Annotated in this window: 101 protein-coding genes, 12 pseudogenes, 1 riboswitch and 1 other annotated feature (2 of these 115 running past the window's edge); of the genes and pseudogenes, 64 read left to right on the top strand and 49 right to left on the bottom strand. The window is 38.8% G+C overall.

From position 1 onward, the window contains the following. Nucleotides 1-813, bottom strand: partial view of an Nramp family divalent metal transporter gene (locus SH603_RS10890; RefSeq protein WP_321533955.1) — the 5' end (the start) only. 828 nt of this gene lie to the left of the window's left edge; the window shows 813 of its 1641 coding nt (coding positions 1-813); its start codon is at nt 811-813; the stop codon falls past the left edge of the window. Between the two features lie 522 nt (nt 814-1335). Between SH603_RS10890 and SH603_RS10885 the strand changes: the two genes are divergently transcribed. From SH603_RS10885 to SH603_RS10860, 6 genes and pseudogenes are all read left to right on the top strand, one after another. Continuing rightward, nucleotides 1336-2346, top strand: coding sequence for a zinc-dependent alcohol dehydrogenase family protein (locus SH603_RS10885; RefSeq protein ID WP_003665087.1), 1011 nt, complete (start codon nt 1336-1338; stop codon nt 2344-2346). A gap of 210 nt (nt 2347-2556) precedes the next feature. Then, complete coding sequence (locus tag SH603_RS10880) at nt 2557-3069, top strand: TetR/AcrR family transcriptional regulator (protein ID WP_169471664.1); 513 nt, start codon at nt 2557-2559, stop codon at nt 3067-3069. Between the two features lie 11 nt (nt 3070-3080). Continuing rightward, complete coding sequence (locus SH603_RS10875; protein ID WP_169473119.1) at nt 3081-4139, top strand: ABC transporter permease; 1059 nt, start codon at nt 3081-3083, stop codon at nt 4137-4139. A gap of 18 nt (nt 4140-4157) precedes the next feature. Further along, on the top strand, nt 4158-4847 hold the full coding sequence (locus tag SH603_RS10870; RefSeq protein WP_321533954.1) for an ABC transporter ATP-binding protein: 690 nt from the start codon (nt 4158-4160) through the stop codon (nt 4845-4847). 72 nt (nt 4848-4919) lie between these two features. Then, nucleotides 4920-6925, top strand: a pseudogene (locus SH603_RS10865) (ATP-binding cassette domain-containing protein). Between the two features lie 108 nt (nt 6926-7033). Beyond that, a complete protein-coding gene (locus SH603_RS10860; RefSeq protein WP_113897125.1) occupies nt 7034-7270 on the top strand; it encodes a hypothetical protein in 237 nt (78 codons plus the stop codon). A 103-nt stretch (nt 7271-7373) separates the two neighbouring features. Here the strand turns inward: SH603_RS10860 and SH603_RS10855 are convergent, their stop codons facing one another. Both SH603_RS10855 and SH603_RS10850 read right to left on the bottom strand, forming a co-directional pair. Further along, a complete protein-coding gene (locus SH603_RS10855) occupies nt 7374-7691 on the bottom strand; it encodes an ArsR/SmtB family transcription factor (RefSeq protein ID WP_169473120.1) in 318 nt (105 codons plus the stop codon). Nucleotides 7692-7855: 164 nt separating this feature from the next. Beyond that, nucleotides 7856-9523: a LysM peptidoglycan-binding domain-containing protein gene (locus SH603_RS10850; RefSeq protein WP_169473249.1), complete on the bottom strand. Its 1668-nt coding sequence runs from the start codon at nt 9521-9523 to the stop codon at nt 7856-7858. A 264-nt stretch (nt 9524-9787) separates the two neighbouring features. On the opposite strand from SH603_RS10850, the gene SH603_RS10845 reads away from it, so the two are divergent. Beyond that, entirely contained in the window at nt 9788-10753 is a 966-nt protein-coding gene (locus SH603_RS10845) for an IS30 family transposase (protein WP_321533953.1), read from the top strand. 273 nt (nt 10754-11026) lie between these two features. After that, on the top strand, nt 11027-11971 hold the full coding sequence (locus tag SH603_RS10840; protein WP_169473247.1) for a LacI family DNA-binding transcriptional regulator: 945 nt from the start codon (nt 11027-11029) through the stop codon (nt 11969-11971). Between the two features lie 132 nt (nt 11972-12103). Here the strand turns inward: SH603_RS10840 and SH603_RS10835 are convergent, their stop codons facing one another. Beyond that, nucleotides 12104-12289: an LBP_cg2779 family protein gene (locus SH603_RS10835; protein ID WP_169473245.1), complete on the bottom strand. Its 186-nt coding sequence runs from the start codon at nt 12287-12289 to the stop codon at nt 12104-12106. Nucleotides 12290-12513: 224 nt separating this feature from the next. Here SH603_RS10835 and SH603_RS10830 point away from each other — a divergent pair, with 224 nt between their 5' ends. The 6 genes and pseudogenes from SH603_RS10830 (at nt 12514) to hisS (ending at nt 19186) form a co-directional block, all read left to right on the top strand. Further along, on the top strand, nt 12514-13134 hold the full coding sequence (locus SH603_RS10830) for an LVIS_2131 family protein (protein ID WP_169473243.1): 621 nt from the start codon (nt 12514-12516) through the stop codon (nt 13132-13134). A gap of 1 nt (nt 13135) precedes the next feature. Then, nucleotides 13136-14335 (top strand): annotated as a pseudogene (locus SH603_RS10825) (MDR family MFS transporter). Between the two features lie 173 nt (nt 14336-14508). Further along, entirely contained in the window at nt 14509-15222 is a 714-nt protein-coding gene (locus tag SH603_RS10820) for a helix-turn-helix domain-containing protein (protein ID WP_169472742.1), read from the top strand. Then, nucleotides 15108-16070, top strand: coding sequence for an IS3 family transposase (locus SH603_RS10815; RefSeq protein WP_318635842.1), 963 nt, complete (start codon nt 15108-15110; stop codon nt 16068-16070). Before SH603_RS10820 ends, SH603_RS10815 begins: the two co-directional genes overlap by 115 nt. A gap of 76 nt (nt 16071-16146) precedes the next feature. Further along, nucleotides 16147-17529, top strand: a complete 1383-nt coding sequence (locus SH603_RS10810) for an ISLre2-like element ISLre2 family transposase (RefSeq protein ID WP_321533619.1) — start codon at nt 16147-16149, stop codon at nt 17527-17529. A gap of 379 nt (nt 17530-17908) precedes the next feature. Beyond that, nucleotides 17909-19186, top strand: coding sequence for a histidine--tRNA ligase (hisS, locus tag SH603_RS10805; RefSeq protein WP_169471459.1), 1278 nt, complete (start codon nt 17909-17911; stop codon nt 19184-19186). A gap of 120 nt (nt 19187-19306) precedes the next feature. Here the strand turns inward: hisS and SH603_RS10800 are convergent, their stop codons facing one another. The 4 genes and pseudogenes from SH603_RS10800 to SH603_RS10785 all read right to left on the bottom strand — a co-directional run bounded on the left by SH603_RS10800 (nt 19307) and on the right by SH603_RS10785 (nt 23492). Next, nucleotides 19307-19801 (bottom strand): hypothetical protein, encoded by a 495-nt coding sequence (locus SH603_RS10800; protein ID WP_003665072.1) that lies wholly within the window; start codon nt 19799-19801, stop codon nt 19307-19309. Between the two features lie 103 nt (nt 19802-19904). Continuing rightward, nucleotides 19905-20543, bottom strand: coding sequence for an NAD(P)H-hydrate epimerase (locus SH603_RS10795; protein ID WP_169471460.1), 639 nt, complete (start codon nt 20541-20543; stop codon nt 19905-19907). A 197-nt stretch (nt 20544-20740) separates the two neighbouring features. Beyond that, nucleotides 20741-22129: pseudogene (locus SH603_RS10790) on the bottom strand (L,D-transpeptidase). A gap of 232 nt (nt 22130-22361) precedes the next feature. Next, nucleotides 22362-23492: an IS30 family transposase gene (locus tag SH603_RS10785; RefSeq protein WP_013923736.1), complete on the bottom strand. Its 1131-nt coding sequence runs from the start codon at nt 23490-23492 to the stop codon at nt 22362-22364. 445 nt (nt 23493-23937) lie between these two features. Here SH603_RS10785 and SH603_RS10780 point away from each other — a divergent pair, with 445 nt between their 5' ends. After that, the gene (locus tag SH603_RS10780; protein ID WP_169477868.1) at nt 23938-24594 is read left to right on the top strand and encodes a L,D-transpeptidase; all 657 of its coding nucleotides are present in this window, start codon (nt 23938-23940) and stop codon (nt 24592-24594) included. 218 nt (nt 24595-24812) lie between these two features. Here SH603_RS10780 and SH603_RS10775 read toward each other — a convergent pair whose 3' ends face one another. After that, complete coding sequence (locus SH603_RS10775) at nt 24813-25406, bottom strand: hypothetical protein (RefSeq protein WP_321533952.1); 594 nt, start codon at nt 25404-25406, stop codon at nt 24813-24815. A gap of 73 nt (nt 25407-25479) precedes the next feature. Between SH603_RS10775 and SH603_RS10770 the strand changes: the two genes are divergently transcribed. The 3 genes and pseudogenes from SH603_RS10770 to SH603_RS10760 all read left to right on the top strand — a co-directional run bounded on the left by SH603_RS10770 (nt 25480) and on the right by SH603_RS10760 (nt 28639). Next, nucleotides 25480-26403, top strand: coding sequence for an IS30 family transposase (locus SH603_RS10770; protein ID WP_321533737.1), 924 nt, complete (start codon nt 25480-25482; stop codon nt 26401-26403). A gap of 102 nt (nt 26404-26505) precedes the next feature. Continuing rightward, nucleotides 26506-27717: pseudogene (locus SH603_RS10765) on the top strand (D-alanyl-D-alanine carboxypeptidase family protein). 67 nt (nt 27718-27784) lie between these two features. Beyond that, entirely contained in the window at nt 27785-28639 is an 855-nt protein-coding gene (locus SH603_RS10760; RefSeq protein WP_169472491.1) for an alpha/beta hydrolase, read from the top strand. A gap of 174 nt (nt 28640-28813) precedes the next feature. Here SH603_RS10760 and SH603_RS10755 read toward each other — a convergent pair whose 3' ends face one another. From SH603_RS10755 to SH603_RS10745, 3 genes are all read right to left on the bottom strand, one after another. Further along, complete coding sequence (locus tag SH603_RS10755; protein WP_321533951.1) at nt 28814-29935, bottom strand: glycerol dehydrogenase; 1122 nt, start codon at nt 29933-29935, stop codon at nt 28814-28816. Between the two features lie 157 nt (nt 29936-30092). After that, nucleotides 30093-32222, bottom strand: a complete 2130-nt coding sequence (locus SH603_RS10750) for an LTA synthase family protein (RefSeq protein WP_169472493.1) — start codon at nt 32220-32222, stop codon at nt 30093-30095. 125 nt (nt 32223-32347) lie between these two features. Continuing rightward, a complete protein-coding gene (locus SH603_RS10745; protein ID WP_019251934.1) occupies nt 32348-32611 on the bottom strand; it encodes a hypothetical protein in 264 nt (87 codons plus the stop codon). A 131-nt stretch (nt 32612-32742) separates the two neighbouring features. Here SH603_RS10745 and SH603_RS10740 point away from each other — a divergent pair, with 131 nt between their 5' ends. Together SH603_RS10740 and SH603_RS10735 are read left to right on the top strand one after the other, a co-directional pair. Beyond that, entirely contained in the window at nt 32743-33396 is a 654-nt protein-coding gene (locus tag SH603_RS10740; RefSeq protein WP_153705798.1) for a histidine phosphatase family protein, read from the top strand. Nucleotides 33397-33706: 310 nt separating this feature from the next. Beyond that, nucleotides 33707-35262, top strand: a pseudogene (locus tag SH603_RS10735) (YfcC family protein). A gap of 49 nt (nt 35263-35311) precedes the next feature. Here SH603_RS10735 and SH603_RS10730 read toward each other — a convergent pair. The 3 genes from SH603_RS10730 to SH603_RS10720 all read right to left on the bottom strand — a co-directional run bounded on the left by SH603_RS10730 (nt 35312) and on the right by SH603_RS10720 (nt 39414). Continuing rightward, entirely contained in the window at nt 35312-36235 is a 924-nt protein-coding gene (locus SH603_RS10730; protein WP_321533676.1) for an IS30 family transposase, read from the bottom strand. Between the two features lie 128 nt (nt 36236-36363). Further along, nucleotides 36364-37773, bottom strand: coding sequence for a Na+/H+ antiporter NhaC (gene nhaC, locus SH603_RS10725; RefSeq protein ID WP_169472494.1), 1410 nt, complete (start codon nt 37771-37773; stop codon nt 36364-36366). 312 nt (nt 37774-38085) lie between these two features. Then, the gene (locus tag SH603_RS10720) at nt 38086-39414 is read right to left on the bottom strand and encodes a nucleobase:cation symporter-2 family protein (protein WP_003669772.1); all 1329 of its coding nucleotides are present in this window, start codon (nt 39412-39414) and stop codon (nt 38086-38088) included. Between the two features lie 103 nt (nt 39415-39517). After that, nucleotides 39518-39616, bottom strand: a riboswitch (purine riboswitch). A 164-nt stretch (nt 39617-39780) separates the two neighbouring features. On the opposite strand from SH603_RS10720, the gene SH603_RS10715 reads away from it, so the two are divergent. Continuing rightward, on the top strand, nt 39781-41214 hold the full coding sequence (locus SH603_RS10715) for a C69 family dipeptidase (protein WP_169470984.1): 1434 nt from the start codon (nt 39781-39783) through the stop codon (nt 41212-41214). 184 nt (nt 41215-41398) lie between these two features. On the opposite strand, the gene SH603_RS10710 is transcribed toward SH603_RS10715, so the two are convergent. Beyond that, nucleotides 41399-42316, bottom strand: coding sequence for a magnesium transporter CorA family protein (locus tag SH603_RS10710; RefSeq protein ID WP_169472495.1), 918 nt, complete (start codon nt 42314-42316; stop codon nt 41399-41401). A gap of 146 nt (nt 42317-42462) precedes the next feature. Between SH603_RS10710 and SH603_RS10705 the strand changes: the two genes are divergently transcribed. From SH603_RS10705 to trxA, 3 genes are read left to right on the top strand one after another with little or no spacing between them, the layout of a single operon-like run. Further along, nucleotides 42463-43383, top strand: coding sequence for an RluA family pseudouridine synthase (locus tag SH603_RS10705; protein WP_321533950.1), 921 nt, complete (start codon nt 42463-42465; stop codon nt 43381-43383). An 18-nt stretch (nt 43384-43401) separates the two neighbouring features. Continuing rightward, entirely contained in the window at nt 43402-44157 is a 756-nt protein-coding gene (locus SH603_RS10700; RefSeq protein ID WP_020843392.1) for a TerC family protein, read from the top strand. 1 nt (nt 44158) lies between these two features. Next, on the top strand, nt 44159-44476 hold the full coding sequence (trxA, locus tag SH603_RS10695) for a thioredoxin (RefSeq protein ID WP_169471740.1): 318 nt from the start codon (nt 44159-44161) through the stop codon (nt 44474-44476). A gap of 68 nt (nt 44477-44544) precedes the next feature. Here the strand turns inward: trxA and SH603_RS10690 are convergent. Further along, nucleotides 44545-45867, bottom strand: a pseudogene (locus tag SH603_RS10690) (MATE family efflux transporter). 209 nt (nt 45868-46076) lie between these two features. On the opposite strand from SH603_RS10690, the pseudogene SH603_RS11420 reads away from it, so the two are divergent. Continuing rightward, nucleotides 46077-46166, top strand: a pseudogene (locus SH603_RS11420) (LPXTG cell wall anchor domain-containing protein); the annotation flags it as partial. A 58-nt stretch (nt 46167-46224) separates the two neighbouring features. Here SH603_RS11420 and SH603_RS10685 read toward each other — a convergent pair. Further along, the gene (locus SH603_RS10685) at nt 46225-46557 is read right to left on the bottom strand and encodes an ArsR/SmtB family transcription factor (protein ID WP_169472499.1); all 333 of its coding nucleotides are present in this window, start codon (nt 46555-46557) and stop codon (nt 46225-46227) included. A 130-nt stretch (nt 46558-46687) separates the two neighbouring features. On the opposite strand from SH603_RS10685, the gene SH603_RS10680 reads away from it, so the two are divergent. Further along, nucleotides 46688-47653 carry an IS30 family transposase gene (locus tag SH603_RS10680; protein WP_086120514.1) on the top strand — a complete coding sequence of 322 codons (966 nt, stop codon included), beginning with the start codon at nt 46688-46690 and terminating at the stop codon, nt 47651-47653. 27 nt (nt 47654-47680) lie between these two features. On the opposite strand, the gene SH603_RS10675 is transcribed toward SH603_RS10680, so the two are convergent. The 5 genes from SH603_RS10675 to SH603_RS10655 all read right to left on the bottom strand — a co-directional run bounded on the left by SH603_RS10675 (nt 47681) and on the right by SH603_RS10655 (nt 52358). Next, nucleotides 47681-48244 carry a cadmium resistance transporter gene (locus SH603_RS10675; protein WP_169472500.1) on the bottom strand — a complete coding sequence of 188 codons (564 nt, stop codon included), beginning with the start codon at nt 48242-48244 and terminating at the stop codon, nt 47681-47683. Between the two features lie 65 nt (nt 48245-48309). After that, entirely contained in the window at nt 48310-49074 is a 765-nt protein-coding gene (locus SH603_RS10670; protein WP_169472501.1) for an ABC transporter ATP-binding protein, read from the bottom strand. Further along, complete coding sequence (locus tag SH603_RS10665) at nt 49067-49966, bottom strand: ABC transporter permease (protein ID WP_321533949.1); 900 nt, start codon at nt 49964-49966, stop codon at nt 49067-49069. Before SH603_RS10665 ends, SH603_RS10670 begins: the two co-directional genes overlap by 8 nt. Next, nucleotides 49963-50958 carry a tryptophan ABC transporter substrate-binding protein gene (gene trpX, locus SH603_RS10660; RefSeq protein ID WP_169472503.1) on the bottom strand — a complete coding sequence of 332 codons (996 nt, stop codon included), beginning with the start codon at nt 50956-50958 and terminating at the stop codon, nt 49963-49965. Before trpX ends, SH603_RS10665 begins: the two co-directional genes overlap by 4 nt. Before the next feature lie 374 nt (nt 50959-51332). After that, nucleotides 51333-52358 (bottom strand): C40 family peptidase, encoded by a 1026-nt coding sequence (locus tag SH603_RS10655; RefSeq protein ID WP_169471734.1) that lies wholly within the window; start codon nt 52356-52358, stop codon nt 51333-51335. A 418-nt stretch (nt 52359-52776) separates the two neighbouring features. Between SH603_RS10655 and SH603_RS10650 the strand changes: the two genes are divergently transcribed. The 3 genes and pseudogenes from SH603_RS10650 to SH603_RS10640 all read left to right on the top strand — a co-directional run bounded on the left by SH603_RS10650 (nt 52777) and on the right by SH603_RS10640 (nt 55808). Beyond that, on the top strand, nt 52777-54318 hold the full coding sequence (locus SH603_RS10650) for an ABC-F family ATP-binding cassette domain-containing protein (RefSeq protein WP_321533948.1): 1542 nt from the start codon (nt 52777-52779) through the stop codon (nt 54316-54318). A 40-nt stretch (nt 54319-54358) separates the two neighbouring features. Further along, nucleotides 54359-55138, top strand: coding sequence for a putative ABC transporter permease (locus SH603_RS10645; RefSeq protein WP_321533947.1), 780 nt, complete (start codon nt 54359-54361; stop codon nt 55136-55138). 76 nt (nt 55139-55214) lie between these two features. Next, nucleotides 55215-55808, top strand: a pseudogene (locus SH603_RS10640) (glycoside hydrolase family 73 protein). 72 nt (nt 55809-55880) lie between these two features. On the opposite strand, the gene brnQ reads toward SH603_RS10640, so the two are convergent. Both brnQ and SH603_RS10630 read right to left on the bottom strand, forming a co-directional pair. After that, entirely contained in the window at nt 55881-57266 is a 1386-nt protein-coding gene (brnQ, locus tag SH603_RS10635; protein WP_321533946.1) for a branched-chain amino acid transport system II carrier protein, read from the bottom strand. A 51-nt stretch (nt 57267-57317) separates the two neighbouring features. Continuing rightward, nucleotides 57318-57557 (bottom strand) — a binding site (T-box leader). Between the two features lie 63 nt (nt 57558-57620). Beyond that, entirely contained in the window at nt 57621-58856 is a 1236-nt protein-coding gene (locus tag SH603_RS10630) for a DUF2325 domain-containing protein (protein ID WP_169471729.1), read from the bottom strand. 135 nt (nt 58857-58991) lie between these two features. Here SH603_RS10630 and SH603_RS10625 point away from each other — a divergent pair, with 135 nt between their 5' ends. Then, nucleotides 58992-60071 (top strand): DHHA1 domain-containing protein, encoded by a 1080-nt coding sequence (locus tag SH603_RS10625; protein WP_321533945.1) that lies wholly within the window; start codon nt 58992-58994, stop codon nt 60069-60071. Between the two features lie 596 nt (nt 60072-60667). Here SH603_RS10625 and SH603_RS10620 read toward each other — a convergent pair. Beyond that, nucleotides 60668-60952, bottom strand: a complete 285-nt coding sequence (locus SH603_RS10620; RefSeq protein WP_011953591.1) for a hypothetical protein — start codon at nt 60950-60952, stop codon at nt 60668-60670. A 226-nt stretch (nt 60953-61178) separates the two neighbouring features. Here SH603_RS10620 and SH603_RS10615 point away from each other — a divergent pair, with 226 nt between their 5' ends. From SH603_RS10615 to SH603_RS10590, 6 genes are all read left to right on the top strand, one after another. Beyond that, nucleotides 61179-61730: a hypothetical protein gene (locus SH603_RS10615; RefSeq protein WP_169471285.1), complete on the top strand. Its 552-nt coding sequence runs from the start codon at nt 61179-61181 to the stop codon at nt 61728-61730. 104 nt (nt 61731-61834) lie between these two features. Then, nucleotides 61835-62797: an Lreu_0056 family protein gene (locus SH603_RS10610; protein WP_169477853.1), complete on the top strand. Its 963-nt coding sequence runs from the start codon at nt 61835-61837 to the stop codon at nt 62795-62797. Between the two features lie 30 nt (nt 62798-62827). Then, the gene (locus tag SH603_RS10605; RefSeq protein WP_019251959.1) at nt 62828-63148 is read left to right on the top strand and encodes a DUF7671 family protein; all 321 of its coding nucleotides are present in this window, start codon (nt 62828-62830) and stop codon (nt 63146-63148) included. A 5-nt stretch (nt 63149-63153) separates the two neighbouring features. After that, nucleotides 63154-63837, top strand: a complete 684-nt coding sequence (locus tag SH603_RS10600; protein ID WP_169471500.1) for an NAD(P)H-dependent oxidoreductase — start codon at nt 63154-63156, stop codon at nt 63835-63837. Between the two features lie 2 nt (nt 63838-63839). After that, a complete protein-coding gene (locus SH603_RS10595; RefSeq protein ID WP_169471501.1) occupies nt 63840-64013 on the top strand; it encodes a hypothetical protein in 174 nt (57 codons plus the stop codon). A gap of 349 nt (nt 64014-64362) precedes the next feature. Further along, nucleotides 64363-65286 carry an IS30 family transposase gene (locus SH603_RS10590; protein ID WP_321533676.1) on the top strand — a complete coding sequence of 308 codons (924 nt, stop codon included), beginning with the start codon at nt 64363-64365 and terminating at the stop codon, nt 65284-65286. Between the two features lie 75 nt (nt 65287-65361). Here the strand turns inward: SH603_RS10590 and SH603_RS10585 are convergent, their stop codons facing one another. Then, entirely contained in the window at nt 65362-65736 is a 375-nt protein-coding gene (locus SH603_RS10585) for a DUF488 domain-containing protein (RefSeq protein WP_035166671.1), read from the bottom strand. Nucleotides 65737-65795: 59 nt separating this feature from the next. Here SH603_RS10585 and SH603_RS10580 point away from each other — a divergent pair, with 59 nt between their 5' ends. From SH603_RS10580 to cls, 9 genes and pseudogenes are all read left to right on the top strand, one after another. Then, a complete protein-coding gene (locus SH603_RS10580; RefSeq protein ID WP_169471502.1) occupies nt 65796-66428 on the top strand; it encodes a DNA-3-methyladenine glycosylase in 633 nt (210 codons plus the stop codon). Between the two features lie 3 nt (nt 66429-66431). Further along, entirely contained in the window at nt 66432-67577 is a 1146-nt protein-coding gene (locus SH603_RS10575) for an AAA family ATPase (protein ID WP_169471503.1), read from the top strand. Then, complete coding sequence (locus tag SH603_RS10570; protein ID WP_169471504.1) at nt 67574-68866, top strand: DUF2201 family putative metallopeptidase; 1293 nt, start codon at nt 67574-67576, stop codon at nt 68864-68866. The genes SH603_RS10575 and SH603_RS10570 overlap by 4 nt, the downstream gene beginning before the upstream one ends. Before the next feature lie 3 nt (nt 68867-68869). After that, complete coding sequence (locus tag SH603_RS10565; protein WP_003669272.1) at nt 68870-69163, top strand: hypothetical protein; 294 nt, start codon at nt 68870-68872, stop codon at nt 69161-69163. Between the two features lie 73 nt (nt 69164-69236). After that, nucleotides 69237-71141 (top strand): M13 family metallopeptidase, encoded by a 1905-nt coding sequence (locus SH603_RS10560; protein ID WP_321533944.1) that lies wholly within the window; start codon nt 69237-69239, stop codon nt 71139-71141. A gap of 143 nt (nt 71142-71284) precedes the next feature. After that, complete coding sequence (locus SH603_RS10555) at nt 71285-71923, top strand: helix-turn-helix transcriptional regulator (RefSeq protein WP_321533943.1); 639 nt, start codon at nt 71285-71287, stop codon at nt 71921-71923. Then, nucleotides 71923-72426 (top strand): O-acetyl-ADP-ribose deacetylase, encoded by a 504-nt coding sequence (locus SH603_RS10550; protein WP_169471506.1) that lies wholly within the window; start codon nt 71923-71925, stop codon nt 72424-72426. Before SH603_RS10555 ends, SH603_RS10550 begins: the two co-directional genes overlap by 1 nt. A 101-nt stretch (nt 72427-72527) precedes the next feature. Next, nucleotides 72528-73688, top strand: a pseudogene (locus tag SH603_RS10545) (MFS transporter). A gap of 75 nt (nt 73689-73763) precedes the next feature. Next, a complete protein-coding gene (cls, locus tag SH603_RS10540; RefSeq protein WP_321533942.1) occupies nt 73764-75215 on the top strand; it encodes a cardiolipin synthase in 1452 nt (483 codons plus the stop codon). 78 nt (nt 75216-75293) lie between these two features. Here the strand turns inward: cls and cysK are convergent, their stop codons facing one another. The 3 genes from cysK to SH603_RS10525 form a co-directional block, all read right to left on the bottom strand. Further along, on the bottom strand, nt 75294-76217 hold the full coding sequence (gene cysK / locus SH603_RS10535; protein WP_169471573.1) for a cysteine synthase A: 924 nt from the start codon (nt 76215-76217) through the stop codon (nt 75294-75296). A 5-nt stretch (nt 76218-76222) separates the two neighbouring features. Next, complete coding sequence (locus tag SH603_RS10530) at nt 76223-77050, bottom strand: homoserine O-acetyltransferase/O-succinyltransferase family protein (protein ID WP_321533941.1); 828 nt, start codon at nt 77048-77050, stop codon at nt 76223-76225. Between the two features lie 240 nt (nt 77051-77290). Further along, nucleotides 77291-78385 carry an FtsX-like permease family protein gene (locus SH603_RS10525; RefSeq protein WP_321533940.1) on the bottom strand — a complete coding sequence of 365 codons (1095 nt, stop codon included), beginning with the start codon at nt 78383-78385 and terminating at the stop codon, nt 77291-77293. A gap of 229 nt (nt 78386-78614) precedes the next feature. Between SH603_RS10525 and SH603_RS10520 the strand changes: the two are divergent. Continuing rightward, nucleotides 78615-79268: pseudogene (locus tag SH603_RS10520) on the top strand (aldo/keto reductase); the annotation flags it as partial. A gap of 51 nt (nt 79269-79319) precedes the next feature. Here the strand turns inward: SH603_RS10520 and pnuC are convergent. Together pnuC and greA are read right to left on the bottom strand one after the other, a co-directional pair. Continuing rightward, nucleotides 79320-80072, bottom strand: a complete 753-nt coding sequence (gene pnuC / locus SH603_RS10515) for a nicotinamide riboside transporter PnuC (RefSeq protein WP_169471575.1) — start codon at nt 80070-80072, stop codon at nt 79320-79322. Between the two features lie 251 nt (nt 80073-80323). Further along, nucleotides 80324-80821, bottom strand: coding sequence for a transcription elongation factor GreA (greA, locus tag SH603_RS10510; protein WP_169477398.1), 498 nt, complete (start codon nt 80819-80821; stop codon nt 80324-80326). 106 nt (nt 80822-80927) lie between these two features. Between greA and SH603_RS10505 the strand changes: the two genes are divergently transcribed. The 3 genes from SH603_RS10505 to ltrA all read left to right on the top strand — a co-directional run bounded on the left by SH603_RS10505 (nt 80928) and on the right by ltrA (nt 84439). After that, the gene (locus SH603_RS10505; RefSeq protein ID WP_169477397.1) at nt 80928-82049 is read left to right on the top strand and encodes a hypothetical protein; all 1122 of its coding nucleotides are present in this window, start codon (nt 80928-80930) and stop codon (nt 82047-82049) included. Nucleotides 82050-82071: 22 nt separating this feature from the next. Further along, nucleotides 82072-82398: a hypothetical protein gene (locus SH603_RS10500; RefSeq protein ID WP_169472516.1), complete on the top strand. Its 327-nt coding sequence runs from the start codon at nt 82072-82074 to the stop codon at nt 82396-82398. A gap of 658 nt (nt 82399-83056) precedes the next feature. Beyond that, a complete protein-coding gene (ltrA, locus tag SH603_RS10495) occupies nt 83057-84439 on the top strand; it encodes a group II intron reverse transcriptase/maturase (protein ID WP_321533904.1) in 1383 nt (460 codons plus the stop codon). An 86-nt stretch (nt 84440-84525) separates the two neighbouring features. On the opposite strand, the gene SH603_RS10490 is transcribed toward ltrA, so the two are convergent. Genes SH603_RS10490 through SH603_RS10475 form a run of 4 tightly spaced genes read right to left on the bottom strand, consistent with a single transcriptional unit; the run spans nt 84526 to nt 87086 of the window. Continuing rightward, nucleotides 84526-84750, bottom strand: coding sequence for a hypothetical protein (locus SH603_RS10490; protein ID WP_113897172.1), 225 nt, complete (start codon nt 84748-84750; stop codon nt 84526-84528). A 13-nt stretch (nt 84751-84763) separates the two neighbouring features. Beyond that, a complete protein-coding gene (locus tag SH603_RS10485) occupies nt 84764-85270 on the bottom strand; it encodes a YbhB/YbcL family Raf kinase inhibitor-like protein (RefSeq protein ID WP_169473083.1) in 507 nt (168 codons plus the stop codon). A 35-nt stretch (nt 85271-85305) separates the two neighbouring features. Beyond that, on the bottom strand, nt 85306-86088 hold the full coding sequence (locus SH603_RS10480; protein ID WP_169477843.1) for a tyrosine-protein phosphatase: 783 nt from the start codon (nt 86086-86088) through the stop codon (nt 85306-85308). A 29-nt stretch (nt 86089-86117) separates the two neighbouring features. Then, on the bottom strand, nt 86118-87086 hold the full coding sequence (locus tag SH603_RS10475; protein ID WP_169470960.1) for an SGNH/GDSL hydrolase family protein: 969 nt from the start codon (nt 87084-87086) through the stop codon (nt 86118-86120). Nucleotides 87087-87280: 194 nt separating this feature from the next. Between SH603_RS10475 and SH603_RS10470 the strand changes: the two genes are divergently transcribed. The 3 genes from SH603_RS10470 to SH603_RS10460 are packed head-to-tail and all read left to right on the top strand — an operon-like array spanning nt 87281 to nt 90967. Further along, nucleotides 87281-88459 carry a galactokinase gene (locus SH603_RS10470; protein ID WP_321533939.1) on the top strand — a complete coding sequence of 393 codons (1179 nt, stop codon included), beginning with the start codon at nt 87281-87283 and terminating at the stop codon, nt 88457-88459. Between the two features lie 26 nt (nt 88460-88485). Next, the gene (locus SH603_RS10465; protein WP_321533938.1) at nt 88486-89937 is read left to right on the top strand and encodes a UDP-glucose--hexose-1-phosphate uridylyltransferase; all 1452 of its coding nucleotides are present in this window, start codon (nt 88486-88488) and stop codon (nt 89935-89937) included. Nucleotides 89938-89974: 37 nt separating this feature from the next. Further along, entirely contained in the window at nt 89975-90967 is a 993-nt protein-coding gene (locus tag SH603_RS10460; protein ID WP_169470957.1) for a LacI family DNA-binding transcriptional regulator, read from the top strand. A 68-nt stretch (nt 90968-91035) separates the two neighbouring features. Here SH603_RS10460 and SH603_RS10455 read toward each other — a convergent pair whose 3' ends face one another. Further along, complete coding sequence (locus SH603_RS10455; protein ID WP_321533937.1) at nt 91036-91647, bottom strand: DedA family protein; 612 nt, start codon at nt 91645-91647, stop codon at nt 91036-91038. A gap of 249 nt (nt 91648-91896) precedes the next feature. On the opposite strand from SH603_RS10455, the gene SH603_RS10450 reads away from it, so the two are divergent. Beyond that, nucleotides 91897-93210: a cation:dicarboxylate symporter family transporter gene (locus SH603_RS10450; RefSeq protein ID WP_321533936.1), complete on the top strand. Its 1314-nt coding sequence runs from the start codon at nt 91897-91899 to the stop codon at nt 93208-93210. Nucleotides 93211-93398: 188 nt separating this feature from the next. On the opposite strand, the gene SH603_RS10445 is transcribed toward SH603_RS10450, so the two are convergent. Both SH603_RS10445 and SH603_RS10440 read right to left on the bottom strand, forming a co-directional pair. Next, the gene (locus SH603_RS10445; RefSeq protein WP_153702792.1) at nt 93399-93869 is read right to left on the bottom strand and encodes an Lrp/AsnC family transcriptional regulator; all 471 of its coding nucleotides are present in this window, start codon (nt 93867-93869) and stop codon (nt 93399-93401) included. A gap of 165 nt (nt 93870-94034) precedes the next feature. Continuing rightward, nucleotides 94035-95003 carry an IS30 family transposase gene (locus SH603_RS10440; protein ID WP_003668074.1) on the bottom strand — a complete coding sequence of 323 codons (969 nt, stop codon included), beginning with the start codon at nt 95001-95003 and terminating at the stop codon, nt 94035-94037. 149 nt (nt 95004-95152) lie between these two features. On the opposite strand from SH603_RS10440, the gene SH603_RS10435 reads away from it, so the two are divergent. Both SH603_RS10435 and SH603_RS10430 read left to right on the top strand, forming a co-directional pair. After that, entirely contained in the window at nt 95153-95617 is a 465-nt protein-coding gene (locus SH603_RS10435; RefSeq protein WP_086132091.1) for a universal stress protein, read from the top strand. A gap of 80 nt (nt 95618-95697) precedes the next feature. Beyond that, nucleotides 95698-96804: a low temperature requirement protein A gene (locus SH603_RS10430; RefSeq protein WP_169473087.1), complete on the top strand. Its 1107-nt coding sequence runs from the start codon at nt 95698-95700 to the stop codon at nt 96802-96804. A gap of 189 nt (nt 96805-96993) precedes the next feature. On the opposite strand, the gene SH603_RS10425 is transcribed toward SH603_RS10430, so the two are convergent. The 6 genes from SH603_RS10425 to SH603_RS10400 all read right to left on the bottom strand — a co-directional run bounded on the left by SH603_RS10425 (nt 96994) and on the right by SH603_RS10400 (nt 105776). Beyond that, nucleotides 96994-98940 carry a glycoside-pentoside-hexuronide (GPH):cation symporter gene (locus SH603_RS10425; protein WP_321533935.1) on the bottom strand — a complete coding sequence of 649 codons (1947 nt, stop codon included), beginning with the start codon at nt 98938-98940 and terminating at the stop codon, nt 96994-96996. 122 nt (nt 98941-99062) lie between these two features. Next, on the bottom strand, nt 99063-99329 hold the full coding sequence (locus tag SH603_RS10420; RefSeq protein WP_169473089.1) for a hypothetical protein: 267 nt from the start codon (nt 99327-99329) through the stop codon (nt 99063-99065). A gap of 53 nt (nt 99330-99382) precedes the next feature. Then, nucleotides 99383-101080 carry an IS1182 family transposase gene (locus SH603_RS10415; protein ID WP_321533934.1) on the bottom strand — a complete coding sequence of 566 codons (1698 nt, stop codon included), beginning with the start codon at nt 101078-101080 and terminating at the stop codon, nt 99383-99385. 164 nt (nt 101081-101244) lie between these two features. Beyond that, nucleotides 101245-102681, bottom strand: coding sequence for an NADP-dependent phosphogluconate dehydrogenase (gene gndA, locus SH603_RS10410; protein ID WP_003664947.1), 1437 nt, complete (start codon nt 102679-102681; stop codon nt 101245-101247). A gap of 143 nt (nt 102682-102824) precedes the next feature. Next, the gene (gene zwf / locus SH603_RS10405) at nt 102825-104306 is read right to left on the bottom strand and encodes a glucose-6-phosphate dehydrogenase (protein WP_169478100.1); all 1482 of its coding nucleotides are present in this window, start codon (nt 104304-104306) and stop codon (nt 102825-102827) included. 291 nt (nt 104307-104597) lie between these two features. After that, a complete protein-coding gene (locus SH603_RS10400; RefSeq protein ID WP_169471892.1) occupies nt 104598-105776 on the bottom strand; it encodes a CynX/NimT family MFS transporter in 1179 nt (392 codons plus the stop codon). A 167-nt stretch (nt 105777-105943) separates the two neighbouring features. On the opposite strand from SH603_RS10400, the gene SH603_RS10395 reads away from it, so the two are divergent. Next, on the top strand, nt 105944-106369 hold the full coding sequence (locus SH603_RS10395) for a VOC family protein (protein WP_169471893.1): 426 nt from the start codon (nt 105944-105946) through the stop codon (nt 106367-106369). A 49-nt stretch (nt 106370-106418) separates the two neighbouring features. On the opposite strand, the gene nrdI is transcribed toward SH603_RS10395, so the two are convergent. Next, entirely contained in the window at nt 106419-106886 is a 468-nt protein-coding gene (nrdI, locus tag SH603_RS10390; RefSeq protein WP_003664939.1) for a class Ib ribonucleoside-diphosphate reductase assembly flavoprotein NrdI, read from the bottom strand. 128 nt (nt 106887-107014) lie between these two features. Between nrdI and SH603_RS10385 the strand changes: the two genes are divergently transcribed. Both SH603_RS10385 and SH603_RS10380 read left to right on the top strand, forming a co-directional pair. Beyond that, the gene (locus tag SH603_RS10385; RefSeq protein WP_321533933.1) at nt 107015-107980 is read left to right on the top strand and encodes an IS30 family transposase; all 966 of its coding nucleotides are present in this window, start codon (nt 107015-107017) and stop codon (nt 107978-107980) included. A gap of 188 nt (nt 107981-108168) precedes the next feature. Continuing rightward, entirely contained in the window at nt 108169-109134 is a 966-nt protein-coding gene (locus SH603_RS10380) for an IS30 family transposase (protein WP_321533932.1), read from the top strand. Here SH603_RS10380 and SH603_RS10375 read toward each other — a convergent pair. Beyond that, nucleotides 109120-110493: a hemolysin family protein gene (locus SH603_RS10375; protein ID WP_321534234.1), complete on the bottom strand. Its 1374-nt coding sequence runs from the start codon at nt 110491-110493 to the stop codon at nt 109120-109122. The two genes, SH603_RS10380 and SH603_RS10375, sit on opposite strands and share 15 nt — an antisense overlap. A gap of 157 nt (nt 110494-110650) precedes the next feature. Between SH603_RS10375 and SH603_RS10370 the strand changes: the two genes are divergently transcribed. The 4 genes and pseudogenes from SH603_RS10370 to SH603_RS10355 form a co-directional block, all read left to right on the top strand. Further along, nucleotides 110651-111514 carry a multidrug ABC transporter ATPase gene (locus SH603_RS10370; RefSeq protein ID WP_169471894.1) on the top strand — a complete coding sequence of 288 codons (864 nt, stop codon included), beginning with the start codon at nt 110651-110653 and terminating at the stop codon, nt 111512-111514. Between the two features lie 17 nt (nt 111515-111531). Then, the gene (locus SH603_RS10365; protein ID WP_169473324.1) at nt 111532-112056 is read left to right on the top strand and encodes an NAD(P)H-binding protein; all 525 of its coding nucleotides are present in this window, start codon (nt 111532-111534) and stop codon (nt 112054-112056) included. Beyond that, nucleotides 112019-112600: a DUF1836 domain-containing protein gene (locus SH603_RS10360; RefSeq protein ID WP_169473322.1), complete on the top strand. Its 582-nt coding sequence runs from the start codon at nt 112019-112021 to the stop codon at nt 112598-112600. The genes SH603_RS10365 and SH603_RS10360 overlap by 38 nt, the downstream gene beginning before the upstream one ends. 67 nt (nt 112601-112667) lie before the next feature. Further along, nucleotides 112668-112811, top strand: a pseudogene (locus SH603_RS10355) (MarR family transcriptional regulator); the annotation flags it as partial. A gap of 33 nt (nt 112812-112844) precedes the next feature. Here SH603_RS10355 and SH603_RS10350 read toward each other — a convergent pair. Next, nucleotides 112845-113975, bottom strand: a complete 1131-nt coding sequence (locus SH603_RS10350; protein WP_013923736.1) for an IS30 family transposase — start codon at nt 113973-113975, stop codon at nt 112845-112847. Nucleotides 113976-114091: 116 nt separating this feature from the next. Between SH603_RS10350 and SH603_RS10345 the strand changes: the two are divergent. Together SH603_RS10345 and SH603_RS10340 are read left to right on the top strand one after the other, a co-directional pair. Next, nucleotides 114092-114412, top strand: a pseudogene (locus SH603_RS10345) (MarR family winged helix-turn-helix transcriptional regulator); the annotation flags it as partial. 24 nt (nt 114413-114436) lie between these two features. Beyond that, the gene (locus SH603_RS10340) at nt 114437-115162 is read left to right on the top strand and encodes a B3/4 domain-containing protein (RefSeq protein ID WP_169473320.1); all 726 of its coding nucleotides are present in this window, start codon (nt 114437-114439) and stop codon (nt 115160-115162) included. 28 nt (nt 115163-115190) lie between these two features. Here the strand turns inward: SH603_RS10340 and SH603_RS10335 are convergent, their stop codons facing one another. Next, nucleotides 115191-115343, bottom strand: the final stretch of a protein-coding gene (locus SH603_RS10335; RefSeq protein WP_169471898.1) for an AI-2E family transporter. 960 nt of this gene lie beyond the right edge of the window; only the last 153 of its 1113 coding nucleotides appear in the window; its start codon lies beyond the right edge, outside the window; the stop codon is at nt 115191-115193.

The following is a 115343-nucleotide window of genomic DNA, read 5'->3' as shown; positions in this document are numbered from 1 at the left end:
CTTCCGAGTTTGAGAAATTGCTGAGTGAAGGTATAAATTGTGAGGCATAACAGTCGCACCGATAATACCTAATGATCCAGTTAATGGAGTAATACCACCAATTTCTGGATGTTGGGCAATTGCCTTAGCTGATGGAAGGAGACCCATAAATACGCCACCCCAGTTAGGGTTAGATAAAGCAACTTGGTAAGCAAAAACAAACAAGATTACCAAGATCAAACATGCAACAATTGCTTCAATCTTCCGGAATCCGATCTTGGTTAATAATAGCAGTACTAAAACATCAAGAACAGTAATAAATACAGCTGGGATCAACGGAATGTGGAACAGTAAGTTTAATGCAATAGCAGCCCCGATAACTTCAGCGATATCAGTAGCCATGATCGCTAACTCAGTCATAATCCATAAAATAATACCTAATGCTTTACCGGTACGTGCCCGTGTTGCCTGAGCAAGGTCCATTTGGCTCACGATTCCGAGTTTAGCCGCCATGTATTGAAGCAACATCGCAATCAAACTTGAAATCAAGATAGTAGTCATTAAGGTATATTGGAAACTCTGTCCACCAGTAATTGAAGTTGACCAGTTACCTGGATCCATGTAACCCACGGCAACTAATGCTCCCGGCCCCGAGTAAGCGAATAATGTTCGCCAGAAGCCTTTTCCACGAGGAACTTCAACTGTTCCGTTGATTTCCTCTAGCGATTTACCGTTAGCATATTCAATAAGTTTATGCTTCCGGTGTTGATTCTTTGTGTCGTCCACGCCAAATCCACCTTTCGTTTGAGTTTTGTTAATTAGATTGGAAATCATAATTAACTAAGTTCGAATACTTTGTTAGGGTAACATAAAAAAATATATCTTGCAATGGAAAATCGCCGTTATAACGGCCGTTTGGGCAATCTTGAGGAACGGTTGGAGATAAGTTTTGGCGTGCCTAATAGTGGTTAAGCGCTTTCTAAAAGCTAGAGAAATTTTCTATATAAATTTAGAATTTATTACTTTATATGTAGAAACATTTTATTTCTTGATATAAAACACTAAATAGGATAAAAAGCCTTGTGAAATTATGTAATTGAAAAAATGAAAGTAAAACCATTTATGTGATAACAAAAAAATAGCATAAACTTAGTGAAGAAAAAAATATTTAAAAATTGCACTTTTTTATAAAATGCTTCTATACCGGGATTTATTTAGGTTCGGATTTGCTGAGTTTAACGTTTTATGATGGCGAAAAGAATGTGAGATAATTGTTGGACGTTTGACAATTAAGGCGTTTTCACACTATACTATCACTTAACAAATGATTAAATTCACAAGAGAGGTATTTTAATTATGAAGGCACTTGTTTTAACAGGTAAAAAACAACTCGAAATTGAAGATATTAAAGAACCTGAAATTAAGCCTGATGAAGTCTTAATTCATACTGCCTACGCTGGTATTTGTGGTACTGATAAAGCGCTATATGCCGGTCTTCCAGGATCTGCATCAGCTGTTCCTCCTATCGTTTTAGGTCATGAAAACTCAGGGGTAGTTACAAAGGTTGGTTCAGAAGTTACTAACGTTAAGCCAGGTGATCGTGTAACTGTTGACCCTAACATCTACTGTGGTCAATGTAAGTACTGCCGGACTCAACGCCCAGAATTATGTGAACATCTTGATGCTGTTGGTGTTACCCGTAACGGTGGCTTTGAAGAATACTTTACTGCTCCTGCAAAAGTTGTTTACCCAATTCCTGATGATGTTTCATTAAAGGCAGCTGCCGTTGTTGAACCAATTTCATGTGCAATGCACGGTGTTGACTTACTTGAAACTCACCCATACCAAAAGGCTTTAGTATTAGGTGACGGTTTTGAAGGTCAATTATTTGCACAAATCTTGAAGGCTCGTGGTATTCACGAAGTTACTTTAGCTGGTCGTTCAGATGAAAAGTTGGAAAACAACCGGAAGCACTTTGGCGTTAAGACTATCAATACGACTAAGGAAGAAATTCCTGCTGATGCATATGACATCGTTGTTGAAGCGGTTGGTTTGCCAGCTACTCAAGAACAAGCACTTGCAGCTGCAGCTCGTGGTGCTCAAGTATTAATGTTTGGTGTTGGTAACCCTGATGACAAGTTCTCAGTAAACACTTACGATGTATTCCAAAAGCAACTTACAATTCAAGGGGCCTTCATTAACCCTTACACTTTTGAAGACTCAATTGCACTTCTTTCTTCTGGTGTTGTTGACCCATTACCACTCTTCTCACACGAATTAGACCTTGATGGTGTTGAAGATTTTGTTAGTGGTAAATTAGGTAAAGTTTCAAAAGCTGTTGTTAAGGTTGGCGGCGAAGAAGCTTAATTCTAGATTAAGATAAAGATTTAAATATATTGAAAACGAGACGAAATAATTTTTCGCCTCGCTTTTTTTATGCCTTATAATCGAAAAAAACTTGTATGAATAGTAACAACCTAATTCTTTTACTTATTGATTGACACTGTGTCACTTTGGTGATAATGTATAAAATGTATTTATGGTGACACCGTGTCACAAGATGGTGGAGGAATTAAGATGCCAAGTACAACATTTGAAAATTTAAATCTACAGAAAAAAGAACTTATTACTAATGCATTACTAACAGAATTTAGTCAACATAGTTTAGCAAGTGCGCAAGTTGCACGGATTGTAAAACAAGCAGGAATCGCCAGAGGAGCATTTTATAAATATTTTACAGATTTAACGGAGGCATATCAGTATCTTTATCATGTGGCGATTTTAGAAATTCATACACCAATTACCCGTGCGAACCATATTTTAGCTGCGAGTGATTATGTTAATCAGATTAAAGCTTTTGTTGATGAGATCAATGGAAGTAAGTACCGTGATTTTATGCGTTTGCACTTTCAAACAAATGAAGGATTGTTACGTGATAATACGCAGCCGCAAATTAAGATTCATAGTGCTCAAGAATGGAGTGTAATGGTTTTGAGTCATGAAACGCTTAAGGATTGCCTTCTTCAACCTGATAAACAAAATGAAGCAATTGAACGGCTATCCAAGGCACTGACTGCATTGTTGCAGTAGGAGGTTATAATATGTTTTTAGCACTAAAAGAAATGAAACATGAAAAGCTACATTATGGATTAATTGTTGCCATGATTGTTTTGATTAGCTACCTAATGTTTTTCCTAATGGGGATGATGTTGGGACTCCAAAATGAAAATGATGCCGTCATTAAAGAGTGGGATACGGAAACTGTTTTTCTAAATAAAAATAGTAATGATAATCTTGGACAATCAATTATTACTCGTGACCAACTATCTGGTAAAGATCAAAAGAATGTTGCACTTGTTGGTCAGGCACCAGTAGTTCTTAAAGAAAAAGGAGCAAGTAAAGAAAGTGTTCAATTTATTGGTTTAGATCCTGACCAATTTATTTCCCGGGAAAAGATTAAGATTACAAGTGGCCGTCAAGCTAAGGGAAATAACGAAATTGTTGTTGACAAGAGTTTAAGCAAAAAGGGGTACCATTTAGGGGATCGAGTAACAATCAATTCTCAAAATGAGAAATATAAGATTGTTGGCTTTGTTAATGATGCTAAATTTAGCGTTACCCCCGTTATATATGGTAGTTTGCCAGTTTGGCGGGAACTGAGAGGATTAAATAGTTCAGCCGTTGCTAGCGGACTCTTTTCTGACAATAAGTTTAGTAAAAATACCTATCCTGATCTCCAACACTACACTGTTAACGAATATATTAATAAGCTACCGGGATATTCAGCGCAAAATAATACATTTACTTTTATGATTGGCTTCTTAATGGTAATTTCGTTAATTGTAATTGCGGTCTTCTTATATATTCTTACCATGCAAAAAATAGGTTATTATGCAGTTATGCGCGCTCAAGGAATTCCTGCTCGTCATCTAATTATTGCGACAGTTACCCAATCAATCTTCCTAATGGTTTGTGGAGTAATTGGCGGGATTCTTTTAACCCTTATTACAAGTGTAGCGATTCCAATGTCGGTACCAGTTATTATGAATTGGCCACTAATTAGTTTAATGGCAGCGGGATTAGTAGTTCTTGGAATGATTGGTTCATTATTACCAGTCCGAATGATTATTAAGATTGATCCAGTACAGGCCTTAAATTAGGGTAAGGAGGCAAATGTTATGTCAAAATTGAAGTTAATAGATGTTAACAAATATTATGGCGAAGGAATTAGCCGTGTCCATGTTCTTAAGGATGTTAGTTTTTCTGCTAAAGCAGGAGAACTAAATTTAATTTTAGGACCTTCTGGATCAGGAAAGAGTACCTTTCTAACGATTGCGGGCGGTTTGCAAACACCTACTTCAGGAAAAGTATTAATTGATGGAATTGATATTGAGAAATTGTCTTCTAAAAAACGTGATGAACTACGCTTACAGAAGATTGGTTTTATTCTTCAGTCGTATAACCTATTACCCTATCTAAATGTGGCGGATCAATTTAAGCTTGTTGATCGCATAAAGAAGAATGGGAACGTCTCATCAGAAGTTTTTGATGAATTATTGGAAAAGCTTGCAATAAAGAAGCTGCTCAAGCAATATCCTTCTGAATTGTCAGGAGGTCAAAACCAGCGGGTAGCAATTGCACGTGCTCTTTATACTAATCCTGAGATAATTCTTGCAGACGAACCAACAGCGGCCTTAGATAGTAATTTAGTAAAGACAGTGGGGCAATTATTTCAAGATCTGGCTAAAAAAGAAGGGAAAGCAGTGATTGCTGTAACCCATGATTTACGTTTACGTGAATATGCAGATAATGTTTACGAGTTAGCTGATGGGAAACTTAAATTAAGTAAAAATTCTTCAGACCAATAAGATAAATAATGTTAAAGAATTATGAGCAAAAAGCCTTTTTCATAACGAATCTTGCTATAATAAACGGACTAAATAAATAGTAAAGGGGAGGATGCAACGGCTTTTTTAGAATTAAAAAACATATATAAATCATATTGTCTTGACAAAGAGGAATTTCCAGTTCTTAAGGGAATTAACTTGCAGTTTGATCGGGGAGAATTTGTATCCATCCTTGGTGAATCAGGTGGTGGAAAGTCCACATTAATGAATATCATTGGGGGCCTTGATCGTAACTTTGAAGGTGAAGTCCTCGTAAATGGTAAAATCCTCGACCATAAAAAAGAAAAGCAACTAGATAGCTATCGGCGCGCGACTGTAGGTTATATCTATCAGTCCTATAACTTAATTTCTCACTTGACGGTGCTGGATAATGTTTTGGTTGCGTTGGATATGACAACTTTGACTAAGGAAGAACGTTGGAAGCGCGCGTTGGAACTCTTAGATAAGGTTGGTTTAAGTGAACAAGTAAAAAAGCATCCGAATCATTTATCAGGTGGGCAAAAGCAACGGGTAGCGATTGCCCGGGCATTGGCCAGTGATCCAAAATTATTATTGCTGATGAACCTACAGGAGCCTTAGATGCACAGAATACAAAAGAAGTATTAGCATTATTAGACGAAATTGCTCGCGATGGGAAACTAGTGATCGCCGTTACTCACTCCCAGGAAGTAGCGGATAATGGGACACGAATTGTTCATTTGGCCGATGGAAAAATTGACGGCGATGAAAGATTGCGCCCTGCTTATCCGATTCCAGAAGACCCAACAGAGATTACTCCACGAGTTCTACCGGCGATGGCGAGCTACCGAACGGCTTTTAAACATTTGACCTATAACTTTTGGCGTAATTCGTTAATTATGCTTGGAACTGCAATCGGTATCTTTGCCGTACTCTTGTTTAGTGGTTTAGGTAATGGGATAAATGGTTATATTCAAAATCAGATTAACTCTCTTGATAATCCACAGGCAATTACCGTATTTAAAAATACAACTGGTAAAAAGATGACCCAGGAACAAATTCAATCATCGTTAGGCCAAACGATGGCGGCTAACCCTCAATCAATGACGATTAGTGACCATAATATTGACCGGTTACGAAAGCTTGATAATGTGTCGTCTGTCCAGCCGGGAATTATAGTGAGCGCCTTTCAGCTTGATTATAATGGAAAAAAGCAAAGTGGGACTTCACTAAGTACCTGGAGTAAGGCAATTACTAGCAATTCAATCAAGCAGGGGCATAAACCCAAGAATGGTGAAATCGTTCTTACAAAGCAACAAGCAATCCAATTATTAAGTGCCAAAAATTATAAGCAAATGGTTGGTAAAACTATCCGTCTCTCCTTTACATGGATAGATGCCAATAATAATCCAGTTCCCGTTTCTGGAAACTTCAAGGTGGCAGGGATTACAGAAGGCACGAGTGCTGGGACTTCAATTACTTACTCCACTATGCGTGCGCTGCTTTAAAAAGCGAATGCCTCTACGGCTGCTAATTTTGCAACCGTTAATGTAACAAATCTTGACAGTGTTCAAGGAGTGGCGAATAAGATCGATAATCTTCGTGGTAGTAATAACAAACGGATATTAGGAGCGATTACAGTCGGGTCGATCCTTAAAACCGTTAATACTTATGTTAGTCTTGCTTCCACGGTTCTTGCTTCAATTGCTGGAATTTCATTACTTGTGTCGGCATTAATGATTATTGTGACAATGTACATGTCAGTTTCGGAACGGACAAAGGAAATCGGTATTTTGCGAGCCCTAGGTGAACGAAAAAAAGATATTCGCCGATTATTTACGTCTGAATCCGTCTTTATTGGATTGTTTTCCGCAATTCTCGCACTGCTAATTGTTGCAGTTGTAACGGTTATTATTAACCACGCTCTGTATGGCTTGATTAAATATAATATTGTGCAAATTACTGTTGGAAATGTAATCTTTGCAATCGTAATTGCAATTGTAATTTCGTTTATGGCCGCAGTGCTTCCTGCACGTCGGGCGGCAACCCTTAATCCAATCGATGCATTAGCTGCAGATTAGTTAAAAAGCAACAACTTTCCTATAGCTGAAGTTGTTGCTTTTCTGTTTTGCTCAAAAAGATTTTAGGTAGCCCAAAATTGAGATATAATAAAAACGGAGGTGAGAAGAATGACAACAATTTATGTTCATAATAATAATCAATCACAAAATATTACTTGTTCCGATGGCGCACAAGGTGTGTTGCGGGTTAGTAAACTGAATAATGCAATGCGGTATAGTTTTAAGTTTTATAGTCACGCACATCTTGGGTTTTGGTTAGATAAGCATCAGTTCTATGATGGTAAGTCATTGATTGTAAAAGGAGTTTTGGAAAATGAACGATTAGAAATTAAGTTTATTAACTAACGAAAAGACGTTTAGAAGTCATCGTCTAAGTTTAACTTAGGATGAGTTCTAAACGCCTTTCTTTTATTTCAATGGGGGATCCCAAAGAATATTCACTAAATTATTAGATGATTTTTTCTGCATGACTTAATACATCAGCGATCAAGGTCATTACCTGCGGATCCTCTAAATGATATATAACGGTTTTCCCTTCTCGCCGTTGTTGAACTAAATTATATTTTCTCAATAGTTGCAGCTGGTGAGAAACCCCCGATTGTTCCCAGTCCAACTTCATACTAATTTCTGAAACGCTCATCGAATGTTGAATCAGCAAATATAATAATTGTAATCTTTTAGGATTTCCTAGTAGCTTAAATAATTGACTGATTTTATTAACATTTGGAATATCTGTTGTCCAACGGTTTACCACAATAAATGTCACTTACTTTCTATAAACTCCCTAATAGTAATTTAGTGAATATTAATAATAAACTGCCTACCTTTATTCTAGAACAGAAAAGAATTTTTTTAAAACAAAAAAAGCAAGAGGTATAGAATTTATTATACTTCTTGCCATATATTGTTTAATTATTTTGAATTGAGCAACTATAGTGATAAACGTTGTCCTACAAAGATTGTATATGGACTTTGAATGTTATTCTTAGCTGCGATTGACCGCCAGTTTAATCCGTGGTAGGCGGCAATCTTTGATAGTGAGTCACCACTTTGAACTACGTAATTTCCATGATTAGTAGTTGAATAGTGTGAAGTGTTTTTTTGTGTACTAGCACTATTGTTAATCTGTAATTGTTGGCCAACCTCGATTAAATTAGGGTTACTAATGTGGTTAGTTGAAGCTAATGCAGATGTTGTAGTGTTAAAACGAGTGGCAATTTGTGAAAGGGTATCACCACTCTTAACGGTGTATGTGCCATTAGCACTAGTAGTAACTTGTTTAATTTGCTGACTTTCTTGATGGTTAGTAGTAGTATTTTGAGCTGTAGTTTGATGAAGCGTTAATACTTGCCCCACATGAATCACATTAGGGTTACTAATATGATTGAGCTGGGCTAATTGAGTATAAGTAGTGTTAAATTTACCAGCAATTTGTGAAAGGGTATCGCCACTTTTAACAGTGTATGTATTACTATTAGTGGTCGTATTAGTTTCAGTTTGCTTAGGGGTTGTTTGTTGCTGTGGTTGTTCAGCAGCAGGTTGGCGAACCAAGAGTCGTTGACCAATATAAATACGGTTAACATTGTGGATATCATTTAAGGTGGCGAGTTTATTTACAGTTGTATTAAACTGTCCGGCAATGCGTGATAACGTGTCTCCACCCTTAACAGTATAGTAACCGGTGTTAGAAACAGTTACATTGGTTTCTGGAGTTTGAGCACTTTCGGTTTGCTTATTTGTAACAACTTTACCAGAAAGGGCAACGGCATCTAACTGGTTTAAGTTATAAGTTTGAACAAAACGAATTAAGGTACTAGCATAGTTTGGATCGGTAGCATAGCCGTCTTGCCGAAGCTTATTTGCAACAGATGCATAGTTAGTGTCGCCAAGTAAGTTACGGTAACGACTATTTACGTTGAGAAAGCGACCATGATCAGTAACTGATTCGGAGTTATTAGCATAGGCCCGGAAATTGGCGTTAACGTAAACGCTCCGGCCACCATAAACTTCTCGCGTACGCATTACAACTGAATTTCCATTATAGGAACCCTTAATTCCAAATAGGTTATGGGCTTGGGTTGATAAGGCTGAACGGCCCCAACCGCTTTCAACGATAGCCTGGGCAACTGTAATTGAAGGGAGAACCTTGTATTCATTCCATCCTTGGATTGCACCAGGAGCAACACTTTGGATGAATGCTTGTTGTGAAGCGTTATTACTGAAATGGAGAGTGCTTAAATCCGTTGTGGAGTTCTCTTGCGGTGCAGCAGCGACACTAGCAGCCTTTGGAGCAGCAGGAGCAGCTTGTTTAGCTTCAGTAGATTGTGCTGAGGCTGAAGTAGCAGCGGCTTGGCTACCGACAGCTTGACTAGCATTAGAAGCAGCGCTATTTTCTGTTGAGGCGCTATTTGTATTATTTTGTGTATTGGCAGTAGTGGCGGCAGGTTCTGCAGAAGAAACTGAAGCATCATCAGCGTGAGCAACAGCGCCGCTAGCAGTTAATAAGGTAACAGCAGTTAATCCAGCGAAGACCCATTTTTTTCCGCTTTTGTACATCTTAAAATGGGTTGATGGATCATTATTAGATTGACGATTCATTGGCAGTGACTCCTTAAGTTATATTTGAAATTCCTAAACCTTAATCCTAAAAGTGGCTTATTAATCATTTCATAAATTAAAATAATATGAAAAAGGTCAAAAAGTTTAAGAAGTTCTAAAGATTCAACTACCTATAAACTAGCATTAATTCTCTTTAGCGTCAATTTAATTTGAAGCGCCGTTTGTAAAATTAAGTTAGAAAAATAGAAAAGCCATTTGTGGTAGACTTTTAAATACCCCTAAACAAAAGAAAGGAAACCACAAATGACTTACACCCATCTTACCACAAACGAGCTGACAATCATCGCCTATTCTTTCGTGCAAAAGCTTAAAGCGTACCGAGTGGCCCAAATGATCAAACGTTGCGCCGAAACCGTTTATCGCGTTTATCGTTACCTGGAAACCGGTGCCTCAATTGCTGATTATCAAGATCACTATATGCGCAATAAGCAACGTTGTGGCCGAAAACGTACTCAGTTGTCACTGGCTGAACTCACTTATATCAACGACAAAATTGCCCAGGGGTGGACGCCTGATACCATTATTGGGCGCGCTGAGCGCCCAATTAGTTGTAACCGGCGAACTCTTTACCGGATGTTTGAACGTGGCCAGTTCGGCTTCGATGTCCGTTCCTTGCCGATGCGAGGTAAGCGGCACCCGAATGGCTATGTCGAGCGCCGTGGGAAGGCTGGCCAATTGGGGCGAAGTATTCACGAGCGTGCCAAGGACTTTCCGCACTATGCCACTGAATTTGGGCACCTTGAAGCTGATACCGTCCAAGGCAAAAAGCACCAAGGGGCGGTAATGACCCTGACCGAACGCCAATCGAAGGTCGAAATTGTACTCAATGTGCACGAAAAGACGGCTGATGCGATTAACCAACACTTAAGTCAGTGGCTTCGGAAATTCCCGCGGCACTTCTTCAAATCGATTACCTTTGACAACGGAAAAGAATTCGCCGGCTGGCGCGAGATTGCCAATCAATTTGACCTTCACACTTACTTTGCCGAGGTTGGTGCTCCCAATCAACGAGGGCTGAACGAAAACAACAACGGTCTTTTACGCCGGGATGGCTTAACGAAACAGCTAGATTTCCACAATCTTCCTGATGAATTGGTAACCCAACTGATGAGTAAGCGAAATAACCTGCCCCGTAAATCACTAGGCTATCGAACTCCATATGAAGTATTCATGTCTTACGTCACTGATGAGCAACTATTTTCTTTCTAACTTAAATTGACATTTCGGGAAGGTAAAAAAGCAAGTGAAATCCTTTAAAACTGGGGAGAAAATATCATAAAATCAATAATTATCATCTTCACAAAATATGCTTTATCAAATGAAAAATATTTTTAGATAGATGATAAAATAAACATATGTAATAAAACTTATTTTTGTAAAAATAGCGATTAAAATTATATTTAAAAGTAACCGTCGATTGTTCAAATATGGTGAGCTATAATAATGGAATAACTTAAACGAAATTAATCAAGGAGTTTTAGAATGGTTGCTAAGTTAAAAGATGTTGCTCAATTAGCGGGGGTCTCAGTAACTACTGTTTCAAGAGTAATCAATAGTTATGGTTCTTTAAGTCAAAAGACGATTGATAAGGTCCATGCGGCGATGCGAGAGTTGAATTACCAACCAAATGCCTTGGCACGGGCGATGCAGGGGAAACCATCTAAGTTTGTTGGCTTGATTTTTCCTAATTTAATTAATCCATTTTTTGCAGAATTAGCAAATGAGCTTGAACATGAATTATTTAAGAAGGGTTATAAAACAATTATTGCATCATCGGCACAAAATCCGGAAATAGAGCATGAATATTTAAATATGTTGATGGCAAATCAAGTGGATGGGATTATTTCGGGTTCTCATAATCTGGGGATAGAGGAATATCATCAACTTACTGCTCCTATTGTTTCTTTTGACAGATACCTTGCTGACAATATTCCGATTGTTGCAGCTGATAGTTACCACGGGGGTGAATTAGCAGCGAAGTATTTGGTAGAACATGATGTAAAACACTTGGCAGTAATTGTGGATGAAGATACATCTGTTTCACCTACCATCAATCGGATTCAAGGGGCACTTGATTTTTTGAATAAACAGAAACGAGATTTTGAACCTTTAGCTCTCCAACATTTGGATCTTGAGGCTACGTTCCCTGGTAATTATGATGGAGTGCTGGCTTCTAATGACGTTCAAGCGTTAACGATTAGCAATCTTTACTACCAGGCAGGAAAGCAAATAAATAAAGACTTTTTCATTACAGGTTATGATGGTTCACGATTAATTCGGAAAGTAGCGCCCTACCTTCCAACAGTAATTCAACCAATTCCATTATTGGCACAAGAATTAATTGAAACTTTAATGAAACGAATAGAAACACCTCATGAAGAAATAGAAACTAAACTTATTCCAGTTGAATTCTATCAACCACAATAAACAGAAAAAGGACCTAGAAGAAAGTGATGTTTTCTTTTAGGTCCCTTTTTAGATTAGAGCAGAGAAATATTATTAGTTCTGCTTTAGAAGGTATTAAATTTTGATTTTGCCACAATGGCATGAATGGTTATGTTACTTACTTTGCATGAACCGTTGAAGCAATTCGACTTCCTCTGAAGTTACTGGGGTATTGGATGATTTAATTTCGTGAATTCGTTCAACAGATAAATGACTGCCGAAAGCAACTTCATTATCATTTAAGTCATTTTCGCACTCAAAATTAATCAATTCTTGAGCAAGCTCACTCAAATTGTCCATGAAAACATTCCTCCTTAGTAGGTATATTATTAAATAATACTAACCTTATCTCTTATTCTAAATCAAGACACAGTTTGTTACCAAAAATTAGTTTAGCACAGTTTGAACTTATCCTTGTAGTTATTTTATTAAATTTATTTGTTTGTTATTAAGATTTAACGACAAGTGAATCAATTTGTGTGATAATCATAGTAAATAATTTAGAGAATGGAGTATTGAAAATTATGAGTTGGAATTGGCTAGGATGGCTATCGTGGATATGTGCAATTACCTTTTTTTGTTATGTAATCCACTATATCCGTGTTAAACAATTAATGCTGATTGCGAAGACAAAAAAAGTATTTAAATTAAATTTAGTGATCTGTTATGTGATCTTATTAGTTGTCTCGTTAGGTTGGCTCGGGGGGATGTCATATCTCACATTTTTCCGCCCAGTTGATATTAATAATCACCACCAAACACAGACTTCAATCACTTATCGCCCACTTCAAATGGGAAATAAGTCAGATGATTTCTATTATGTTTTAGCGACCCGTAGTAAAAGCGGCAAGCACCCAATTGTGTCATATACGTACTGGGCTGGGAATGATAAATATACAACAAATTCACGATATGGATCGGTTGCTGATGGATCGCGGCTAGTTACCTTAGATGCGAGCGCTTTGCCATGGGATAAAAAGCAATTGGAAAAAGAGGATGCCAAGACAGGTCATGCTTTTGCAGCGGTAATGGATGTAAAGTATAAAAATACGGTTATTAATGGTTTAGGGTTAAAAGCAAATCATAGTGCAGTAACCTATACGCTCTTACGTGTACCTTCCTCTGATATGGTATTTGAACGTTAAAATGGAACAGCAAACAGTAAAATTAAAATGGGTTGCCCTTGCAAGTTTGTTAAACAACACTGGGGCAGCTTTTTTATGGCCGCTTACAACTATGTATCTTCATAATTACCTTGGGCAAACTTTGACGACTGCTGGTTTTGTAATGTTGATAATGTCAATTGCCATGATGATGGGAAATTATTTAGGAGGATGGTTGTTTGACCATTGGAAGCAATATCAAACAGCCATTTTAGGAGTTAGTCTATCAACGCTAGCGATATTCTTATTGATCTTTATTCATGATTGGCCATGGTATGCTGTCCTAATTACGATTAACAGCTTTGGTGATGGAATCAATGCCACGATTGTTAATTCTTATGGGACGTTGGTTAGTGATCATTCTTCCCGCTATGTTTTTAATTATATTTATATGGCCTTTAATATTGGGGTTGTGATTGGAACGTTGCTGGTTGGCGTTCTTCTGCCTATTAGTGTAGTGGTAGTTTTTGCTGTAGCAACAATCTTTTATGCCTTGTTAATGCTAGTAGTAGTTTTAACATTTAATGTGGCTGTAGATGCAATTAAAGATAGTTCAGAAATACAAGAACATTATCATGATTCCCGCCAATTACATTCGCGATGGATCATCTTGGTTTGATTTATACTCATAAACTATATTACGGTTCATTTAAGTTATTCTTTATGGGAAAGTGTAATGGCAGTCCATATGACAAATATGGGGATTCCATTCTATGCCTATAGTATGTTATGGACATTAAACGGGGTGTTAATTATTATCGGCCAACCACTTGTTAATAAGTTAAGTCCCTACGTTCGGTTATCGACACAAATTATTGTGGGAATCTTTATTTTTGCTTTATCCTTCCTCTTATTAATTTTTGCTCGGACTCTGACAGCTTTTGTTATTGATTTTGTAATCTTAACAATTGGTGAAATGACCAGTTTTGCTGGCTTGCCTGCTTGGATTGCGCAACTGACTAATGTTGATGAAGCTGGGCATTATTAAGGACTGCTTAATATTATGATGTCGGTTGGACGGGCGATTGGTCCATTGTACGGTGGATTTGTCATTGAAAAAGGAAGTTATCAATTTTTGTTTATTTCAGTCTTTTGTCTAATGACCGGTACTTTGATTATTATCTGTCTTTATTTATGGCATTTACACCGAGTTCAGCGACGGCTTAATTTGGAGTTAGTGTAAGATTTTCATAGGTTGGATGAATAATTCATCTGGTCGTGGAAATCTTTTTTGTAGACCAATTTACTTATTTACAAAAAAAGAAAAGACCAGTAGCCTTTAGTGTGTCGGCTATAATGCCCTCTGAGTATACAGATGAAATAGAAAATTCATCTTATACTCGGAGGGCTTTTTCTATGGGAAGAAAATCTAAATACTCAGCAGAGGAAAAACTCTTAATCCTCAATGAAGTTTTACGAAATGGAATCCATAAGGTAATAACTAAGTACAAGATTAGCCAAAAAACTATCAGGCGGTGGAGTCTTCTATACAAGTATCAGGGAATGCCAGGACTTCAAACAAGTCATCATAATCAAAGCTACTCTAAAGAATTTAAAAACTCATTGGTTGAACAATATCAACAAACAGATGAGGCATTAGATTTATTTGCGATAAAACACGGTTTACGATCTCAAAGGCAACTAGAACAATGGATTATCCGGTATAATGAATCTAACTTAAAGGCCTATACGCCAAGAAAGCGAGATTCAAAAATGAGTGGACGAAAGACTGACTTTGAAGAACGACTTACTATCATTGAAGAGTTGATTAAGCATGATGTGAACTACAATTGGGCAGTTGAAAAGTACCATATTAGTTACCAACAAGTTTATGGCTGGTATCAAAAGTATCGCAAAAGCGGTAATGACCCAGAATCACTTCGTGATCGCCGAGGCAAAGCTAAGCCAGAAGAGAAGTGGACGGAAGTTGACCGACTCAAGGCAGAAAATCACTTATTAAGGGCTCAGCTAGAAAAGCAAGAGATGGAGATTGCGTTCGCAAAAAAATTAACAGAAATACGCAATCGGGAGGTGGAAAAGGACTCCGGTACCAAGCCATCAAAGAACTAAATCAAGAAAATGGATGGTCAATTAGCCAGTTGTGTAAAATAGCTGATTCTTCGCGAGATGGTTATTACAAATGGCTCAATCGAAAGCCAAGTCGATATCATAATGAGCAAGCAGAGTTACTTGAAGCGATTGTAGAGTTAGAAGAAGAACATAATTGGACGCTGGGATATTTAGCGATGACTACACAGTTAAGCTTTGAAAACCGTTTAAGCTTTACCGCTGGATTAAAACGAATAACTAATTGCATGCGTAAGCATGGAATTAGAGCAAATATTAGGAAGAAGAAGCGCAATCGAATTCAACGCCATGAAGAATACATCAATGACAACTTATTGCAGGGACAATTCGACCGTGAAACTAAAAATGAAGTGTGGGTTACCGACACAACGGAAGTTGCCTACGGCGAACACACACTTCATAAAGTACGAGTACACGTTATTTTAGATTTATATGGTCGTTACGCTTTAAGCTACAATATTTCAGACACAGAAACTTCATCAGCAGTAATTGAAACCTTTAATCGTGCTTTTACGGTTGAACCTGATGCGCAACCAATGATCCATACTGACCGCGGATCAGCTTACTGCTCAAGTATGTTCAACGACTACTTAGCCTCTAAAAATTGTATTCATAGTATGTCACACCCCGGTCATCCTTGGGAAAACTCCCCCATAGAGCGTTGGTGGAATGACTTCAAGCTAATCTGGATTAACAAACATAATCGTCCTAAGACGCTAGCAGAGCTAGAACAGCTCGTCAAAGGAGCCATTGAATACTTTAATACCAAACGCGCTTACACAAGCAAAAACGGCTTGACCGCGGAACAATTCCGCAATCAAGCTGCCTAAAATTTTTATCTATTTGATCTGTATACTTGACGGGACATAGTGCCGTCGAATACTAAGCAAAGGCAGGTCTTTCCTCATGGATATTTTAACAGAAATCGAGCAGAATTTGGTGAAATCAGGCAGTTTATTTGAAGCTGAACAGATTATTTTAAAAGGGGTATTGGAGTTAGGACAAGTAATCATGCAAAACTTTTTGGAAAGCTTAGATCGAAGCTTAAAGTCCCAAGCTCCAGCGAACTATCAAGTAATCAATAAACAGCCACGGACGCTTAACTTTATCTTTGGCCCGGTGACTTTTCAACGACGGTATTATCAGGCTGGGACAAAGAAACGTGAATTTTACTTAGACCAACAATTAAAAATTAAACCACGTCGTCGTTTATCGCCGCACTACTTAATGATGATGGCTAAGATTGCCCAAACAACTACAATGCGTAATACTGCCGACATTTTGAACCTTGTATTTGACAGCGGAATTACTGCCGATTCGGTAATGCACGCCGTGCATGAGTTAGGAAATCAGGTAGCTAAACAAACTCAAGCAAAAGAACACCAAACTACTCCTCGCCATATGCCTAAAAATTTAACTATTGAGGGTGATGCCTTTATGATTAAAGGCAAAAAAGAAGCAGGTCAGCTGACTCTTGTGCACCATTATCGGGTTTATGAGCGAGTAGCTAATCAAATCATTAATCGGCATGACTTTCTCAGTGTTGGGCACCAAGGACGGCTTGAAGCACGACTAAGTGATTATTTAGACCGCCATTATAAGCTTGCCGGTCAAACGATCTTTTTGGCCAGTGACGCTGGCCCAGGTTACGAACCAGCTAAGCTATTAAGTCTAGTTCCTCAAGGTGCACATGGTGAATACTTTCTCGACCGCTATCATTGCTTACAGAAAATTGAACATACTTTAGGTCATCACAACGAATTAGCTATGCGAGCAATTAAAGCGGTTCGCCATCATGATCAAGCAGAGCTAACGATAATTTTAGATACTTATGAATCACAAAACTTAACAGAAAAACAAGCAGACGACCTAATGCGTTTAAGAAAATATCTACAGCGAAATTGGCGGTACATCCTCTCGCCACAAATGCGTGGATTTAAGGATATTCATTTAATCGGTTCAGTCGAAAGTTCTCACCGGGCTTTTACTTACCGGATGAAGAAACAGGGCAAGTCGTGGACTGAGCAGGGGGCTAAGGCCATGATTGGTTTAATTGAAGCCCGAATGAATGGTGAACTGCAAGCTAGTTTAAATACGATCCTAGAACAATTAACAGTTCTTCCTCGAGTGGCTCAAACCAGCCTATTACAGGAAATACATATTCGAACTGGAGAGTTTCTAAGAAAAGCACCGACAAAGCCGTCAATTGGAGCAGTACAAGGAATAATTCCGATTAACACGGCCACAAGTAGACCAATGGGACAACTTTTTAAGGCACTAACCCACTAAAACTGTATATTTAAAGGCTACCTATGAAAACTTGACAGATACTAATTTGGATAAATGATACCCAAAATCTATAAGCTATGGTAAAATCACTAATGTATTATAAAAGCATTGACGTAGAAACAAAGTGCCTGTGTAATTGACAGAGACCCAGTTGAGCTGAGAGCTGGGAGCAGACATGATCCACCTCTACTAGCTGAAAGGATGAATTTTAGTAGTCTGTTCCGGTGATTCCGTTATCATCAGGAGTTAACGCAACTCCATGAGGCAGTGACTGTGAGGTTACTGTAAAATAGAGGTGGAACAGTGATGAATATCGCCCTCTAAGGCTGTTAAAGTCTTAGAGGGCTTTTGTTTTTATACGTAATGAAAGGGGAAACATATGGATTATCAAAAGCCAAAGGGAACTGCAGATATCTTACCAGGAACTACAAGCATTTGGGAAAAAGTAGAACAAAATGCGCGCGAAGTTTTTAAACAGTTTGGATACCGTGGAATTCGAACACCGATGTTTGAAGACTACCATGTTTTTTCACGGAATGTGGGCGATACTTCAGATATTGTTGAAAAAGAAATGTACGATTTCCATGATAAGGGTGATCGGCATATTGCATTACGTCCAGAGGGAACAGCTGGAGTAGTACGGGCTTACGTAGAAAATAAGCTCTATGGTCCAGAATATCCTAAACCTTATAAAGTTTATTACATGGGGCCAATGTTCCGGTATGAACGACCACAATCAGGGCGGCAACGTGAATTTCACCAAATTGGGGTTGAAGCATTAAACAATGAGTCACCACAGATTGATGTGGAAGTTATTTCAATGGCAATGGCTCTCTTTAAGAAGTTTGGGGTGCCAAATGTTAAATTGGTTATTAATACTCTTGGGGATAAGAAAGTTCGTGAAGACTACCGTGAAGCATTAATTAACTACTTAAAGCCTCACTATGATGAATTGAGTAAAGACTCTCAAGAACGTTTATATAAGAATCCATTGCGTGTACTTGATAGTAAAGATGAAGGTGATAAGAAGATTGTTGCAGAAGCTCCATCAATTCTTGATTACCTTGATGAAGAGTCACAAGCTTACTTTGACGAAGTGCAGGCCTTATTAAATAAATTAGGAATTGATTTTGAAATTGATACCAATATGGTGCGGGGACTAGATTACTATAACCATACTATTTTTGAAATTATGTCAGACTCACCAGTATTTGGTGGTGGGTACACGACTGTTTGTGCAGGAGGCCGTTATAATGGTTTGATTAGCCAGCTTGGTGGCCCTGAAGAAGGTGGAATTGGCTTCGGAATGGGTGTTGAACGATTAATGCTCTTACTCCAAGAAGAAAATCCTGTATTTGCTCCTCAAGACCAATTAGACGTCTTCTTTGCTAGTGCAGATCAGCAAGGAGATGAAATGGCATTTGAAGTCCTCAGTAAAATTCGTCAGCAAGGAATTGTGGCTGACAAAGATTACAGCGGGGTAAAAGTTGGTAAGCAGATCAAAGAAGCTTTCCGTCGTAACGCGAAGTACTTTGCAGTGTTTGGTGCTCGTGAAGTTGAAGAAGGAACTTTCCAACTAAAGAATGCTGCTACTAAGGATGCAACAACTATTAAAGTTAGCGATTTTGTAGCAAATCCGGCAGAATATTTGAAATAACTAAAATAAACGCAAGCGGGAAAGTGCCTTTCTGATAAGGCTTGATGCCATTAAAAAAGCAGCGGCTAAGAGAACATAGCAAATTCTCTTAGTCGCAGCTTTTTTTGATTGGATATTATTTTAACGGCAAATGTTGCCAAGGGCGTTGTAATTTACGTCGCGGTTCGCATAATCCTCAGTTAGCTTATTTACGAGCCGGTCTAATTCTCGTTGTTCATTTTCACTCAATGTGTGGTAAGCAGCTTCAGCAATCTTGTCACGACGCTTTAGCAAATTATCAGCAACTTCGATACCCTCAGTGTTAAGTCGAATTTTATAGTCTTCCTCGTTAATTGGGGTGGTAGTTGCCAAATTGTTTGTTACTAATGCCTTGGTAGCATCTTCAAGGTCACTTGGCCGGTAATCGAAGTCGTAAATTAGTTGTTTGCTAGTTAAACCGTCATCATGTTTACGTAAAATCCGGAGAAGACGGTGGAAATTGTGACGATCAGGAAAACCTGGTAAGCAATAATCACCATGACGTTCTTCTTCAATGTGTACTTGGCACTTTAACATTGATTGGTATTTTTCAAAATTTTTAACATCTATAAATAATTTGGTTGTTAACTCTGACATATTATTTACCTCCAAATTAGTTCACTGAAACGTTCGTCACTTATTATAATAATCTTAATATTCAGCGATTAATAGTAAAACGGCTCGGTAAATAATATTCCAATCAGTCTATTGCATAGGTTCCCATATCATTTGCAACGACAACATTTCCTGCGTAATCTTTTCCGTCATTTTTGGTTAAGCCGACCTTATTATAGGCAAAAGTTACGGTTGTGGTAGCTTTGACAGCAGTCCCCATTACTTCTCCAGTATCAGTATTAACTCCTGATGGCATATCTACTGCAACGACAACCGCATCAGTGTTATTGATCGCATTAATCGCGTCGGCATAAGCTCCTTTTACTGCGCGATCGATTCCGATTCCAAACATGGCATCGACAATTAATGTTGCCTTATTAAGGACAGCGAGATCAGAAGTTTCAGGAATTTGATAATAGTGCGCGATCTTTTCTTGTGTTTGATGTTCAGCAGATGCATGCTTAGGATTACCTATATTGAGGATTGTTACATGGACACCTGCAATATGAAGCAAGCGTGCAATGGCTATTCCATCCCCGCCATTGTTTCCACTACCAGCTACTACTACCACATCTTTTAGCGCGATCGGAAAAGCATGTAAAATTTCATCGCGAACGGCTAGAGCAGCCCGTTCCATTAACACAAGGGAGGGGATACCAATTGTATTAATGGTGTAAGAATCGTAATGTCGCATTTCTTCTGCAGTAACAATTTTATCAGTCATAATCTAAGCCTCCTAAGGTTAAGATACATTTTTACTGTACCACTATTTTAGAATTATGAGGTGCAAAGGAGAATTTTTTACGTATATATTAATTAAGAGAATAAAAAGTAAGCTAGCTTGCGAGTTTTTCATCACAGTCTGGTTAGGTGTTCTTTTAAAATAATGAAGAGGCTGGGGGTTCCCAACCTCTTAGAGTATTAATAAATAATAACAGGTTCATTTTGCTTTAAATCATGGAAGGCTTGACCAGCCACGCTTGGTTGCATATTAATACAACCGTGCGAACCATCGTTTAGGTAAGCAGTCTTGGACCAATTGTGACGCCAACTTGCATCGTGGAAGCCACATCCTGTTAAAGTAAACGGTGACCAATAATTAACTTTACTTGCATAACTTGATCAATCGTCATTTTGCCCACGGAGAACAGAAGGACTTTGTTGGTACATGATATACCAGACTCCCTTTGGCGTTTTGTTGCCTTCATTATTAGTTCCACTAACGATATCTGTTTCAAGGACACATTTACCATCTTTGTAGAAATAAGCTCGTTGGTCAGCTAATGAAACCTCAGCATAAGTGTCGCCGATACCATTATTGGATGTAACATTGTAGCCGAGTCCAGCAGTGTCATAGCCTTTTCCTTCAATATCGTGCTCCCCATCAACTTCTTGGCGACCATCGATAATTGCTTTAGTTAATGAATTGCCAGCTTTTTTCTCGCTAATTTTTTAACCATAGGAAGAACCATTAGCTGTAGTGGTAATTTCTGCTCCAGAATGAGTTTTAAATTTAAATGGTTTATCAAGAGTTGCATGTTTTTCATTGATTTTCTTTACTTGTTTATTTAAGGCCGTAGTGTCGAAATGATACTTGCCATTTTGATAAGTTGCCCGGGTAATAATTTGATTGGTAGTGAGACTATACTTTTCATTTTGAACAAGGTAAGTAACTTTCTTCCCTTTTAACTTATTTAACTGTTTTTCCTCGTTCTTAACGGTTTTGCTATTTGCCGCAATTGGCTGTTCCTTATGTAAAGTAATATTAATTTTAGTACTTCCTGCTTGATTATTTAGTTGATTAACAGCATTTTGTAAATCATATTTATTACCCTTAACTGCAGGAACTATCGAAACTTTCTCATTTTGGTAGACCGCGTAAGCATCAACGGGAGCTTTACGACCTGTGTTAAGTTGCTGTACTTTGTTAGTTAATTTGTTTTTAGCAATATTAAGCGAATCTTGATCAAAATTATCTGGCTTTATTGATAAGTTTGTTGCTTTATGAGATGGGAAAAATGTAAACTGCTTTTTCAGTGCTTGATTAAATTTTTGTTCATCATTATTACTAAAGTTAGCCTTCATTGATTTAGTTTGGTAAACTAGCTTATTGTCAACGTATACCTTGGTTACTCCTGAGGTCCCCTTTACCTTCTCAAAAGCTTACTTGGCTGTTAATCCCCCAACGGCAACATTATTGATGGTTACGTTTTTATTGAAATGATTTTTCTGGTGAACAGTCATCCCCGCAATCATTATAATTAATAATGCTCCTATTCCTGCTATCCAGTATTTAATATATGAATGCATTGTACCTTCTTCAAATCGAAAATAAATAATTACGTTCCTATCTTAGCACGGAAAATTAATAACTCAATAAAGAATTTATAAAGTTACCGTGTTCTTAAATAGCGATCAATGCCATCTAAAAGAAACTTAAAAAACAAACAAATATTTAACAGCAGAAATACTTTGAAAAAGATCCGCCAACTAATTATTTTTAATGAAAACCTAAATTTCAAGAATAAGTTAGCCACTGGACTCAAATAAATAATACTGACCAATTGATTATTGGTTGATGGAGCTGTGATATCTCTTGGTAGAAGGCCTTACGATAGATATCCATTGACGAATGTCCATTAAACATAGCTCGTGGATAGTGATTCATCCAATCATTAGTCGCTATGATCTGAGCACTACTATAGTTATTTATAGCTTCACCTTTGGTAATCTCCTTGCGGAGAAACCGGTTATTGATCTCATTGGATCCACGTTCCCAAGGGGAATACGGATCAGCATAGAAAACATGATCGTGAACTTGTGTTAACTCACTAAATTCTGAACCGTTGTCAGAGGTTATTGTCTTAAAGATGCGATAGTAAGCATCTGTGCCCATTTTCTGGCGTAAATTTATAAAGAACTGATTTACTGCATGCGCAGTTTTACCAGCAATTTTACTTGTGATATTAACTCGTGAAAGGCGATCAGTCATTACTAGTACAACACTGTCATTACCGTTTTTCTGTCCCTGAACTGTATCTAGTTCCCAATGGCCAATTTCGGACCGTTGGTCCGCAGTTTGAGGTCGTTGAGCAATATTAGGCCCTAAGCACCTTTTAGCTTGCGGATGAGTTCGATGATGCTTACGTTTAGGTTTTTCAAAGAGGTCTAAATTGGACGTACGAAGCACACCCTCATTAATCCATTGATATAAAGTTACAACCGACTTTGGGATCAGGGTGCCATCATTCATTAAATCTCGAGCCTTATAAATAACCGCTTGTGGGGAGTAATGGTGGTCGTCAAACTCACCAAGCATTAGCTGATCAGCTAATCGTAAAAATTGCTTTGAAGAATAATATAAGCGACGACGACCAGAATGGCGGTGATGTTCAAGATATGTGGCCTGACCAGCTTCATAACTATAGATGTAGTAAGAATATTCGTAAATCTTACCATTAGATTTTTGACGACGAAGTTGGCGGACCGTACCACGGTTGAGCTCGTTATTAATTGTTTGATGATTAACTCCTAATTGGCGACCAATTGCGCGATTGGAAAGTCCTTGCGACTTTAAAGTCGCAATCATCACACGTTCTTCTTTAGTAAGATGAGCATTCTTTTTATGAGTAGTCAATAAACTAGTAGACATGGTATCATTTAAGTGCGTCATTTGACGGACATCCTTTCATATAGGTTTGGTTCACTTAATATGATACCTGATGTCACGCCGAATGGCGTTTTTTATTTACCACCAACTGGGTGGCTAACTTCATTCTATAATCCACCTTTTTAATGAAAAGTGAAAAAGATCATAAATAATAACTAAAAGAATAAAAAGGATGTTAGCTCGTAAAATATCCTTTGACCATTTATGACTGATGGTATAAGACCAAATATTTGATATGAATGAAAAAAATGATGTCATAGTAGAATCCTCACGATTATTACGCAAGATTTGCATAAATGATAGCAACAATAAAGAAAAAGATAGCAGTTAAGTATGAAACTTTAAGATTATCTCGCATTTTGTACACCTTTTTTAAAGTATATTGAATAAAAAATTCCCTATAATTATAATAGTGATGTTTTGAATTATCTGTAAAGGAGAAATTAATTTGAACTTACGAGTAAAGCATTGGATTTATGGAATATTTTGCTTATTAGTAGCAATAATTGCAATTGGTCCAGAATTACATGCTGCTTCAAATGCACATCCCCAAAAAGCAGTAGTTGAATCGCAAGTAAAAGAAAAGCCAACACAAGAAAAGGAAATCGATAATAGTGAAAGTCATATGAGAACCCCAATTGATTGGCATAAGTCCTCGGAAACAGTTCCGTATCCAGATTTGAATAAAGTGAAGGACCTTTGGATTAAAGTTGACTTAAAAAATAATCGGACATATTTGTATGATGGTTCAAAGGTCATTTATACAATGTATAGCACAGGTGGAATTTATAAAAAGGATCCAAAAACTGGTAAGCTGAAAAGCGTGACCCCGACAGGAACATTTTATGCTCAACAAGAGCGAGGAGATAGCTTTTTTAATCAATCGTTGAAAGAAGGAGCTAATTACTACGTTTCTTGGAAGAATCATGGAGAATACTTGTTTCATAGTGTTCCGACTAAAGCAGATGGAAAATATAATGAACAAGAAGCTGCTAAACTTGGAAAAACACAGGGCTCTCACGGGTGTATTCGGCTTTCAGTGCCGGACGCACAATGGATGGAAAAGAATTTGCCAGTCGGTACTAAGATTGAGATTGTCGGCTAATTGTGTAGCGCTAAAATCTTAAAGATAGACAAGAGTAGATCAATTATTAGAAAGAAGAAAATTATTTGAGTGATTGAAATTTGGCTTAATGGGATGAAGTATGTAAGAAGATTATAAAAGCTAATTATAATTAGCAAAATAAGATTACTTCCAAGTAAGCGATTAAAAAACCGTCCATATTTTAGGCGTGAAATCATATTAATAGTCCTCCTTAACTATTAAGGGTGTATTTTCAGGCAAAAAGTTTGAAGCCATTTAGCATCGGGGGTTGACACCTGGATAGTGTTTTCAATTTTGGGTGCTTTTCGTAGATTGCGTGGGACCTGATGATTATTCATATCTGTAACGGGGGTTTCAATGTAGTTCCCATCATTAACTCCTAACCAGTTCTTAGCGATGGCTTGCTGGGAACCATTAATGTGATAAATTTGCTGCCCCCGAGCATGAAGTAAGCGAAAAGAATTTTTTTGTGCTGGTAAGTTAATTTGTGCGTGGATGATGTAAATAACTTGTCGCTTATTTGTGTTAATAACTAGAATTCTTTTTGCTTGTTTGATGGCGACCAATTCAATAGGAGCGTTATCGATCTTAGGGTATGCCCAATTTTCAGAGGAACGGTAGATATTAGGGGCACTAAGTCGATTTTGGTTAAGAATTTGACTTGTTTTGCTAGCTTGGGGAATAAATCTAGCAGCATTATATGTATAAAGATTAAAAATTAGAACAAAAATAAGGAATAGGCCAGTTGAGATGAAAAGCAGAGATTTAAGTTCTTTATTCATAAGGTAGATTGTAAAATTTAAGTTGAACATATTAGTGGACATAAAAACCCATAAAGGTCTTTAATGGTGTCACCACAACATTCCATTAGAAAGAAGGACCTTTATGGGCACCACTATTTTATCATTTGAAGACCGTGTTGTCATCGAAACTCTTCGTTATGAAAACCGCTCCCTTAAATACATCGCTGATTACCTTGGCTTCAGTAAAACCACGATCTTTAATGAGGTTCATCGTTTGACTGGTGAATATCACGCAGTTAAAGCTCAAGCTGATCATGAAGCTAAACTTAGTCATCGTGGGCGTAAAACCATCTTAACGACTAACCTCAAGCGATTAATTGAAGAAAAGATTAAGATCCAAAAATGGTCGATTGAACAAGTGGCTCATGTAGTTAGAATCGCCTACAAGACCATCTACAACTGGATTGATCAAGGAGTATTGGATATTGGCGTGGCTGATTTACCTGACCATGGAATTCGCCGCCGACGAGCCATAGAAACCCGTGGGACTTTTAGCCATGGACGTTCCATTGAAGATCGTCCCGCTGAAGTTATTGACCGTCATACCTCAGGTCACTTTGAAGCAGATACAGTTTTATCTGGAAAGCGTAAAGGTCAAGCAATAGCTACGTTTGTCGAGCGTAAGAGTCGTCTTACCATCGTTAAACGGCTTCAGGGACGAGATAGTACCTCAATGACCAAGGCCATTTTAGAATTAGCTAACCAGTTAGAAGATAATCTCAAGACCCTTACTGTTGACCATGGGAAAGAATTCGCTAACTACAAGCTAATTGAAGAGCAGGCCAGGATTCCCCTCTACTTTGCGCATGCTTATTCTCCACATGAACGGGGCAGTAATGAGAATCGCAACCGAGTACTACGACGCTTTATCCCCAAAGGTCAACCGATTGAGGAAATCACTGATGATGAGTTAATTCAAATTAACTGGTATTTGAACTCCAGGCCACTCAAATGTTTAAACTGGCGCACACCAATTGAGATCTTTTTGCGTAATCTGCGTCACTAACTTTGTTCAAGTTATTTCTTGCAATCTGCCATAATGAATTCCTTTATTATTTATTATTAAGTTTATCTTACCGTACTTGGAGAAAATAGGAGAATAGATTTTATGAAAAAATTGACAGTTTTTATTTTATCTCTATTCATGATGCTAATGGTGGGAAGTCAATCCGTATTAGCAAATAATCGAATTGATGCTTCTGCAGCGATCATGGCTGATGCTTCAACAGGGTAAATTATCTATAAGCAAAATGTAGATAAGGCTCTTCCAGTGGCTTCAATTACAAAATTATTAACTATTTTGGTAATTGAAGATGAAATCCAACAGAAGCAACTTTCATGGGATACTCAAGTGAAAATAACTCCTGAAATTGCGGCTATTTCTAATGATGCTGCTTATTCTTCAATCGGACTAAAATCTGGTCAATCTTATTCAGTTCGGACATTAATCAATGCAGCCCTTGTAAAGTCAGCTGATGGAGCAACCGTCGCACTTGCAACTGCTACCGGGGATGGAACCGATGAATTTAATCTTAAAATGATGCAAAAAGCCAAAAAAATTGGAATGACTAAGACAAATATTGTTAATTCAGTCGGATTAGACAATGGAGATATGAAAAGTTTTAAGTTAGCTGATCTTCCTAACAATGCTGCTAATACGATGAGTGCACGGGATGTTGCCATTTTATCGCAATACTTTGTAAAGCATTATCCAGAACTTTTACAAATTACAGCACAAAAAGAAGTGAAATTTCAAATAGCGAAAGATCAAGTTAAGACTGAAAAAAATCTTAATAAGATGTTACCGGGAGAACAGTACGCTGTAAAAGGGGTAACGATTGATGGCTTGAAGACGGGGACTTCTGACAGTGCGGGAGCTTGTTTTGCAAGTACAGGTAAGTATCAGGGACACCGTATCATTACTGTTATCTTACATTCAAAAGGGAGCAATAAAGACAACCGATTTAAGGCTACTCAGAATTTATATAAGATCCTTAAAACAGAGGACCATTTACAAAAAATAAAAGTTCCATCATCAGTAACAACACGTAAAGTAGCTAATGGTGTTGAAAAAACAATGAAACTCACGCCACAACAAGTAACTATTTGGAGTCCGTATGATACAAAAACGGACTATACAATTGGAACACAATATAAAAAGAAAAAATTAGAAGCACCTATTTGGAAAGGTGAACGTGTCGGCAGTTTAAGGATAACGAGTGATCAGTTAGAAACGCTTAATGGGGAACCATTAACTTACTCTCTATATAGTGCTAATGATGTTCGCCGTGGAAACTTTTGGCAACGTCTCCTGCATTAAAATAAGTTTTGAATGCATTATTGTTCTTAGACTTATAATCTAAGTAAACAAAAAAGCGGGTGAAATTATGAAAAAAAGCCATATTGAAATTGGTGTAGTGATAGTAATTGTTATCCTGGCAATAATTGGTGGGGCAGTTTGGCATCAGCAAAAACATAGTAAGTATGTGCAATCAACAACGCCAACGCTATTTTTCCATGGTGGAGGCAGTAGTTATCATGCAGAAGAACACATGGTAAATGCTGCTAAAAAAGCCGGGGTAACGAGCACAGTCCTGCGAGCTGATGTTGCTAATAACGGGAAAGTTACCCTTCATGGTTCAATGCATAAAGGGGCCATCAATCCAATTGTTGAGGTAAATTATGATAACAATAGGCAGTTAGATTTTAATAAGCATGGCGAATATGCGACAAATGTTGTAAAGGCATTACAGAAACGCTATCGCATAACTAAGATTAATATGGTTGGTCATTCCCTGGGAAATATTTCGATTATTTACTATATGTTGCAAAACGGTAAAAATCAGAATATGCCTCAATTACAAAAACAGGTTGATATCGCAGGTCATTTTGCAGGATTGAATTTTAAACAGGTACCTGCTGCTATCCGGCAACCAATTGGAATGAAATTAAATAAAGACGGAAAGCCAAATGAAATGAATGCCACATATCGTCAAATGACAGAAGTCCGGCAAACTTATCCCAAAGGTCAAGTAGCAGTTCTTAATATTATTGGTGATGTTGGTAATCATTCAGACGGTACTGTTGATAATGCATCATCATTGTCACTTAAGTATCTAGTGGCTGCTCGGGCGAAGTCATACCGTGTTCTAAAAATAACAGGAAAAGATGCTCAACATTCGAAACTTCATAATAATACTCAAGTTGATAAGGCATTAATTAATTTCTTATGGGGTAAATAAAAAAGGACTGTGACATAAGTTGCTTTCATAAAAAGCAAATACGCAGTACAACAATGGCCTCTAACGTCCGGCGAAACCGAACGTTAGAGGCCATTGTTGCTTGCGGGGGCTCCCAGAGGCTAGCTTCGCGTCGAAAAACGAAGTCACAAGTGACTTCTGTCTCGCTCCCTTTTATTACATCTGGCTATGATGACAATGGTGACTATTTAAATATTGTTTAGTATATGCATCAACTGCTCGTAATGCTTGAGCCACGTCATCTGGTGTTACCTTAAATGGCAAACGATCCATGGTGTCTTGTTCTGAACAGGCGGCTTTTCCAGCATTGAGTAATTCTTCATCAGTGACATTTTCTAAATGTAGATCAGCAAGAGTAGTTGGTAGACCTAAAGAAAGAATAAATTGGAAGTACTTGTTATAACGTTCCTGGTCAGCGCCTTCCAACATTAATTGTGTTAAGGTACCGTATGCGACCTTTTCACCGTGTGTTAAATCATGAGTCTCTTCTAAAATTGTTAAGCCATCATGAATAGCGTGGGCACCAGATAGACCACCACTTTCAAAACCGAGACCGCTCATTAGCGTATTTGCTTCAACAATATTAGAAAATGCTGGTGTAACGACATGGGCTTCTGCATCAGCTACAGCTAGGTGCGAGTAATTAAATAATGTTTCTTCACATTTTTGAGCAATTGCATTTCCAACAAGGGTTTGTTTTTCACCTAGCATTGTATCGCTATTAGCTTTGGCAACTGCTTGTGCTTCAACATTGGTAGCTAAAGCATCAGCAATTCCAGAAATTAGCATCCGAACAGGACCATTAGCGATAACTTGTGTATCAACTAAGACCAAGTCAGGATTTTGGTTGTAGAAACGATAATGGTCAAATACACCGTCATCAGTATAGATTACCGAAAGGCGTGAACAGGGAGCATCATTAGAAGCCAACGTTGGCATAATTACAACTGGTAGATGGAGATTATCGGCAATCGCTTTGGCAGTATCAACTGTTTTACCACCACCAAGACCATAAACGACGGTTACATTATTTTCTTTACCAATTTCTGTGACCCGGTTTACTTCGTTAGTGGATGATTCACCATTAAATTGAACACGGGTGACATCATAACCGTTTTCTTGAAGATACTGTTCAAAACGCTTACCTACAATTTTATAGACTGTTTCGCCAGCCAATAATAATGGCTTTGTGCCAAAGTTTTTAAGATACTTATCACTTTCAAAAAGAACACCTTTACCTTGAATGTAAGATGATGGTGAGCCAAATTCTTCAACCATAAAAATCCCTCCATTATTCTTTGTGTACAGATTAACAATATCACTTTTATTAATGGAGAGAAAGTTTAGATGACTGAAATTAGCTTAAACTTAAAAAATAGAGCCTAGGTAGAACACAGTGCTCTGCTAGACTCTACTATTCTATTTTGTACCTTTACTACTTATTATTAGCGTCTGGGTTAGTGATCTTAATACGGTTGGAATCAGTGGAAGAATGATTTTGCTCAGGGGCGTCAGTGCTGTAGTCATCTACAGTTGAACGATCTCCATTTTCTGAGTAAATACTTGTTGATTTAATTCCTTTCTTCTTCTCAATTTGCTGTGCTCGTTTTAGACCATTTGAATAATTGTAATCAGCTGGGTCAACATTTTTAAACCCTTTTGGATGGTAGAACCGCAAGAGATTTTTTTCGTTTAGCGAATCAGAAAGGGTTAATTCCTCATTTACAAAATCTTGATCTTTCTTTAACTTCTCTTGCTGCTTTTTGGTAAGTTTAGCTTCTTTACCAGTTTTATTATTGTAAATTGTTCCGCCCACACTAGTATAAGTTGGCGTAACAAAATCCCGATTACGGAAGGCAACCACTTGATTATGCTTGCTAGAAAAGAGATCGGTTCCGAATTGAATGTAGCGTTTACTGCTAATTCCTAATAAGTGAAGGAGGGTTGGAAGAACATCAACTTCCCCACCATAGGTATGATAAACTTTTCCGTGACCCGTACCAGGGATGACAAACATTAGCGGCACACGTTGAAGTTGAGCGTTATCGAAGTCTGTCCAATCATCGGCACTCTTTCCCAGAACACTTGCTAAGGAAGTATTCTCACTATTTGAAATCCCATAATGGTCACCATAGATCATTATGATTGATTTCTTGTCAAGCCCAGTCTTTTGGAGATAATTAAAGAATTCTTGAATTGATTGATCAAGATAATGAGCTGTTACAAAGTAATTATCGACGTTACTATCCCCGGTATTAGTTGTTTGGAAGTTTGGATCTTTATCCTCATCATCAAGCGTGTAAGGGAAGTGGTTAGTAACAGTGATATATTTAGCGTAGAATGGCTGCTGTAAACTTTGGAGATACTTGATCGAGTTTTTGAATAATAACTTATCTTTAAGTCCATATCCGGTAGCCTTGTCGCCAGAAGTATCGTAATAACTAGCATCAAAGAAGTACTGATAACCTAAATTCTTGTATACATTATTGCGGTTCCAGAAACTAGCGACATTTCCGTGGAAAACAGCACTCGTGTAACCGGCACGTTGATTAAGAATAGCTGGAGCGCCTTGGAAGGTATTATCGCTTCCGAGTGTGGCAAATAAAGATCCTTGTGGCAAGCCAAATGTACTAGTCTCTAAAAGGTTTTCCGCATCACTGGTTTTACCTTGACCGACTTGATGGAAGAAATTATCAAACGAGTAGGTATCCTTGCCATTATAAAGCGAGTTAAGGAATGGGGTAACTTCTTGCCCGTTGATCTTCTTGTTAATCAAAAATTGTTGGAAACTTTCAAGGTGGATGATAATCACGTTACGTCCTTTAGCAATTCCATACATTTGTGGATTAGCTGGAGCGTAGTGCTTATCAGTAAATTTCTTAACTTTCAGTAGTTCAGGTTTAGTAGCACTCTGTCGCATGTTATTGATATGTTGCGATTTTACTAAATCATAGCCAGTAAAAGTATCAATTCCAAGATATTTTACAATGTAAGAACGATCAAATGTCCGGCCAAGTAATTGAGGACGACTCATTTCCGCAAAAGATAAATTAACCCCAAATAAGACAAGACCAACGGAGCTAAATGCGAATGCTAACCGTGTTCCAATTGCTCGGGGATCAAATTTGATAACTTTACAGAGCATTAAAATAAGAATTACGACGATATCTAACCAGTAAAAGACATCATGAAAGTTAGTGAGGGCAAGTGAACTACCACTTAAACCTTGATTAACTTTTGAATAACCTGTCATCGTAGCAATTGTCATAAAATCGGTAAATTCACGATAATAGATGACGTTTAAATAAAGTAATAATGTGTTCGCAATGTCTAGACCCATAATAACTGGGTAGAAGAACCGTGAACGCTTAAAGTAGAATGCTAAACTGTAAATAAAAAAGGTGGTTGCTAACGGGTTAAAAATTAAAATAAGGTATTGAAAAATTCCCGTAACACCAAGCTTAAAGTCAGTAAAGTAAGCAAACAGGGTCTTTAACCAAAAAAGGATAACTAGGAGGGTGAAAAAACCAATCCTAGTATCCACAAATTTGCTTAATTTTTTCATTAGGAATGTTCCTCGCAATCAATATGGTTTGTTCTAGATTATCGAAGTCCAATTTCGACAAATCAAGAATTATTTTATCATAGATTACTATAAAACATCCCTTTTATGGAAATCATTGAAGAAACTTAATTCTTTGCTGGGACCAAGGCAGGAACAGAAAGCCAGTCGTAACTAAATAATTTTTTAAGCTTTTTATTTACTGGAATCCATATCCCTGCTTTCAAAATATCAACTAATGATGCGCGTAAAGTTTTATCTTCCCGATATTGTTTAGTTAATGGAATCTTGAGCAGGTGGCCTTCTTCAGTAATTACGGTAACATTTTTCGGAGTAACATTAATAATCTTAGCAGCAACAATATTTGGTTGACTCGTGTCTCTAAGCTTCATAATAATTCCTTCCTCCTGTATTTTTTAGTCTACGTGGAGAATATGAAGAATATGTGTTTAAAGCTCAAAGTTAATTCTTAAATAGTTTTAAGGACTTGTAAGCGGTACAATAAAATTATGGAGGGATTGTTATGACTAAATTGAATATTTATCTTGTTCGCCATGGACAGACTTTCTTTAATATTTACAATAAATTGCAAGGTTGGAGTAATTCTCCACTAACTATGAAGGGGAAAGAAGATGCAAAGGTAGCTGGGGAGAAGTTGCAGAATATTCACTTTGATGGTGCCTTTTGTAGTGACCTTTCCCGAGCCATGGAAACAGCACAAGTGATTTTAAATCTTAATAACGCTAATTCTGTAGCTCACCCAGTCACCGCTCCTTATTTTCGGGAAGAGTTTTATGGATCATATGAAGGAACGAATATGGATCTTGCTTGGTACAATGCGGGTGCCCCTCATGGCTTTAAGAACTTCCGTGAAATTGTAACCGCATATTCCATCGGCCAAGCCAAAGACTGGTTAAAGGATGCTGATCCATTTCATGATGCCGAAAACAATGAAGAGTACTGGCAACGAATGGACAAAGGGATTGAATTAATTCGTAACGCTGATTTACCTGACGATGCCAATGTTTTATGGGTAAGTCATGGAAATACTGTTTTAAGCTTAGTAGAACGTTTTGGTCATGGAAAGTATGATGTAACTGAGCGCCCGGCAAATGGAAGTCTGACGCGCGCAACGTTGACTGATAATGATATGGAAATTGTTGAATATAATAAGTAGCCTAAGTAATAAAGGTGAAGATACTAAAAGGGAGCGAGACAGAAGTCACTTGTGACTTCGTTTTTCGACGCGAAGCTAGCCTCTGGGAGCCCCCGCAAGCAACAATAGGCCTCTAACGTTCGGTTTTGCCGGACGTTAGAGGCCATTGTTGTACTGCGTATTTGCTTTTTATGAAAGTAACTTAACTTATGTCACAGTCCTTTTTAAACAATAAATATGCATTTGTTGAATTAATCTGACTTATTACGAAGTTTGTTGAAAACGCTTGCTAAAATTAATAGAAGGGAGAAAGAAGACTTAAGGAGTGAGGATGATGGGAGAAGCAACAGCAGGGAAAAAGCATCGGTTTAAATTAAAGATGCCAGGTGCATTTACAATTTTATTCTTTCTAACGGTGATTGCAGTAATGTTGACTTGGATTGTTCCAGCGGGAAGCTATTCTAAGCTAGCATATGTCAATGATCATCTCCAAGTAACACAACCAACTGGAGAAAAAATTAGTTATCCGGCAACACAGGCAACATTAGATAAATTGCACATTCAGATTGATGTCGACCAGTTTAAATCTGGTGCAATCAATAAGCCAATTTCAGTACCGGGAACTTATAAGCGGCTTGAACAGCATCCTGCTTCGATCAGCGATATTTTCTCTAGTATAGTCGATGGTACGATAGAATCAGTTGATATTATGATTTTTATCTTAGTCTTAGGTGGTTTGATTGGTGTTGTTAAAGCAAGTGGAGCCTTTGAATCTGGGCTAGCCGCGCTATCTACCAAAACTAAGGGGAAAGAATTTATTTTAGTGTTCCTCGTAACAGTTTTACTAGCACTTGGCGGAACCCTATGTGGGATTGAAGAAGAAGCGGTTGCCTTTTATCCAATCTTAGCCCCAGTTTTTATTGCGATGGGTTATGATTCAATTGTTTGTGTTGGGGCTAGTTTCTTAGCAAGTTCGCTTGGAACAACATTTTCAGTAATCAATCCGTTTTCAGTTGTAATTGCGTCAAATGCTGCTGGGACAACTTTTACGCAAGGAATGGCAGGACGAATTTTTGGTTTGGTTATTGCAGTTACTTGTTTATTATTTTACTTGCATTGGTATGCACGCAAAGTACAACAGAATCCACAGTTTTCCTATTCCTATGATGACCGGGACAAATTTGATCAAATGTGGGGGGAATGACTACTAGCGAAGAAAAAGATCAGCGGTTTACTTTAAAAAAGAAAATTATTTTAATTTTATTTGCTTGTGCTTTCCCAATTATGATTTGGTGAGTAATGGCCAAAGGATGGGCCTTTCCTAATATGGCATCAGCTTTCTTAACAATTGCTATTATTATTATGTTTTTAACTTGTTTCGGGCGCCAAGACGGTTTAGGCGAATATAAGACTACAACAGCTTTTTCTGATGGAGCAGCTAGCTTAGTCGGTGTGTCATTAATTATTGGTTTGGCACGGGGAATTAATAAAGTGCTTAATGATGGCTATATTTCTGATACAATTCTCTATGCTTCTTCAAAAATGGTTGCGCATATGAACGGATCATTTTTCATTATTGTGATGATGTTGGTATTCTTTGTCTTAGGCTCTATCGTTCCATCATCATCTGGTTTAGCAGTGCTAGCAATGCCAATTTTAGCTCCACTAGCTGATACGGTTCATATTCCACGATATACGGTTGTTACTGCATATCAATTTGGGCAATATGCAATGTTATTCTTAGCACCAACTGGATTAGTAATGGCAACTTTGCAAATGCTTGATATGCGATATTCCCATTGGCTGCGTTTCGTGTGGCCGGTAGTTGTCTTTGTTTTAATCTTTGGTGGTGGATTGTTGGTAACAGAAGTATTAATTGCAGGATAATAAAAAAGTCTGGGTAAAAGGCAGATTGCAAGAAATAACTTGAACGAATTTAGTGACGTAGATTAATCAAGAAGATCTCGATTGGTGTGTGCCAGTTAAGACATTTAAGTGGTCGGGAATTCAGATACCAATTGATTTGAACCAGCTGGCGATCGCTCAGCTCTTCAATGGCTTGTCCCTTGGGAATAAACCGTCGCAAAACTCGATTACGGTTCTCATTACTACCGCGTTCGTGCGGTGAATAGGCATGGGCAAAGTAAACCTGAGTACCCGTTAGCTGTTCAATTGCCTGATAGTTAGCGAACTCTTTCCCATGATCCACGGTAAGCGTCTTGAGCTTGTCTTGAAGTTGACTAGCTAGTTCAAGTACGGCTTGAGTCATGGACTGACTGTCGCGACCATGGAGCCGTTTAACAATTGTCAGGCGACTCTTACGCTCCACAAAAGTCGCCACAGCTTGACCTTTACGTTTGCCAGAAAGTACGGTATCAGCTTCAAAGTGGCCGAATTCTTGGCGAGTTTCGACTTTATGAGGACGCTCCTCAATGGAGCGGCCGTGACTGAACGTACCACGCTTTTCTTTAGCACGATGACGACGAATTCCATGATCAGGCAAATCGGGTAACTGTACATCAAGCCATCCTTGATCAATCCAGTTATAGACCGTCTTGTAGGCAATCCCAACTACATGGGCAACTTGTTCAGGGGACCACTTCTGGACTTGAATCTTTTCCTCAATCAAGTGCTTAAGGCTTTTAGTGAGTGAAGACTTCCGCCCCCGTTGACTAACCTTGCGTTCAAAGTCAGTTTGCGCTAGTTCAGCTTGATACCCACTATTTAGCCGGTGAAGTTCGTTAAAGATGGTGGTCTTACTAAAGCCTAAGTAGTTAGCGATGTATCGCAAGGAACGTCCTTCATTATGAAGCGTTTCAATGACAACACGGTTCTGGAATGATAAAATAGTGGTGCTCATCAAGGTCCTTCTTTCTAATGGATTGTGTGGTAACACCATTAAAGACCTTGATGGGTTTTTCTGTCCACTTAAATGTTCAACTTAAATTTTACAATCTGCCAAAAGAAATTCTCAAACCCAGATTTTTTTTAAGCTTCCTTTATTTGATTTTCATTTGTAGTATTGCGTTGCTTTCCTTTTTGCCACTTCAAACCAATCCCCGTAACTCCACTTAAAATTGAGAAGACTGGTGAAAACAGACTAAAGAAAGCGAATGGTAGGAAGTGAAGGACTGGTACACCAAGGGTTGAGGCGGCGAATGATCCGGCAACTCCCCATGGGATTAAGTAATTGATAACGCTTCCGCCATCTTCAAGGACACGACTAAGGGCTAATGGTGAAAGACCCATTTTATCAAATGCACCCTTAAATGCCTTACCTGGAAGAATAACGGAAAGGTATTGCTCCCCAACAAAAAGATTGATTCCAATACCCGAAAGAATTGTAACAGTAATAAGGCTGCCAGGCTTATGAAGGTGGTCAATAAGCGGCTTCATTGCTGACTGAACAATGTTAAACTTCATCAAAATTCCCCCAAGCGAAAGGGTAACAATGATCAGGGAAACTGTTCCCATCATACTGCTAATCCCACCACGGGTAAGTAGCGTATTAACAGTTGCATCGCTAGTGTGAGCAACGAAGCCATCACTAATTAATTTGGCGAGGGATTGAAGAGAGATTCCTGGCTTTTGGAAGAAGATCATGACTACTGTAACGATGATATTGATAAATAAGGTTGGAATAGCTGGAATATGACGCCATGCACAGATAAACATTAAGGCGATTGGTAGTAGGGCCCACCATGAAATCATAAATTGTTGATTAAGGATAGCCATTGTGTGGGCGATCTTACCGGCGCTGATATGAGAACTGGAATTACCAAAGAACCAGAATAGAATTAGCGAAACGATAAAAGAAGGAATCGTTGACCACATCATATTCTTAATATGGGCGAAAAGGTCACTACCTGCAATTGCGGAGGCAAGATTAGTTGAATCAGAGAGCGGCGACATTTTATCACCAAAAACGGCTCCCGAAATGATCGCACCCGCTACCAGCGCAGGATTAGCATTAAGCGCAACTCCCATTCCAAATAAGGCAATTCCGATTGTCGAAATAGTTGTAAAACCACTACCAATGGATAGACCGACTAAAGAGCAGACAATAAATGTTGATGGAACAAAAAATTGACTGCTAATCAGTTTGAAGCCGACAATCATAATTGTAGGGATGACTCCAGCTTGAATCCAAACAGCGATTAATGCGCCAATAAGGATAAAGATAAAGATGGGGATGATTGCGGTACCGATTCCTTCTTGGATACCCTTATGAATCTCGTCCCAACTAGCACCACGAAGCTTAACCCAAAAAATAAGTAAAGCAATGACAAATAGGACGGGGATCTGTGGTGACAAGCCAAACCTAATCACGGCAGTCCCTAAAATTATTAGCATGATAAGTAAGAGGGTTGCGGCCTCTTTGAAACGAATACTCTTCATCGTTGTTCCTCCTTAGAAAAGAAATAAAAAAAGTCCCGTTGATAAAAGTATCAACGGGACGATTATTTTAATCGCGGTACCACCCACCTACGCATCTTGATTTTATGCGCACTCATATCAGGTGGTAACGGCACTGAATATGGCCGGACAATTCAGATCACGTGATAATTCGAAACACTTCGCCTGACCGGTTCGCACCTAACCACCGGCTCTCTTACGCCCAACGAAGGTTCTACTGAAACGATAATTGTTGAAATTATAATATCGTGCTGAGATTTGAATGTCAACAACTAAATTAAAAAAGAATGAGAATTAATTATGATTAGCCCACCGGTGATTAAATAACAGATTAAGAAGAACGGCTGAAAGACTGGTGACGACAATCCCGTTACCCAGGATGATTTGAAATTCAGTTGGCATATGCTGGAACAGTTGCGGATACATGGTAATCCCTAATCCTAGTCCAATTGAAACAGATGCAGTAAGAAGGTTGGCATTGTTAGAGAAATCAACTTTATGGAGAATTTGAACTCCTTGAACACCGACCATCCCAAACATCACAATCATTGCACCACCAAGGACAGGTTCTGGAATAACCGTTGCGAGAGCGCCGACTTTAGGTAAAAGACCAAGCAATAAGAGTAAAAAGGCGGCATAGTAAACGGGTTGACGACTTTTCACTCCAGACATTTTAAGAACACCCACATTTTCAGAGAAAGTAGAATAAGGGAAGGTATTAAAAAGTCCGCCTAAAATTGCAGCAATACCTTCAGCGCGGTATCCACGTTCTAAGTCGTTGGTTGTTAATTGACGGCCAGTAATGTCGCTAAGGGCAAAGAAAACACCGGTTGACTCAATCATTGTCGTGAGCGAAACAAGAATCATTGTGATCATGGCACTCATATCAAAACGTGGAACGCCAAAGAAGAATAATTGCGGAGCGTGGAACCAAGCAGCTTCACTAACCGGTTTAAGAGAGACAAAGCCTAATGCGCCTGCAATGAAAGAAGAAATTAAAATTCCTAGTAAAATGGCGATTGATTTCATAAAGCCACGAGCAAAGGCATTGAATAACAGAATGATGGCAATTGTTAGAAAGCCGATAAGGAGGTTAGCGGGATCACCAAATGAAGCAGCAGTTGGCGTACCTCCTCCTAGGTCTTGGAAACCTACTGGAACAAGGGTAAATCCAATAATAGTTATTAAAGATCCAGTAACGACCGGTGGAAAAAACTTTTTTAAGCGGGCAAAAAAGCCAGCAATTAGGAAAACAAAGATCCCGGCTGCAATAATGGCCCCATACATATAAGTGATTCCTAGCTTTCCACCAATTGTTTCGAGGGGAGTAACAGCTTGAACTGCGCAACCGAGGACAACAGGCAAGCCGATTCCAGTTAATGGTGTTCGCTTTAATTGTAAGAGGGTTGCGACACCACACATGAAAATATCGATCGAGACTAGGTAAGTCATTTGAAGCGTGGAGAAATGTAAGTAATGTCCAATTAATAGCGGAACAAGAACGTCCCCAGAATACATTGCAAGTAAGTGCTGGAAACCAAGGACAAAATTTTGCCATTGACGAGTGAAATCGATTTTAGTGTGACGACTAGGTGCTTGAATAGATGAAACAGGTTCTTTCAAAATATACCTCCCCAAAAATTAACACGCCTAAATAAAAATAAGAGACTGAAAATTCAGCCTCTCTACCGATTTTTAAAAGCTTGAAGTTAAAAACAGACAGTGTCAGTTTTTAAGAAGTGCTTATAGTCTAAAGTTTACGGCTTTAGGTAGAGACTAACCGACCATATTTCGGTATTATATAGGCTATTTATTTGATGTAGTTATCCTAGCACTAATACCGAACATTTTCAATGGCTTGTTCGGTATTAATGATATTTTAGATTGGCTTGTGTGATTAACGTTCAGCTTTTTCTTTATAATCCAGTTAATTCCAGATAGTGGTATTATTAGAAGGTACAGTAACTACTGTGGAAGGAAGCGTATATTATGCAAAAGCTAATGAGTAGTTGTACGGCAATGCTTGTTGGAAAGAATGCGACGATTGATGGTTCAACAATTATTGCACGTGATGAGGATGCAGAAGATGGAGTCAATCCTAAGACATTCAAAGTATTTCCTGCCAAGGATTACACCGGTGAACATTATGTTTCAAAATATAATGGGTTAACTGTTGAGATGAAGGGACAGGGATGCCGTTATACGGCAACTCCCAATGGCGTACCTGATGAAGGACGCTGGGATGAGCAAGGCATTAATGAATATAATGTTGCAATGAGTGCGACAGAAACCGAAATGACAAATGCCAGGGTGCTTGGTCATGATCCGTTAGTAGAAAACGGAATTAATGAAGATTCAATGGTTTATCTCGTCCTACCATTTATTAAGTCCGCCCGCGAAGGAGTTCAACGTCTTGGTTCCCTAATTGAAAAATACGGTACTGGTGAAAGTAACGGAATTGCTTTTAGCGATAAGGATGAAGTCTGGTATTTTGAGACCGGTGGAGGTCATCAATGGGTTGCCCAGCGGATTCCTGATGATGCTTATGCAATTGCACCGAACATTATGTGTATCGAAGAGGTCGACTTTAACGATCACGATAGCTTCATGTATGCGCCGCAAATTAAAGATTTTGTTGAAAAATATCATTTAAATCCTAATCCACAAACGTTTAATTTCCGGAATATTTTTGGCACACAAGATGAGGCAGATGCCTACTACAACACCCCTCGTTCTTGGTATGGTCAAAAGCTCTTTACTCCATCCTTAAAACAGGAGCCTACCAGCCAAAAAATTCCATTTGTTCAACATGCAGAAAAGAAAATTGCCGTTGAGGATGTAGAGTACTTCCTCTCATCGCATTATAACGGTACTCCTTATGATCCAATGGGAACTTATGCTTCTGGAACACCAGAGGAACAGCGAAAATTCCGTTCAATTGCACTTGATCGTAATCAAAGCTCGTGTATTTTGCAAATTCGGAATGACGTACCAGCACAATATGCTGCTATTCAATGGATTAATTTTGGCTTTTATTGCTATAGCCCTTATGTTCCGTTCTTTACAAATATTAGTGATACTCCGGCAAAATATAAGTATGCTACTGACGATGCTCAGCCGGATAAGAGTGCTTATTGGTTAAATAAATTGTTAGAAGTAATTGTAGAACCACGCTATCATGAATTTATCAATGAAGTAAATAATTTCCGAGATCGGTGTCAAAGCTATGGCGTAGGACGAGTAGATACAATTACAAAAACAGCTCAGATCCAAAATTCGGCTAATTTAATTAACTATCTAACTGAACAAAATATGAAAACCGCTAATCATATTCTGAATGAAACGCATGAATTGATTAACCAGCTTTTACATGAAGCGTTGTTAAATTCTAAGTTCCAATTTGAACGTGGCGATAACTTATAAAATAGAGGCTGAGAAAAAACTCCGTTTTTTTCTCAGCCTCTTTCCTACGATTAGTCAAGATATCGTGGAAATTAACCACAAGGCTCGAGGCTAAGTCCGAACGATAATCAGTCTGTACCGTGCTAATCACCGTTCTATCCTTAGCCCACCGCCTTGTCGAGAAGGTTAATTTTCACTCACTATTTTATTTCCACCAATGACGATTAATAAGAAAGATGACACATGCCAACATTAGGACAATAGTAATGAAGATTGTAAAAACCCATGAATAGTCTCCGTTTGCGAGGGGAAGTTTGACGTTTTCACCATAAAAGCCAGATACAATTGTTGGAATTGAGAGAACAATTGAATAAATGGTTAGGTATTTCATCGTTTGGTTTAGGTCACTATCAAGAACCTTGCTATAAGCGTTAGAGACACGGGCAGAAACATCTGAAGTCATCTGTGCCATCTCTAGACCTTGCTGTGCTTCGACAATTACATCATCAAGGTCATTATATTGCTTCGTAGTAATGTGGTTACCAAAGCGGCGTTTAAATTCTTCAAGTAGGGAAACATTCCCTTTGAGCGAGGTAAGAATATAAACTAGTCCAGTTTCAATTTCCGTAAATTGGGTAATGGCTTGGCGGCCCGTTCGTAGTTGAAGGTTTCGTTGAATTTCTTGTCGCTGTTGATCTGCACTACGAAGGGGGCCAAAGTAATCAGTCGAAAGGCGATAAAGAATAGGAAAGACTAAATTTAATTTATCGTCATTTTCACCGTGTTTCTTTAATAATTGCAGCTGATTAGCGATGATTCCATTTACAAAGTTAGTTTTTGCATTTGTAAAAGTAATGATATTATTAGCGGTTAGCATGATGCCAATTGGTGCGGTCTGTGGAGCCGTCACAGCATGAGTTGGCACATAGACATCGAAAATTAATAATGTAACTCCTGCATCTGGATCAATTTCAACCCGGGCTTTTTCGTAGGGGTCAATTGCGTAATCAAGCAATTCTTGAGTAACCTCGTATTTTTCAATTAAATCTAATCGTTCATGGGGAAGAGGTTCGAATATACTTATCCATTTACTATGATCATTAATTTGTTCTATTGTTAACATCAGTACCCATCCCCTTAAATTTACTCATACTCTATTCAACACTATTATCGGATAAAAGTAAACCGACTTAAAAATATTCTAAATATTTCCTGGGAAATACAGTAAAATAATCTTATCAGAATTTAGGCGAAAGAGAGGTGAGTAAAATGAAGTATCGGTGGCAAATTAATGAAAAATTAACTGATGACCAGGTGGCGAAACCATTACGCAAGTTGTTGCATGATCAATGGCTGCTTCCTAGTCGGCTAATTCACTATTTACGAATTAGGCGGACAGTGCTTGTTAATGGTGAATATCGGTCAATGAATGAACTGGTGGGAAGAAACGATAATATTAAGTTGCTATTTTGTGGTGATGAAATTCGGACCCCTACCGCAAATGATTATATTCCGTCTTCACAATCACACTTAGAGGTTCTCTATGAGAATCGCGATTTATTAGTGGTAAATAAACCGCGGGGAAAAAAAACACACCCTAATTATCATGGCGAAACAGGGACATTAATGAATGATGTCGCAGGCTATTTAGCGCATAGTCAAAATAATGCTTATATGGTCCATCGGATAGATTTACAAACGAGTGGTGCAGTAGTTGTTGCTAAGAATCCAATTGTTGTCCCAATCCTTAACCGATTAATTAGTGATGGACAAATCCACCGACAATATTTGGCGGTAGTAGAGGGAGAAATGGCCCAGAGTGGAAAACTAGATTGGGCAATTGGACGTAATCCGGTGAATCCCCATCTTCATCAAGTAAATGGGCAAAACGCGCAGCCGGCTTTGACCTATTATGATACACTGGCAAGTAATCGTGAACATTCTTTGGTGAAACTTCGCTTAGTAACTGGTCGTACACACCAACTCAGGGTTCATTTGGCGCATAGTGGTCATCCGATTGTTGGCGATCCGCTTTATAATACTTCTTCAACAGAGGGGATGCTGCTTCATGGAGTGTCGCAAAAACTCATATTACCCTTCGTAATGAAATCTTTAAATATTAGTGCGCCATTACCGTCGTATTTTGAAAATTATTTGGTAAAATATAACTTAGCTAAAAAGCAAATTTAAATTAAGGGAGGACATTAATTGTCACTTTTAGAGAAGTTGTATGGACCATTTTTTGATCCACATAACTGGGCAACAGTCGTTACATCAGGACAGGATTGGTTAATCATCTTTTCGTTGGTTATGATTGAATGTTTACTGTCAGTTGATAATGCTGTTGTGTTAGCGGCTCAGACACGTGTATTACCAACGTTAAAAGAACAAGAAGAATCACTTTTCTATGGTATTTGGGGTTCTTATGTTTTTCGGTTCTTAATTATTGGAATCGGAGTATATCTCATTAACTTTTGGGAAATCAAAGTTATTGGAGCTGCTTACTTAATTTACCTTGTCTATCGTTACTTTCATAATAAGTTCTTTGGTAAGCGAGCAATGCGAAAGACCCGTGAAGGTAAAACGCGTTTAACTGGACGAAAGCTTTTTTGGACAGTTGTTTTACAGATCGAATTTATGGATATTATTTTCTCCATTGATTCTGTTTTGGCGTCATTAGCTGTCTCTAATAATCCGGTTATTGTTTTAATCGGTGGTCTGATTGGGATTGCATGTATGCGAGGAATTGCTGAAGTTATTATGAAACTGATGCGCAAAGTTCCTGAGTTAGAACCGATGGCATATATCTTAATCTTTGTGATTGCTATTAAACTTTTCTTAACGATTCCTGCAATTGACATCGAGATTCCATCAGGGATTTTCGGTAGTTTTATCTTGCTTGTTTTTGCGGTAACGATTATTATTCACTTTATACGTAGATCACAGAAAAAGAAGGTAGAATAAAATGGCAATTGATGCAACAGCTGAGACCTTTGATAAGGATGTTCAAGGCTCAATGACGGTTGTTGATTTTTGGGCACCATGGTGTGGTCCATGTAAAATGATGGAACCAGCTATGCAGAAGCTTGAAAAACAATACGGCGATAAAATCAAGTTTGTGCGGATGAATGTTGATGGAAATCAAGAAATTGCACAACGGTATAAAGTAATGAGTGTCCCAAGTCTGGTCATTTTTAGGGATGGACAGGCGAAAGAAAAGGTAACTGGATATTATCCAGAGGCTAAACTAGCTCATTATTTTGAACGAAAAATAACTGAATAAATTAAAAAAGCTTCTAACGTTTGAAAAATTTGAACGGTAGAGGCTTTTTTTATCTGTCTAAATCTATTTTATTTAAAATGGGGACGATAACAATAGAAGAAAATGAGCGCCAGAACAAAGGTTAAGCAATCAGAAATAGCTTGAGCAGCAATAATTCCAGTATAACCAAATAATTTTGCGGAAACACTAATCACTACTCCGAAAATCAATCCCTGACGACAGAATGAGAGCCAAAATGCAGGAGTTGCTTTTCACATTGATTGGAACATGGTTGTAAAAACAAGAATGATACCAGCAAGAGTTGTCGAAATTGATAGCCAACGTAGCATCAAGGCCCCTTCTTTTACTATTTGGGAATCATTCATGAAAATACGAATAACCTGGGGAGCAAAAATGAAAAGAATAATAGTGAGAATTAAGGCAAGACTAGCAACGACTTGAATATCAAATTTGACAACTTTGTTAAATCGCTGCTCGTCTTTAGCGCCATATACATATCCGATCAAGGGTTGCGCGCCAAATGCAAAACCAACCATTACCATATTAATGATCATATTTGCTTTCATCGCAATCCCCATGGCAGCTACACTATCCGCGCCATGAACAATCAAGTAACGATTAGTTAACGCAACCGCAAACGTTGCCATAATGTTAGTAACCGAGGCCGGGATTCCGATAGCGTAGATTTCAAATTGGAGTTTCCAGCCGATTTTTGTTTCATGAATTGAAGTCGTCAGCTTTTTACTCTTTGTTTCCAAATAATAAATCATTAAAATATCGCCAATAACAGCACTTGTTACAGTGGCTAGTGCGGAACCAGCAGCGCCGAGCCCACACGTGAAAATAAAGATCGGATTTAAGACAATATTAATTCCAGTCCCTACCATACTAGCGATCATCGACTGAATGGCCAGCCCTTCTGTTCGTAAAATATTAGTTGGTGAAAGGCCAAAAATGATGAAAACCGCACCCCAAGCGATCACCAAGTAATATTCACGTGCATATTTCCAAGTGGCAGGAGAAGCACCCAATAAATGTAAAATTGGTGTTTGAAAGATAATCATTATTGCAGTTACGATGATTCCACAAATAATCGGTGCATAGAAGCAATAGCCACTGACAAAACGTGCTAATTTATCACGGTGCTCACCAAATAAGCGAGAAATAACTGAGCTTCCGCCAAGACCAAAGATATCCCCAAGAGCAATCATTAACGTAAAAATCGGTGCTCCCTGGGAAACGCCGGCAACTAAATTGGGGTTTCCGGTTTTAGCCACGAAAAAAGTATCAACCATGTTATAAATCAAGGTTACAGCCATGCTTAACACAACAGGTAAAGCCAGCGTAAAGTATGCTCGCTTGATTGAAGAATGTTCAAATAGCTCGTCCATTTTAAATCTCCTTTTAACAATCTGCTAATCATTCTACGCTAGTCAAGCTATAAAGTGAAAGATTGATTATTTCATTAATTTTTTGTACAAAAGTTTAAAATGGTTAACTGTAGCTAACAAAAGCAATTAATTCTGGCGGCGAAAACCTTTAGTATGTTGTCAAATATACTAAAGATGAAGAACCAAATAATAAGCGTCCTCAAACTGGTAATCAAAATTCAACAGTAGTTATTGGTTTAGGTCTTGTAACTGCCTTTGCTAGTCTCTTTGGTTTTGGAAAACGGAAGAGTGAAAAATAATTAATAACAAAAAGAGTGAATAGAGAATAATCTTTGTTGATTGTTTCCTGTTCACTCTTTATTTATATAAATTTCGAGGATGTGGTTCGCCCTTTATTTCGTGTTTAACGTGTTTTAGCATGTCATCAATCATTTCAATAACATGAGGATCATCTAAAGCATAGTAAACGCGTGTCCCTTCTTTATGGCGAATGACTAACTGATAACGATATAAAATACCGAGCTGTTTTGAGACGATCGGTTGTGCAAGATGAAGATCATTAACGATTGTTTTAACATCAGCTTCACCGTCATAGTGCCGAAGATAATATAAGATGTTTAAACGCGTACTATTGCTTAGGACTTTATAAATTTTAGCAGCTTCATCAATAAAGGCTTGTGTGGAAGACAATGGTTGCTGCTCCTCCTTTTAATCGGTTTAGTAATTATTATACGCCGTTTGTAAAATTAAGTTAGAAAAATAGAAAAGCCATTTGTGGTAGACTTTTGAATACCCCTAAACAAAAGAAAGGAAACCACAAATGACTTACACCCATCTTACCACAAACGAGCTGACAATCATCGCCCATTCTTTCGTGCAAAAGCTTAAAGCGTACCGAGTGGCCCAAATGATCAACCGTTGCGCCGAAACCGTTTATCGCGTTTATCGTTACCTGGAAACCGGTGCCTCAATTGCTGATTATCAAGATCACTATATGCGCAATAAGCAACGTTGTGGCCGAAAACGTACTCAGTTGTCACTGGCTGAACTCACTTATATCAACGACAAAATTGCCCAGGGGTGGACGCCTGATACCATTATTGGGCGCGCTGAGCGCCCAATTAGTTGTAACCGGCGAACTCTTTACCGGATGTTTGAACGTGGCCAGTTCGGCTTCGATGTCCGTTCCTTGCCGATGCGAGGTAAGCGGCACCCGAATGGCTATGTCGAGCGCCGTGGGAAGGCTGGCCAATTGGGGCGAAGTATTCACGAGCGTGCCAAGGACTTTCCGCACTATGCCACTGAATTTGGGCACCTTGAAGCTGATACCGTCCAAGGCAAAAAGCACCAAGGGGCGGTAATGACCCTGACCGAACGCCAATCGAAGGTCGAAATTGTACTCAATGTGCACGAAAAGACGGCTGATGCGATTAACCAACACTTAAGTCAGTGGCTTCGGAAATTCCCGCGGCACTTCTTCAAATCGATTACCTTTGACAACGGAAAAGAATTCGCCGGCTGGCGCGAGATTGCCAATCAATTTGACCTTCACACTTACTTTGCCGAGGTTGGTGCTCCCAATCAACGAGGGCTGAACGAAAACAACAACGGTCTTTTACGCCGGGATGGCTTAACGAAACAGCTAGATTTCCGCAATCTTCCTGATGAATTGGTAACCCAACTGATGAGTAAGCGAAATAACCTGCCCCGTAAATCACTAGGCTATCGAACTCCATATGAAGTATTCATGTCTTACGTCACTGATGAGCAACTATTTTCTTTCTAACTTAAATTGACATTTCGGGATACCAAACTAAAGAAGGTGGATAAGGTGGGTAATTAATCCACTATCCCCAAAAACATAACAACCAACACCGATATAAATGACTTTCATTAAGCTTTCGCTATAACGTTGCATTGTTTGCTTGATTAGTGGAATATTACCAATTCCTTTAATGAGAATCACAATCGCAATTGAAAGGACTGCAATAAAAAGAAGTGCCTGAGTAAATTGTTGGAAGGTAAGATTCGTTAAAATTGGTAAGAAAATTGAGAGGTTGCAACCAGTGCAGACTGCCAGATAGGTTATTAAGGTGGTAATAATTGGACCATGCTTTTTGGTATGAGTTGGATCTTCATCGTTGTCATGGAGAGCCATGTAAATTGGCAGAATCCCCAGTATTCCCAAAATCCATTCAGGGAGGAAAATGGCGAGTGTTTTTCCTAGTAAAAAGCTGATGGTAACCAGAACAAGAAGGGCGCCAAGATAGCCAATGATTGCATCACGAAGGTTATACCTTTCGAGTAAAAAGATTAAAATAAAAAAGAAATCGAGGTTTACGGCAAGAAATGTGATAAAAATAATCCACCAATTCATAATTAGGTCTCCTATATATCAAATTCGATATACTTAATATATATCGAAAGTGGTATATAGTCAAACTAATCTTCAAAATAAGTATAAAGTTTCTCAGGGGTAAGCGATTTTCGTTGCTCTGCATTAACATCTGCTTTGATTTCACCATCTTTAAGCACGAGTAGACGATTCCCATACTCTAAGGCATCTTCAAGGTTATGGGTAATCATTAGAGCGGTTAAATGATCTTTAGTGATCCGTTCATTAGTAGCGTGTAATAAATTTAGACTTGTGTGCGGGTCAAGAGCAGCAGTGTGTTCATCCAGCAAAATAATATCAGGTCGTTTGATTGTTGCCATTAAAAAACTTAATGCTTGCCGTTGTCCTCCTGAAAGGGCGCCGGTGGCTGTATTCATACGATTTTCGAGGCCGTTATTCATTGTTGTAGCTAGCTTGGTGAAACGTTCCATGTTACTTTTGAGCTTCCGAGGAATAAGATGGCGACGCTCACCCCGCTTAGTTGCTAACAACATATTTTCAGCAACTGTCATTCGCGCAGCCGTTCCCAATTTTGGATCTTGAAAAACACGGGATAGGAAAGCTGTTCGCTGTTCTTCTGTCGTATTGGTAATATCTTGTCCATTATGCAAAATTTTTCCTTCGTCAGCGTGCAGGTTTCCACCAATGACATTAAAAAGAGTCGATTTACCGGCACCATTCGTTCCAACGATTGTAATGAAGTCTCCCTCATTAATTTTAAGGTTTAAGCCCTTAAGAATAGTCGTTTCACTAGATGTGCCCTTATTAACAATGGTTTTGACGCCTTGCAATTCTAAAATAGGTTTATTCATGAGGCCGGACTCCTTTCAAAATTGGCTTTTTTAGGTGAATGCGTTCTTCAAGTTGTGGCAACATCATGCAGATTGCAAGAACAACGGAGGAGATAAGGTTGAGGTCGTTGGCAGAGAAACCAAGTTGTAGCACGGCAAGTAAGATGATTCGGTAAATGATACTACCAAGAGTAACGGCTACAAGTCGCTGGTTAAGCGTTAATTCACCAAAGGCTATTTCACCAATAATGATTGAGGCAAGGGCGATAACAATCGTCCCAATTCCCATATTAATATCAGCATACCCATTGTTTTGAGCAATCAATGCCCCACAAAGGCCAACGATTCCGTTTGACACCATTAGGCCGATGATGACCATTGTGTCGGTATGAATCCCAAATGATTTGGCCATTACAGGATTATCACCAGTCGCGATGAAAGCCTGTCCATAGTCAGTTGAAAGGAAGAAGACTAGGATTACGGTAATAATTGCAATCGTAACTATTCCCAAGAAGACACTATCAAAGTATTGGGGCAGACTTCGCATGAATTCCCCACTAAAAAGTGTCTTTTGGCCAAGCAATGAAACGTTTGATTTACCCATAATGCGGAGGTTAACAGAGTAGGCGGCAGTCATCGTTAAAATTCCGGCTAATAAACTTGGGATTTTTCCTTTAGTGTAGAGCAACCCGGTGATCAAGCCGGCGAGCATTCCCGCACCAATCGCAATTAAAGTTGCCAAAAAGGGATTAATGCCATGTGTGATTGCAGCAACAGCACTGGCAGCACCAAGAGGGAAAGTCCCTTCAACAGTCATATCAGCAAAATCAAGAATTCTAAAAGTCAGGTAAAGACCAAGACCAAGTAAAGCCCATAATAGTCCTTGACCGATTGACGATACGATTAGATTCATTTGTAAATCTCTCCTTTCGCTTCTGCATCCCTTTCAAATTGAGCGGGAATTTGTAAATTAAGTTTTCGAGCCTGCTTAATGTTGAGAACAGGAGTCCCATGCTTCATGTATTTAATTGGGGTATCAGCTGGCTTTGACTTGCCTTTGAGGATTGCGACCGTCATCTTTGCGCCTTGGACACCTAGAGCACGCTGGTTAACACTGTAAGTTGCAACGCCACCTTGTTTAACCATTGTGTCAGTTGCTGGGAAGACTGGTTTGTTAGCGGCATCGGCATTCTTAACTAAGGTTTGCATTGCCCCAGCGATCGTATTATCTGTTGGTACAATTACTGCATCAACCTGACTAAGCATTTGTTCGGAGACCTGATTTAAGTCGTTACTGTTGGCAATTGAATAGGCCTTTAAGTTAATATTCATCTTGCGACATTCACGTTTGATTTGGTGGTAACCAGCTACTGCTGAAGCATCACTTGAAGTATAGATGACTCCCAGTGTTTTCATTCGCGGCATGAATTGCTTGATCAAATTGAGTTGTTCGTGAATTGGTGCTTGGTCAGATACTCCGGTGATATTGCCGCCAGGGTGTTGATTATTTTTAACTAGGCCAGCTGCTTTTGGATCAGTAACAGCGCCAAGTACAATTGGTGTTTTGGTAGTAGAATTAGCTAATGCTTGAGCAGCAGGAGTCGTAATTCCAAAAAGAACAGTTGAGTTATCATCAACGAGCTTTGAAGCCATTGTTTTAAGATTACTTTGGTCACCATTCGCGTTTTGATACTCAATCTTGATATTCTTACCGTTGTGGTAACCTTCCTTTGCTAATTCATCGACGTATCCTTTGTAAATTTCATCTAACGCTGGGTGGTGCATCAAGGTTAATACACCAACTTTTGGAATTCGTTGCTTAGTTACGAATCCATTGTTTTCTCTAAAGAATGCGAAACAAAGGAAAGCGATAATAATTGCAATTAAACTATACATTCTTTTCATCTAAAATCTCACCTCACAAAATAATAAAAAAACGAGAGCCCACATGACGGACCCCCGCTTTTTGAAAGACAAAATAAAAGTCCGCATGTGGATCCATGCGGACTGAAATGAACATCAAACTCAGCCGGCACAGATGCAATCTGTTCTTCAGGTCGCATCCATGACGAAACAACCTGAACTACCGGCTTTGCCAACGAGTATTAACGTTGATAGTTTGATATACGTTCATTATACTTACTCCTTACATAATTGATTGTTGTTAAGTATAACTAATGATAATAAAACTGTCAATATAATTATTAAAATTTGCTAAGAAAAAAGAGTAAGGTAGAAGAGAATCCTCTATCTTACTCAATAATCATACTACTCGTATCTTAGTTCATGCTGATGTAGAAACTAGGAGTGTAGTAGTTGATGTTACCAGTTTGAACGTTTTGACCTGGTGTAGGAGCTTGGATGTAACCACCATTACCAGTAGCGATTGCAACGTGGTAAGGAGCACTATCTGGACCCCAGAAGTAAAGGTCACCATTTTGAGCGTTTTGGATATCGTATTGGTGAGTACCAAGGTTAGTTTGTTGGTAAGTAGTCCGGTAGTTTGAACCAAGACCATATGCATATTGAACTAATCCTGAGCAGTCAAATCCGCCTGGTTGGTTACCACCCCAAACATATGGAGTACCAATTTGTGCTTGAGCAACGGCAACCGCATTAGCAGTAGAACCATTACCTTGGCCAGCGGCAGTTGAAGTTGCTGGAGTAGCAGTTACAGCAGCAGTACTTTGAACAGTAGTGTTGCTTTGTGGAGTAGCAACTGCTTCAGTAGCAGCGTATGTAGTTTGTGTTGGAGCTGCAGTGTTAGTAGTAGCCGCTAGAGTAGTAACGTTGTTGTTAGTATTTGCAGCACTAGTTTGAGCAACGTTAATAGTAGCAGAAGCAGCACTTACTTGGGCTGGAGCTTGGGATGCAACACTAACTTGAGCAGCAGTGTTGTTATCAGAAGCAGATACGACTGTTGTTGGTTGTGCTTGGTCGGCTACGTTGCTTGCGTTTGTGGTAGAAACAGCTGGTGTAGTTGATGCAGCAGTTGTTTCAGTAGTTTCAACGGCTGCTTGACTAGCAGTAGCGTTATCAGTTGCAGTAGGTGCAGCAACAGTTGCGGCAGCAGAAGCAGTACTGATAGCAGAAGATGGAATAACTAATTGTTGACCAACGTAAATTACGTTAGGGTCAGCTAATTGGTTAGCAGTAGAAATTGAATCAACAGTAGTAGCGTATTGTTGAGCGAATCCCCATACTGTATCTCCTGATTGTACTTGAACTTGTGTGTCAGCACTTGCAGTGTTAGCAACAGCTAATGCACCAGCAGCACCTAAAGCAGCAGCAAGGACTTTTGACATTGTTTTTTTCTTAGCGATAATTATTCACTCCTGAATTATTATTTGTTTTTCTTTTATGCATGCAACTAATTTGTGCACTCTTTTACTATATGATGATATTGTGAAGAAGATATGAAAAATATCTTAAGGGTGGCGGTTGTTACATAATTGTTAAATTGTTGTAATAACCTGTGATAATCCTTTTTCAATTCTTAGCTTTTTGATTTGATTGTTAATCATGGATTTTCCCTGCCTTAGTAATTTTTATCCTAGAATACTTATTTTTAGTGACGATGACAACGACAATTTTATGACAAAGAGACGACAGACACGTGACATTATTGTAATTATCCCAATAAATTGAAGCTCGTACCTAAAATATGATAGTATGGATAGCAGTTTTGGCTCGTAATAAGTAAGAAAAAGAGGAGAGAATAGAATGGCAGTATTAGATGTTGAAGGCTTGACAATGAGCTATGCCGATAAAAAGCTCTATGAAGATGCCAGCTTTCAACTAGAAAAGCACGAACACATGGGAATTGTCGGGCAAAATGGTGCCGGGAAGAGTACCTTGATTAAGATTCTGATCGGGAAAACCCTCCCGGTCGATGGCACTATCAAATGGCAAAAAGGAGTCAAGATTGGCTATTTAGACCAGTACGTTGATATTCCAGCGGGGATGACCTTGATTGACTTCCTTCATACTGCTTTCACGGAACTTTATCAACTTAATGACCAGATGAATAAGCTTTATGCGGATTATGCAGAAAAGATGGATGATGAGCTCCTCACCAAAGCAGGCCGAATTCAAGAAAAACTCGATGCTAATAACTTCTATGAAATTGAAACGGAAGTAGAGCGGGTAATGAACGGTTTAGGATTAACTGATATTGGTAAGGATCATGTTGTCTCTGAGATGAGCGGGGGACAGCGGTCAAAGATAATCCTGGCGAAGATGTTACTAGAAAAGCCAGATGTCATTTTACTAGACGAACCGACGAACTACCTTGATACGGCCCATATTGAATGGCTGATTGACTATCTTAATGATTTTGATGGTGCCGCAATGATTATCTCGCATGACTATGACTTCCTTGAACAAGTCACGAATACCATCTGTGATGTATCATTTGGCAAAATCACTAAGTACCGGGGAAGCTTCCAGCAAGCGATGCGCCAAAAGGAAGAGCGCAAGGAAGCCCAAGAGCGGGAATATGAGAAGCAGCAAGTAGTGATTGAAAAGGCGCAACGGTTTATTCGGAAAAACAAAGCTGGTTCAAAATCGACTATGGCTAAGTCACGGGAAAAAATGCTTGCGCGGATGAAAAAGATTGATCCACCCGAAGATAATTTAAAAGCAACTTTCCATTTTCCGTATGAAAATACCGGATCAGCGAATGCGCTGCGGGTAGAAAAATTGTCAGTTGGTTACAATCGACCACTACTGGCACCGGTAACTTTCTCAATGACAATGGGTGAAAAATTATTGTTCACCGGATTTAACGGGGTTGGTAAGTCGACTTTGATTAAATCAATTTTAAAGAAAATTCCAGCGTTGGGCGGAACAGCAACCTTCTCCCCATCGGCCCGGATAAATTACTTTGATCAAGATTTGGGATGGGATGACCCAACTCTTACACCACTGCAAACAATTCAAAATATGTTCCCAACGATGCAGCCACGGACGATTCGGACAAAGTTGGCGCGGGCAGGGATTAACGCCGCCAACACGATGAAGGAAATGAACCTTTTGTCTGGGGGAGAGCAGACAAAAGTTAAATTGGCAATCCTTGAATTAACCCCATGTAATTTCCTCATCATGGACGAACCGACAAATCACCTGGATGATGAAACTAAGGAAGGTTTGAAGAAAGCTCTGCAAGATTTCCCGGGAAATTTAATTTTAGTTAGTCACGAACAAGGATTCTTTGAAGGATGGCTTGATAAGATCCTTAACGTTGAAAAACTTAGCTTGAAATAGAAATATATGAGACAATGAATTCAAAAAGGAGGGGAAACGAGTGCCCTATTCAATTTCTGAAATCATTGTCTTATTTTTTACCTATTCATTTATTGGCTGGCTATGGGAAACTTGTTACTGTTCAATTAAGGACCATCATTTTGCCTACCGTGGATTCTTATTTGGCCCTTATTGTCCGGTGTATGGATTTGCTGTTACGACGATCTTGATTACTACCTATCCGTTCCAAGAGAATATTTTTCTGCTATTTGTAGTAGGTTTTATTGTGGCTTCAATCTTTGAATATGTAGCAAGTTGGCTGCTCGAAAAACTTTTTCATATGAAGTTATGGAACTATTCGCATCTAAAAGGAAACATTCAAGGAAGAGTTGCTCCCCAAATTTCATTTTTCTGGGGGATTGGCGTTGTCTTGCTGGTTAAGTTTGTTCAGCCAGTTATTCAGCGGATTATTAACTGGGAAGAATCATGGACTCACGGGATGCTTGCCTTAATTATTGTCCTCGTGATGGGAACTGACACTATCCTCAGCGTTATTAGTGTGGAAAAATTCCATATTACAACTCAGCAATGGGATGAACGAGCAGCCGCTTATCGAAAGAAACTGCTGAATCGACTTGAAAAAGCGGCTCCTAAGGATAAAGTGGCAATTAAAGATCACCTTCAAGATTGGCAACGGCACTTTGCTCAACATCTAAACAAAGAGGGAGCTGGTAAGCAACTAAGCTGGAACCATCGCCGACTAATCAAGAGCTTTCCTAAATTGAAGATGAGTGATAGTAAATACTTTAATAACTATAAAAATGAGCTTAAAAGTAAATAAGATCATTGTAAATTCTCGCTTTCTCATGGTGAAGTGGTTATAATAGCGTCAAATTCATAAAAAGGAAAGACACATCATGAAAAAAGGAACAAAAATCATTTGTGGAAGTGTGCTTGCGTTTTTGATTATTTTATTTGGGATTGTGGCGATTATTATCCACGAATCTCCTCAAATTCAACGTGAGACTCACCCACCAGATATAACCGTCAATGAATTTGTTCGTCAGATTGCACCAGCTGCTCAACGTGAACAGAAGAAATATCATATCCCGGCTAGCATTACGATTGCACAAGCAGGACTTGAATCTAACTGGGGTCGGAGCCGGTTAGCAAATAAATACAATAACTTATTTGGAATTAAGGCTAATAGTGACGACGAAAAGGTTCAAATGTATACTACCGAAAATATTCGTGGTAAAAATGTTCAAGTAAAACAATACTTTACGGTTTACAATAGCTGGGCTGATTCAATTAATGCGCACACATTGCTCATTGTAAATGGAACTGCTGATAATCATGCACGTTTCCATGGGGTACAAACAGCGAAAACTTATTAACAGGCAGCTTACGAATTACAGCGGAATGGTTACGCAACCGATCCAGATTATGCCAGCAAGCTGATCTATGCGATTATGAAGTTTAATCTTGCTCAATACGATAATGTTAAATAATAATTTAAAAGCGTGAGAAACGACTCTTGTAATGAGCTATTTCTCACGCTTTTTTAACCTATAAAACACTTATTAATGTACTTCGCTTTGCATACTGGTGGAAGCAACCCGTTGATGACGGTACCAGTGAACTAAGAGACCAAGGACTAAGCCGACAAGTGCTGGAACAAGCCAGGATAATCCCATACTTGCAAGTGGTAAGTTATTTCGCAAAGCGGCAACAGATAAACCAAATGAACTTTGGCTAACAACCGCTGGGAAAGCAACAACCATATCACCGAGAGCTGGTACAACGGTGAAAAGGACCACGAAGAAGTAGACAACGCCATCACGGTTAAAGAGTGGTAATGTCACAGATAAAAGGATAAGCACCATTGATAATGGGTAAAGGAACATTAACATTGGCGTTGACCAAGCGATGATTTGATCTAAGCCAAAATTAGCAGTAAGGAAAGAGGCGAGACAACTGAGGGCAAGCCATGCATGGTAGCTAACTTTTGGAAAGTGCTTATGGAAGTCTTGAGCAAAAGCAGCAACTAAACCAACAGCCGTCGTTAAACAAGTGACAGTTAACAAGAATGCTAATACAACTTGTCCGAATGCACCGGCATAAGCATTAACTAATTGGTTAAAGGCAACTCCACCATCTGGGGAAACCTTGAAACGACCAAGAGACATTGTGCCAAGAAGGATTAGTAATAAGTAGATAAAAGCAACGGCACCCATTGAGAGGACACCAGCTTTTGCAACAACTTTGGATACATCTTTTGCTGACCGTTGTCCCATAGAACGAACGGCGGTTACCACTGTTACCCCAAATGCAAGACCGGCAAGAGCATCCATAGTGTTGTATCCTTCAAGGAACCCGTTAGTGAGCGCGCCGTGAACATAAGCGCTAGTTGTAGGTGCGGTAGCAGGGTTACCAAGCGGACGAGCGAAACCAACAACAAAGACAAGGAATAAAAGGGCTAAGAAGACGGGATTTAATACTTTTCCGATATTAGCTAGGATATCATTTTCCCGGTATGAGAAGAGGAAGGCTGCCCCGAAGAATAAAGCTGAGAATAATAGCAAGGCAAGGGATTGATATTGTTTATCAACGAATGGGGCAAGCCCAACTGTGAATGAAACAGTAGCAGTCCGTGGTGTACCGAATAATGGACCGATCGTAGCGTGGATAAGAACCATGAATACTAAGGCAAAACCGACGCCAAGTGGACGACCGATATCAAAGACCCCTTCTGCACGCGTAACAGCAACGGCGAGAACTGATAGAAGTGGTAAAAGAACTCCAGTAATCAGAAAGCCAACTGCAGCTGGTCCCCAATGACTACCAGCTAATTGACCAAGGTGTAACGGGAAAATCAAGTTTCCGGCCCCAAAGAATAAACCGAAAAGCAATGATGCAACAACTAAATAGTTTTTAAATGTTAACTTGCGCGATGTTAAATCTTGCATGTTTTCTCCTCCTAATCTGATCCCAACAAAAAAGTCCCTTAGCCAAACTGGCTAAGGGACGCTGAGCGTGGTACCACCCTATCATTGTACTGCTATTGCTAACAATACCTCACACGTACGGCCGTAATGGCGATACGCTGACACGATAATGGGTGTAACCACTACAGCTTACTGGTATTTAAGCTGTAGACTCGAAAGTGATTTTCAGTTAGAGTTAAAACTGTCTCCTCACACCAAACGAGACTCGCTGAAGCTATCGTCTAACATACTCTTCTTTCTCATTGCGATCGAATAATTAAATTGTTGTTATTAATACTAACTGATTTCTCATAAAAGTCAACAGTAAATTAAAAATTATTTATAATTTTTCAAATCTTCGCTGCTTTCGGCGTATGCAGGATCACCATTTAATGCCCGGGCAATGGCTCGCTCAACAGCAGTATTAGAAGTAACATTTGCAATGGCGAGTGGCTTCTCATATCGTTTAGCGTGATGGTTGGCGAGTTGACTAATTCGATGGTGAATTGCATCGATGCAGACAATCACAAAGTCCGCATCCCGAATTTCACGTTTTAGTTTACTGCTAGAAACTTTTTCTTCTGCCGAGGCATCTAATCCGCGGAACAGACCGTGGTGTTTATCGACGACTGGTTTAAGGCCTTTAACCTTGCTGCGGATTCCGGTAATAACAAGTACCTTTCGTTGATGGAGGTCATAATCAAGTTTCTTTTCATAATCATGACGAGGATTAGCAGGCTTTTTAACAACTTTTGGTTTAGCTGGTTGCTTGGTTGTGTCATAATCTTGCTTTTCATGGATCCAGCGAATTGCGCCATCTTTGGCATCAGTTAAGCCATTTCCTCGATCATAGTAGGCAAAATCAATAACCATTCCAGGCTTAATATCACGACCCGGGTACTTAAAGGGATCAATTACGATGGTATTCTCTGGCGCTTCGTCAACGATTGAATTACCTTTAATTGTTTTACTCAGTTGAAGGACATCAGAACCGGGGACACGTTTTAATTCACCATATTCAATCACATTGACTTTTTCAGGGGTGTAATCGCTAAGGTGGTCACCGGTGATCCGCCGAATAACTGGAAGACCACGGACTTTTTGTTCATAGTCTAGTTGAGCAATATCCCCATCCTCAACAGGAAATGGTAATGCATGCAGAATTGCTTCTGGATAATAACGGTGGTTAATCTCGGCGCCGCTTAATTTCCGGTGTACCAAATAACGATTGTCTGCTGCTAGGCGTTCTTCTTCGGTGATTTCTTTTGGTGCTTCAACTGAAGAAGATGCAACAGGTTTTACCATTGATGTTGATTTTTCTTCGTCATTCGCTGGTCCAGTAAGCAGTGACTTCAATGTTTTGCGTGCTTGCGGAGGTAACTCGTTTGACGATTGAATTTTGCGTTGAACAAACCGTGGTGCATTTTGTTTAACGGGTTTGCTTTTTTGATAATGATTTAAAATATTAAGAATGGTGGTAAGACTCCGCTGTGTCTGCAGTAAGCTTTGCGGATCATCAGCGGTATTATTTAAGAGGTCAATTAATTCTTGACGATAATCATAAACTTCCATATTATTTTCCTTTCTTAAAATAAGTTACTAATTTCAATGATAGCAGTTCGTTAGTGCGATGTCAGTAATTAAGTGTGGTTTAGCCGATTTTCTACGGTATAATAAGAAACAAAATCAGAATTGCGAGGATCGAAAATGGCACAACGGTTAATAAAATTATTTTCCCACAATGATTTAGATGGATTCGGGGCTCCATTATTATTAAAAACACTACAACCAGTAATGTTTGAAGATGCAGAATTTGAGATGACAAACTGTGGCGCTGGACGAATCGATGAAGAATTAAGTCGATGGATGCAAACAGCGGAAGTAGGGCGATTTACAGATGTTTATATCATGGACATGACGCCGGATAGCGATTATACATTCAAACTATTGAATGAACGGTTCGCTAATCATTGGCTTGTCTTTGACCATCATGAAAGTGAAGCGGAACTACGACAAAAGTATGCGGCCAATAGTATCGTACCTGCTGATCCAACAGTTAACCCAAGTGCCACAAGCTTGGTATGGGATTGGTTAAAACAACAATCGGCTTTTGCAAAGGTTGATGAACAACGGCAAACAGACCTTGCTTATCTTGTGGAATTAATTTGGGCATATGATACTTGGGATTGGCAAAATGATCCAGAAATGAATGAGCAGGAACGAACTGATGCCGATAATCTTGATCAACTCTTTTGGTTTTATCCTCTCCAAGATTCGGAAGAGTTTGTTCAAAATGTTTTTAATACCAGCTGGCAACAATATCAGAAAGAAAATCGGCTGTTAATTCGGACCCTAAACGAACGGCGGGCAAAATACCTTAAAAGTCATTTGAAAGATGTTTTAATTACAGATATCGATGATCATAAATTTGGTGTCGTATATGCAAGTGACTATAAGTCTGAGATTGCCCACGAATTATTAGTGCAACATCCAGAAGTTGACGCGGCCTTGGTAGTCAGTCCGGTTAGCGTGTCACTTCGAAGCAACGGAAAGTTAGATGTGGCTAAATTTGCTGAAAAATACTTTAATGGTGGCGGTCATGCTGATGCAGCAGGTGGCCGATTAACGGTTAATCCGATTGAAGTTGGTGAACAAGCAGTCATTGATGACCTTAAGCAAACGATCACCAATCAGCAAAATGAACAAAAATCAAATGAAAGTACGCTTGCCGATAATCTTGATCCCGAAGTAGCGGCAAAGATTGCAGCTTTGTTTGGGAAGAAGTAGGGTGGATATGATTTGCAGGACTCAGCTAGAGGAACTTGTGAATGCGGTAGCGTACAGGGCTTATAATTTGAGTAAACCTTGATAAACTCTAATGCCAAACTTCAACCTTCAACTGCTAGGAAAGCGTTAAAAAATTAACATATTAGTTTAACGACTTGCGGCTGTTAAGGAGTTTCATGTAAGTGGAGTAGAAAAGATAATTGATTATTCGAGCTATGGAAACCTAACTTTTAAGCAGGTTTGTCGTAAATTTACCGCAACGTTTTTCGTTGATGCCCCCCAAAAAAAGATTGATATTGTCGAGGACGTAACGCTTGATGAATGTTCAGCTTCTTCAACAGAAATAATTTTAATATTTTTATCTTTAATTCTAAGAATGTTTAGGATAGAATTGTTATGGGACATTTGTTTAACCTTCTTTCATGATTTTTGTGGTGAATTGATTGTATAACGAGGGGACAGCAAATGTCCTCTTTTTTTGTATAGAAAATCTGGCATGGAATCTCCATCCATACCAGAAAGTGTATACCCGATTTTTTAAACTAAAAAAGAACCATGACCCTAGGCCATAGCTCTGTAATTGAAAAGTAAATCAATCATGCGGTTGTGTGACCGTTGTGGGTAACGTTATTTTCACGATAACCAAAGTAGAATTGGATAGCAGCAATTGCAATGTTGACCCAATTCATCGTAAGGAACCAGCCATTAAGTACGTTGCCGTCGTGTGTCATGCCGTAGTATACCCAAAAACCAATTACGATAGCACATACATTAATCCATGCGAATGTCTTTTGTAGAATTTGATTGTTAAGGGCAAACCACATCCATACAACGTTTACTACAAACCAGATTGCAAGAATCCAAAAGATAACGTCGAACATAGTATTACTTCCTTTCAACATCCTATCTACACATACCATAGATAATACCTAATAAAGAAGATTTACTTTTCACTATCTATTATAGTCGAATCTTATCCATAGCCAAAAGATAAAGCATTATTAATATGCATTAATGATACATTGGAAAAATATTGAGTAGAAAAGTGCAAATCTTTGCCTTTTACGTATATATCTTTATAGAACTATTTAACGGGGGGATATAAGGATGAATGAATTCTTGCGCAAAAAGTGGGAGATGGCGGGCTTAGCCGATGACTATATCTTCAACAAAGTGATGCTTGATTATGATATTGAGATGCAAGTAGCTGACCTCCACGATATTGCCCAACGAAAAGTTGAAGCGACCGATCCGCTTGTCGTAAAATTAAAGGAGAGAATAGCAGTTGTAAAGCGGAATCGGAAATGGAGGTCGGAATACATGCGACGTTCAGTATATGAAATGGATCAAGAAATGCGCGAGAAAAAGATTCGTGAGGGTGAACGTAAAATACGGGATGGCAAACTTGAGCTCCAGAAAGGCAAACGGGAACTCCTAGAAGGCAAACGTGAAATTAAAGAAGGTCAGGAACGACTCAAAGAAAAAGAACAGCTAATTCAAGAAAGAGAACAAAAACTACACGAAAATCAGCAGACAATAATTAAAACATCTATTTTGGCAATGAGAGAGCTGAATATTGGTGAAACAACAATCAAAAAAGAAATAAAAGGAAAGTTTGACTTGTCAGACAAGGAAATCAAGGCTTATTTTGCTGAATAAAATGAGAAGAAAGTCTCCAAATCAATTATGGAGGCTTTTTAGGTAACCCCTAAAGATTAAGGTATAATAAAGATCTAAGTATAAGATCTGTGGGGAGTATCTTTATGAGAAAAATAGCACTAATTTTGATGCTTTCATTGACGATGATGGTCATGGTAGCTTGTGGGAGAACATCCTCAAGTACTAATAGATCATCAACTAGTAGTATAACTAGTTCTTTATCAAGTACACAACAAGCAAGGGATGATGCAGCACTAAACGCTGAACGATTAACGCCTGAGCAAACTGCTGCTCTCGTGTTGTATTATCGTGATGCGCATATGCCAGGAGCAAATGATTACGATTATTCTGCTGATATGGAAAACAATGATCAGGGAGCAACGGTTAAGATTTATGATAAAGAAGCAGTGCCTTGGGGAGAGGGACCTTCTGCTAAAACTTATCCTAAGGACGCCAAAATTTTATATACTATTAAATTAACTTCAGCAAGCGATGAAGATGGTGATCGTTTAAATTTAACCTACTATACAATCGTCGGGAATAGGGTTTACTATGCGAACAGTAGTAACGGTATTCGCAAAACAGGCGTAACACTTGCTGAAATGGTGACGTATGCCAAAACTCATGGGGAAGTTAATCGTGTTTTGAAAGTGGCAAAAAATACCCAAATTATTGATATGCGTGGTAAAGTTACACTTACGGATAAGGACGGATTAACGACTCAGCAGCTAGGAACATTAGTTGCATTGTTAAAGAACTCTGATTGGTTTAAGGATGGAGTTCAAAATGGTGAAATGTATTATGGAACACATTATGGTTATGGTGAAGTTGCGGATTATCAATATGTAACAACACAGGGTGATCCGACTAGCTATATTTGGTTTAAACGTAAAGGCAATGATGTCACAATTAAAATGATTGAACCAACTGAAAATCAAAGTGTGGCAGGGGTACCAATGACTACTACGCATACCACTGTTACGAATTTGATAAATAATTACTACACAAGTGAAGACCAACAGGATGAGGTTAATACCTATGCGGACCAATTAAAAGCTGAACCGTAAAATTAGATTAATTACTAAGAAGGATATATTATGAGTAAAAAAGATAAGTATGATGTTCAAAAGTTTACCGGAATTCCCGTCGAAACAGATGCTAGTGGAAAGTACCAGTTAAAGTTTGACCAGAATGGCGAGGCAAAATTACATACTTGGCGGACTGGAAAACATACTAAGGGGAAATTTAATCATCCAGGTCAGTTAATGCTGACGGAAAATAACTTGACTGTTGTAATTCTAAAAGCAGAACCAATGGCTTTTAAGGATCGTCATAGCGAAACGCCGCTGCAACGATTTTTAACTGTCGATGTTACAGAAGATGTTCTGAAACAAGGTCTTGCAGAATTAAAGGAGTGAAATTGATGAAAACACTGGTGATAGTGGCTCACCCTCAACTTGCAAATTCATCGACTGAATCGTTTTTAAAGGCAGCCGCTGATAATGAAAATAACGTTATGTGGCATGAATTAAAAACACCTTTTGATATTTCGCAAGAGCAGGAATTACTTAAATCGGCAACCCGAATTATTTTTCAATTTCCGCTGTATTGGTATAGTGCGCCAGCGATCTTAAAGCAATGGCTTGATGAGGTATGGAATTCACAACTTACAAGTAGCTATTTGCTAAAGGGCCGTGAATTGGGGATTGTTACGACGGTTGCTCATTCAGCCTCTGCCTTTCAACCAGGCGCTAGTCAAGGATATACAATTGCTGAAATTTTACGACCATATCAGGCTTTGGCGCATGCAATGGGGATGAAGTATTTGCCACCATTACCGATCTATCAATTTGCTCAACAGAGTGAAGAAGAGCGACAGTCATTATTTATCCACTATCAGCAATATTTGACCTTAGATAAATTCTTGCATTTTAGTGACGAGACACAATGGTTTATCGGTCGCCTTAATGCCAAAATCGCTCGCGAGTTAGATCCTCTTCAACAAGCAAAATTAGAACAATTGTTATCATTTTTACAAGACCAACAAGAAGAGCTAGATGATTTACACACTTCTATCGGCTGGCTGCGAGAAAAAGAGGATGACTAAAAATGAATGAGAATCAACAATGGGCACATGAAGAACTAACAAAATTAATAAAAAATAGCCCAACATATGAAGATCAAGCCTTTTACCGGGCATTAGATCAGTTAATGCTTAGACAAGCACAACGTCTAAGCAGTGCCGCTGGTGAGCTTGATGGTCGTAGTTGGGCTGATAAATAATTGATTTAAAAATATAAAGTAGAAGTCTACTTACCACTTCAATAATAGACTTCCACCTTATCAGATAATTGTTTCAAAATGAAACTAGGGGGTTATTGATACCCATAATTCTAATTGCACGATTAGAAAAAGTTACTAAAAAAGCTTATAAAAACCCTTAAGATAGTGCTACTTTCAAAAGTTTTTTATATAACTAAGTCAGTGAAATAATGGGTACTAGAGAATTATGAATAAAATCCTCATATATTAGGCAGATTGTAAAATTTAAGTTGAACATTTAAGTGGACAGAAAAACCCATCAAGGTCTTTAATGGTGTTACCACACAATCCATTAGAAAGAAGGACCTTGATGAGCACCACTATTTTATCATTCCAGAACCGTGTTGTCATTGAAACGCTTCATAATGAAGGACGTTCCTTGCGATACATCGCTAACTACTTAGGCTTTAGTAAGACCACCATCTTTAACGAACTTCACCGGCTAAATAGTGGGTATCAAGCTGAACTAGCGCAAACTGACTTTGAACGCAAGGTTAGTCAACGGGGGCGGAAGTCTTCACTCACTAAAAGCCTTAAGCACTTGATTGAGGAAAAGATTCAAGTCCAGAAGTGGTCCCCTGAACAAGTTGCCCATGTAGTTGGGATTGCCTACAAGACGGTCTATAACTGGATTGATCAAGGATGGCTTGATGTACAGTTACCCGATTTGCCTGATCATGGAATTCGTCGTCATCGTGCTAAAGAAAAGCGTGGTACGTTCAGTCACGGCCGCTCCATTGAGGAGCGTCCTCATAAAGTCGAAACTCGCCAAGAATTCGGCCACTTTGAAGCTGATACCGTACTTTCTGGCAAACGTAAAGGTCAAGCTGTGGCGACTTTTGTGGAGCGTAAGAGTCGCCTGACAATTGTTAAACGGCTCCATGGTCGCGACAGTCAGTCCATGACTCAAGCCGTACTTGAACTAGCTAGTCAACTTCAAGACAAGCTCAAGACGCTTACCGTGGATCATGGGAAAGAGTTCGCTAACTATCAGGCAATTGAACAGCTAACGGGTACTCAGGTTTACTTTGCCCATGCCTATTCACCGCACGAACGCGGTAGTAATGAGAACCGTAATCGAGTTTTGCGACGGTTTATTCCCAAGGGACAAGCCATTGAAGAGCTGAGCGATCGCCAGCTGGTTCAAATCAATTGGTATCTGAATTCCCGACCACTTAAATGTCTTAACTGGCACACACCAATCGAGATCTTCTTGATTAATCTACGTCACTAAATTCGTTCAAGTTATTTCTTGCAATCTGCCATTATTATAAAACAAATTATTCCTAAAAAATACAAAATTATTGATTTATATTAGTTGTAAATCTTTTCGAAGTTTGGCAGCAAGAATAACTGCTTGATTATGTTCTTCATCTTTTGCCCCGTAAAGGAGAATAACGTTTTGGCTTGGCAACTGACTTTGGACAATTGCCTTTAATGAATTATAGTAAACAGGATTGTTGGTTAATTCTGCTAGATAACGCTCTTTGAATTCTGGATAGCGAGCGACATCATGACCAAACCATTTCCGCAGCTCGGTACTGGGTCCGACTTCTTTGAGCCACTTATCAAGATGTGCATTTTCTTTTGAAATCCCGCGTGGCCAAATGCGGTCAACAAGGATACGATAACCATTTAAATCAACAGGTTTAGTATAAATTCGTTCAATTTTTAGTTCCATCATGCCGATCTCCTTTAATTAGTGTTATGTTTAGGATAGTTCTTTTTAGGAGGAAAATAAATATGCTAACAAAATATCAACAATTTTTTACTGGACGGCCTACAGTCGAAATTGCGAAGGATCTTTTAGGGAAACTAGTAAAATACCAAACTGAAAATGGGATCATTGGTGGTTACATTGTTGAAACAGAAGCATATTTAGGAGAAAAAGATTCTGCATCGCATGCTTTTAACGGACGACGCACTGGCTACTCAGAATCTTTGTATGGGATGCCCGGGAATATTTACCTATACCAAATCCGTGGACATTATTGTTTTGATATTGTGGTTCAGGATGCAGAGGAACCTCAAGGAATTTTACTTCGCGGAATAGAACCGGCGCTAAACATCGATAAAATGATCGAAAATCGGCAAATGGCAGGGGTAAATATTACTAACGGTCCCGGTAAATTAGTACAAGCTCTTGGAATTCATTCACGAGACTTAGATGGGCAGCCCATGGAAACAAGTCCACTAACGGTTGATTTACATAATTATAAAATTCCTGGAGAAATCGCTATTTCTGCGCGGATTGGAGTTAATTTAAAGGGAAAGGACGGGTTAAGTCCACGTCGCTTTTATGTAAAAGGCAATCCCTATGTATCAAACGTGAAAAAACAAGACATGGATCTGGAATGTCATGGCTGGAAGGGGTAAATAATGGCGCTAACTTATCAACAACTATTAACGGCAATCCCTGTTGTTCTTGATGCGGGTAATGTTCCGAATATTGTCGGGGATGCGGGGATCGGTAAATCTGCTTTGGTTCGTGAAATTGCTACTAATTTGAATGCAGCATTATTTACTACGGTTGTCAGCTTAAGTGAAAAAGGAGACCTTGCAATTCCAGTTCCCCCATTGACCAGTGAATCCTTTGTTGAAACGAAAAATTACGGCCGCCTTGCAAATGTGCAATTTGGTTACTCTGAAACTTTGATCAGCATTATTAAGTATGCCGAGGCCCATCCTAATCAATCGATTATTTGGTTTTTAGATGAATTTAATCGTGGAACGCAAGCGGTTCAAAGTGAATTAATGAACCTGGTCCTTCAACGAAAGATTAATTCTTTGCGGTTGCCTTCCACGGTGCAGATCATTATTGCGGAGAATCCTGATTCTACGATGACAGGCTTTACTGATCGTGAATATGGTGTTGCGACTGGGGATGCTGCAATTAAAGATCGGACAGTTCGTTTAGTGATGACGAGTTCGACGACTGAATGGTTAAAATGGGCCAAGGCTGCTGGAATTAATAACCTTGTTTCCGCCTATCTTACGCAATACCCTGAACAGTTATTAGTTATTGATCCAAATAATGAAGATTTGGCGCCCACGCCACGTGCTTGGGAAAGAGTTTCCCGCAATCTTGACCAATTACAGGCGTTAGATCAGAAAACGCAAAAAGAACTTGGTGCTGATATATTTAGTGGTGACTTAGGTGACGAAGTAGGGGTAGCCTTTGCTCAGTTTGTCCTTGCACAGGGTCAAGAGCTTACCGTAGCGACCCTGAAAGACGCTAAAGATGGCAAGAAACAGTTTGAAAATGCTGATGAAGCAACTAAAATTCAAGTATTACGGTCATGGCTAAGTCCTAAGCTGGCATCTGAAGAAGAGGCAGCTCTATTTATTAAGTATCTCCAATTAGTTAGTGAGGATGGTCAGTATGCAATTGTTCAAACGGTTGGTGAAGATTTCGTTGACCTCTTGCAAGTAATGTATGAACAAGCCATCAAACATCCCCAAGGCTCTGTAGCGCAACTATATCAATATTTCGCGGAGGTTGCGACGCGTGGTGATAATCGATGAGTTTAGGTGACATCCTGGCACGGTTACGACAAAAAGGTGGTGGTAATAGCCATGTGACATCTGCACAACGGATTAGGGAGGCAATTATTAGCATCCTTCAAAAACAGCGCCTTTTCGGAGAAGTGTTATTACAACTTCCACGCGAGAATGATTTACAGTTACCCGCAATGATGGGATTGAAGTGGGAAGACAATCGCCTTGTACTGGTTATGAATCCAGAAAAGCTAGCGAACGTTCGTAATGATGAACTTCAAAGCTTATTAGAACATGAAGCCCTTCATCTTATCTGGATGCATCCATTACGTTATGCTTCTTATCCTCATCAAGATTTAGTCCAGATTGCAACCGATGTAGCGGTAAACCAGTATTTAACTGAGCCGCCCCAGGGAACAGTAACCCTTAGCCAATTGGAGAAAGTTCTTCGTCAAAAACTAATGCCAAAATTAGATTCGCAGGATTATCTCAATATATTAGAACAGCTGCATGCTGAACAGCAAGAAAAATTACATCAGCCAGGTCTTAAATTGAATGGTGGCAAACAAGAGGAAAATGCAACGGCAGATGAGGTTAAAACAGCTGATACTCATAACGGCTGGCAGGAATCTAAGACAAGTCAGCAGATCAGCAATCAGGTCGTGCGCTTAGCGAATATTAAGCAGATTTTGAATCGTTCCTGGAGGCAAACCCCGCAACGAGATCGCGGTTTATTACCAGGAAATGTAAAAGCACAGTTGCAAAAAGCTCACCAAACCAGAATAGTCGATTGGCGGCAGGTTCTTAGGCATCAGTTTGGGTTGATTGCACGCGGGCAAGTTAATTCGCATGCTCGCTTTAATCGTCGGCAACCATTACGAATGGATTTGCCTGGCAAAGTTACGAGATTGGATCCGGCTGTTGACATTTTTGTTGATAATTCTGGATCAGTTACCGATCAAGAAATAGTTCAAACACTAATGACACTTGAAAAGATGCTTAAGAAAACGAAGCTGACAGCTAACGTTTATTCGTTTGATGCTCGGGTGACGGCCAAACAAAAACTACACGATGGTAAAAAACTTGATTTTAGACGAACAGGTGGCGGGGGTACAAGTTTTCAGTGTATTTTTGACTATCTCCATCAGCACCACCTAACTAAACGAAATCGTGTAATTATCATTATTACTGATGGGTGGGGAGAGGAAAGAATCAATAATTATCATTATCAAAATGTTTATTGGCTAATGATGGCAAAGGCTAATCAATTATCAGTAAAAGAGCCACCGGGAAGAGTATTAGAAATGAGGGAATAATTGATGACGACAATTTTAAATCCACAGGCTATGCAAAAGGTACTTACCCATAGCAAGGAATATGAGCGAGCAATTGGTCTTCTTAATAAACGGTGGGATCCAGATGAGCAGCCGATCTTTCGAAATGTTCTCCAGTCCGCAGATGTTCAATTTGCTCGGCAACTCCAAATTGCTGGATTAATTAAGGGCAAGGTTGACTTAAGTAGTTACCAGGAAGTAAATCAATTAATGATGCAACATGACTCATGGTTTTCAGAAAGTGCACGGAAAACTTTATTAAGTCCTTTTTTAGATTGAAGCAAATTTACGTGAATTTCTAGTAGGCATAGTATAATAGTAAGTAATGTAACCTTTTAAGGAGGCCCTGCACATGGCAGTGAATAACGAATTAATTAAAGACGACTTATACGAAGCAGTAAACGGGGAATGGCTAAAGACGGCGAAGATTCCTGATGATAAGCCAGCTACTGGGGGCTTCAATGACCTCGTTGATGAGATTGACAAGCAGCTAATGGATGACTTTGATGCCTATGCAGCGGGGAAGGAAAAGTCTGATGATTCTCGGTTTAATGAGATGATTAAGCTATATCGCCTCGCTAAAAAGTTTGATTGGCGTAAGAAAGTTGGCCCACAACCGCTTAAACGGATGTTGGCAAGTGTAGAAAATCTTAATTCATATGAAGATTACCAATCTCAATGGAAGAACTGGATTCTAGCAGGGATGCCTTCGCCGATTAGTTTTGATATTGATGCTGATATGAAGAATGCGACTGTTTATGCTTTATTTGCCTCATCACCATCGCTTATTTTGCCTGATAAGAGCTACTATGAAGCAGAAAAGAAGGCTCAGCACGATCAATTACTCCAATTATGGTCTTCAATGGTGGAAGCCTTGATGGATAAGTTGGGGTATAGCAAAGAAGAAGCAAAAAAGATTATTGATGATGCAATCAAATTCGATGCCCTTCTTGCGCCAAATGTAAAGAGTGCAGAAGAAGCGGCTGATTATAGTAAGATGTATAATCCACAAACGGTTACAGAACTAGCCGGTGCGACTGACCAACTTGATATTGCGGCAATAATTAAGCAGTTAGTTGGGGAAGAACCGGAAAAGGTAATTGTGACAGAACCGGAATACTTTAAGGCCCTGAACAAGATCTTACAAGATAACTTTGAGCTCTTTAAAAACTGGGCATTAATTCGTGTCATTCGCGAAAATGCTAGTTACCTTGATGATGAAATGCGTGAAATCAATGGACGTTATGGTCGAGCACTTTCTGGAAGCAAGAAACCAGTTAGCCAGCGTAAATTTGCGTTCTATCTTGCACGTGACATGTTTAGCCAAGTAGCTGGTGATTATTATGGGAAGAAGTACTTTGGACCGCAAGCTAAAGCAGATGTTCACCACATGGTTGAGCAAATGATTAAAGTCTATAAGGGACGCTTGACCAATAACCAATGGCTTAGTAAGGATACCCGTGATAAGGCTATTCTTAAGCTTGATAAACTGGGTATTCAAGTCGGATATCCAGATAAGATCCCTGCTCTTTATGATCAATTTAAGGTTGATGAAGAAGAATCATTGATTGCAAACTTAAATCAATTAACAGTGACGGCTAATAAAGAATTATTCAGTCGTTGGAATAAACCTGTTGATCGGATGCGGTGGGAAATGAGTGCGGCCACAGTCAATGCTTACTACCACCCATTTAAGAATATCATTGTATTCCCAGCGGCAATCCTACAGGCACCGTTCTACTCGTTGAAACAAAGCAGCAGCCAAAATTATGGTGGAATTGGTGCAGTAATCGCTCATGAAATTTCCCACGCCTTTGACAATAACGGGTCATTATTTGATGAGTTTGGAAATCTTAATAACTGGTGGACAGATGAAGATTCTGCACACTTTAAGCAATTAGCCCAAAAGATGATTGAAGAATTTGATGGGATCCCATTTGCTGAGCAAAAGGTAAACGGGAAGCTCACGGTTTCTGAAAATATTGCCGATGCAGGAGGCCTTAGTTGTGCACTTGAAGCAGCAAAAACTGAAGCTGACTTCAATGCCCAAGAATTCTTTATTAACTGGGCAACTATTTGGCGAATGAAAGCAACGGAACAATACATGCAATTACTGCTTTCAATTGATGTCCATGCACCGCAAAAATTACGTGCTAATATTCAAGCAGAAAATCTCGATGACTTCTACACAGCATTTGACATTAAGCCTGGCGATGAAATGTACCGGGCGCCAGAAGATCGGGTTCATATTTGGTAATTTAATATTTACAGAAGGTTGGAAGTTTCTCCAGCCTTTTTGTTTGCTATGATTCTTAGCGTGACAAATATCGCCTTCTTCGGTAAAGTTTAAGCATAGTTAATTTCCCGGGAAATAAATTTAATTGAAGGTAGGAGAACTTATTGAAATTTGCCGATAAAATGAAATTATATCGTCGTCAAAAAGAATGGACTCAGCAGGATGCAGCAGAACGATTGTTGATCTCACGTAAAACAATTTCTAGTTGGGAAAATGGTCGAAGTTATCCTGATATTTTTATGTTGGTTCAAATAAGTGATCTCTACCATGTTAGTTTGGATGATTTATTACGGGAGGATCATGAGATGATAAATAACTATAAAGAAGAGCACACTATGAATGCTAAGAAAGATAATACTTTTACTATTTCATATATTATTAACTTTCTTGCATGCATTTATTTCTTGTTTCAGACAATTGGCTTAGTAAAAACTACTTCTCTTAGTTCAATCTGGCGAGTTGTTTTAGGTGTTATGGTTGGAATAGCATTATTAAATGTTTACTATTTGATATCGAAATGTGATTGGAAGAAAGTTAAAGGACAAGAGAAAGTTGGAATGATAATAACACTCATTATTATCTCTGTCTTATTAATGAAGATAAGTGATTACCGTTTCAATATTTCTGATAGCTATAATAACGGACGTGATTTTGGGATTGGCTTTGTGGTTGCAATTAAAAGTATTGCTTTTACAGGATTAATTTGGTTATTTCCGCAATTTAAAGAAAGAAGGGCTAAATAATGCCGCAAATCAACGTAATCAAGGGAGATATTACCAAAATAAAAGTTGATGCAATTGTTAATGCCGCTAATACAACTTTAATGGGTGGGGGTGGTGTCGATGGTGCGATTCATCGAGCAGCTGGCCCAGCGTTATATGGCGCCTGTGAAAAATTTCATGGATGTCCAACGGGAGAAGCGCGGATAACTGGCGGCTTTAACTTGCCAGCCAAGTTTATTATTCACACGCCTGGACCGATTTGGCATGGTGGTGATAATGATGAAGATCAATTGTTAGCCAATTCTTATCACAATAGTTTGCTGTTGGCTGATAAACATTTATGTCGAACGGTTGCTTTTCCTTCTATCAGTACAGGGGTATATGCTTTCCCGCTTGAAAGGGCAGCAAAAATTGCGATTAAGACGATTAAAGATTTTCTCCCTACTGCCAATTATGTTGATCAAGTAACGATGGTTTGCTTTGATGATAAAACCTTTGCTGCTTATCAATCACAACTTTATTAAGCTAAATAGTTCAAAACTATTGGAAATTAATTGTTAAACGTTTATAATTTTCTGGATTGACTTTTTCCGGAAAATTTTTTGTTTTAAAAAGGAGGTTTATTGTGAAGCACGCCAAATTACGATCGTTCACTTTTATTCTTGTTGCATTTATGCTGGGATGTAATGAGTTTATGGTTGTGGGCGTTTTATCAGATATTGCACGAAGTTATCATGTTCCGCTTTTCACAGTTGGTTTTTTGGTGACAGCTTTTGCAGGAGTCTATGCGATTAGTACGCCAATTATTACTACCTTAACTAGCAATTAGAATCGATATAAGCTTCTTATGCTATTAATGACCGTCTTTTTTATTGGTAATACTTTAACTGCGATGGCACCAACACTTGGCTGGCTCCTATTTGCGCGAATTATTACTGCCGCTGTTGCTGGAACCATTATTTCATTAATTAACTTGCTAGTTAGTATAATTACACCAATGGACAAGCGGCCAATGGTTCTAGCGTGGGTCGGCGCAGGTTTTAGTATTGCGTCGGTCATTGGGGTTCCTCTTGGTACAACCATCGCAACGTTACTTTCCTGGCACGATAGTTTTTGGATCATTTCGGGATTAACATTAATTGTATTTGCATTGTTAGCCTGGCTTACTCCTCGTGATACACCTCAAGTTAAAGGGAGCATTTTAGAACAGTTAGCGCTATTAAAAGATCACCGTGTTTTATTAGGGATTGGAATCACGGTGGCTGTCTTAAGTCTCCAGTATACTTTCTATACTTATGTCCGGCCGCTAATTACTACTGTGATGGGCTTTAGCTTAACTAGTTTAAATTGGTTGCTGCTTCTTTTAGGGGTAATGAGTATTATTGGTAATGAAATTGCTGGAATCGTTGCGAGTCATAATGGGGTTCACAAATTACCATTTGTCTTTATTCTCATGACAATCTTAAGTCTTATTCTTGGGATTGCATTAGGAAATAAGATCACGGGAATGCTTGTTCTAGCAGCTCTTTGTGTCGTTGTAATTATATATGGAACAACTATTCAACTGGTATTTATTAGTGTAGCGGAAAAAGAATATCCGCAGTCATTAGCTTTAGCAACATCGTTAATTTCGATTTTCGCTAATGTTGGAATTTCACTTGGATCTTTCACGGCTTCGACTACTGTTAACTTTGCTAATTTAACGATGCTTGGCTATGTAGGTGCAGTGTACGGACTTTTAGCGATCGGCTTATCTTTTGCCCTTCGTCGTTTTTACCGAAAATAATCTCTGAACCTGCTGAAAAGTAAGCAAATAATGGCTATAATGAATTAGTAATACTACTAGGGAGATTATTAAATTATGGATATTGTTTGGACATGGGATGTTATTCGCCGCATTATTGAAGTCCTATGGTTGATTAACATTGCTTTTGCAGTATGGACTGTTTTTCGTAGTCATCGGGATATTGCATCAACTTGGGCATGGCTATTAGTCTTAACTATTTTGCCAGTAGTTGGATTTATCCTATATCTTTTTGTGGGACGACAATTATCCCATGATGAGATATTTAGTATTCAAGATGAGCAAAAACAATTACGGACTAAATATCTTGAAAAGCAACGAAAATTAAGTGAAGAACATTTGGTTAACCTTTTTTTGAGTTTGAATGATTCAGTAGTAACCTTTAATAATAAAGTTCACGTATTTATTGATGGGAAAAAGAAGTTTGATAAGTTAATTGACGATATAAATCATGCAACTGATCATGTATATATTGAATACTATTCCTTTTATGCTGATAATCTAGGGAAGCGGGTGTTGGCAGCCTTAGAAGATGCAGCTGCACGAGGAGTAAAAGTCCGTGTTCTCTATGATTTAAGTGGGTCTCATGGAACTACTTTCAAATTTTTTAAGCATTTAGAAGAATTAGGTGGAGAAGCGCAAGCGTTTATTGCTGCTGCCAAAGCTTATTTTCAAACGCCACGGTTAAATTATCATCTTCACCGTAAACTAGCTATTATCGATGGCAAGATTGGTTACATTGGTGGATTCAATATCGGTGATCAATACCTTGGCGAAGATCCTAAGTTTGGTTATTGGCGTGATACCCACCTCCGTGTCGTCGGACAAGCAACGATGATGATGACAGTGCGGTTTGCAATGGACTGGAATACAACCTGTCGAAAAACTCATAAAAAGAAAATTGACCTTGAAAAAGAATTTAAGAATTTTGAACTGGTTGCACCAGATGGCGATCCAGATGAGGTCCCAATGCAAATCGTATCTTCTGGGCCGGATAATGAAAATTATTCGATTAGACGGGGATATGAATCAATTATTAGTTCGGCACGAAAATATGTTTATATTCAATCGCCATACCTTATTCCAGAAGATTCAGTGCTGGAAGCATTAGTAATTGCCGCAAGAAGTGGAATAGACGTCCGAATTATGATCCCATGCATGCCTGATCATCCATTTGTTTATCGGGCAACGGAATATTATGCTAAATACTTAGTGAACAATGGGGTAAAAGTTTACAAGTACGATAATGGCTTTATTCATTCAAAGACGATGGTTAGTGGGAGCAACATTGCTTCTGTTGGTTCGGCAAATATGGATTACCGTAGCTTTAGACTTAATTTTGAAGTCAATGCATTTGCGTACAATGAAAAACTAACAGCGCAGTTAAAGCAAGATTTTGAAAATGATATGAAAAAGAGTACGTTACTTACTCCTGAGTATTTTGCTAATCAGTCAAAGTGGCGGAAATTCAAGCAATACTTTTCTCGCTTGCTTTCACCAATACTATAAAATGAAAAAATGACCAAGGTTTAGCAATTGTGAGCCTTGGTCATTTTTGTTAATAATATTCTTCAATACAATAAATTTTTAGTAATTAAATAATTCTGTTGAAAGGTAACGGTCACCGCCATCGGGAGCAACAGTAATAACTTGCTTACCCTTACCAAGCTTTTTGGCAACTTCAATCGCACCTTTGATATTAGCACCAGCCGAGATACCAACAAGAATTCCTTCTTGATGACCGACTTCACGTGCCATCGCAATTGCGTCATCGCTCTTAACTTCGAGGATTCCGTCATAAACATCAGTATCAAGAACTTTCGGGACAAAGCCAGCACTGATCCCTTGAATCTTGTGCTTGCCACCTTTTCCTTCTTTTAATACTGGAGATTCTGCTGGTTCAAGAGCATAAACCTGAACATTAGGATTAGCTTTTTTCAATGCATGACCAACCCCAGTAAGTGTTCCTCCAGTCCCAACACCAGCAACAAAGGCGTCAGGAATATCATCGCCAAATGCTTCAAGAATTTCTTTTCCTGTAGTTTTTTCGTGAATTGCTGGATTTGCTGGATTATTAAATTGCATTGGCATAAAGTAGCCTTTTTCTTTAACTAGTTCTTCTGCTTTTGCAATTGCACCCTTCATTCCGTCAGCACCAGGAGTAAGGATAAGTTCGGCTCCATAACCTTGCATGAGTTTCCGACGTTCAACACTCATTGTTTCTGGCATGGTGATGACAAGATGGTATCCCTTGGCAGCAGCAACCATTGCTAACCCAACACCGGTGTTTCCAGAAGTTGGTTCAACGATTGTTCCCCCTGCTTGTAATTTACCGGCTTCTTCTGCCTCTTCAATCATGGCAAGGGCAATCCGATCCTTAATTGAACCACCAGGATTAAAGAATTCAAGTTTTACATAGACGTCTGCTGCATCTTCAGGAACAACGCGATTTAACTTAACAATCGGAGTGTTACCGATTAAATTTACGATTGAATTTGTGATTTCTGTCATATTAATTACTCCTTTACAAATTGTTGTGTAGCGATGTGATCCGCAACTGAATGAAGCCAATTATCAAAGAACACTCGTTGGGTAGTTGCCCAGCTAAATTTGGGATCTTTCATATGAAGCGGATCGCGAAAGTAGTTTTGCGGCTTGATATACTTAACGCCGGGATTAGCATTCCGTTCTCGTAAGTATTCCTTTAAAAGGGCATCCTTCCCGTATTCAAGATGAGAGAAAAGAAAGTATTGGTTCTTTTCTCGAGCACGGAACGAGAATAGGAAGTTATTTTTGGTCACAGCATTAATAACTAATCGGGGATCTTTCATAATCTTGGCAAGATCAAGTTCGGCATAACGAGCATGGGGAGCAAGAAAGCCATCAGGTAATCCTTTTAAGAGGGGGTCTTGCGCGCGCAAATAATTGTGGAAGACTCCAAAAATTTTTTCAGGTAATTGAAATTTGGGAATATCATAAAGGTAGTTAGCAGCCGCCATCGCTCCCCAGCACACGTAAAGTTGCGGAATGTTATTGGCAACTAATACGTCAATCAGTTGATGAATCTCATCAAGATACGTAATTTCTTCAAATGTAAGTTGTTCGATTGGGGCGCCAGTGATAATAAAAGCATCCATTGTAGCAGCTTGTTTTAAATCTAAAGGCTGGGAAATCTCTTGAACAAGGTCAGGGACAGGGCGAGAAGTATAGTGTGTTTGAGGGTAAAAGTATTGTACATCAACATTGTAGGGTCCCTCAGAAAGTACTTTTGTAAATCGCAGTTGAGTATCTACTTTGTCATGCATTAAGTTGAGAATTCCTATTCTTAATGGATCTGCCGTCATGGAATCACCTCGATATAATCTAAATCAAACTAAAAACTGTCACTAAACAATAACATAGATTAATCACGCCTAAATAAAGGCAGTTTAATCTGTCGTAAACAGTTTAGCAACAGCTTGTAAGTTTTTCTATGATGGTGGTGTTAATAAGAATCATGAACGACATCTCCTCATTTATCGGTCGTACTTATTTATAGTAATTAAAGTGTAACCATTAAAATAAGAAATGTCAATTTATAGTATTTAACCTTGCTCAACGATTTTACGGTACATTCTGGTAGTAAGTCCATAAATAGCAAAGTAAAGGCATAGAAGGACAAGAGTGATTGATACGGCAATTATCGCCATCAATCGAACATTATAGAAGTTAAATTGAATTAGAATTTGTCGAATTGCAGGGATCGCAAAGCAAAGATTAATTATTGTACCAACTACTGGCAACATGAAGATCATCAATACTTGACTATGAATACTCTTGGTTGTATCTTTCTCGCTTAATCCAACTTGTTGCATAGTCTTAAAGCGATATTGATCTTCATAACCTTCAGTAATTTGTTTAAAGTAAATTACAACCGTTGTCGTGATTCCTAGGGCAAAGCTAATGAGAATTCCTAAAAAGACGATTCCGCCATAAAGACTGGTCAATTGACTACGAAGATTTGTCCGGGAAGAATATGCTTGGTTTGGCAAGTGAAGCTGGGCTTGAAGATCATTTTTAAAGTTAAGATGAGCTTTCTTACTGCCGTTTAAGCGATAATTAATTCCTGTGAAGTTAATTATGGCAGTGTTTGCCGGAAGTTTATTTGTGATTATAAAAATTGGTGAATAAATAGCGTGACTTGGATTGAAGTAGTAGTTAAAGTCATGGATGGGAGTAGCTTGGTATTTTTGCGAACCAATCTGTAAAGTACCACGATGTTCTTTAGCAGAGGAATAAATCAAAGCCTTATTTGCTGCTAATTTAACATGTTTATCCGCAATCCGATTATAAGTTGCCGTTGACATGGTAATGACCATATTGGTAGTTTGATTAGTCATATCCTGTAAATCACCCTGGTTGATGAAACGATTATTTTCCCAGTAGCCGTATTGCGGAGCGCTCGTTGTAAAGGTAACGGGCTTATTAAGGTGAGCGTGGTGCTTTTTAGCAACAGAATTGATGGTCGATTCTTGTTGTGCAGTGAGTTTCTGCGAGGTGATAATTGTAAGATCACGTGGGGCAAAAGAATTAAGCGTATCATTAATACCGGCATACATAGTTAAGGACGTAAATAAAATTACAAGGACAGAGCTACAGAGTAAACAAATCGTTGCAAGACTAGCGCCATTTTGTTCCATCCGTTGTAACATTCCGGAAACCGCAATAAAGTGGCGAGGACGATAGTAATATCCTTTGTTTTTTTTGCAGGAATTTAAGGACAATGATGCTACCAGCAATAAAAATAAGGTATACAACTAAGAAGACGGCAGTCATGAATGTTGTTAAAGCAGATATCCGCGGCTTAACCGTAATTGTAAGATAATAGGCGTAGGCAAGGACTGCAACACCCAAAAGTCCGACAAAAGTAAAGAACTTACCATGACGCGCGATAATATTTTTGTGACAACTAAAGTGGCAGAAGAAAATCAAGGTTACGATAAGGCTATTGAATCTGTCAAAGAATCCTTACGTAAATTACAAATGGATTATGTTGATTTGTTGCTTGTTCATTGGCCAATTGAACGCTCATTTTTTGATACCTGGCGAGCTTTTGAAGAAATGAAAAAAGAAGGGCTGACTAGGTCAATTGGTGTAAGCAACTACCAAATGATTCATCTTCAATATTTAGTAACCCAAGCAAATGAAATGCCAGTTGTTGATCAAATTGAGTTGCATCCGCTATTAACACAAAAACCACTATTAGAATTTAATCTTCAACATCAAATAGTAACGCAAGCCTGAAGTCCATTAGGGCGAGGAGCAGTTCTCAATGAACCAGCATTAAAAGATATTGCTGCTGCTCATAATAAATCCACCGCGCAAATTATACTGCGGTGGCATTTCCAGAATGGTGTTTCTTTTATTCCCAAGTCAGTTCATGAAGAGCGAATTGCCCAAAACGCTGATATTTATGATTTTGAACTTAACGCCCAAGAAATGGCACAGATAGATGCATTAAATGCTTATCATCGTACTGGTCGTGAACCAGAATTAGTTTATGAATACAATAAACAATATTAAACAAAAAACAGCAAATTGACTGAATTTTCAATCTCTTTGCTGTTTTTAGATTTATTCTAAGCCCAATTCTTTGGCATAGGCTGCTTCTTCCTTACTGAGACGTTGACGTTCACGTTCGTTGTACCATGGTGAAATGGTAAAGGCGAGAACATCATTAATAAGGTAAATTGAGCTGTTAACGGCCATTGCTAAAGTGGCAGATCCTTGCTTGTAAGAAACAAACCAGAGTACTAGTTGTGCAAGACCAGATGCAAGCCACCAGAAATATTGGTTGTTAAAACGCAAGAAGCAAATAACACCAGCGGAAAGACTGATGGAAAAGCTTATTGCATCAATCCATGGTCGTGGATCGTCAGTAAGATGACCGATTAAATAACCAGAAACAAAATAAACAATAATTGTTGCAATGATGGCAACCGTCCATGAACGAGCATTGAATTTACGGATCTTTGATGCCATGTTAACATTCCAATTTGCGGAAAGTAATACTGGTAAATCGAGGGTAATAACATAGGCGATTTGTTCGGCAATACTTAAATAATTTTTAGCACTAAAACCAGCAATGATGAAACATAATGCTGATAAAATACCTAAGAAACCATTTACCGACTTAGCAGCATTGATTGCTAAAACGCAAAGTACTCCAAGCGTGGTTCCAATAAATGTAATGACAGTTACCCACGTTATTGGAGCACTAACTAAAGTCATTACCTGACAGCCAAGACTGAAAAAGAATAGGTAATAATTTTGTTGTGGCCAGCCCTTTAATTGGTGGGTAAGAAATTTAAAATAATCGCTAATCATTAATATAACTCCCTCTACTATATGTTGTACAATTTTATGGTTACCACCGGCTAGTAACACAAGATATTGTGGATGCAAAAAAAGCAACGTTTAATAGTATACCGGGTCAAAATCAGGGATGCAATACCCTAAAGTTTATTTAATCAGTCGCTTAGATTAAGTAAAGGGCGGAAGATTAACTCTATCGTTGAAAATAATAAATTTAAAAATTTCCTTTAGCGGATTACGGAACATCGAATGACTTATCAACACTATAATTCAACTTTAACAATTTTAACTTTATATGAAGATTGTGGAGCTTCAACAGTTACAGTTGTCCCAGCTGTTTTGTGAAGAAGGGCTTGACCAAAGGGAGAATCAAAGGAGATTTTTTGTTTGGCAAGATCAGCTTCCTGCTTTCCCACAATATGATAAGTTTCTTGTTCATGGTCATCCTCAAATTCAATTGTCACGGTTGTCCCTAAATCAATAGTGTGATCATTCTTGGGGGTCACAATTTCAGCATATTGAAGTTGTTTATTGAGGTACCGAAGCCTGCTCTCAAGGTGACGTAATTCACGCTTAGCAGTACTATATTCCGTATTTTCGGATAAGTCACCAAGAGCACGAGCTGCTTTTAATTGTTCAATTTTTGCGGGTCTTTGCTGTTGTAATTTTGCAATTTGTTCTTCAATTTCATGATAGCCATTGGCAGTCATTTTTTGAAAATAGACATTTTTCATTGCTTCTTGGATCTTTTTTCGTTGCATTGGTATAGTTTCTCCTTGTATATTAGCAATCTTGTTATATTTACTAGATATAATTATGATATGATAGAAAGGAAAATTCAATTTGGAGACGGAGGATATATAGATAATGAACGAACAAGAACAACATATTGACCAGTTTCTTACTTCGTCCAACTATCATCAGTTATCTGCTAATCAGCAAAAGCATGCACAGGATATTTTGACGCGTTTTAATAACCAGATGGCAAATGATCAGCATTTGACCGATACTACTTGGACACCAGAAGCAGTAAAAGCGGTCATGGTCGGGGAATTTATCGCTGATCCAGCACTAACTAATCAATTTGGAATTGCGGTTGTTCCAGTTTTGCGAGCTTATCAAGAATTTTTGAAAGTTGAAAATCTTGCGGAAGTTGTAAAAGCAATGGAAGAACAACGGACAAAGATGAACGAGTGTCGGAAAGCACATAAGACGTGGGCACAATTACATGGGGATGCAGAGAATGACAAAGCAGAAGCAACCCCGGTTCAAGCAAGTCCTGCTAAAAAAGAGATTGCATGGACACCGGAGAAGTTCAAGGACTTATTAGCAAACGTGCAACAAGCTATTAAGTCGGCTTCCCAATTCAATAATCTTGAATTAGATGATGTTGAGTTGAACTATGTTGTGCAAGAGTTCTTGGAATTAATGGTTCAAGAATGCAATGAATATCCAGGTCAATGGACTTTCAGCAACTTGCAACGCGTATTAGGCATGATGATGCCATTAGATCCACATATTTCAATTAAGCAAATTCACAACATCGTACCGAGCGCGCAAGCCTTGTTTGAATACTTGAAGCAAAATGATTATATTAACATGGATCAATACAAGCTGGGCTTAAAGGCAATTGCTAATATGCAACCATCAGAAGACATGCTTGCCTCATTAAATCGTGATGAGCGGGAAACACAATTAGTTTTATCATTCATCAATAGTAATGGTATCGATACTGATGATGCAGAAGTGGCAGAAGCGTGGATGGACGATCATAAGCAGGAAGTTGCTGATTTTATGCGTGGCCTATTGAATCCATGGGGCGAATATGAACGTAAGCGCCTGCTCAAGCGTCAGCGCGAAATACAACAAAAACAACAAGTGGTTAAGCGTAGTGATAACCAAGTTGATTCACAATTAAAGCGGAAAAAGAAGTCCCTTCAAGGAATCAAGTTTAGTAAAAAGGCTCGGCGGAAATTACGTCGCCATTAATTTTTTAGAGGAGGAATCCACAATGAGCGTTGAAATTCCAAAAAATATGGAAGAAGTAGCAATGCAGCTGGCTCAACATCAAGTACGTGGTGAGCAAGTTGACGAAAAGGCTGTTATTCAAAATGCTGTTCGGGATATACTCCAAGCATTTCTTGATGAAGCTCTTGAAGGTCATTATGATGATGTGAAGTGGGATGGGGATGACCTAGTCGTTACAGATATTATGGGTGATGAAGCAGGACGCATTCAACCACAATCGAATTCGTTTGTTGATGACTTTAAGAACGATGCTGATTCATTAATTGAACGGCTTGAAAATGCGACAGCCAAAATTGTTGGTGGTCGTTAAGCTTTTTATCGAAATAGAAAATGGGAGTGGGACTAAACTCGCTTGCGAGTTTTTAGTCCCACTCCCGCAAGGATCGCTACGACGCGAAGCTAGCCTATTGGGGTGTTCTGGACGTTGATTTATCAACGTTCAGAATCCAGCCAGCTACTGCGTTTTGGCAGGTTATACTTTAAAATAGTAAAGAGGTTGGATTATTTTTCCAACCTCATTTTCTAGTGCGCCCGGCATGGGTATTAGCTAGGTGGTGAAAGTCCGCTATGGGCCGTAGTAGTCGGAACCATGAGCTGAGGACAAGGGTGTCCACCGTGAGGTGGAATCTGAAGGAAGTCTAAGGCAAAGTACTGCATCGATGAACAAGAAGTAGCTATAAGGCTGAAATTAACTGGATAAGGCTGCTAGACAAGTTGAAGTCCAATACTACTCGAAGTTGGTCTCAGTAAAGCTAACGATGACATGGTACGAAAGCTAATATTCTTACCCGGGGAGATCTGGCCTACACGTTTCCGACAAGAGGAATAAGTTTAATTTCCACAGAAACAAGCGGTGCAGTGATGCAGTGTTGAGTAAGCCAGAAGTCAGCCGAGGTCATAGTAGTTTGAATAATCAGATGAAGGACTGAACGACAATAACTTGTAACTTATATCGGAGGTGTAATCAGGTGCGACAATCGCAGAAAACAGAACAACAAGCTGACCGCTTGTCGAGGATAGGTTTGGAAAACCGAAAGTACACAAGGGCGCGTAGTACCGGTTATGGTGAAGGTAAAGGTATGAGTGTCACTATCCAAGACCTGGTCTTGGATCGCAATAACCTTAATCAGGCTTATTTGCGAGTTAAGAGAAATAAAGGAGCAGCAGGCGTTGACGATATGACAGTCAATGACCTTCTGCCATATCTCAGAGAAAATAAGACGGAACTGATCGCTAGTTTGCGTGAGGGCAAGTATAAACCAGCTCCAGTCAAACGGGTAGAAATTCCGAAGCCTAATGGTGGAGTAAGAAGACTTGGAATACCAACGGTGGTGGACCGAATGGTTCAACAAGCTGTAGCCCAAATTCTTACGCCTATCTTTGAGCGTATTTTCTCTGATAATAGCTTTGGCTTCCGTCCCCACCGTGGGGCCCATGACGCTATTTCAAAAGTAGTAGATCTTTATAATCAAGGTTATCGAAGAGTTGTCGACTTAGACCTAAAAGCCTATTTTGATAACGTTAATCATGACTTGATGATTAAGTATCTCCAACAATATATTGATGACCCATGGACACTAAGACTCATTCGTAAGTTTCTAACTAGCGGAGTCTTAGACCATGGGCTTTTCGCTAAGAGTGAAAAAGGAACCCCACAAGGAGGGCCATTGTCACCACTACTGGCGAACATCTATCTAAATGAGTTGGACGAAGAGTTGACTAGACGTGGTCACCACTTTGTGCGCTATGCGGATGATTGTAACATCTATGTTAAAAGTCAACGAGCCGGAGAACGAGTAATGCGAAGCATTACCCAGTTTCTAGAAAAGCGCTTGAAAGTTAAAGTGAACCCAGATAAAACCAAAGTCGGTAGCCCGCTACGGTTGAAGTTTCTTGGCTTTTCGTTGGGTGTAGACCACAATGGGGCCTACGCCCGTCCAGCTAAACAATCGCAACAACGAGTAAAGAAAGCACTGAAGTTATTAACTAAACGTAATCGTGGAATATCTCTGACAAGAATGTTTGAAGAAATTCATCGAAAAATGCGTGGGTGGCTTCAGTACTACTCAATTGGGAAACTAACTAACTTTATTCAACGCCTTGACAAGTGGTTGAGGGTCCGAATAAGGCAGTATATTTGGAAGCAATGGAAAAAGTTTAAAACTAAGGTAACTAACTTACAGAAGTTGGGGCTGCCCCAGCATGATGCATATGTCTTCGCTAGTACCCGAAAGGGCTACTGGCGAACTGCACATAGTAAGACCTTGAGCTATTCTCTAACTAATAGAAAACTGGAACAACTCGGACTTATGAATATGTCCAAGACGCTCCAGTCAATTCAATGTGATTAAGTTGTCGAACCGCCGTATACGGAACCGTACGTACGGTGGTGTGAGAGGTCGATAATTGAACTAATCAATTATCTCCTACTCGATTTTTAAAGACGATTTTTAATTTCGTAGGGCTTTGACTTCTTGTGTTCAGCTGGTAAGGCATCCTTAGCATAAAAAATTGCGTATTCTTTATCGTTAGGATCTTTAGCGATGACAAGTTCGTCATTGTGACGTGCTTGTTTAAAAATTTGCCCCTTTCGAACAGCTTCATTATAGTCATGAATATTAGCGACTGAATCGCCTGGATTAAAGAAGATTCTTGTTTCCATTATAAGTTCCTCCTCATGCACGACTTGGTAAATCAATTTGTGCTTTTGCTAGAATATGACCCTTGGCCGCGTGGATAAAGTCATTAAGCCAGTATTTATTTTCTAAGGGTAAAGTATCATCTAATGCAAACACCATTAAAGTATAATCATGAGTTTTGTCGGGAGGTTGTGGACCCACATAACCACTAGTAATCAATGGGTTTCCATTAACCAACGAGCCGGCATTGCTATTATTTCCCTGAACAAATTTATCTGCTAATTCTCGACTAGCATTTGCAGGAATGGTTGTTAACGTTGCTGGAATGTTGGCAGCTAACCAGTGGATCCAAGTAAAACCACAGACAGGTGTTGAGTCATAATCAATAAAGACGAGTGCAAATGTCTTTGTATCTGCTGGTGCGTCGGTAATTTTAATTGGAAATGACTTGATTGGATGGTCAGCTAGCATGTCAGCTATGGGCGCATATTTACCATATTCATCTGCTAACATCCCATTAATTAATGGTACTGAGATTTGCATAAAAATTCCTCCTTATAAGACAATTATAATCGACCCTAATTTAAATACAATTTTCGTAAATCTTTTATTTCGGTAGGCGTAATATCAAGGTAATTATTAAGATATTGATTAACGTTTCCGTAATTTTGGGTAATGCTTTTGATTGCTGTATTTAGGTAATCAGGAGCTACTGAGGCAAGGGCAGCCCGATTTGTCACTAGTGCCTCGCTAGCGCCATGATTACGCATATCTTGCAACCAGTGATTACGGAACTCCTGAGTAACAGTATTCGTTAACAGGTAATCTTCCATAATAATCTTTTGCTCAACCCCGAGGGCACTGAGGATAAGATAAGTAGCCATCCCTGTCCGATCTTTACCAGCAGTACAATGAAATAGCAAGGCACCGCGTTCATTATTCAATAAGAGATTAAATAATTTCTGGTAAGCTTGCTTGGCTGAAGCAGCCGTAGTCATTCGGTGATAAACATCAATCATATGGTGATAACCGTTTCCTGGCTGTTGCATCTGCGCGGCGATTTCTTCATCACTATGCGAGGCATCTGTTTCGTCGGCTTCGAAAACAGGCAAATGATAATACTTTGCTTGGGAGGGCACTCGATCAGGGTCTTTCTTTACTTCATCGGGAGCGCGGAGGTCGATATCTAGAGAAATAGGAATATTATCTAAAACAGTGAGATCAGTTTGATCCAAACGAGCAAGTGAGCCTGTACGGATAAGCCGATGCCATTTGATTTGATGCCCATCTGCTGTTGGATAACCTCCAAGATCACGAAAATTATAGCCATTCTTTATTGGAAGTAAGCGTTGGTTAGCCATGAGAATCCTCCTCGTATTAACTCTTATTACTATTGTACACTGAATTGAGATAAAAGAGGTTGTAAAGCTTGTGCAAGCATTTTTCCTTCCGCGATAGCGCCAGCTTGATCAGGATGGAGCCCATCAGTGAAACTATGGTGCCAAGTTTTGGTTTCAATTATCGAACATTCATGTTTAATGGCGATTTTTCGAATCTCAGAAGCAAAAGTCTGACTAAAAGGAATCATGATTGCTAAAGGAGCATGGGGAAAGGTTAGCTTAACTTGCTGGATAAAAAGGTCGAAAGCGGCAATAAACTGGGCTAAGGGAAAACGACGGTCATTAACGCCTAAATTAATTACGTTGAGATCAGGATGATTAGGCGTCCATGATGTTTGAGCATCAATTTTTCCTAAAAAGACATCGGCAGTTGGTACCCCGCCAGTAGCAGGTCTTAGCACTCCTCCAGCAGAGTAAGCTATTCGAACACTATCGACGTTAAGCAGGTCTGCACAGATTCCCGCATAGTTAGTTTCTGGTCGGTAGTCAGCGGCAGGGTGATTGCCAACTACCCAACAACCGGCCGTGATTGAATCACCGATAAAGTTGACCACAGGACGCTGCGGGGCTGCCATAATTTCGCCGTTATCGAGATAAATGTTTTTAATTGCAAAGCCTTCATTACCTTGCCACACTTCGTCAATGTCGGAATTACCGGCTGCCATTATTTCGATGGTATGTAATGTCGAATCAAGTGGAATATCAATTTTTTCTAAGCTAGCTTGTACCCGTTGCCACTTTCCGCCATCAATTCGAAAAGCAAACACTTGGCTAGGAGATAGGGGATTTTGATTTGGCAAAACAGCAATTTGACATTTTTTAGCATTCGAAATCTTAAAACGAAGGTTGCTGCCAAGGTTAGTGGTGTATAAGGTAGGCATATTATTAATCTTTTTAACGGTCCAGCGTCCAGTACGTGAAGCAAATTTAATTAGATCGGTTGGTTGATATTTCTTCATTTGAATCCTCCAATTATTTATAACAAGTGTAGCATTAAAAGATGGATCGTGTATATCAACTTCGCTTTCGTGTAATCGTTTTCTTTGTTGTATTGATTTATTTGTAAACGCTTATTGACGGGGTGGTTAAAAAGTAGTAAATTATATTTAGTAAAAGTTTACTAATGTTTGTTTGATGTATGGAGGTTATTCTGATGGATAAGCAACAATTTTTAGCTGAATACCAAGATGTATTTAAGGAACCGGGGAAGGATGTATTTTTCTCACCAGGACGGATTAATGTGATCGGGGAACATACTGATTATAATGGCGGTCATGTTTTCCCATGTGCAATCAGTATTGGAACCTATGGGGTATATGGACCGCGTGAGGACACAACAGTCGCCATTTACTCAGCTAATTCAGCAAAAGAAGAAGACAGTAAGATTATTACTTTTGACATTAATGATACAGAACCGCAAAGTGCTAAAGATGAAAAGTGGGTTAACTACTTTAAGGGGATGCTTGTTTATCTAAAGCAACGGGGCTTCAAGATTGATCACGGATTTAACTTATACATCCATGGTTTTCTTCCTTATGGTTCAGGCTTATCGTCATCAGCATCAATTGAAATGTTGATGGGTAATATTTTGAAAGATGAATTTAATCTTGATATCGATGAAATTGAATTAGTTAAACTTGGCCAAAAGACTGAAAATGACTTTGTTGGTCTTAATTCCGGAATCATGGACCAATTTGCTGTCGGAATGGGTAAAGAAAATAATGCAATTTATCTTGATTGTAATACCCTTGAATATAAGTATCTGTCACTTGAACTTGGTGACTATGAAATAGTTATCATGAGTACTAATAAGAATCACTCCTTAGCTGGTTCTAAATACAACGAACGGGTTCAAGAATGTGAAGAAGCAGTTAAACGCCTTAACAAGAAACTAAATATTAATAAGTTGGGTGAATTAGATTCCGATACATTTGACCAATACACTTACTTGATTGATAATGATACATTAATTCGTCGTGCCCGTCATGCAGTTAGTGAAAATGAACGGACAAAGAAAGCCATTGATGCAATGGAGAAGGGTGATCTTGAAGAATTAGGCCGCCTAATCAATGCTTCTCATGTATCACTTAAATACGATTATGAAGTGACTGGTAAAGAACTTGACACGTTAGCAGAAAACGCATGGGATCAACCAGGCTGCCTTGGTGCTCGAATGGTCGGCGGTGGGTTTGCCGGCAGTGCGATTGCTATTGTTAAAAAATCTGAAGCAGATAACTTTAAGAAAAACGTTGGCAAGATTTATCGTGACAAGATTGGTTACGATGCCAGTTTCTATGATGCTGAAGTTGTTGATGGACCACATAAGCTTTAATAGTATTTTAGTGGGGGAATGAGAAAATGAAGTTAATGGAAAAGTTTGCTGACCAAGTAATTGCTAGTGGAACTTATGAACTACTCGACCGGATCTATGTCTTAAACAAGATTCGGGGCTTTGTTGGTGATGAAGATGTTGAAGCTAAAGATGCTGAACCGGTTGTTAGCCAACTCATTGATCTAGCTGTTAAACGTGGCAAAATTGATGATGGTCAAACTGCTAAGGAAATTTTAAACGATCAGCTTTATGATTTGATGACCCCAACGCCATCAGTAGTCAATCATAAGTTCTGGGAAAAGTACCAGCAATCTCCATCAACCGCGACCAATTGGTTCTATAAGCTATGTACCAGCAACGATTATGTTAAAGTAGCTGCTATCAAGAAGAATGTTGTCTTTGATAAACCAACTAGGTACGGCAATCTTGAAATTACCATCAATCTTTCAAAACCGGAAAAGGATCCCAAAGCAATTGCAGCGGCTGCTCATGATACCGCTAAGAAGTACCCACAATGTGCCCTTTGCATGGAAAATGAGGGTTACAAGGGACGCCTTAGGCAAGCAGCACGAAGCAACCACCGTATTATTCGGATTACAGTAGGTGGCCAACAATGGGGATTCCAGTATTCTCCGTATGCTTACTTCCACGAACACTGTATCTTCCTCGATAGTAAGCACGAACCAATGAAGATCAATCGGCAAACTTTAATTAACCTGGTTGAAATCGAAAAGCAATTCCCGGACTATTTTGTTGGAAGTAACGCTGATTTACCAATTGTTGGTGGTTCAATGCTTGCTCATGAGCACTATCAAGGTGGTAAGCATATTTTCCCAATGATGAAAGCCTCCATTAAGAAAGAATTGAACTTTGCTGAATATCCAGCTGTTGATGCGGGAATTGTTAACTGGCCAATGAGTGATATTCGTTTAACTAGTACAGATGCTGAACAACTAATTGATCTTGGTACCCATATTATTAAGGTATGGGATCAATACAGTGATGAAAGTCTTGACATTAAAGCTTTTGATGGACAGACGCGGCACCATACTGTTACCCCTATCATGCATCGGGAGGGCGATAAGTTTGTTCTCAATTTAGTTTTGCGGGATAATAATACTAATGCTGAATATCCGCTCGGAATCTTCCATCCCCATGAAAAACTATGGCACATTAAAAAGGAAAATATTGGTTTAATTGAAGTGATGGGTCGAGCAATCTTACCAGCACGGCTCAAAGATGAATTAAATGAAGTCAAGAAGTTTTGGCTTGGCGCTGAAAATAAGATTGCAGATAGTCATCTTCCATGGGCAAAAGAAGTTCAGTCAAGGATTAATATCACCGCGGATAATGTCGATGAGGTTATGGAACAAGAGCTTGCTAATGTCTTTGCCAATGTTCTAGAAAATGCGGGAGTCTTTAAGGATGATACAGCTGGAAATGAAGGTTGGCAACGATTCGTTGATGCCTTAAAATAGTTTTAACCTAAAATGAAGAAAGGGGCGCTGAAGCAGTATGGCAGTAACATTACATGATATCGCGGATAAAGCAGGGGTATCTATTGCAACTGTATCGCGAATTTTAAATAATGATGTGACGCTTTCCGTAAATGAAAAGACACGTCAGCGGGTGTTAGCCACTGCTGAAGAGTTTAACTATACTAAGCATAAGCGAGCACGCAATAACCAAGTACAACGAGTAGCTGTTGTTCAATGGTATTCTCTTACGCAGGAATTGGATGATTTGTATTACATGGCGATTCGGATGGGAATCGAACGAGCAGCTCAACAACAGGGACTACAGACAGTTCCGGTTTATCAAAACAATATGGAGGAAATTCCTCGTGATGTTACGGGCATCATTGCGATTGGAAAGTTTAGTGATTCGCAAGTTCAAGCATTGCGGTTAGTAACTTCTAATATTGTGTTTGTTGATTACGATAGTTTGGCTGCCGGTTACGATTGCTTAGTACCGGACTTTGAAAATGCAGTGCGGTCAGTTATTTCAGAATTTGTTAGCGAAGGTATTAGCGATATTGGTATGTTAGCAGGAACTGAAAAGACAACGGACCAACAAATTGTTCCTGATTTACGGCGGTTCTATTTTGAAAGTAACTTGCGTCAACAAAACCTTTATCATCCAGAATTTATATTTGCTGGCGACTACACCTCGATGTCAGGATATAACGCGATGAAAAAGGCAATTGCGACGCTTGATGACCGTATGCCGCATGGAATCTTTGTAGCAAATGATCCGATGGCAGTTGGCGCGCTTAAAGCGATTCAAGAAGCCAAAATTAACGTTCCAAATCGAATCGCTCTAATTAGTTTTAATGATACGGCAATCGTTAAGTACGTTTATCCAAGTATGTCGGCAGTACATGTTGCCACTGATGAAATGGCGCATGCCGCAGTTGATATGATGATTAAACGGCTGCAGAATCCCAATAATGATCCATGTAAGACAGTTGTCGGCACTCACTTGATCAAACGGCAAACAACCCGATAGCATATAAAAATGATTCAGTTTTAATAGTAATGGTGCTAAAACCTTTTGCTAATAAAAACTGAATCATTTTATTTTTTAATTCTTTTTTGATACCACCGATAAGCAAAGTATAAGCCAATGATCGCCATAATGATGATAGCAACAGTCGTGTAATCGTTGAAGATAATGACAATTTTATTCCATGATTGGCCGACCCAAGCACCAAGAACGACAAGCAGTGTGTTCCAGATGGCGCTCCCGATAGTAGTAAGAAGGTAAAATTTTCCTAATGAAGTCTGAGCGATCCCTGCAGGAATAGAGATTAGACTGCGGATAACAGGAATGCAGCGGCCATAAAGAATGCCGCCTGTCCCATGTTTATTAAACCAATCGACTGCTTTTTTAGCATCATCTTGATGAAAGCCTAAAAGCTTAAATAAGCGGTGTCCGAGTAAGTGTTCAAGGCGGGTAACAGTTAACTGGCGACCAAGAGCATATAAGATAAGTGCCCCGATAAGCGAGCCAATTGTTGCGGCGATAATTACACCAATACTTGATAATGAAGTGGTGGTCGTCATGAATCCGCTCATTGTAAGGATAATTTCGGATGGTAGCGGTGGAAAGACATTTTCAAGGGCAATTAGTAAGGCAATCGCAAAATAACCAAACTGATTAATAAATTCCGTTATCCAAGCGTTCATAAATTACTCCTATTCAATTAAATATTCTCTAAACACTCTATCATATTGGAGAAATACTTAGTAGCGGTCTTATTTTTCTTTAGTGAAAATTACGAATTATAAATTAGAATTATTATATTGAAGTGAATAAAATACCTAGAAAGAGCAAAAAGTGTTCGGATTTAATTAAATAAAATCTTAAAAATTGCTAAAATCTTACTAAAAATGTGCTAAAGTATAATAAGACTACATAAGGGAGATTGATATAAAGTGAAGCGATATCGTTTCGGACGCCTCAGTATGGGCTGGCAAATTATGATTGGGCTGGCCCTTGGTATTATTTGTGGATTAATTTTCTATCAAAATAAGGGTGCCATCACTGTTATGCAGAGCTTAGGAACAATTTTTATCCGGCTGATTCAAATGATCGTAATGCCAATTGTTGTTTCTTGCTTGACTGTTGGAATTGCTAATATTGGTGATATTAGAAAGTTAGGACGGATTGGTGGAAAAACATTAATTTATTTTGAAGTTTTAACCACAATTGCGTTAATTTTAGGGATCGTAATGGCTAACATTACCCATCCAGGTTCGTTTATTGATATTCATAAACTTCATGCAACTGATATTTCGCAATATATGTCCACTGCAAAATCGGCAGAACATAGTAGCGGATTCTGGCCATTAATTTTGTCGATTATTCCAACGAACATTTTTAAATCCATGTCTGATGGTGACATGATGCCTGTTATTCTGTTCTCAGTTCTTTTCGGATTAGGAATTGCAGCTGTTGGGGAAAAGGCTAAAATTTTAATTGATGTATTAAATGCAGTTTCAGAAGTTATGTTCAAAGTTACTAATTGGGTCATGAAGTTTGCACCAATTGGGGTCTTTGGTTTAATTGGAATGACAATCGCCGAAATGGGTATTAGTGCTCTGCTGCCATTAGGATTATTTATTGTGATTGCGTATGTGACAATGTTAATCTTTATTATTGTTGTCCTCGGTATTACTGCTCATATATTCCATTTACGTTATTGGAAGACGATGCGCGCTATCCTTGATGAGATTGTCTTGGCATTTACTACTGCTAGTTCAGAAGTTACGTTGCCTCGCTTGATGAAAAAGACGCACGAGATGGGGGTAAGCAAGGGGATTACAACTTTTGTTATCCCAACTGGTTATACTTTTAACCTTGATGGATCTGCAATTTATCAATCATTAGCAGCGATCTTTTTAGCACAAGCATATGGACTTCATCTTAGTATTTCTCACCAAATTACTCTGCTGGTTGTTTTGATGATTACTAGTAAGGGAATGGCTGGGGTTCCAGGAGCTTCTTTTGTTGTATTGCTTGCTAGTGTTTCTACAATTGGGGTTCCAATGGCTGGTTTGACTTTCATTGCCGGAATTGATCGTTTCGTTGATATGGGACGAACTGCCGTAAACGTGGTCGGTAATTCAATTGCCACACTTGTTATCGGTGAATCTGAAGGTGCGCTTGACCGTGAAAAATATAATGCATATTTAGATAATTACGGAAAAGAAAAGACACCGACAGAAACTGATGCTGAAGTCGAATAAGAAACATAAGGGAGCGAGACAGAAGTCACTTGTGACTTCGTTTTTCGACGCGAAGCTAGCCTCTGGGAGCCCCCGCAAGCAACAATAGGCCTCTAATGTTCGGTTTTGCCGGACGTTAGAGGCCTATTGTTGTACTGCGTATTTGCTTTTTATGAAAGTAACTTAACTTATGTCACAGTCCCTTATCTTTATACTTCTTCTGAATTGGCAGTATCTTTTGCTGATGCTAACTTAACTCCCCGGTGCTCCACGCTTGTACTAAATACGATTTGTGTACTTGTCTTTCCAAAACGTTGTTGAATCGTATTGATAAAGTCATCTAAATCGGTGGTAGAAGGAAAAACAACTTCCATAATTTCTGAATAATCACCAGTTACACAGTTGCATTCGATCACATTGGGAATTTGTTGAATGTAGGGGTAAAATTCTTGTTTTTGGCGAGGCTCAAGCTGCACCTGAATAAAAGCTTTAACATGAAAGTTGATTTTTTCCATGTTAACACTTGTATGGTAGCCAGTAATAATCCCATTTCGTTCAAGTTTATTGATTCGCGCCGCAATTGCTGGTGATGAAATAAAACATTCTTTAGAGAGTTCTTTCAAAGAAGCACGGGCGTTTTTTTGAAGAAGGTTAATAATCTTCCTATCGATCTTGTCCATAAGATGCGGCCTCACTTTCAAATATTAAAGGTATATTGGATATATTAAGATTACTCTAATTAAAGATTAATGTATAGTCTAAATTTTAGGAAATTTGGAATTTTATCTGAGGTCAGTATTATTCTGGTTTCCTTCGCTTTATTCTTCCTGAAATGTCAATTTAAATTAGAAAAAAGGTGAAAGTTGTTCTTCTGTGACATGACTCAAGAATACTTCTAATGGTGTACGATAATTTAGAGATTTTCGTGGGATATTGTTGCGACGATGCATTAGCTGAGTGACTAGTTCGTCTGGTAAATCGCGAAAATCTAGCTTTTTACTAAGACCATCACGACGCAAGAGGCCGTTATTATTTTCGTTTAACCCTCGTTGATTGGGAGCACCGACTTCCGCAAAATAGGTGTGAAGATCATACTTATTGGCTATTTCTCGCCATCCAGCAAATTCTTTCCCGTTATCAAAAGTAATTGATTTAACAAAGTGACGTGGCAGTTTAGCGAGCCATTGATCAAGCTGGCAATTCACTGCTTCGTCTGTTTTATGATGAATATTAAGGACAATCATTACTTTGGATTGTCGCTCTACTAGCGTCATTACCGCTCCGCGGTGAGCTTTACCTTGAACTGTATCAGCTTCAAAGTGCCCAAATTCATGTTGGTAATGCGGAAAATCACGATATCGTTGATAGATACTGCGTCCTAATTGGCCAGCTTTACCACGATGTTCCACATAGCCATTGGGATGGCGTTTTCCTTTCATCGGTAGCTGTTTAACGGAAAAGCCATACTGATTGCGGGCAAACATGCGATAAAGGGTGCGCATACTGCAGCTAATTGGGTGTTCATGACGACCAATAATAGTATCAGGAGTCCAACCTGCCTTGATTTGCGCATGGATATAGTTAACTTCGATAGTTGGCAGTTGGGTCTGCTTCCGACCACAACGACGCTTATGTCGCTGATAAGTCTGAAGATATTGGTCGATGGTTTTACCGTCGTTGAGGAAACGATAAACACGATAGATGGTTTCTTGACTACGCTGAAGTAATTTAGCAGCCCGATAAGCTTTAGTACCTTGATACCAAAAATCAGCTATGAGAGTTAATTCACGTGTGGTAAGATGTTTATAGGTCATTTGTGATTGCCTTTCTTTTGATTAGGAATATTCAAAAGTCTATCACAAATGGCTTTTTACTTTTTCTAACTTAATTTTACAAACGACGCTTTAAAAAAATGGTATAATTTAAGTAAAGACATTACTAATTTGTTTGGAGGTTCAAACCTATGGATCAAGAATACCAAAACATCCTAGTTCCAGTTGATGGTTCTCAGGAATCAGAATTTGCATTGCACCGCGCAATTGCAATCGCAAAGCGTAATGGTGCCCATATAGATATTTTAAATGTAATCGATACACGAGCAATGGCTTATAACTTTGCTGGTATGTCAGATGGAAGTATTGCTTATCAATTAGTTGATAAATCAAAGCAATACCTTGATGAATTGTTGAAAAATGCCAAGGATAAGGATGGCTTTGATAATCTTGATATCCACATTCGTCTTGGTAATCCAAAGACAATTATTTCGTTTGACTTCCCTCGTGACCACCACAACGACATGATTATTATCGGTGCTAGTGGATTATCACGGATGCAACGAGCCGTAATGGGTTCAGTTACGTCATACGTAAAGCGTAATGCACCTGTTGATGTGTTGGTTGTCCGGACTGATGTAGATCAGGTTAAATAGTCATTAAATATTATCGATGAGGGTTAGTGGTAGATATTACCATTAACTCTTTTTTTATAAAAAATGAAAGGTGTGTTATCGTGGCAGATGAAATTACTAAGCGTGTTTCCTTGGTAGAATTATTTTACGATTTAGTGTTCGTTTACATGGTTTCTCGAGCAACAGAAATGATTCACCACTTGCACCATGGGATTGTTGGATTACCGGTTTTAGGAATCTTTGCGATTGTCGTGATTGTATTTATTAATTCCTGGATGGTTCAGATGGTCTTTACAAATCGGTATGGGAAGCTGTCGGGAACAAATGTTATCTTTTCGTTCGTCGATATGGCAATTCTCTTGTATATGTCAAATTCGTTTTCAACAACATTTGATTGGCATTTAGCAATTTTTTTCATAGCTGCAGGGTTGTTATCGTTAACGTTATGTATCCAATATGTTTTAGTTTACTTTCAATCAGAAAAGAAGATAGATAAACAGATTACGCGAGCATTTGCTAGGATTTTAATTTTTAGGACTGTTACGCTTTTTATCGGTGGGATTTTTTATCAAAGCAGAGTTGGAGTGGGGATTGCTTTTGCTGGTATTATTATCAGTTGGATTGCGCCTGGCTTTACCGGAAAATATACAAAGCATCATCCCATCATCTTTTCGCACTTGCTAGAACGGCTTACGGCATTAATTATCGTGATGTTTGGTGAGACGATTGTCGGTATTGCTGATTACTTTACCGCTGCAAATTTCTCAATTCAATCTATTCTTATTTTTACTACAGTTGCAGCGCTATTCTTTACCTACATTGTTGAATTTGACCATTTAATTAATGAACATCAACGTCATGAGACCGGAAATTTAATGATCTATCTTCATTACTTTATTTTATTTGGTCTTAGCCTAATAACTGTGGCAATGAAATTTATTGATGATGCAGAGGCACATCCGCGATTTGCGGTAACTTGCATGTACCTGGGTTTTGCCTTGTTTTATATTGGCCTTGCAATTGCTAACTATTACAATAAGGTAAAAGTAAATAAAACCGTTGTAAGTATTTTTATTGTTTCAACAATTGCCGGTTTTGGAATTTCCTGGTTTTATTCAGCGTTTACGCCTGTGGTTATTATTATGACTGCTGTAACGTTGATTAATGCTGTAACGTTAACAAGATTTAGAATAAAATATGTAGATTAAAAGGGAGTGGGACTAAACTCGCTTGCGAGTTTTTAGTCCCACTCCCGCAAGGATGGCTAGGTGTTCTGGACGTTGATTTATCAACGTTCATAATCCAGCCAGCTACTGCGTTCTGGCAGTTTATACTTTAAAATGGTAAAGAGGTTGGATTATTTTTCCAGCCTCTTTTTTAACAGAGAAGATATTTAATTACTTTTTAGTAACTTCCATAACGATATCAGTAGTAGTTACCTTTTCACCAGCATCCTTCAATAATTTAATATCGAAGTCTTTACTGTTAGTGACTGTTACCATGACAGTATCATCAAGGCCCGCTTTCTTGATTGCTGGGTCCCAGAATTCCATTAATTCGTCACCTTTGTCAAAGTGTTGATCCTTATCAAAGTAACTAATGAATCCAGTACCCCGAAGTTTAACGGTATCAATACCAACGTGGATCAGTAACATAATACCATTGTCAGATTCAAGTCCGATTGCGTGACGAGTAGAGAAGGTTGCTCGTACTGTTCCGCTAAATGGAGCAATTACTTTACCATCAGATGGTTTTATAGCGAATCCTTTACCCATGTTACCAGAAGCAAAGTTTTCATCGTTAACGTCTTTTAAGTTAACAAGCGTACCGGCAACTGGTGATGTAATATCAGTAACGCCAGGTTGTGGGGTAGGAGTAGATTCGCTTGTCGTGTCGTTATCATTGTTAAATTGCTTACCCCAAGTTTGTTCAAGCTTAGCAACGATTTGAGCATGTGACTTTTCATCAAGTTTAACTTTGAGTGCAAAGATGATAATACCGACAAGAATTAAAGCAATCGGAATTAAGAACATGTAAACCTTAAAGATGCTTACTCCATGAGCGGTAACAGTAGCTGCAGTAGCACCACCAGTCATACCGGCAGCAACAGTAGCAGCTCCAACAACACCGTTAGCAACTGCTCCACCAAACTTATCTAGTAATGGACGAACCGATAAGGTAAGTGATTCATCACGGTGTCCTAATTTTAATTGACCATATTCAACAGAGTCAGTAATTGTCATAAGAACAACTAAGAAGATAATTGGTTGTGGAATGAAGAATAATTCAGCACCGAGAAGAACTAATGCTAATGACTTACCGGCAAAGGCAAAGATCAATGCACCAAGCACTTCGATTGAAGCAGCACCATAGAATAGTTTGTGTCGACCGATCTTTCCAGAGAATAATGGGAAAGCAAATACTGAGATAACACCGACAATTGTGTTCAAACCACCAAGGATAGAGAAAGCCTTAGAATTACCAAGAATATAAGTAAAGTAGTAAAGTTCAAAACTATTTAATAGTGTTTGACCAGTAGTAAAGAATAGATAAGACATAGCGATAGCAAGAAGCTGATCATTCTTTACTAAGATCTTAAGGATATCCTTGAACTTAGTTTGTTCCTTGTTTTCACGAAGCAATGACTTTTGTTCGTGAGTAAACATCCCAACACCAATAGCAGTAATTGCTGAAATTGCAGCGACAATTGCGGCAAAGATGAACCAACCACGGTCATCACCGGTACCACCATTTTGGTTTACAGAGAAGAACAGAACCATTGGCATGATGACAAATCCGATAATCTGACCACCGATAGTTGAACCAACCCGGGCAAAGGTAGCTATTTTATCCCGTTCATGTGAATCGAATGACATTGCTGGAACCATTGACCAGAAACCAACGTCATTAAACGAGTAAAACACATCCATAACAATATAAATAATAGCAAAGATGATTAAGTAAAGGACTGGATTACTCGTGTTTAAGCCACCAAGCGGGGTAAAGAGGGCGGCAAGTAAGATGGCAGAAATAATACCACCACCAACAACCCATGGTTTAAATTTTCCCCAACGTGTATTAGTACGATCAATTGCGTTACCAATTAATGGGTCAATAAGTAATTCAACGATTCGTAAAACCATGATGATCATTGTGACGTACCAGACCATCTTGTTATCAAAGTGTTTATCACTCGAAGTAAACAAGTGTCCAGTAACATACATCATGAAATAAGTAGAAAGTAATACAAAGAAAGCGTCATGTCCGAATGCACCTAAAGAATAGGCTAAACGAGAGCGGACAACATGTGGGTCTTTCTGTGCAGTATCAATTTTTGCATCCATGTTAACTCCCCTTTTCTACAACAACATATAATATCTTACACGAATAATAGTAAGCGTTTTCATAGAAAAAGTCAATGCAATTTTAGTAAAGTTTTACGAAAAAGGAAGTAATATTAAAATAATTATTGATTGAAAGCGATCGCCATAACTTGGGCTTGAATAGTTTCTAACTCATCAGCATTTAAATTAATATATTTATTTACAAGGCGTTCATTTGCATGAAGATCGTTGACAAGAAAATCATGGATTGATGTAATGTTTATTCCAGCATGGCGTAAATGGAGAATTGTCATTGTAATTGCTAATTGTTCTGTTTTAGCAGCCGAAAGGGTAGCAGGGGCTGTTTCGATGACCCCTTGGTAATAGCCACTTATAAATGTTTTATTCATGATAATCACCTCTATGCTAATCAAACCACATTTCTATTTTCTTGTTAAGAAATTTAAAATAAAAGAGGCTGGGAATTAACTATTAAATTCCTTCCTCTGAATATTAAAATCCGAACCATAATTTTTGATTTTCCAGAAATTATGGTTCGGATTTTTCCTTTTTCAATTAATTTTGTCCCTGCTTGAGCTACTAACTTTCCCAATTTTGTTAAATTCATAGCCATTAGTGTAAATCCGGTGTCATTTTCCACAGCGCGTTGCCCACGTAAATGTGTTCGGCGTACGCCAAAATCCCTCTTCATGTGACCGAAAACGGGTTCAACGTCGTACTTACGTCGACGATAAATTGCCTTACCTTCGTCACTTGAGAGGGTTGCTTTAACTTTAGCTTTATAGTAATTCCAAGTTGGATTAACTTGCATATAGCGTTGACGTCCACTTGGTGTTTTCGCTAATTGATCTAATTGTACTGATAATTGATGTTTATCTGCCCGATAAAGTTTAAAATCACGTTTAAATCCATATTTATCAATTCTTCGACTGTAACGATAAAAACTAAAACGAACTCCTAGATGGTCAATGTAATAATCATCTTCGGCATTATATTGCCAGTTTTGTGATTTAGTTGGATCAGTTTTGTATTTTCGTTTCTGTTCCTTTTGGTAAGTCGTATATGGAATAACAGGCTGTTTTTCAAACTGATCAATAATTGTCGTGTAATTATATTCACTACCATACCCTGCATCAGCCACGATATGATCAAAGAAATCTAAAGAATGAAATTGAGCAAGAAATGGTACTAATGTTCTAGTATCTGTCGGATTAGAATATAAGGCATAATCAAGAACAAATTGATTGTGGGTAGCGATTTGTAAGTTGTATCCAGGTTTCAATTCTCGGTTTTTCATTGGATCTTCTTTCATACACATGAATGTGGCATCATGATCTGTTTTTGAAAAGCTATTGCGGCCCTTAAAAATATCTTCTGCTTCTTCATACTTATTAGCACGAGGTATAAAGTCTTCTTTTAATTGTCGACGAATCTTTTTTAAGAAACGGCGTCGTCGTTTCTTAACTGAACCACCCTTGATTACTTTAGGTTCTTGAGCTATTTCTTCATTCAATTCACTGATTTTATCATCAATATTTTCAGCCATAAGAGCCATTCCATTAGCGGTTTCCACTAGTTCTGGACTCATCGCTTTAACTACCCGTTTTTCGACTAAATCTTCGTAAAGTTTGATTGTTTTTTCTTTTAATTTTGCATGATATTTTTCAACAGCTCGACGCCAAGTAAATGAATACTTATTGGCATCTGCCTCAAGCTTTGTCCCATCAATAAAGAAAGCATCACTTTGAATTAGTCCGTGATCCTTTAATGCCATCGTAAAGTACACAAAAGAACGTTTGATTAAATTATTAGCGTGTTGACTTTGGCGAAAATTATTAATTGTATGGTAACTATAGGTATGATCACGTGCCAACCAACGCATTGGTAAATTCTCTTCAAGCATCAACTCAATTTTCCGACCAGAATAAGTTTGACGTGAATAGGCAAATAATAAAATTTTAAGCATAATCGCTGGATGAGAAAGTGGGCGACCGGTAGTCGCTACTTTGTCATCCAATAAAATTTCTTGTGGAATCGAATCTACAAAAGCATCAATCATACGTACAATATGTCTTGATGGAACATTATAATCATAATTTAGTACGAATTCTGTTTGCCCTGTGATATAATTTTGATACATGAAAATCGCTCCTCTTTGTTTGTTTTTAGGGGTAATTACATCATATCAGGAACGATTTCCTGTGTACATAAAAATCCGTACAATGAATCTTTGTAGAATTCATTGTACGGATTTTTATTTTCAACTAGGAGTTTTTTCCCGGCCTCAAATCAAAATTTATTTGATTATTGTTCTTCGTACCAGCTGTAGTGGAAGTTACCAGGACGGTCAGTACGTTCGTAAGTGTGAGCACCGAAGTAGTCACGTTGAGCTTGGAGCAAGTTAGCAGGAAGCACTTCTGAACGGTATGAGTCGTAGTAACTAATAGCAGCACTAAGTGAAGGAACAGGAATACCAGCCTTAACAGCAAGAGCAACAACGTCACGAGTTGCCTTTTGGTACTTCTTAGCAATGTCCTTGAAGTAATCATCAAGAAGCAAGTTCTTCAAGTCTGGGTTCTTAGTGAAGGCATCAGTAATGTTTTGTAAGAATTGTGCACGAATAATGCATCCTGCACGCCAGATTTGAGCTAATTCACCGTACTTAAGGTTCCAGTCGTAACGTTCGGAGTCGATCCGCATTTGTTCGAAACCTTGTGCGTAACTCATAAGCTTACCGAAGTAAAGAGCTTGACGTACTTTTTCAATCATTTCCTTCTTGTCGTCGATTGAAATAGCTTCAGTTTCAACAGGCAATTCCTTGCTTGCTTGTACACGTTCGTCTTTCATCATTGAAATGTAACGAGCGTAAACAGCTTCTGTAATAACTGATTGAGGAGCACCACCATCAAGGGCAGTCATTGAACTCCACTTACCAGTACCCTTGTTAGCACCACGGTCAAGGATCATGTCAACAATAGGCTTGCTCTTGTCGTCGCCAAGGTCATCCTTACGAGTAAGGATATCAGCAGTAATGTCAACAAGGTAACTGCTTAATTCACCCTTGTTCCATTCAGCAAAAGTCTTAGCAATATCATCAACAGGCATCTTTAATACGTTACGCATGATGTTGTAACTTTCGTCGATTAATTCTTCATCACCGTATTCGATACCGTTGTGAACCATCTTAACATAGTGACCAGCACCATTTGGTCCAATGTAAGCAACACATGGCTTGCCATCTTCTTCAGCCTTAGCAGCAATCTTAGTAAGGATTGGAGCAACTAAGTCATAGGCTTCTTTTTGACCACCTGGCATAAGTGAAGGACCATGGAGGGCACCTAATTCACCACCGGAAACACCCATTCCGATGAAGTTGATACCAGACTTGTCTAACTTAGCGTTACGAGCCATAGTATCGTGGAAGTTAGTGTTACCACCATCGATTAAAACATCACCCTTGTCAAGTAATGGCAATAATTCGTCGATAAGAGCATCAGTTGGCTTACCGGCCTTAACCATCATAAGAATCCGACGAGGCTTTTCTAGTGAGTCTACGAATTCCTTAACAGTGTAGCTAGGTACTAACTTCTTATCGCTGTGGTCACGCATCATATCGTCAGTACGGTTACGGTGACGGTTGTATACACCAACCGTGAAGCCACGACTTTCGATGTTTAGTGCAAGGTTCTTACCCATAACAGCTAAACCAACAACACCAATTTGTGCTTTTTGATCAGACATTAAAGTCACTCTCCTCAATACTTATGTAATATAATTCACAACCTCGATTATAACAAAAATTAAAGATAGTGCAAACGCTAAACATCAATTTTTATTATAAAAAAGTAATTTACAGCAAGAATGCTATAAATTACTTTTAGTAACTAATGATTTAAACGATAAACCCACTTACGTCCATCACGAGCCAAGAGTTCGTCAGAAGCTGCTGGACCCATGGAACCAGGAGTGTAGTTAGGGAATTGAGGCTTTTCAATATCCCAAAGCTTACGGATAACATCGACAAACTTCCATGCATAAGCAATTTCAGCCCATGAAGCAAAGTTTGTGTGGTTACCTTCAAGTGCATCATGGAAAAGACGTTCATATGGTTCTGGAGATTCTTTCTTATCAGAATCACTTTGCAAGAAGCGTAAATCAACAGGTTCTGTCGTGAAGCCTTGACCTGCACGCTTAGCATTTAATTGGATTGCAAAACCTGAGTTAGGTTCAACAAAAATAGTTAATACGTTTGAGTTAAGGGATTGGTCACTTTCAGAACGGGGGTTAGCAAAGATATCGATTAATGGCTTCTTGAAGACAACATCAATACGAGTAAACTTGTCTGCTAGCTTCTTACCAGTCCGAACGTAGAATGGTACACCAGACCAACGATAGTTATCAAACATTAACTTAGCAGCAACAAAGGTTTCAGTACCAGATTCTGGATCAACACCATCTTCATGACGGTAAGCATTAGTTCCCTCACCAGCATCATATTGCCCACGGACAAAGTTAGCAGCTGCTTCTGATGGTGTGTAGAGACGAAGACTACGAAGAGCCTTAATCTTTTCAACTCGAACATCAGCATCGGTAAATGCAACTGGTTGTTCCATGGCTAATTGGGCAACAATTTGCATGATGTGGTTTTGTACCATATCACGTAATGCACCAGATTGATCATAGTAACCGGCACGTTCTTCAACCCCAAGTTTTTCACTCAATGTTACTTGGATGTTATCAATGTAGCGGTTATTCCAGAGTGATTCAATCATGGTGTTACCAAAACGTAATGCATGAATGTTTTGCACCATTTCCTTACCAAGGTAGTGGTCAATCCGGAAAATTTGATTTTCACTAAATGTTTGTGATAATTCATCGTTAAGCTTCTTAGCAGATTCAAAATCACGACCAAATGGCTTTTCAATAACAAGACGGTTAAAGCCATTGTCAGTTAATAATCCTTGTTTCTTCAAGTTCAATGCAATAGTACCAAAGAATTGTGGTGCCATTGACATGTAGAAGAGACGGTTGCCTTCAGCGCCAAATTGTTCATCTAATTCAGCAAGGCGTTGCTTAAGGATTTCGTAATGTTCTGGCTTAGTAACATCATGTGACTTGTAGAAAAAGTGTTTTGAGAATGCTTCTGCTTGGCCATCCTCAGTTTCTGGAATGTTGCTAATAGATTCACGAACGATTTGTTGGAATTCTTCGTCAGTTAATGGACGACGGGAAGTTCCTAGTAATGCAAAATGGTCAGCTAGGTAACCCTTTTGATATAACTTGAACAAAGCAGTATAAAGTTTACGCTTTGCAAGGTCACCAGTCGCACCAAATAATGTAATGACAGCCTTATTTTCTGTAGCCAAAATGTTCACTCCTTCTGAAATTTCAGAAAATTCTTATACCGTGACAATTATATACTCTTAAAGCACAATCTGCACTATCAAAGGAAACGTTTTCTGAGAAGATGTCTTAGAAAGGTGAAATGGACCATCACCGATAAATGGCTTGTTGATTAGTCTTTGGCAAGCTCTTATCAATTAATGGTCTAGATCAAAAAACTTTTAAAAGAAATTTGGAATCGGTTAAAATTATAGCTTATGAAAACAAAACTAACTAAAAAAGCTGGGAAAAATTCCGCAGTTTTGAAAGATATCTTAAACAAATTGTTTACGTTCTGCTATTACACCACAGACTGTAAAGAAGATAGCGGCAATAGCAATCACGATTAAACTTGCAAACCAATTATGTGTTTGTGAATAAAGGTTCCCGACAACGATAGGGCCTAATGCAGAAATTAAGTATCCTACTGATTGGACCATCCCAGAAAGGTTTCGGGTATCAGTGGAACTCTTGGTCTTTAGTCCGAACAAAGTCATTGCAAGAACGAAAGTAGTAGTTGTACCGGCACCAAGAAATAGGGCAACAAATATATAATAAACAAGAGAATTTACTGGGAAGAACATCATTCCAGTTCCAATTAAAGAAATGGTTCCCGCAAATAGCATAATTGGTTGCCGATTCTTCATCTTAGTAGCAATTACGGGGATTGCAAAGGCAAATGGCATTGACAATAACTGTAATAATCCAGCAACTAAACTTGCATTATCGCTGCTTAATCCGGCATCCATGGCAATTGTAGGCAACCAGGCAACGATACTATAGAAGACGAAACATTGTCCACCAAAGAATAAGAGCAACCACCATGCGTTTGCGTTTTTCCACATGTTAGTTCCACGATCGGTAGAATTGCTTTCGTTAGTGGCGCGTTGGTTATAGCGTAAGTTTGGTATCCAGATAATTGCAGCAATTAAAGCAACGATACTAATAATGATAACAGCTGTTTGCCAACTAGTAGCGTGGGTAATTGGGGTAATTGCGTAAGCACCAATTGCAGCAAATAAAGTCATTGCGACATTATACATCCCTGTTACACTACCAATTTGATTTGGCAACTTATCAGAAATAATTGCAGGTAATAAGACGTTAATACAAGTGATGGCAGCCCCGACTAGTATAGTTCCAATCATTAACGATGAGAAATTTAAAATTCGTAGATAGGAACCAATAAACATTAAAATCATTGCTAACTCAATCGTTAATTCATTACCAATTCGTTGAGCGAGTGCTGAAACTACTGATGATAGTAATCCGAAACAAAGTAGTGGAATAGTTGTTAAAATTCCTAAGCTAGTAGTTTCAACGTTAAAAGTTTGTGCAATGTCTTTAATGACAGATGGTATTGCTGTAATCGGCATACGCATACAAACTCCAAGGAAAAATAGTCCGAGAATTAGAAGTGGGCTATGCTTTTTAATTTTTTCCAAAAAATTCATCCTTTCATCCATAAGATTAGCTTGATAATAGACTAGACAATTATATCATAATAGGTCCCTCGTTATGATTAATATCCGGTTAGAAGTAGCTAATCCAATTGAAAGCTAGTTTGACGGAAAGCGATTCAAAATATATAATCAACAATGAATATTTTTGGAGGAACACTATGACGGCTATATACCCATACCTAACATTTGAGAATGCGAAGGAAGCAATGGCTTATTATGAAAAAGACTTTGGCGCCCAAATTACATATCACGAGGCTCTGACAAAAGAGCAGGCAGAAAGTCTTGGATTACCAGTTGATCAATTGGACCAGACAACTATGCGTGGTGAATTTATGATTGCTGGTCAAAAAATTATTTGTGCAGATGCAACGATGGGCAGTCCCCAAACGTCTACGCTAATTTCAATTTTACTTGATTTTGAAGAAGAGGAAGATAAAGCACGCGATTTGTTTAATCGTTTAGCAAAATCAGACAATCAACGTGTGACGGTACCATTTGGAGATTGGGTTCTAAATAATGTAATGGGGCAGATTGTGGATAAGTATGGGATAACATGGCTGATAAGGGCTAATAAACAAGGCTAAAATAAAAGCGGCTTGGATTGGATTTTCCAAGTCGCTTTTATTTTAGAAGTTAGGCGTTAATTTCGCTCCACCGTTTGGCTAAGATAGTATAAATTCGCTCAATATCTTGTGAAGTGCCCCGTAATTCATAATCTGCGAGAAATGGTGCGTCAAAATCTCGCGCATATTTACGAGCGGTTAAGCAATATTGTTCGTTAAAATTCTTATTACCGCTGCCTACTACGCCGACACATTGTTTGGCATTATCGTTGTAGGCAATGTATTCACCTAATGCATTTGTCATAATTTCAGTGAAACCAGAATCGATCCCGTTACCCCCATTTAAATATGTGGGCACGAAAGCAAAGAAGGGTTCTGTCTCATCGGCAGGAAGAGTTTGGTCGCTAACTTCTTTTAATTCAAGAAGTGGACGATCTTCGCTAATACTGTGCTGTTGTTTAGCATATCCCTGCATCCGCGTTAAGAAGGAACGGGTATTTCCCTCAAGCGAGATATAAATAATATTCATTGGTGCCATGTGAATTTCTTCCTTCTAGTTTAGATTTGTTTTAATATTACGCCGTTTGTAAAATTAAGTTAGAAAAATAGAAAAGCCATTTGTGGTAGACTTTTGAATACCCCTAAACAAAAGAAAGGAAACCACAAATGACTTACACCCATCTTACCACAAACGAGCTGACAATCATCGCCCATTCTTTCGTGCAAAAGCTTAAAGCGTACCGAGTGGCCCAAATGATCAACCGTTGCGCCGAAACCGTTTATCGCGTTTATCGTTACCTGGAAACCGGTGCCTCAATTGCTGATTATCAAGATCACTATATGCGCAATAAGCAACGTTGTGGCCGAAAACTTACTCAGTTGTCACTGGCTGAACTCACTTATATCAACGACAAAATTGCCCAGTGGTGGACGCCTGATACCATTATTGGGCGCGCTGAGCGCCCAATTAGTTGTAACCGGCGAACTCTTTACCGGATGTTTGAACGTGGCCAGTTCGGCTTCGATGTCCGTTCCTTGCCGATGCGAGGTAAGCGGCACCCGAATGGCTATGTCGAGCGCCGTGGGAAGGCTGGCCAATTGGGGCGAAGTATTCACGAGCGTGCCAAGGACTTTCCGCACTATGCCACTGAATTTGGGCACCTTGAAGCTGATACCGTCCAAGGCAAAAAGCACCAAGGGGCGGTAATGACCCTGACCGAACGCCAATCGAAGGTCGAAATTGTACTCAATGTGCACGAAAAGACGGCTAATGCGATTAACCAACACTTAAGTCAGTGGCTTCGGAAATTCCCGCGGCACTTCTTCAAATCGATTACCTTTGACAACGGAAAAGAATTCGCCGGCTGGCGCGAGATTGCCAATCAATTTGACCTTCACACTTACTTTGCCGAGGTTGGTGCTCCCAATCAACGAGGGCTGAACGAAAACAACAACGGTCTTTTACGCCGGGATGGCTTAACGAAACAGCTAGATTTCCGCAATCTTCCTGATGAATTGGTAACCCAACTGATGAGTAAGCGAAATAACCTGCCCCGTAAATCACTAGGCTATCGAACTCCATATGAAGTATTCATGTCTTACGTCACTGATGAGCAACTATTTTCTTTCTAACTTAAATTGACATTTCGGGTTATAAAATTATTTTAGTAGAATTAAGGATTAAATAAAAGGATAATCTTCTTATTGTTGCCAAAATGTAAAGTTTTATTTTCGCCGTTTGTAAAATTAAGTTAGAAAAATAGAAAAGCCATTTGTGGTAGACTTTTAAATACCCCTAAACAAAAGAAAGGAAACCACAAATGACTTACACCCATCTTACCACAAACGAGCTGACAATCATCGCCCATTCTTTCGTGCAAAAGCTTAAAGCGTACCGAGTGGCCCAAATGATCAAACGTTGCGCCGAAACCGTTTATCGCGTTTATCGTTGCCTGGAAACCGGTGCCTCAATTGCTGATTATCAAGATCACTATATGCGCAATAAGCAACGTTGTGGCCGAAAACGTACTCAGTTGTCACTGGCTGAACTCACTTATATCAACGACAAAATTGCCCAGGGGTGGACGCCTGATACCATTATTGGGCGCGCTGAGCGCCCAATTAGTTGTAACCGGCGAACTCTTTACCGGATGTTTGAACGTGGCCAGTTCGGCTTCGATGTCCGTTCCTTGCCGATGCGAGGTAAGCGGCACCCGAATGGCTATGTCGAGCGCCGTGGGAAGGCTGGCCAATTGGGGCGAAGTATTCACGAGCGTGCCAAGGACTTTCCGCACTATGCCACTGAATTTGGGCACCTTGAAGCTGATACCGTCCAAGGCAAAAAGCACCAAGGGGCGGTAATGACCCTGACCGAACGCCAATCGAAGGTCGAAATTGTACTCAATGTGCACGAAAAGACGGCTGATGCGATTAACCAACACTTAAGTCAGTGGCTTCGGAAATTCCCGCGGCACTTCTTCAAATCGATTACCTTTGACAACGGAAAAGAATTCGCCGGCTGGCGCGAGATTGCCAATCAATTTGACCTTCACACTTACTTTGCCGAGGTTGGTGCTCCCAATCAACGAGGGCTGAACGAAAACAACAACGGTCTTTTACGCCGGGATGGCTTAACGAAACAGCTAGATTTCCGCAATCTTCCTGATGAATTGGTAACCCAACTGATGAGTAAGCGAAATAACCTGTCCCGTAAATCACTAGGCTATCGAACTCCATATGAAGTATTCATGTCTTACGTCACTGATGAGCAACTATTTTCTTTCTAACTTAAATTGACATTTCGGGTTTGATAAAGTAGTAACGATAAAGCTATCGATATATGAATGACGATAATCTTGAATTTTTAAATCAAGGTTAGCTAGTTTGATCGTTTCTCCTTCATGAATATTATGATAATTATCTAACACATATCCTGATAAAGTAACCACATCGCTATCTTCAGAATCTTTAAGTTCAACATGGAAGAAGCGCTCAAAGTCATAAATGGTCGTTTTGCCATCAACCCGGTATTGATTTTCACCAATTTTAGAAATCATGTTATCTGAAACATTGTCGATCTCGTCTCTCACCGTTCCAAATAATTCTTCATAAATGTCTTTATCAGTAATAATTCCGCTGGTGCCACCATACTCGTCAACAACGACTACCATCGGCACCCGGGTACTAATCATTAACTTAAGAACTTCGGTAATTGGGGTGGTTTCAGGAGTAGTAGGCATATGGCGAAGAACTTTTGCTAAAGATACATCTCCGTTAATTTGCTTTTGCCGAATTAAGTCATAGTTAAAAACATAACCTAAAATCTTATCCTTATCATTATCAGCAACCACCGGTAAGCGGCTGTATTTCGTTTTAAGATATAGTTTAATCGCATCATTTACGGTTTTATTGATATCAATAACTGTTAATTGTGTGCGATCAATCATAATATCTTTAGCAACCTTATCGTTAAAGTCAAAGGCTCGTTCCATGTACAATAAATCGTTATGTTCAAGCTCACCGCCTTTGACAGCGTTTCGAGATAGGCTAATAATCTCACTTTGCGAAAGGACGTCTTGACTCTCATCAGCTGGCTTCATGCCTAACATTTTGACAATTCCGTTGGCAGAACTATTGAGCAACCAGACGAAAGGATAAAAAGTAATGTGAAAATAGTGCAGTAGGGTGGTAACAAACATCAAGGTCTTAATTGGAATATCAATACTGATGTTTTTAGGTACGATTTCGGTTAAGACAACTTCAAAATATGTTAGAAGAAGAACTCCCACGATGGCACTTATAACATGGATGACACTATTGTTTAGTGACCAGCTTGGCAGCGAGAGAGCATCAGTTAAGAGCTCTTCAATTGTTCCTTCGCCGACCCAACCGAGGATAATTCCACAAATTGAAACCCCTACTTGAGTGGTCGAAAGATATTCCGTTAAATTGGTGACCATTTTGATTGCACGGTTTATTTTCGCAGATGGTTTATCGCGCTTTGCTTGCATTTCTTCTAGGGCCGTTACCCGTGCTTGCACTAAGGCGAACTCGGCTGCTACAAAGAATGCTGCAAAGATAAACGTAATGATGATAATTATAAAATTTGTGAATAGTTGGCCCTCATTCAAAATAACATTCCTCATTTCGATTGGTAAGTACAATTTATGTATATTATTCTACCATTCAAATAAGGCGTTATAAATTAAAGCATGTTAAAAAGAAGGCCATGTTTATTTCGTTCATTACCTAAAAAATGATAAGATTAGTAAAGGTAGATAGCTTAGGAAAAGAGGTTATATAGTGAGTAGTATTACAATTAATGATTTAGTCTATGATGCTAAATCAGGAGACCAATTAGATAACGTTTCATTAGAACTAAAGTCACCACAAGTAATCGGAATTTGCAGTAACGATACAGGTGCAGCAACTGCATTAGAAGATTTATTATCTGTCCGTGGAAAAATTTTAAATGGGGATGTAACAATTAACGGGGTCCCATTCAAAAAGTATAAGCGTCAAAGCAAAAATGAAATCGGCCGAATTGATGATGTGGTTTTAAAAGGAAAAACAGTGGAGAAAGCCGTTGCCCACGCATTACGTCATCATAAAAATGCTTTAAAGCCAGAACAAGCACTTCAAATGCTTAAATCATTAAAATTTGAACCTGATCAAATGATTGCTGCATTAAGTGATGCTCAACAACTAGAACTACGGATAGCCCTTCTCCTTACTTGGCAATGTCCAATCGTTATTTTGAGTGATGCCTTTGACGGCTTGGAAGAAGATAAACGGCAAATGATTGGTCACCTTGTTAAAGACTATGCTCAAAAGGTCGATGCCTTAGTGCTTTTCACAAGTAAAAATATTTCAACATTGATGCGGTTTGCTCATACTCTTTATTACTTTAATGGCAGTCATTTGACTTCTGCACGTGATTTATCGATGAATGATGGAGTAGATTGTACTGTGACAGTAATGGGAACTGGTTTCCCAATCGATAATGCAGTAAAGCTAGGGGCACACATGTTGGAAGAAGCAGGTAATGAGACCCGTTTCCTTTTCACTGGAAATATTCAAACATTATTGCCATTACTAGAGCAAAGCACCATTACTGATGTCAGAATTGAAGATGCAACGATTGAAGATGAATTGATGGCTTACTAATAGATTTGGAGGTTGTGATGGGTCGGATAGTTTTTATTGGTCACCGGCATGACGATTTAGTACCAACTATTATCAAAAGGGTTCCAGAAGCGGTTGCGCTCACTAGTTTTAAATTTGAAATTCAACGTGGGGATGTGTTGTGTTGGCTTCCTACTGTTAATGAGTACGTAGATGATGAAGTGCAAGAGTTAGCTGAATTGATCGATTGTTCCCTGTTTTTACCATCAAAAATAGTAATGCTTTCGATTGCAGGAACAGCAGATGATGCGACCAATCGGCAACTACAGGAATGGTATGGACAACAGGCAACTCAGGCGGTCCTTGCTCATCAATATGCGGTTAAAATGATTGACGAATTTGAGTTACCATATACTATTATTAGAGCTTTGCCAATTACTAATGAAGAAACTTCTCTTAAGGTTGTTAGTGAAGGGGATGCTTTAGAAGGCAAAGAGATTGGATTAGGACAAGTAGCACAGATAATTGAACAAGCAGTTACTACCGATGATTTTCGGAATCAATCGATTGGAATTGCCCCATAAGAAAGCAGGTTGTGATATGGATAAATTAGAAGAATATCAACGATGGCAAAATAATTTAGCACGGGTGCGATTTCCACGATGGAAAGAATTACCTACACTAGGTTTGTATGTTGACCAGGTGGTGGCAATTGTAAATGAACAATTGAACCATTTGGGAATTGAGCCACTTACAAAATCAATGGTAAATAATTATGTAAAAAAGAAAGTTATTCAAGCACCAATCAAGAAAAAGTATGCTGTTAACCAATTAGTAGATCTTTTACTTATTGGATTATTAAAACCAAATTTTTCACTAGATGATATCCGTGCAGGAATTGCTCAGGTTACTATGAATTCTTATCCGCAAGCTGCCTATGACCGCTTTGTTGAAATTTTGAATGCACTTTTAGCTGGAGAAGAAATTCCAAGCAATAATGTGATTAATCCGCAGAATGATCGATTAATGACATTAGCACTGAAATCAGTTTTAACGCGAATGGATGCTGCTCAATTATTAACAGCAATGCAAAAAGTTGCTCAGCCGGCGCCGTTGGAAAATAATTAGCTTTGAATGTTTTGTTGCAATTACAACAAAAACGTTTTAATGTTGTAGACAAGGAGAATTTTTATCAATGATTGATATTTTACGTGAAATAGGGATGATTGATTGAGCCCTCGATTCGATTGCCAATATTGAGTTCAAGCAAATCGATTTAGCACGTGGTCAATACCTATATGTTGTTCGTATTTATGAGCATCCAGGAATTATTTCAGAACCCTAAATTTCAAGAATAAGTTAGCCACTGGACTCAAATAAATAATACTGACCAATTGATTATTGGTTGATGGAGCTGTGATATCTCTTGGTAGAAGGCCTTACGATAGATATCCATTGACGAATGTCCATTAAACATAGCTCGTGGATAGTGATTCATCCAATCATTAGTCGCTATGATCTGAGCACTACTATAGTTATTTATAGCTTCACCTTTGGTAATCTCCTTGCGGAGAAACCGGTTATTGATCTCATTGGATCCACGTTCCCAAGGGGAATACGGATCAGCATAGAAAACATGATCGTGAACTTGTGTTAACTCACTAAATTCTGAACCGTTGTCAGAGGTTATTGTCTTAAAGATGCGATAGTAAGCATCTGTGCCCATTTTCTGGCGTAAATTTATAAAGAACTGATTTACTGCATGCGCAGTTTTACCAGCAATTTTACTCGTGATATTAACTCGTGAAAGGCGATCAGTCATTACTAGTACAACACTGTCATTACCGTTTTTCTGTCCCTGAACTGTATCTAGTTCCCAATGGCCAATTTCGGACCGTTGGTCCGCAGTTTGAGGTCGTTGAGCAATATTAGGCCCTAAGCACCTTTTAGCTTGCGGATGAGTTCGATGATGCTTACGTTTAGGTTTTTCAAAGAGGTCTAAATTGGACGTACGAAGCACACCCTCATTAATCCATTGATATAAAGTTACAACCGACTTTGGGATCAGGGTGCCATCATTCATTAAATCTCGAGCCTTATAAATAACCGCTTGTGGGGAGTAATGGTGGTCGTCAAACTCACCAAGCATTAGCTGATCAGCTAATCGTAAAAATTGCTTTGAAGAATAATATAAGCGACGACGACCAGAATGGCGGTGATGTTCAAGATATGTGGCCTGACCAGCTTCATAACTATAGATGTAGTAAGAATATTCGTAAATCTTACCATTAGATTTTTGACGACGAAGTTGGCGGACCGTACCACGGTTGAGCTCGTTATTAATTGTTTGATGATTAACTCCTAATTGGCGACCAATTGCGCGATTGGAAAGTCCTTGCGACTTTAAAGTCGCAATCATCACACGTTCTTCTTTAGTAAGATGAGCATTCTTTTTATGAGTAGTCAATAAACTAGTAGACATGGTATCATTTAAGTGCGTCATTTGACGGACATCCTTTCATATAGGTTTGGTTCACTTAATATGATACCTGATGTCACGCCGAATGGCGTTTTTTATTTACCACCAACTGGGTGGCTAACTTCATTCTATAATCCACCATTATTTCAGAACAATTATCAAACTTGATAAAAGTAGACCGAACAACGATTGCCCGTGCTGTTAAAAAGCTTGAAAAAAACGGCTTTATTGAAAGAAAAAGTGATCCGACGAATAAGAAAATTAAACGACTCTATGTTACTCAAAAGGGGAAAGAGATTTATCCTTTTATTATTCGTGAAAACCAATTTTCAAATAGTGAGGCATTGAAAGGCTTCTCGGAAAAAGAGGCTCAGCAGGTTCATGATTATCTAGTTCGTATCCGGCAAAATATTGATGGTGATTGGGATACCGTAAAGCATGGGGGCAAACGTCAATACTAAATTTATAAAGAGGAGATTATTTTTATGAAGCAAGTGACGATTGATCCAAGTTTTTGGGAACTTTTTCCAGATGCACAAGTAAACATATTGTTTGCAAATAGCATTGATAACCATGATACTGATAACAACTATGATGAACGGAAGAAGCTATTAGTAAATGCTACTCATGAGGCTGATAAGTTTTTAACTAATGAAACTTTTCGTCTGAATCCAGTTGTTGATCAATGGCGTCAAGCATTTCAACAGTTTAAGAAAAAGAAAGGTGCGCGCTCATCAATTGAGGCCTTATTGAAGCGTGCCAATCAAGGACGGAAATTTGAACCAATTGAACCTCTTGTTGATGTCTACAATAGTATTTCCTTGAGCTATGGTGTTCCAGTAGGTATCGAAGACCGAAATAAGATTGCTGGCGACCTTCATTTGGGTGTTGCAAAAGGTGGCGAAGCATTTCGGCCAGTCGGTGCTGAAGAAGATGAACCTGCTTTAGAGGGCGAAGTTATTTATTATGATGATGAAGGTGCTGTTTGTCGTTGTTTAAACTGGCGTGAAGCTCAACGAACAATGTTGACAGAAGATTCTCAAAATGTAGTTGCAGTTATGGAAGCAATTAATTCAGAACAAATTGAACGGGCTAATGAAGCGATGGAAGAATTGAGCAAGCGAATTAACCAGTACTTTGGTGTAAATGCATCGCAAGTTTATCGACTGACTAAGGATCAGCCTGTTGCTGATGTTCCAGATAACTTATAAAAAAATGAGTGAAAAATGCTACGGTTTTTCACTCATTTTTTTGAATTGTTATTCTGTTTCTTGCATCAGCACTTAACAATTTATAAAGGGCTGCAAATAAAGGAACAGTGAACATCATTCCAAGAATTCCGGAAATTCCTCCACCAATAATAACTGCAGCAAATACCCATACACTTGGGAG

Source organism: Limosilactobacillus reuteri (assembly GCF_034259105.1).
GTDB lineage: Bacteria > Bacillota > Bacilli > Lactobacillales > Lactobacillaceae > Limosilactobacillus > Limosilactobacillus reuteri_G.
The sequence above is the reverse complement of the archived record's forward strand: the minus strand, read 5'-3'. Positions and strand labels throughout refer to the sequence as shown.

Coding starts and splice junctions, on each gene's coding strand:
- SH603_RS10885 (WP_003665087.1), top strand. CDS start 1,336: ATGAAGGCACTTGTTTTAACAGGTAAAAAACAACTCGAAATTGAAGAT.
- SH603_RS10880 (WP_169471664.1), top strand. CDS start 2,557: ATGCCAAGTACAACATTTGAAAATTTAAATCTACAGAAAAAAGAACTT.
- SH603_RS10875 (WP_169473119.1), top strand. CDS start 3,081: ATGTTTTTAGCACTAAAAGAAATGAAACATGAAAAGCTACATTATGGA.
- SH603_RS10870 (WP_321533954.1), top strand. CDS start 4,158: ATGTCAAAATTGAAGTTAATAGATGTTAACAAATATTATGGCGAAGGA.
- SH603_RS10860 (WP_113897125.1), top strand. CDS start 7,034: ATGACAACAATTTATGTTCATAATAATAATCAATCACAAAATATTACT.
- SH603_RS10850 (WP_169473249.1), bottom strand. CDS start 9,523: ATGAATCGTCAATCTAATAATGATCCATCAACCCATTTTAAGATGTAC.
- SH603_RS10845 (WP_321533953.1), top strand. CDS start 9,788: ATGACTTACACCCATCTTACCACAAACGAGCTGACAATCATCGCCTAT.
- SH603_RS10840 (WP_169473247.1), top strand. CDS start 11,027: ATGGTTGCTAAGTTAAAAGATGTTGCTCAATTAGCGGGGGTCTCAGTA.
- SH603_RS10835 (WP_169473245.1), bottom strand. CDS start 12,289: ATGGACAATTTGAGTGAGCTTGCTCAAGAATTGATTAATTTTGAGTGC.
- SH603_RS10830 (WP_169473243.1), top strand. CDS start 12,514: ATGAGTTGGAATTGGCTAGGATGGCTATCGTGGATATGTGCAATTACC.
- SH603_RS10820 (WP_169472742.1), top strand. CDS start 14,509: ATGGGAAGAAAATCTAAATACTCAGCAGAGGAAAAACTCTTAATCCTC.
- SH603_RS10810 (WP_321533619.1), top strand. CDS start 16,147: ATGGATATTTTAACAGAAATCGAGCAGAATTTGGTGAAATCAGGCAGT.
- hisS (WP_169471459.1), top strand. CDS start 17,909: ATGGATTATCAAAAGCCAAAGGGAACTGCAGATATCTTACCAGGAACT.
- SH603_RS10800 (WP_003665072.1), bottom strand. CDS start 19,801: ATGTCAGAGTTAACAACCAAATTATTTATAGATGTTAAAAATTTTGAA.
- SH603_RS10795 (WP_169471460.1), bottom strand. CDS start 20,543: ATGACTGATAAAATTGTTACTGCAGAAGAAATGCGACATTACGATTCT.
- SH603_RS10785 (WP_013923736.1), bottom strand. CDS start 23,492: ATGACGCACTTAAATGATACCATGTCTACTAGTTTATTGACTACTCAT.
- SH603_RS10775 (WP_321533952.1), bottom strand. CDS start 25,406: ATGTTCAACTTAAATTTTACAATCTACCTTATGAATAAAGAACTTAAA.
- SH603_RS10770 (WP_321533737.1), top strand. CDS start 25,480: ATGGGCACCACTATTTTATCATTTGAAGACCGTGTTGTCATCGAAACT.
- SH603_RS10760 (WP_169472491.1), top strand. CDS start 27,785: ATGAAAAAAAGCCATATTGAAATTGGTGTAGTGATAGTAATTGTTATC.
- SH603_RS10755 (WP_321533951.1), bottom strand. CDS start 29,935: ATGGTTGAAGAATTTGGCTCACCATCATCTTACATTCAAGGTAAAGGT.
- SH603_RS10750 (WP_169472493.1), bottom strand. CDS start 32,222: ATGAAAAAATTAAGCAAATTTGTGGATACTAGGATTGGTTTTTTCACC.
- SH603_RS10745 (WP_019251934.1), bottom strand. CDS start 32,611: ATGAAGCTTAGAGACACGAGTCAACCAAATATTGTTGCTGCTAAGATT.
- SH603_RS10740 (WP_153705798.1), top strand. CDS start 32,743: ATGACTAAATTGAATATTTATCTTGTTCGCCATGGACAGACTTTCTTT.
- SH603_RS10730 (WP_321533676.1), bottom strand. CDS start 36,235: ATGAGCACCACTATTTTATCATTCCAGAACCGTGTTGTCATTGAAACG.
- nhaC (WP_169472494.1), bottom strand. CDS start 37,773: ATGAAGAGTATTCGTTTCAAAGAGGCCGCAACCCTCTTACTTATCATG.
- SH603_RS10715 (WP_169470984.1), top strand. CDS start 39,781: ATGCAAAAGCTAATGAGTAGTTGTACGGCAATGCTTGTTGGAAAGAAT.
- SH603_RS10710 (WP_169472495.1), bottom strand. CDS start 42,316: ATGTTAACAATAGAACAAATTAATGATCATAGTAAATGGATAAGTATA.
- SH603_RS10705 (WP_321533950.1), top strand. CDS start 42,463: ATGAAGTATCGGTGGCAAATTAATGAAAAATTAACTGATGACCAGGTG.
- trxA (WP_169471740.1), top strand. CDS start 44,159: ATGGCAATTGATGCAACAGCTGAGACCTTTGATAAGGATGTTCAAGGC.
- SH603_RS10680 (WP_086120514.1), top strand. CDS start 46,688: ATGACTTACACCCATCTTACCACAAACGAGCTGACAATCATCGCCCAT.
- SH603_RS10675 (WP_169472500.1), bottom strand. CDS start 48,244: ATGAATTGGTGGATTATTTTTATCACATTTCTTGCCGTAAACCTCGAT.
- SH603_RS10670 (WP_169472501.1), bottom strand. CDS start 49,074: ATGAATAAACCTATTTTAGAATTGCAAGGCGTCAAAACCATTGTTAAT.
- SH603_RS10665 (WP_321533949.1), bottom strand. CDS start 49,966: ATGAATCTAATCGTATCGTCAATCGGTCAAGGACTATTATGGGCTTTA.
- trpX (WP_169472503.1), bottom strand. CDS start 50,958: ATGAAAAGAATGTATAGTTTAATTGCAATTATTATCGCTTTCCTTTGT.
- SH603_RS10655 (WP_169471734.1), bottom strand. CDS start 52,358: ATGTCAAAAGTCCTTGCTGCTGCTTTAGGTGCTGCTGGTGCATTAGCT.
- SH603_RS10650 (WP_321533948.1), top strand. CDS start 52,777: ATGGCAGTATTAGATGTTGAAGGCTTGACAATGAGCTATGCCGATAAA.
- brnQ (WP_321533946.1), bottom strand. CDS start 57,266: ATGCAAGATTTAACATCGCGCAAGTTAACATTTAAAAACTATTTAGTT.
- SH603_RS10630 (WP_169471729.1), bottom strand. CDS start 58,856: ATGGAAGTTTATGATTATCGTCAAGAATTAATTGACCTCTTAAATAAT.
- SH603_RS10625 (WP_321533945.1), top strand. CDS start 58,992: ATGGCACAACGGTTAATAAAATTATTTTCCCACAATGATTTAGATGGA.
- SH603_RS10620 (WP_011953591.1), bottom strand. CDS start 60,952: ATGTTCGACGTTATCTTTTGGATTCTTGCAATCTGGTTTGTAGTAAAC.
- SH603_RS10615 (WP_169471285.1), top strand. CDS start 61,179: ATGAATGAATTCTTGCGCAAAAAGTGGGAGATGGCGGGCTTAGCCGAT.
- SH603_RS10610 (WP_169477853.1), top strand. CDS start 61,835: ATGAGAAAAATAGCACTAATTTTGATGCTTTCATTGACGATGATGGTC.
- SH603_RS10605 (WP_019251959.1), top strand. CDS start 62,828: ATGAGTAAAAAAGATAAGTATGATGTTCAAAAGTTTACCGGAATTCCC.
- SH603_RS10600 (WP_169471500.1), top strand. CDS start 63,154: ATGAAAACACTGGTGATAGTGGCTCACCCTCAACTTGCAAATTCATCG.
- SH603_RS10595 (WP_169471501.1), top strand. CDS start 63,840: ATGAATGAGAATCAACAATGGGCACATGAAGAACTAACAAAATTAATA.
- SH603_RS10590 (WP_321533676.1), top strand. CDS start 64,363: ATGAGCACCACTATTTTATCATTCCAGAACCGTGTTGTCATTGAAACG.
- SH603_RS10585 (WP_035166671.1), bottom strand. CDS start 65,736: ATGATGGAACTAAAAATTGAACGAATTTATACTAAACCTGTTGATTTA.
- SH603_RS10580 (WP_169471502.1), top strand. CDS start 65,796: ATGCTAACAAAATATCAACAATTTTTTACTGGACGGCCTACAGTCGAA.
- SH603_RS10575 (WP_169471503.1), top strand. CDS start 66,432: ATGGCGCTAACTTATCAACAACTATTAACGGCAATCCCTGTTGTTCTT.
- SH603_RS10570 (WP_169471504.1), top strand. CDS start 67,574: ATGAGTTTAGGTGACATCCTGGCACGGTTACGACAAAAAGGTGGTGGT.
- SH603_RS10565 (WP_003669272.1), top strand. CDS start 68,870: ATGACGACAATTTTAAATCCACAGGCTATGCAAAAGGTACTTACCCAT.
- SH603_RS10560 (WP_321533944.1), top strand. CDS start 69,237: ATGGCAGTGAATAACGAATTAATTAAAGACGACTTATACGAAGCAGTA.
- SH603_RS10550 (WP_169471506.1), top strand. CDS start 71,923: ATGCCGCAAATCAACGTAATCAAGGGAGATATTACCAAAATAAAAGTT.
- cls (WP_321533942.1), top strand. CDS start 73,764: ATGGATATTGTTTGGACATGGGATGTTATTCGCCGCATTATTGAAGTC.
- cysK (WP_169471573.1), bottom strand. CDS start 76,217: ATGACAGAAATCACAAATTCAATCGTAAATTTAATCGGTAACACTCCG.
- SH603_RS10530 (WP_321533941.1), bottom strand. CDS start 77,050: ATGACGGCAGATCCATTAAGAATAGGAATTCTCAACTTAATGCATGAC.
- SH603_RS10525 (WP_321533940.1), bottom strand. CDS start 78,385: ATGGAACAAAATGGCGCTAGTCTTGCAACGATTTGTTTACTCTGTAGC.
- pnuC (WP_169471575.1), bottom strand. CDS start 80,072: ATGATTAGCGATTATTTTAAATTTCTTACCCACCAATTAAAGGGCTGG.
- greA (WP_169477398.1), bottom strand. CDS start 80,821: ATGCAACGAAAAAAGATCCAAGAAGCAATGAAAAATGTCTATTTTCAA.
- SH603_RS10505 (WP_169477397.1), top strand. CDS start 80,928: ATGAACGAACAAGAACAACATATTGACCAGTTTCTTACTTCGTCCAAC.
- SH603_RS10500 (WP_169472516.1), top strand. CDS start 82,072: ATGAGCGTTGAAATTCCAAAAAATATGGAAGAAGTAGCAATGCAGCTG.
- SH603_RS10490 (WP_113897172.1), bottom strand. CDS start 84,750: ATGGAAACAAGAATCTTCTTTAATCCAGGCGATTCAGTCGCTAATATT.
- SH603_RS10485 (WP_169473083.1), bottom strand. CDS start 85,270: ATGCAAATCTCAGTACCATTAATTAATGGGATGTTAGCAGATGAATAT.
- SH603_RS10480 (WP_169477843.1), bottom strand. CDS start 86,088: ATGGCTAACCAACGCTTACTTCCAATAAAGAATGGCTATAATTTTCGT.
- SH603_RS10475 (WP_169470960.1), bottom strand. CDS start 87,086: ATGAAGAAATATCAACCAACCGATCTAATTAAATTTGCTTCACGTACT.
- SH603_RS10470 (WP_321533939.1), top strand. CDS start 87,281: ATGGATAAGCAACAATTTTTAGCTGAATACCAAGATGTATTTAAGGAA.
- SH603_RS10465 (WP_321533938.1), top strand. CDS start 88,486: ATGAAGTTAATGGAAAAGTTTGCTGACCAAGTAATTGCTAGTGGAACT.
- SH603_RS10460 (WP_169470957.1), top strand. CDS start 89,975: ATGGCAGTAACATTACATGATATCGCGGATAAAGCAGGGGTATCTATT.
- SH603_RS10455 (WP_321533937.1), bottom strand. CDS start 91,647: ATGAACGCTTGGATAACGGAATTTATTAATCAGTTTGGTTATTTTGCG.
- SH603_RS10445 (WP_153702792.1), bottom strand. CDS start 93,869: ATGGACAAGATCGATAGGAAGATTATTAACCTTCTTCAAAAAAACGCC.
- SH603_RS10440 (WP_003668074.1), bottom strand. CDS start 95,003: ATGACCTATAAACATCTTACCACACGTGAATTAACTCTCATAGCTGAT.
- SH603_RS10435 (WP_086132091.1), top strand. CDS start 95,153: ATGGATCAAGAATACCAAAACATCCTAGTTCCAGTTGATGGTTCTCAG.
- SH603_RS10425 (WP_321533935.1), bottom strand. CDS start 98,940: ATGGATGCAAAAATTGATACTGCACAGAAAGACCCACATGTTGTCCGC.
- SH603_RS10420 (WP_169473089.1), bottom strand. CDS start 99,329: ATGAATAAAACATTTATAAGTGGCTATTACCAAGGGGTCATCGAAACA.
- SH603_RS10415 (WP_321533934.1), bottom strand. CDS start 101,080: ATGTATCAAAATTATATCACAGGGCAAACAGAATTCGTACTAAATTAT.
- gndA (WP_003664947.1), bottom strand. CDS start 102,681: ATGTCTGATCAAAAAGCACAAATTGGTGTTGTTGGTTTAGCTGTTATG.
- SH603_RS10400 (WP_169471892.1), bottom strand. CDS start 105,776: ATGAATTTTTTGGAAAAAATTAAAAAGCATAGCCCACTTCTAATTCTC.
- SH603_RS10395 (WP_169471893.1), top strand. CDS start 105,944: ATGACGGCTATATACCCATACCTAACATTTGAGAATGCGAAGGAAGCA.
- nrdI (WP_003664939.1), bottom strand. CDS start 106,886: ATGGCACCAATGAATATTATTTATATCTCGCTTGAGGGAAATACCCGT.
- SH603_RS10385 (WP_321533933.1), top strand. CDS start 107,015: ATGACTTACACCCATCTTACCACAAACGAGCTGACAATCATCGCCCAT.
- SH603_RS10380 (WP_321533932.1), top strand. CDS start 108,169: ATGACTTACACCCATCTTACCACAAACGAGCTGACAATCATCGCCCAT.
- SH603_RS10375 (WP_321534234.1), bottom strand. CDS start 110,493: ATGAGGAATGTTATTTTGAATGAGGGCCAACTATTCACAAATTTTATA.
- SH603_RS10365 (WP_169473324.1), top strand. CDS start 111,532: ATGGGTCGGATAGTTTTTATTGGTCACCGGCATGACGATTTAGTACCA.
- SH603_RS10360 (WP_169473322.1), top strand. CDS start 112,019: ATGATTTTCGGAATCAATCGATTGGAATTGCCCCATAAGAAAGCAGGT.
- SH603_RS10350 (WP_013923736.1), bottom strand. CDS start 113,975: ATGACGCACTTAAATGATACCATGTCTACTAGTTTATTGACTACTCAT.
- SH603_RS10340 (WP_169473320.1), top strand. CDS start 114,437: ATGAAGCAAGTGACGATTGATCCAAGTTTTTGGGAACTTTTTCCAGAT.